The sequence below is a fragment of the Vibrio sp. 1288 genome, from assembly GCF_033344475.1.
Genome location: NZ_JAWPOX010000001.1, coordinates 115343 through 230685, shown reverse-complemented (window position 1 = coordinate 230685; position 115343 = coordinate 115343). Strand labels below are relative to the sequence as shown.

The 115343-nt window shown below is 45.6% G+C and carries 98 protein-coding genes, 1 tRNA gene and 1 other RNA gene (2 of these 100 running past the window's edge); 61 read left to right on the top strand and 39 right to left on the bottom strand.

Annotation, left to right across the window (positions count from 1 at the left end):
- The 4 genes from cgtA to folA all read left to right on the top strand — a co-directional run.
- A protein-coding gene (gene cgtA, locus R8O11_RS00970) for an Obg family GTPase CgtA (RefSeq protein WP_005383091.1) crosses the window boundary here: on the top strand, positions 1–155 show its final stretch. The gene continues 1021 nt to the left of window position 1, outside the view; 155 of the gene's 1176 nt are visible here — the last part of the coding sequence; its start codon lies beyond the left edge, outside the window; its stop codon occupies positions 153–155.
- Positions 156–350: 195 nt separating this feature from the next.
- Positions 351–1151 (top strand): threonine/serine exporter family protein, encoded by an 801-nt coding sequence (locus R8O11_RS00965; protein WP_005383089.1) that lies wholly within the window; start codon positions 351–353, stop codon positions 1149–1151.
- On the top strand, positions 1151–1624 hold the full coding sequence (locus R8O11_RS00960; protein WP_005379665.1) for a threonine/serine exporter family protein: 474 nt from the start codon (positions 1151–1153) through the stop codon (positions 1622–1624). The genes R8O11_RS00965 and R8O11_RS00960 overlap by 1 nt, the downstream gene beginning before the upstream one ends.
- A 9-nt stretch (positions 1625–1633) precedes the next feature.
- A complete protein-coding gene (gene folA, locus R8O11_RS00955; protein WP_318193839.1) occupies positions 1634–2113 on the top strand; it encodes a type 3 dihydrofolate reductase in 480 nt (159 codons plus the stop codon).
- Positions 2114–2382: 269 nt separating this feature from the next.
- Here folA and apaH read toward each other — a convergent pair whose 3' ends face one another.
- The 6 genes from apaH to lptD all read right to left on the bottom strand — a co-directional run bounded on the left by apaH (position 2383) and on the right by lptD (position 9143).
- Positions 2383–3189 carry a bis(5'-nucleosyl)-tetraphosphatase (symmetrical) ApaH gene (gene apaH / locus R8O11_RS00950; RefSeq protein ID WP_033906026.1) on the bottom strand — a complete coding sequence of 269 codons (807 nt, stop codon included), beginning with the start codon at positions 3187–3189 and terminating at the stop codon, positions 2383–2385.
- Between the two features lie 15 nt (positions 3190–3204).
- Complete coding sequence (gene apaG / locus R8O11_RS00945) at positions 3205–3585, bottom strand: Co2+/Mg2+ efflux protein ApaG (protein ID WP_005379668.1); 381 nt, start codon at positions 3583–3585, stop codon at positions 3205–3207.
- Between the two features lie 75 nt (positions 3586–3660).
- On the bottom strand, positions 3661–4470 hold the full coding sequence (gene rsmA, locus R8O11_RS00940) for a 16S rRNA (adenine(1518)-N(6)/adenine(1519)-N(6))-dimethyltransferase RsmA (protein ID WP_005379669.1): 810 nt from the start codon (positions 4468–4470) through the stop codon (positions 3661–3663).
- Entirely contained in the window at positions 4467–5465 is a 999-nt protein-coding gene (gene pdxA, locus R8O11_RS00935; RefSeq protein WP_005383085.1) for a 4-hydroxythreonine-4-phosphate dehydrogenase PdxA, read from the bottom strand. The genes rsmA and pdxA overlap by 4 nt, the downstream gene beginning before the upstream one ends.
- Entirely contained in the window at positions 5455–6738 is a 1284-nt protein-coding gene (surA, locus tag R8O11_RS00930) for a peptidylprolyl isomerase SurA (RefSeq protein WP_005379672.1), read from the bottom strand. Before surA ends, pdxA begins: the two co-directional genes overlap by 11 nt.
- A gap of 59 nt (positions 6739–6797) precedes the next feature.
- The gene (gene lptD, locus R8O11_RS00925; RefSeq protein WP_172563391.1) at positions 6798–9143 is read right to left on the bottom strand and encodes an LPS assembly protein LptD; all 2346 of its coding nucleotides are present in this window, start codon (positions 9141–9143) and stop codon (positions 6798–6800) included.
- Between the two features lie 266 nt (positions 9144–9409).
- Between lptD and djlA the strand changes: the two genes are divergently transcribed.
- A complete protein-coding gene (djlA, locus tag R8O11_RS00920) occupies positions 9410–10264 on the top strand; it encodes a co-chaperone DjlA (protein ID WP_005383076.1) in 855 nt (284 codons plus the stop codon).
- A 140-nt stretch (positions 10265–10404) separates the two neighbouring features.
- On the opposite strand, the gene R8O11_RS00915 is transcribed toward djlA, so the two are convergent.
- The 5 genes from R8O11_RS00915 to leuA all read right to left on the bottom strand — a co-directional run bounded on the left by R8O11_RS00915 (position 10405) and on the right by leuA (position 16444).
- The gene (locus R8O11_RS00915) at positions 10405–11187 is read right to left on the bottom strand and encodes a DUF547 domain-containing protein (RefSeq protein WP_318193838.1); all 783 of its coding nucleotides are present in this window, start codon (positions 11185–11187) and stop codon (positions 10405–10407) included.
- 335 nt (positions 11188–11522) lie between these two features.
- Positions 11523–12125 carry a 3-isopropylmalate dehydratase small subunit gene (gene leuD, locus R8O11_RS00910; RefSeq protein ID WP_005383071.1) on the bottom strand — a complete coding sequence of 201 codons (603 nt, stop codon included), beginning with the start codon at positions 12123–12125 and terminating at the stop codon, positions 11523–11525.
- An 11-nt stretch (positions 12126–12136) separates the two neighbouring features.
- Positions 12137–13537, bottom strand: coding sequence for a 3-isopropylmalate dehydratase large subunit (gene leuC, locus R8O11_RS00905; RefSeq protein ID WP_033906033.1), 1401 nt, complete (start codon positions 13535–13537; stop codon positions 12137–12139).
- Positions 13538–13722: 185 nt separating this feature from the next.
- Positions 13723–14814, bottom strand: coding sequence for a 3-isopropylmalate dehydrogenase (gene leuB, locus R8O11_RS00900; protein WP_172563390.1), 1092 nt, complete (start codon positions 14812–14814; stop codon positions 13723–13725).
- An 82-nt stretch (positions 14815–14896) separates the two neighbouring features.
- The gene (gene leuA, locus R8O11_RS00895) at positions 14897–16444 is read right to left on the bottom strand and encodes a 2-isopropylmalate synthase (protein WP_005379685.1); all 1548 of its coding nucleotides are present in this window, start codon (positions 16442–16444) and stop codon (positions 14897–14899) included.
- A gap of 519 nt (positions 16445–16963) precedes the next feature.
- Here leuA and R8O11_RS00890 point away from each other — a divergent pair.
- The 8 genes from R8O11_RS00890 (at position 16964) to R8O11_RS00855 (ending at position 27790) form a co-directional block, all read left to right on the top strand.
- Complete coding sequence (locus R8O11_RS00890) at positions 16964–17761, top strand: SH3 domain-containing protein (RefSeq protein WP_025768373.1); 798 nt, start codon at positions 16964–16966, stop codon at positions 17759–17761.
- Positions 17762–17913: 152 nt separating this feature from the next.
- Positions 17914–18462: a phosphatase PAP2 family protein gene (locus R8O11_RS00885; protein WP_033906038.1), complete on the top strand. Its 549-nt coding sequence runs from the start codon at positions 17914–17916 to the stop codon at positions 18460–18462.
- A gap of 3 nt (positions 18463–18465) precedes the next feature.
- Entirely contained in the window at positions 18466–19512 is a 1047-nt protein-coding gene (locus tag R8O11_RS00880; RefSeq protein ID WP_318193837.1) for an MJ1255/VC2487 family glycosyltransferase, read from the top strand.
- A 555-nt stretch (positions 19513–20067) separates the two neighbouring features.
- The gene (calR, locus tag R8O11_RS00875; RefSeq protein WP_005379693.1) at positions 20068–21027 is read left to right on the top strand and encodes a LysR family transcriptional regulator CalR; all 960 of its coding nucleotides are present in this window, start codon (positions 20068–20070) and stop codon (positions 21025–21027) included.
- Between the two features lie 293 nt (positions 21028–21320).
- Positions 21321–23129: an AMP-dependent synthetase/ligase gene (locus R8O11_RS00870; RefSeq protein WP_033906039.1), complete on the top strand. Its 1809-nt coding sequence runs from the start codon at positions 21321–21323 to the stop codon at positions 23127–23129.
- Between the two features lie 449 nt (positions 23130–23578).
- A complete protein-coding gene (locus R8O11_RS00865) occupies positions 23579–25303 on the top strand; it encodes an acetolactate synthase 3 large subunit (RefSeq protein ID WP_005379695.1) in 1725 nt (574 codons plus the stop codon).
- A 1-nt stretch (position 25304) separates the two neighbouring features.
- Positions 25305–25799, top strand: a complete 495-nt coding sequence (ilvN, locus tag R8O11_RS00860; protein WP_005379697.1) for an acetolactate synthase small subunit — start codon at positions 25305–25307, stop codon at positions 25797–25799.
- Positions 25800–25909: 110 nt separating this feature from the next.
- Positions 25910–27790, top strand: coding sequence for a diguanylate cyclase (locus R8O11_RS00855; RefSeq protein WP_318193836.1), 1881 nt, complete (start codon positions 25910–25912; stop codon positions 27788–27790).
- 54 nt (positions 27791–27844) lie between these two features.
- On the opposite strand, the gene R8O11_RS00850 is transcribed toward R8O11_RS00855, so the two are convergent.
- Both R8O11_RS00850 and pykF read right to left on the bottom strand, forming a co-directional pair.
- Positions 27845–28531 (bottom strand): GntR family transcriptional regulator, encoded by a 687-nt coding sequence (locus tag R8O11_RS00850; protein ID WP_081008270.1) that lies wholly within the window; start codon positions 28529–28531, stop codon positions 27845–27847.
- Between the two features lie 160 nt (positions 28532–28691).
- Positions 28692–30104, bottom strand: a complete 1413-nt coding sequence (gene pykF / locus R8O11_RS00845; protein WP_005392243.1) for a pyruvate kinase PykF — start codon at positions 30102–30104, stop codon at positions 28692–28694.
- A gap of 433 nt (positions 30105–30537) precedes the next feature.
- Here pykF and R8O11_RS00840 point away from each other — a divergent pair, with 433 nt between their 5' ends.
- Together R8O11_RS00840 and glmS are read left to right on the top strand one after the other, a co-directional pair.
- A complete protein-coding gene (locus tag R8O11_RS00840; protein WP_005379701.1) occupies positions 30538–31299 on the top strand; it encodes a DeoR/GlpR family DNA-binding transcription regulator in 762 nt (253 codons plus the stop codon).
- A 110-nt stretch (positions 31300–31409) separates the two neighbouring features.
- The gene (gene glmS, locus R8O11_RS00835; RefSeq protein ID WP_033906046.1) at positions 31410–33242 is read left to right on the top strand and encodes a glutamine--fructose-6-phosphate transaminase (isomerizing); all 1833 of its coding nucleotides are present in this window, start codon (positions 31410–31412) and stop codon (positions 33240–33242) included.
- An 82-nt stretch (positions 33243–33324) separates the two neighbouring features.
- On the opposite strand, the gene R8O11_RS00830 is transcribed toward glmS, so the two are convergent.
- Complete coding sequence (locus R8O11_RS00830; RefSeq protein WP_005379703.1) at positions 33325–34407, bottom strand: glycerol dehydrogenase; 1083 nt, start codon at positions 34405–34407, stop codon at positions 33325–33327.
- A 352-nt stretch (positions 34408–34759) separates the two neighbouring features.
- Between R8O11_RS00830 and dhaK the strand changes: the two genes are divergently transcribed.
- Genes dhaK through ptsP form a run of 3 tightly spaced genes read left to right on the top strand, consistent with a single transcriptional unit; the run spans position 34760 to position 38870 of the window.
- Positions 34760–35818: a dihydroxyacetone kinase subunit DhaK gene (gene dhaK / locus R8O11_RS00825; protein WP_149192006.1), complete on the top strand. Its 1059-nt coding sequence runs from the start codon at positions 34760–34762 to the stop codon at positions 35816–35818.
- Between the two features lie 15 nt (positions 35819–35833).
- On the top strand, positions 35834–36469 hold the full coding sequence (gene dhaL, locus R8O11_RS00820) for a dihydroxyacetone kinase subunit DhaL (RefSeq protein WP_005379705.1): 636 nt from the start codon (positions 35834–35836) through the stop codon (positions 36467–36469).
- Between the two features lies 1 nt (position 36470).
- Complete coding sequence (gene ptsP / locus R8O11_RS00815) at positions 36471–38870, top strand: phosphoenolpyruvate--protein phosphotransferase (RefSeq protein WP_318193835.1); 2400 nt, start codon at positions 36471–36473, stop codon at positions 38868–38870.
- An 80-nt stretch (positions 38871–38950) separates the two neighbouring features.
- Here the strand turns inward: ptsP and dhaR are convergent, their stop codons facing one another.
- From dhaR to R8O11_RS00790, 5 genes are all read right to left on the bottom strand, one after another.
- Positions 38951–40876, bottom strand: a complete 1926-nt coding sequence (gene dhaR / locus R8O11_RS00810) for a dihydroxyacetone kinase operon transcriptional regulator DhaR (RefSeq protein ID WP_054728466.1) — start codon at positions 40874–40876, stop codon at positions 38951–38953.
- Positions 40877–41021: 145 nt separating this feature from the next.
- On the bottom strand, positions 41022–41552 hold the full coding sequence (locus tag R8O11_RS00805) for an MltR family transcriptional regulator (protein WP_005379708.1): 531 nt from the start codon (positions 41550–41552) through the stop codon (positions 41022–41024).
- A gap of 86 nt (positions 41553–41638) precedes the next feature.
- On the bottom strand, positions 41639–42787 hold the full coding sequence (locus R8O11_RS00800; protein ID WP_054728471.1) for a mannitol-1-phosphate 5-dehydrogenase: 1149 nt from the start codon (positions 42785–42787) through the stop codon (positions 41639–41641).
- Positions 42788–42898: 111 nt separating this feature from the next.
- Entirely contained in the window at positions 42899–44851 is a 1953-nt protein-coding gene (locus R8O11_RS00795) for a PTS mannitol transporter subunit IICBA (RefSeq protein ID WP_005379710.1), read from the bottom strand.
- 595 nt (positions 44852–45446) lie between these two features.
- On the bottom strand, positions 45447–47210 hold the full coding sequence (locus R8O11_RS00790) for a lysophospholipid acyltransferase family protein (RefSeq protein ID WP_318193834.1): 1764 nt from the start codon (positions 47208–47210) through the stop codon (positions 45447–45449).
- Between the two features lie 233 nt (positions 47211–47443).
- On the opposite strand from R8O11_RS00790, the gene R8O11_RS00785 reads away from it, so the two are divergent.
- Together R8O11_RS00785 and R8O11_RS00780 are read left to right on the top strand one after the other, a co-directional pair.
- Entirely contained in the window at positions 47444–48163 is a 720-nt protein-coding gene (locus R8O11_RS00785; protein WP_005379714.1) for an SIMPL domain-containing protein, read from the top strand.
- A 223-nt stretch (positions 48164–48386) separates the two neighbouring features.
- Positions 48387–48662 carry a hypothetical protein gene (locus R8O11_RS00780; protein WP_005379716.1) on the top strand — a complete coding sequence of 92 codons (276 nt, stop codon included), beginning with the start codon at positions 48387–48389 and terminating at the stop codon, positions 48660–48662.
- 95 nt (positions 48663–48757) lie between these two features.
- On the opposite strand, the gene R8O11_RS00775 is transcribed toward R8O11_RS00780, so the two are convergent.
- The 6 genes from R8O11_RS00775 to rpsU form a co-directional block, all read right to left on the bottom strand.
- Positions 48758–49561: a MetQ/NlpA family ABC transporter substrate-binding protein gene (locus R8O11_RS00775; protein WP_017633488.1), complete on the bottom strand. Its 804-nt coding sequence runs from the start codon at positions 49559–49561 to the stop codon at positions 48758–48760.
- Between the two features lie 254 nt (positions 49562–49815).
- Positions 49816–49891, bottom strand: a tRNA-Ile gene (locus tag R8O11_RS00770).
- Between the two features lie 155 nt (positions 49892–50046).
- On the bottom strand, positions 50047–51909 hold the full coding sequence (gene rpoD, locus R8O11_RS00765; protein ID WP_005395986.1) for an RNA polymerase sigma factor RpoD: 1863 nt from the start codon (positions 51907–51909) through the stop codon (positions 50047–50049).
- Between the two features lie 99 nt (positions 51910–52008).
- On the bottom strand, positions 52009–53775 hold the full coding sequence (dnaG, locus tag R8O11_RS00760; RefSeq protein WP_005379719.1) for a DNA primase: 1767 nt from the start codon (positions 53773–53775) through the stop codon (positions 52009–52011).
- A gap of 149 nt (positions 53776–53924) precedes the next feature.
- A complete protein-coding gene (locus tag R8O11_RS00755) occupies positions 53925–54368 on the bottom strand; it encodes a GatB/YqeY domain-containing protein (protein ID WP_005379720.1) in 444 nt (147 codons plus the stop codon).
- A 27-nt stretch (positions 54369–54395) separates the two neighbouring features.
- On the bottom strand, positions 54396–54611 hold the full coding sequence (gene rpsU / locus R8O11_RS00750) for a 30S ribosomal protein S21 (RefSeq protein ID WP_001145625.1): 216 nt from the start codon (positions 54609–54611) through the stop codon (positions 54396–54398).
- 230 nt (positions 54612–54841) lie between these two features.
- On the opposite strand from rpsU, the gene tsaD reads away from it, so the two are divergent.
- The gene (tsaD, locus tag R8O11_RS00745; RefSeq protein WP_005379854.1) at positions 54842–55858 is read left to right on the top strand and encodes a tRNA (adenosine(37)-N6)-threonylcarbamoyltransferase complex transferase subunit TsaD; all 1017 of its coding nucleotides are present in this window, start codon (positions 54842–54844) and stop codon (positions 55856–55858) included.
- Positions 55859–56034: 176 nt separating this feature from the next.
- Positions 56035–56850: an alpha/beta fold hydrolase gene (locus R8O11_RS00740; protein WP_005379855.1), complete on the top strand. Its 816-nt coding sequence runs from the start codon at positions 56035–56037 to the stop codon at positions 56848–56850.
- 34 nt (positions 56851–56884) lie between these two features.
- On the opposite strand, the gene plsY is transcribed toward R8O11_RS00740, so the two are convergent.
- On the bottom strand, positions 56885–57496 hold the full coding sequence (plsY, locus tag R8O11_RS00735) for a glycerol-3-phosphate 1-O-acyltransferase PlsY (RefSeq protein ID WP_005379857.1): 612 nt from the start codon (positions 57494–57496) through the stop codon (positions 56885–56887).
- 250 nt (positions 57497–57746) lie between these two features.
- On the opposite strand from plsY, the gene folB reads away from it, so the two are divergent.
- The 3 genes from folB to R8O11_RS00720 are packed head-to-tail and all read left to right on the top strand — an operon-like array spanning position 57747 to position 59403.
- On the top strand, positions 57747–58106 hold the full coding sequence (folB, locus tag R8O11_RS00730; protein ID WP_005387458.1) for a bifunctional dihydroneopterin aldolase/7,8-dihydroneopterin epimerase: 360 nt from the start codon (positions 57747–57749) through the stop codon (positions 58104–58106).
- Positions 58103–58585 (top strand): 2-amino-4-hydroxy-6-hydroxymethyldihydropteridine diphosphokinase, encoded by a 483-nt coding sequence (folK, locus tag R8O11_RS00725; RefSeq protein ID WP_005387457.1) that lies wholly within the window; start codon positions 58103–58105, stop codon positions 58583–58585. The genes folB and folK overlap by 4 nt, the downstream gene beginning before the upstream one ends.
- Positions 58586–58599: 14 nt before the next feature.
- Positions 58600–59403 (top strand): undecaprenyl-diphosphate phosphatase, encoded by an 804-nt coding sequence (locus R8O11_RS00720; protein WP_017820255.1) that lies wholly within the window; start codon positions 58600–58602, stop codon positions 59401–59403.
- Positions 59404–59455: 52 nt separating this feature from the next.
- Here R8O11_RS00720 and R8O11_RS00715 read toward each other — a convergent pair whose 3' ends face one another.
- Positions 59456–60676 carry a multifunctional CCA addition/repair protein gene (locus R8O11_RS00715; protein WP_318193833.1) on the bottom strand — a complete coding sequence of 407 codons (1221 nt, stop codon included), beginning with the start codon at positions 60674–60676 and terminating at the stop codon, positions 59456–59458.
- 137 nt (positions 60677–60813) lie between these two features.
- Between R8O11_RS00715 and R8O11_RS00710 the strand changes: the two genes are divergently transcribed.
- The 3 genes from R8O11_RS00710 (at position 60814) to ggt (ending at position 65120) form a co-directional block, all read left to right on the top strand.
- Entirely contained in the window at positions 60814–62430 is a 1617-nt protein-coding gene (locus R8O11_RS00710) for an ExeA family protein (protein WP_053306867.1), read from the top strand.
- Positions 62430–63116: a general secretion pathway protein GspB gene (locus tag R8O11_RS00705; RefSeq protein ID WP_053306868.1), complete on the top strand. Its 687-nt coding sequence runs from the start codon at positions 62430–62432 to the stop codon at positions 63114–63116. Before R8O11_RS00710 ends, R8O11_RS00705 begins: the two co-directional genes overlap by 1 nt.
- A 273-nt stretch (positions 63117–63389) precedes the next feature.
- Positions 63390–65120: a gamma-glutamyltransferase gene (ggt, locus tag R8O11_RS00700; protein ID WP_033906083.1), complete on the top strand. Its 1731-nt coding sequence runs from the start codon at positions 63390–63392 to the stop codon at positions 65118–65120.
- An 88-nt stretch (positions 65121–65208) separates the two neighbouring features.
- Here the strand turns inward: ggt and R8O11_RS00695 are convergent, their stop codons facing one another.
- The 3 genes from R8O11_RS00695 to R8O11_RS00685 all read right to left on the bottom strand — a co-directional run bounded on the left by R8O11_RS00695 (position 65209) and on the right by R8O11_RS00685 (position 68070).
- The gene (locus R8O11_RS00695) at positions 65209–65820 is read right to left on the bottom strand and encodes a TIGR04211 family SH3 domain-containing protein (protein ID WP_005379900.1); all 612 of its coding nucleotides are present in this window, start codon (positions 65818–65820) and stop codon (positions 65209–65211) included.
- Positions 65821–65998: 178 nt separating this feature from the next.
- The gene (locus R8O11_RS00690) at positions 65999–67258 is read right to left on the bottom strand and encodes an inorganic phosphate transporter (RefSeq protein WP_005379898.1); all 1260 of its coding nucleotides are present in this window, start codon (positions 67256–67258) and stop codon (positions 65999–66001) included.
- A 131-nt stretch (positions 67259–67389) separates the two neighbouring features.
- Positions 67390–68070, bottom strand: coding sequence for a TIGR00153 family protein (locus R8O11_RS00685; protein WP_005379896.1), 681 nt, complete (start codon positions 68068–68070; stop codon positions 67390–67392).
- 212 nt (positions 68071–68282) lie between these two features.
- Here R8O11_RS00685 and R8O11_RS00680 point away from each other — a divergent pair, with 212 nt between their 5' ends.
- A complete protein-coding gene (locus R8O11_RS00680) occupies positions 68283–69815 on the top strand; it encodes an inorganic triphosphatase (RefSeq protein WP_005379894.1) in 1533 nt (510 codons plus the stop codon).
- A gap of 41 nt (positions 69816–69856) precedes the next feature.
- On the opposite strand, the gene R8O11_RS00675 is transcribed toward R8O11_RS00680, so the two are convergent.
- Entirely contained in the window at positions 69857–70630 is a 774-nt protein-coding gene (locus R8O11_RS00675) for a potassium channel family protein (RefSeq protein ID WP_005387432.1), read from the bottom strand.
- A 105-nt stretch (positions 70631–70735) separates the two neighbouring features.
- On the opposite strand from R8O11_RS00675, the gene R8O11_RS00670 reads away from it, so the two are divergent.
- The 3 genes from R8O11_RS00670 to hldE all read left to right on the top strand — a co-directional run bounded on the left by R8O11_RS00670 (position 70736) and on the right by hldE (position 76447).
- Positions 70736–71992: a methyl-accepting chemotaxis protein gene (locus R8O11_RS00670; RefSeq protein WP_005379890.1), complete on the top strand. Its 1257-nt coding sequence runs from the start codon at positions 70736–70738 to the stop codon at positions 71990–71992.
- Between the two features lie 113 nt (positions 71993–72105).
- The gene (glnE, locus tag R8O11_RS00665) at positions 72106–74949 is read left to right on the top strand and encodes a bifunctional [glutamate--ammonia ligase]-adenylyl-L-tyrosine phosphorylase/[glutamate--ammonia-ligase] adenylyltransferase (RefSeq protein ID WP_318193832.1); all 2844 of its coding nucleotides are present in this window, start codon (positions 72106–72108) and stop codon (positions 74947–74949) included.
- A gap of 67 nt (positions 74950–75016) precedes the next feature.
- Entirely contained in the window at positions 75017–76447 is a 1431-nt protein-coding gene (gene hldE / locus R8O11_RS00660; protein ID WP_017633601.1) for a bifunctional D-glycero-beta-D-manno-heptose-7-phosphate kinase/D-glycero-beta-D-manno-heptose 1-phosphate adenylyltransferase HldE, read from the top strand.
- 178 nt (positions 76448–76625) lie between these two features.
- Here the strand turns inward: hldE and tolC are convergent, their stop codons facing one another.
- Complete coding sequence (tolC, locus tag R8O11_RS00655; RefSeq protein ID WP_005379884.1) at positions 76626–77954, bottom strand: outer membrane channel protein TolC; 1329 nt, start codon at positions 77952–77954, stop codon at positions 76626–76628.
- A 229-nt stretch (positions 77955–78183) separates the two neighbouring features.
- Here tolC and nudF point away from each other — a divergent pair, with 229 nt between their 5' ends.
- From nudF to parC, 6 genes are all read left to right on the top strand, one after another.
- Positions 78184–78834, top strand: coding sequence for an ADP-ribose diphosphatase (gene nudF / locus R8O11_RS00650; protein ID WP_017633602.1), 651 nt, complete (start codon positions 78184–78186; stop codon positions 78832–78834).
- Entirely contained in the window at positions 78834–79277 is a 444-nt protein-coding gene (locus R8O11_RS00645; RefSeq protein ID WP_017633603.1) for a DUF1249 family protein, read from the top strand. The genes nudF and R8O11_RS00645 overlap by 1 nt, the downstream gene beginning before the upstream one ends.
- 61 nt (positions 79278–79338) lie before the next feature.
- Complete coding sequence (cpdA, locus tag R8O11_RS00640) at positions 79339–80145, top strand: 3',5'-cyclic-AMP phosphodiesterase (RefSeq protein WP_047101984.1); 807 nt, start codon at positions 79339–79341, stop codon at positions 80143–80145.
- 47 nt (positions 80146–80192) lie between these two features.
- Positions 80193–80777, top strand: a complete 585-nt coding sequence (gene yqiA / locus R8O11_RS00635) for an esterase YqiA (protein WP_033906085.1) — start codon at positions 80193–80195, stop codon at positions 80775–80777.
- Between the two features lie 249 nt (positions 80778–81026).
- Positions 81027–82907, top strand: coding sequence for a DNA topoisomerase IV subunit B (gene parE / locus R8O11_RS00630; protein WP_262662366.1), 1881 nt, complete (start codon positions 81027–81029; stop codon positions 82905–82907).
- Between the two features lie 3 nt (positions 82908–82910).
- Positions 82911–85196, top strand: a complete 2286-nt coding sequence (parC, locus tag R8O11_RS00625) for a DNA topoisomerase IV subunit A (RefSeq protein WP_005379870.1) — start codon at positions 82911–82913, stop codon at positions 85194–85196.
- 37 nt (positions 85197–85233) lie between these two features.
- Here the strand turns inward: parC and degS are convergent, their stop codons facing one another.
- The 3 genes from degS to zapG all read right to left on the bottom strand — a co-directional run bounded on the left by degS (position 85234) and on the right by zapG (position 88500).
- Positions 85234–86298 carry an outer membrane-stress sensor serine endopeptidase DegS gene (gene degS, locus R8O11_RS00620; protein WP_017633606.1) on the bottom strand — a complete coding sequence of 355 codons (1065 nt, stop codon included), beginning with the start codon at positions 86296–86298 and terminating at the stop codon, positions 85234–85236.
- A 190-nt stretch (positions 86299–86488) separates the two neighbouring features.
- Positions 86489–87856, bottom strand: coding sequence for a Do family serine endopeptidase (locus R8O11_RS00615; RefSeq protein ID WP_025768400.1), 1368 nt, complete (start codon positions 87854–87856; stop codon positions 86489–86491).
- Between the two features lie 200 nt (positions 87857–88056).
- The gene (gene zapG / locus R8O11_RS00610) at positions 88057–88500 is read right to left on the bottom strand and encodes a Z-ring associated protein ZapG (RefSeq protein ID WP_005379861.1); all 444 of its coding nucleotides are present in this window, start codon (positions 88498–88500) and stop codon (positions 88057–88059) included.
- Between the two features lie 195 nt (positions 88501–88695).
- Between zapG and zapE the strand changes: the two genes are divergently transcribed.
- The 8 genes from zapE to sspB all read left to right on the top strand — a co-directional run bounded on the left by zapE (position 88696) and on the right by sspB (position 95406).
- On the top strand, positions 88696–89799 hold the full coding sequence (gene zapE, locus R8O11_RS00605) for a cell division protein ZapE (protein ID WP_005387411.1): 1104 nt from the start codon (positions 88696–88698) through the stop codon (positions 89797–89799).
- Between the two features lie 251 nt (positions 89800–90050).
- Positions 90051–90479 carry a 50S ribosomal protein L13 gene (rplM, locus tag R8O11_RS00600; RefSeq protein ID WP_005372872.1) on the top strand — a complete coding sequence of 143 codons (429 nt, stop codon included), beginning with the start codon at positions 90051–90053 and terminating at the stop codon, positions 90477–90479.
- A gap of 15 nt (positions 90480–90494) precedes the next feature.
- Positions 90495–90887 (top strand): 30S ribosomal protein S9, encoded by a 393-nt coding sequence (rpsI, locus tag R8O11_RS00595; protein WP_005372876.1) that lies wholly within the window; start codon positions 90495–90497, stop codon positions 90885–90887.
- 694 nt (positions 90888–91581) lie between these two features.
- Positions 91582–92172: a ubiquinol-cytochrome c reductase iron-sulfur subunit gene (petA, locus tag R8O11_RS00590; protein WP_005372877.1), complete on the top strand. Its 591-nt coding sequence runs from the start codon at positions 91582–91584 to the stop codon at positions 92170–92172.
- Positions 92172–93437, top strand: coding sequence for a cytochrome b (locus tag R8O11_RS00585; RefSeq protein WP_005372880.1), 1266 nt, complete (start codon positions 92172–92174; stop codon positions 93435–93437). The genes petA and R8O11_RS00585 overlap by 1 nt, the downstream gene beginning before the upstream one ends.
- On the top strand, positions 93434–94171 hold the full coding sequence (locus R8O11_RS00580; RefSeq protein WP_005372881.1) for a cytochrome c1: 738 nt from the start codon (positions 93434–93436) through the stop codon (positions 94169–94171). The genes R8O11_RS00585 and R8O11_RS00580 overlap by 4 nt, the downstream gene beginning before the upstream one ends.
- Positions 94172–94267: 96 nt before the next feature.
- Positions 94268–94903, top strand: a complete 636-nt coding sequence (sspA, locus tag R8O11_RS00575; protein WP_005372897.1) for a stringent starvation protein SspA — start codon at positions 94268–94270, stop codon at positions 94901–94903.
- Positions 94904–94920: 17 nt separating this feature from the next.
- Positions 94921–95406, top strand: a complete 486-nt coding sequence (sspB, locus tag R8O11_RS00570) for a ClpXP protease specificity-enhancing factor (protein WP_005387408.1) — start codon at positions 94921–94923, stop codon at positions 95404–95406.
- Positions 95407–95477: 71 nt separating this feature from the next.
- Here sspB and R8O11_RS00565 read toward each other — a convergent pair whose 3' ends face one another.
- From R8O11_RS00565 to R8O11_RS00550, 4 genes are read right to left on the bottom strand one after another with little or no spacing between them, the layout of a single operon-like run.
- Positions 95478–96146, bottom strand: a complete 669-nt coding sequence (locus tag R8O11_RS00565; RefSeq protein ID WP_025768401.1) for a BON domain-containing protein — start codon at positions 96144–96146, stop codon at positions 95478–95480.
- A 21-nt stretch (positions 96147–96167) separates the two neighbouring features.
- Positions 96168–96758, bottom strand: a complete 591-nt coding sequence (locus tag R8O11_RS00560; protein WP_005372901.1) for a phosphoheptose isomerase — start codon at positions 96756–96758, stop codon at positions 96168–96170.
- Between the two features lie 3 nt (positions 96759–96761).
- A complete protein-coding gene (locus R8O11_RS00555) occupies positions 96762–97130 on the bottom strand; it encodes a YraN family protein (RefSeq protein ID WP_005372903.1) in 369 nt (122 codons plus the stop codon).
- On the bottom strand, positions 97117–98928 hold the full coding sequence (locus tag R8O11_RS00550; RefSeq protein ID WP_318193831.1) for a penicillin-binding protein activator: 1812 nt from the start codon (positions 98926–98928) through the stop codon (positions 97117–97119). Before R8O11_RS00550 ends, R8O11_RS00555 begins: the two co-directional genes overlap by 14 nt.
- A gap of 68 nt (positions 98929–98996) precedes the next feature.
- On the opposite strand from R8O11_RS00550, the gene rsmI reads away from it, so the two are divergent.
- The 15 genes from rsmI to ftsZ all read left to right on the top strand — a co-directional run.
- Positions 98997–99860, top strand: coding sequence for a 16S rRNA (cytidine(1402)-2'-O)-methyltransferase (gene rsmI / locus R8O11_RS00545; RefSeq protein WP_318193830.1), 864 nt, complete (start codon positions 98997–98999; stop codon positions 99858–99860).
- A gap of 167 nt (positions 99861–100027) precedes the next feature.
- Positions 100028–100458: RNase P RNA component class A (gene rnpB, locus R8O11_RS00540), an RNA gene on the top strand.
- A gap of 175 nt (positions 100459–100633) precedes the next feature.
- Entirely contained in the window at positions 100634–101584 is a 951-nt protein-coding gene (rsmH, locus tag R8O11_RS00535; RefSeq protein ID WP_017633610.1) for a 16S rRNA (cytosine(1402)-N(4))-methyltransferase RsmH, read from the top strand.
- Between the two features lie 5 nt (positions 101585–101589).
- Positions 101590–101907, top strand: coding sequence for a cell division protein FtsL (gene ftsL / locus R8O11_RS00530; protein ID WP_005387405.1), 318 nt, complete (start codon positions 101590–101592; stop codon positions 101905–101907).
- Positions 101904–103697 (top strand): penicillin-binding transpeptidase domain-containing protein, encoded by a 1794-nt coding sequence (locus tag R8O11_RS00525; protein WP_086046525.1) that lies wholly within the window; start codon positions 101904–101906, stop codon positions 103695–103697. The genes ftsL and R8O11_RS00525 overlap by 4 nt, the downstream gene beginning before the upstream one ends.
- Before the next feature lie 62 nt (positions 103698–103759).
- Positions 103760–105241 carry a UDP-N-acetylmuramoyl-L-alanyl-D-glutamate--2,6-diaminopimelate ligase gene (gene murE, locus R8O11_RS00520; protein ID WP_225466622.1) on the top strand — a complete coding sequence of 494 codons (1482 nt, stop codon included), beginning with the start codon at positions 103760–103762 and terminating at the stop codon, positions 105239–105241.
- The gene (locus tag R8O11_RS00515) at positions 105238–106602 is read left to right on the top strand and encodes a UDP-N-acetylmuramoyl-tripeptide--D-alanyl-D-alanine ligase (protein ID WP_033906091.1); all 1365 of its coding nucleotides are present in this window, start codon (positions 105238–105240) and stop codon (positions 106600–106602) included. The genes murE and R8O11_RS00515 overlap by 4 nt, the downstream gene beginning before the upstream one ends.
- Positions 106602–107684, top strand: coding sequence for a phospho-N-acetylmuramoyl-pentapeptide-transferase (gene mraY, locus R8O11_RS00510; protein WP_005372931.1), 1083 nt, complete (start codon positions 106602–106604; stop codon positions 107682–107684). Before R8O11_RS00515 ends, mraY begins: the two co-directional genes overlap by 1 nt.
- Positions 107685–107723: 39 nt before the next feature.
- The gene (gene murD / locus R8O11_RS00505; RefSeq protein ID WP_033906092.1) at positions 107724–109037 is read left to right on the top strand and encodes a UDP-N-acetylmuramoyl-L-alanine--D-glutamate ligase; all 1314 of its coding nucleotides are present in this window, start codon (positions 107724–107726) and stop codon (positions 109035–109037) included.
- An 18-nt stretch (positions 109038–109055) separates the two neighbouring features.
- On the top strand, positions 109056–110252 hold the full coding sequence (gene ftsW / locus R8O11_RS00500; RefSeq protein WP_318193829.1) for a cell division protein FtsW: 1197 nt from the start codon (positions 109056–109058) through the stop codon (positions 110250–110252).
- The gene (gene murG, locus R8O11_RS00495; protein WP_033906093.1) at positions 110239–111306 is read left to right on the top strand and encodes an undecaprenyldiphospho-muramoylpentapeptide beta-N-acetylglucosaminyltransferase; all 1068 of its coding nucleotides are present in this window, start codon (positions 110239–110241) and stop codon (positions 111304–111306) included. The genes ftsW and murG overlap by 14 nt, the downstream gene beginning before the upstream one ends.
- Positions 111307–111329: 23 nt before the next feature.
- Entirely contained in the window at positions 111330–112787 is a 1458-nt protein-coding gene (gene murC / locus R8O11_RS00490) for a UDP-N-acetylmuramate--L-alanine ligase (protein ID WP_005387395.1), read from the top strand.
- Positions 112788–112979: 192 nt separating this feature from the next.
- Complete coding sequence (locus R8O11_RS00485; protein ID WP_005387393.1) at positions 112980–113762, top strand: cell division protein FtsQ/DivIB; 783 nt, start codon at positions 112980–112982, stop codon at positions 113760–113762.
- A complete protein-coding gene (gene ftsA, locus R8O11_RS00480) occupies positions 113755–115017 on the top strand; it encodes a cell division protein FtsA (RefSeq protein WP_005372946.1) in 1263 nt (420 codons plus the stop codon). Before R8O11_RS00485 ends, ftsA begins: the two co-directional genes overlap by 8 nt.
- A gap of 30 nt (positions 115018–115047) precedes the next feature.
- On the top strand, positions 115048–115343 hold the 5' portion of the coding sequence (ftsZ, locus tag R8O11_RS00475) for a cell division protein FtsZ (RefSeq protein WP_017633617.1). The gene runs 943 nt beyond the window's last position; only the first 296 of its 1239 coding nucleotides appear in the window; the start codon lies at positions 115048–115050; its stop codon lies off the right edge, out of view.

Here is a 115343-nt window from a genome sequence, read left to right as displayed (position 1 = left end):
AAGTGGCTGAAGAAGATAAAGTTAACTTCATGTGGGATGATTACCATAAAGATGCGATGGCGGGTAAAGACGTTATCACTGAAGATGACGACGACGATTGGGATGACTGGGACGATGAAGAAGATGACGGTCACGTTGTCTACGTTCGTGACTAATCAGAACGGTCAAACAATGCCTGTTTGCCTATAATTCATTAAGCCGCAATTATTTATTGCGGCTTTTTTTGTATCTAAATCATATTTAGGTGATGTGATTTACGGCACAATAACCGATACGTCGTGTTTTTTGAGGGTTAGTTTGGCCCTCGCGCGTATGAATGAGTAACACCCTAAAAGGAATTAGACTTATTTATGACTCTAGAAACCATACCGCCTAGAGAGTTGGCGGTATCTACTCAACGATCGATTTCTCGTCTTGTCGCCCAAGCCGGACAAATGCTACTCGCTCATGGTGCTGAAAGTACTCTTGTGAGCGATATTATGCGTCGTATTGGCCTTGCTTGTGGGGTGAATGAAGTTGCGGTAGCACTATCAGCTAATGCATTGGTTGTGACGACGGTAATGGATGGGCATTGCATCACCACCACCCGAAGCTGCGCTGATCGTGGCATCAATATGCGCGTTATTACGCAAATTCAACGAATCTGTATCATGATGGAACGTGGTTTGCTCGATGCAACCATGGCGCAGAAAAAGCTGAACGCTATCAGTCCAGAGCGTTATAACCGCTGGTTGGTGGTGTTTATGATTGGCTTGTCTTGTGCGGCATTCAGTCATCTAGCTGGTGGTGATTGGGGAGTCTTCATCATGACCTTTTTAGCTTCAGCTGGTGGCATGATCGTTCGCCAAGAAATTGGTCATCGTCATTTCAACCCTCTATTGAACTTTGCTGCGACCGCTTTTGTGACTACCTTAATTTCAGCACAGGCGGAAATTTACCAAATCGGTAATCTACCTACCGTAGCAATGGCATCGTCAGTATTAATGCTTGTACCTGGTTTCCCACTCATTAACTCTGTCGCAGATATGTTGAAAGGCCACATTAATATGGGGATTGCTCGATTTGTGATGGCTAGTTTACTAACGTTGGCGACATGTTTGGGGATCGTTGCTGCGATGAGTGTAACTGGAATTTGGGGGTGGGCTATCTAATGAGTTTATTTGATTTGATGTTTGGCCTGTTGAATGACATGTTTTTTGCGGCGATTCCCGCCGTAGGATTTGCATTGGTTTTTAACGTGCCACAAAGAGCTTTAGTGTATTGCGCTGTTGGTGGTGCGATTGGTCATGGTAGCCGCTACTTGATGATGCAGTTTGGCATTCCTATTGAGTGGGCAACCTTTTTTGCTGCGACGTTAGTTGGGATGATCGGTGTGTACTGGTCTCACCGTTTTCTCGCGCATCCAAAAGTGTTTACTGTGGCTGCTTTGATCCCGATGGTGCCGGGTGTGTTTGCTTACAAAGCAATGATCGCTATGGTAGAGATCAATCATGTTGGCTACTCACCCGAGCTTGTTGCAACCTGTATGGAAAACTTTCTTAAGGCCATGTTTATTATTGCAGGTTTAGCAGTTGGTCTTGCGGTTCCAGGGCTGTTATTCTATCGCCGCAGACCTATTGTATAAGGACCTAACATGATCATTAGTATGATTGCCGCGATGGCCGACAATCGCATCATTGGCAAAGACAATCAAATGCCTTGGCACCTTCCCGCCGATTTCGCTTGGTTTAAGCGTTGTACCATGGGAAAACCGGTTGTGATGGGACGCAAAACCTATGAGTCTATTGGTCGCCCTTTACCTGGTCGCTTGAATATTGTTATTAGCCTTGATGAGACACTAAAGATCGAAGGTGTCACTACCGTAACATCGATTGAGCAGGCTCTGGAAGTCGCAGGTGATGTGGAAGAAGTGATGATCATTGGTGGTGGTGCGATTTACACCACTTGTCTGCCTATGGCCAATAAACTGTATGTAACACACATTGAAGCGGCCATTGATGGTGATACTCAGTTCCCAGATTGGGGAGACGAGTTTAAGGAAACTTACTCAGAAATGTATCAAGCCGATGAGAAAAACGCCTACAACATGCGCTTTACTGTGTTAGAAAAGTAATTCGAGATTAACACCGCGTAGTTAATACGGTAATGCCGTTCGTATAACAGCGAGCGGCCATCCCAACCTACCGTCATCCTGAAAAGCGACGAAAGAGCGAGATTCAGGAGCCTCTATACGAGTACTTTGTTGTCAAAGGTATTTCTATCTATTCGCAGCGCGAGGATATTAGATTTCTAGTCTCGTTAAGGCTCGTTGGAATGACCCTACAGGAGGTGTTAAGTGACAGGTATTCCTCCTACTATGGATTATCGACTGTTATTCAGTGTTTAACTTAACGCATCCTGAGTAAAAATTTTCTTATCTTCCCAACGGATCATGGTTAGGCTTCCGCCCCAAACACAGCCAGTATCTAGCCCGATGACTTCGCTGTTCATATAACCTTGCAGTGCAGCCCAGTGCCCAAAGAGCACCGCTTTGTTTAAGTGGATACGTTCAGGCACCTCAAACCATGGAATAAGTTCGTTACCGGAAACTTGTTGCGGTGGCAATTTACAATCCATATCCAAACGACCATCAGGGAAACAAAAGCGCATCCGCGTAAAAGCATTGATAATATAACGGTATCGGTCCAAACCCTGTAGAGAGTCATCCCAGGAATCAGGTTGATTGCTGTACATGTTTTTTAATAGCCAAGGCAGCTCTTCACTTTGGATGATGCGCTCAACTTCACGGGCACACTTTCTCGCTGTTTTTAGATTCCACTGCGGTGATATGCCAGCGTGACACATCACGAACTCGTCATGCTCGGCCATTAGAGGTTGCTGAGCTAGCCATGTCAGTAGTTCCTCTTTGTCAGGGGCCGTGAAAATAGGTGCGGTTCTATCTTTGTCTTTGACCTTTTTTATCCCGTGAGCCACTGCAAGAAGGTGAAGGTCGTGATTACCAAGCACGACGATTGCGCTTGCGCCAAGTGACTTCACAAAGCGTAACGTTTCTAATGATTTAGGCCCTCTGGCGACCAAATCACCAGCAAGCCAAAGTTGGTCTTTTTTCGCAGAGAAAGATACTTTTTCTAGTAGTCGCTGCAATTCATCAAAACAGCCTTGGATGTCACCAACAATATAGGTAGCCACTGAATCTCCAATTTACTAATTTAAAACATTTGGAACAGCCAAGCGAAATGGTTCAATTTCGGTGATGAACTCTTGCCCTTTTTCATCCAGCATTTTGTAGTGTCCTTGCATAACGCCGACAGGGGTTTCTAACGCTGTTCCGCTACTGTACGTGTATTCATCATTGCTTGGAATAAAGGGCTGCTGGCCTACCACTCCGTCACCTTCAACCGTCATTTGCTTGCCATTCGAGTCTGTGATTAGCCAGCGGCGGCTCACTAACTGTACGGTTTGTTGGCTAAGGTTTTTGATGGTGATGATATAAGCGAAAACGTAGCGTTGTAGCTCTGGGTTGGACTGTTCTTCGATGTATTTGGTGTGAACTTGAATTTTGATGCAAGGTTGAATGACGTCCATGTGCACTCCTCAGAAACGTAATATCCCAATAATAATAAGCCAAACCTACAAGGGTTTGGCTCATTGTTTGAGTTCTTAGTGCTGCGGGTTATCCGCAAGCCAGTTCGCCATTGCGACGAATTGTTCTAGCGTCAGGTTCTCTGGACGCATGCTTGGATTAACACCTAGCTCTTCTAGTACTTCTGTGCTTAACAACGATTTGTAGCAGTTACGAACGGTTTTACGACGTTGGTTAAAGCCTTCACGACAAACGCGATCGAGCAAACGCAGATCTTTCGCCGGGCATGGCAGCTCTTCGTAAGGCACTAAACGAACAACGGCAGAATCCACTTTCGGTGGTGGAACGAATGCCGTTGGCGGTACTTCCAGTACTGGTACCACTTTACAGTAGTACTGAGCCATTACCGTTAAACGGCCGTAAGCTTTGCTGCCAGGGCCGGCGGCTAAGCGGTTTACCACTTCTTTTTGCAGCATAAAGTGCATGTCTTGAATGTCTTTATGGAACTCAAAAAGGTGGAACATCAATGGTGTAGAGATGTTGTATGGCAAGTTACCAAAAATGCGCAGCTTGTTGTTTGGCTTCACTAATTGAGTGAAGTCAAAACGCATAGCGTCACCCTCATGGATGGTCAACTTATCCGCCAGTTCAGGGTGAGTACGTAGGCGTTCTGCCAGATCGCGGTCTAATTCGATAACTGTGAACTTATCTACTTCACGACCTACTGGCTCAGTAATTGCACCAAGACCAGGACCGATTTCAACCAGGTTTTGACCTGGTTTTGGGTTAATCGCTGATACGATTCCATCAATAATGTATGGATCGTTCAGGAAGTTTTGACCAAAACGTTTACGCGCTTTGTGTCCTAAATGGACATCATTTCTCATTGTTTCTTCTCTACCAAATCTATCGCATGCGTGAGCGCTGTTCGGAAACTCCCTGTATCCGCTTGACCTGTCCCTGCCAGATCTAATGCAGTACCGTGGTCCACCGATGTTCTAATAAAAGGTAGACCAAGAGTAATGTTTACTGAACGACCAAAGCCTTTGTACTTTAATACTGGCAATACTTGATCATGGTACATGCCTAAAACAGCATCAGCATCATTTAAATATTTTTCATTGAAAATGGTATCAGCCGGCAGAGGGCCGATCAGGTTGATACCTTTTTCTTGTCGAATTTTTTCCAGTGTCGGAGTGATGGTCTCGATCTCTTCACGACCTAAGCAGCCATCTTCGCCAGCATGAGGGTTAAGCCCGCAAACGTAGATGTTTGGTTGTGCGATAGCAAACTTTTCTACAAGGTCTTTATGAAGAATATCGATGATTTTTTCTAATCGCTCTTCGGTGACAGCTTTGGACACATAAGCTAAAGGAATATGTGTTGTAACCAGCGCCACGCGTAGTCCTTCCGTTGCTAGCATCATTACGACTAGCGGCGTTTGTGACTTCTCGGCGAAAAATTCAGTATGCCCACTGAATGCAACACCTGCGCGATTGATCACCCCCTTATGAACAGGGCCGGTGACAATAGCATCAAATTCATCATTCATACAGCCTAAAGCCGCTCTTTCTAGCGTTTTTAGTACATAGTGGCCATTCGCTTCATTGAGCTCGCCTGCGACCGCAGGTTCCGATATTTGGATATGGTCAACGATAAGCGTGCCCGCTTTTTGTGCTTTAGGTGCTTCTTCTGGATTGTAATCAGACAGTTGGACTTCGATTCCAAGCTGCTTGGCTCGCTCCGTCAGCATATTCTTATCGGCACAGACGACAATTTGGTGCGCCCAATCTTCTTTCGATAGGGCAAGCACTAAGTCTGGGCCGATACCCGCAGGTTCCCCTGCGGTTACGACAATTCTACGAATTGTATTAGTTGTCATTGTTGTCATCCACGATTTCAACAAACGCACTTGCGCGTAGCTCTTGCATCCATGCGCCCGCTTCTTCATTAAATTTACGGTTAAATAGAATACGGTAAGCTTTGTTCTTCATCGCTGAGTCAGTACGGTCAACTTGGCGACGATCCAACACTTCAACGATATGCCAGCCGTGAACGGTTTTGAACGGTTCGCTGATTGAGCCAACTGGCAGAGTTTCTACTTGGTGCTTGAATTCTGGCACGTAAAGATCTGGTGTTTGATAACCTAGTTCACCGTCTTGTGCTGCCGAGCCAGGATCTTGACTGTATTGTGTTGCCAATTGAGCGAACGTTGCTTCACCGGCTTTGATGCGGCGTACAAATTCATTCAGTTGCTTCTTCGCCCCTTCGTCGCTCAGAATCACGGTTGGTTTAATCAAAATATGACGCGCATTTACTTCCGTTACCGCAACCGTTTCTAGGCCTTTGACATCCTCTATTTTTAGGATGTGGAAACCAACGCCACTACGGAAAGGACCAATAATGCTGCCTTTGTTTTGCATCTTGATCTGATCAGCAAAGATGGTCGGCATCTCTTCTTTACGCATCCAGCCCCAGTCACCACCTTGTAAAGCTTTAGGACCTTTTGAGTAGGTGTAGGCCATCTCCGTAAAGTCTGCACCTTCGTTTAGCTTTTTCGCGAGCGCTTTAGCTTCTGCTTCTACAGCAGATTTTTCTTTATCGTCAGAGAAGCGCAGTTGAATGTGTCCAATTTTGTATTGAACAGTCGCATTGGTTTCTTGTGATAGTTGTTCCGCAAGGCTATCGACCTCTGCTGGAAGGATATTAATACGGCGACGAACCAGTGCATTGCGGGCTTCTGATGCGGCGATTTCCTTACGAATTTGTTCGCGGAATTCTGGGTAACTTAAACCTTCACTTTCTACAGAAGCAGCGAGTTGTTCTACCGATTGCTCATTATTACGTGCGATCTCTGCAATCGCTTGGTTTAAACGGTTGTCGTCAATACGCACACCAATACGGTCTGCTTCTTGGCCTTGCAACGTATCAATGATAAGTTTTTCAACGACTTGTTCTTTTAACACGCTGGTAGAAGGTAAGCTCTTTCCACTTTGACGTGCGTTGGCTTGCAGCGTTTTCATCGCTGTTTCGATGTCGCTTTGTAGAACTACACCGTCGTTCACGATGACCGCAACCTTATCGATCTCTACTGGTGCTGCAACCGCTCCGCAAGAGAGTAGGGTCGTGAATAAGATTGATTTCCAAATTTTCATTTAAAATTCCGTCAGTATTTTTGAATAGGCGTCTTATTCATTTAAGACGCCTATTTTGATTAATTGTTCAGATAGAATGGGCGGCCGTACTTAATCGCGTTGTCAGAACCATCCAGTTCTTTGACTGCAGTGTCTTCACGCTGATTGGTCGCAAAGCCTTGAATACCGAAGTTAACGCTAAAGTTATTTTCGTATTCAGGTGATGCCCCAGTGCTGCCGATAGTTTGGTTTTTCCAACCAAGCAATTGGTTGGCGTAAGTCACACCAATGTACCAACAGTCAGACTGGTAACGCAGGCTCGCTAGCCATTCTAGGTCCGCATTTTCATTGAGGTCGTAGTAGTATTGACCACTTGCAGACCAGTTCGGGTTGAACTCGTAGGCCGCTACAATACCTGCTTGTGAAATGCCTTTACGAGTAATTGTGTCTAGGTTTTCGAGAATGATCGTATCTTCGATGTATTCACGCGTGACGTAACGATAGTTACCCTGAATAAAGCCACCGTTAAATTGGTACTCTAAGGTACTGTTCGCCAACTGCATGGAGCTCAAATCGATATCGTATTGAATTCCACCGTGATAGAACAAGTAATCGTTGTAGTTGAAATCGGCTTCAATCGCCCATGATGAATAGTTGGTGGTCTCATCCGGAAGATTTGGGCTGTTGCTCAGTTTGGTCTTTTTATCGAAGTAGTAAATCTGACCAAATGAAACGTTAAGACGCTCTTTATAGTCATCATCAAAGAAGCGAGTACTCGCACCGTAGCTTAACTGGTTCGCAGAGGCGATTTTATCAATGCCACTGTACTTACGACTGCGGAATAGCCCGTAGTAGTCGGTTTGTAGCAAGGTGGTATCGTAGTTGTAGATGTTGGTCTGATCTTCTTCAGGTACGTACAAGTACTGCAGCTGAGGCTCCAGTGTTTGGGTGTAGCCCTTGATCCAGCTTGTATCTCGCTCTAAGTAAAGTTGCGCATGCGTACGGAACTCAGGAATAACACGAGAAACTTCATCATCCAACTGGTTTTGCAAGTTTACATCTGTCAAACCCGTTAAGTCTTGAGAGTAATACGTAGAGAGCACACGCGCTTCTGTTGTCCACGTTGCCCATGAGTTTGAGAGTGGTAATGTAAGCCCTGGTTCAATGTGAACACGGGTCGCATTTGGTCGCGCAGCATCGCTGGTATCGAAGCGGCTGACTTGGCTCTTCACGTCAAAGTTAAGGTAGTCTCCCCACAACGGCGTGTAGTAGTTCAAGTCTAACTGAGGAAGCAGGCGATAAGGGCGGTTCTCTTCTTTCAATAAGATTTGGAAGTCACGAACGGTTAACGAGGCATCCCAGAAGTCAGAACGATATTGTACTTGTCCTTCTTGAACCAGTTGACCATCTTCACGGTTACCAATATCGGAGTCGAGATCGAGGAAGTAATCAATATCACTCACTTTTGAGTAATCAACTTTGACTATCCACTGTTTATTGATGATACCGTCGTGTTTAACTTGGTAGCCCCAACGAGACTCGTCCTGATATTTGCGATCACTATTGAGGTATTCGCCTTTGATTTCCCCATTTCCCCAACCATCTGTTAGGTAGCGGAAATCAGTATCGAGTTTTGTACCACGTTGCTGCATATAGAGCGTGGTGAGTGTCATGTCATATTGAGGCGCGATGTTCCAATAGAATGGCACCTCGACTTCCATACCATCACTAGAACCGTACGATAAAGAAGGGAAGAGGAAACCCGTTTTACGCGTATCTCCAATTGGCATGGTTAGATACGGCACATAGAAAACAGGCACATCTAACACTTCAAATCGAGGGTGGTGCAGCGTCGCTGTCTCTTCATCTTGGTCAACATCGATGCCTGACGCAACCAATCGCCATGAATTATCGCCTTGAGGGCACGATGTGATAGAGCCGTCTTCGAGTTCATAAACCGACTGACCTGTGCGGGCGATATAGGCTGCAGTGCCTCGGCCTTGTTGGCAAAGGAACTGATAATCGGTGTTCTCAAGTGAAAACGTATCTTGATTAATGTCGTTAGTAACACGATCAGATCGAGCTTTGACTTGGCCGTCATTGAAAGTCACGTTGCCTTCGGCAACCACGACGTTGTCTTGTTGGTGCAGCGTTACGCTATCTGCGGTAATTTTCTTCTGGCCTTGGGTGACTTGTACATTACCTGAGTACTGAGCTTTGTCACCATTGATGGCTTGCAGGGTGTCAGCTTCTACCACTACTGGGGTATTAAGAGCGTCCTCCTCGCCACTTGTATCGACCAAACATTGATCTGTGGCGGGCATTTCCTGCACACTATCATGGATATTCGCTTCAGCTTGAGTGGTGGGTACAAACAAGGCGGTGCTGATAGAGGCCGCTAAAAATGTGCGGGAGAAATGTTGCATTGAATTGAACTTTCCTGTGTCACTACTACTCGATGGCTATAGGGCTTGTTGTACCCTAGCGTAATAGCCAAATGAATCAACTATAGTCGCATTTATCCCAGCGTATTGATTCACTGTGGCATAATGACGACAAAATAGCTGCAAAGATAAGCAGGCGAAATGGCCTAGCCGAAATAAAACTAATTCCATTATCATAAAGGAAATCGTTGCATCCGGCACTATAAGACCGCCGTCGTCGATAAAAATTCATTGATAGAGAACACATAATGCATATTTTTGGCAAAATTCTGGGTGCCTTTTTTGGCTTGTTACTTGGCGGGCCGCTAGGTTTACTCTTTGGCTTATTTATTGGCCATCAATTCGATAAAGCACGTCGCTTGAGTCAAGCCGGGTTCTCTACTGGCGGCTTTGGAAAAGGGCCAAGTCAAGCTCAACGCCAAGAAGAGTTTTTTAAAGCGGCGTTTGCGGTAATGGGACATGTGGCAAAAGCGAAAGGCCAAGTCACCAAAGAGGAAATCCAACTGGCTTCAGCCATGATGGACCGCATGAATTTGCATGGCGAACAGCGTCGCGCAGCGCAAGACGCGTTTCGTGAAGGTAAAGACAGCGACTTTCCGTTAGAAGATGTTCTTGTTCGTGTGAAAATTTCGACAGCTGGTCGCTTTGACTTGTTGCAATTTTTCTTAGAGCTGCAAATCTCGGCGGCCTTTGCAGATGGCTCAATCCACCCGAGTGAACGAAATGTACTACACAAAATTGCACGTGGTTTGGGTTTCTCTTCTGAGCAATTAGAGCGTCGTTTGCAAATGCAAGAAGCCGCATTTCGTTTCCAAAGCCAGGGCGGTTTTCATGGTCAGCATCAAGGCCAATCTTCAGGTGGTAGCTGGCAACAAGCTTCACAAGCGGATCAGTTGGCCGACGCGTACAAAATTCTGGATGTGTCTTCAGATGCAGACAGTAAAACCGTTAAGCGTGCTTATCGTAAACTGATGAACGAGCATCACCCGGACAAATTGATGGCTAAAGGTTTACCACCAGAGATGATGAACGTCGCGAAAGAGAAATCTCAAGAGATTCAAAACGCTTACGATCTTATTAAGAAGGTTAAAGGCTTTAAGTAGCCGGACGTTTTCTATCAAACATTTGGATTTAAAAAGGGCACTCAGTGCCCTTTTTTCATGTCTTAGTCTTTGAGTTGCCAGTGTCTTTAGCTTTTGGCCTATTATGTCCCTAATGCTAATTGACCTCACATCCCCCCAGTTTAGTTGGCTTGATTCAAGTCCCAATCGTATTCGTATTTCACTTTACCAGAGAAGTTTTTGTATTGCGGTGCGTACTTTGTGATGTGGTTGAAGACTTGTTTTTCTCCACCAAAGTCCGTTGCAAACCAATCATAAATAGAAGACAGCTGTGCCGTGTTACCTTGGATAGATACGCCTTTGCTGCTGTTAATAAATGTTTTAGCTGCACTATCCAGTAGAACTTGCGTGTTGTCAGCAGTGAATGCTTGAGACTGCAGATTAGGGCATCCCAAGCTGGCACAGTTAACCGCGTAATGTGTTCTCGGGTCATTCCAAATTGGACGTAAAATGCGATGTTCAATATCGTTTAAAGTCAGATCCTTCCCGTTGACCACGACCACATCATCCCCCCAAGGGCCAAAGCTAAATAGCCCACCAAGTTTGGTAATCGATTCGACAGGATAGTTATCCAAAATAAGATCTACCGTGATGGCGTTGTAAAGGTTTACCCAGTAGGCGTATTGCTCCGCTTGGTTGTATTGTCGAGGGTCGAGTTTTGCCAAACGTTGGATGTATTGTTTCAGCTTAGTTTTATCGGCTGAGGTGACTTGGCTGTAACGAAACAAGGTATTCTCACCTTGTTCAACCAAATAAGCATCGAGCAATTGCTGCCAATCTTGATGAGAGATTTGACTTTGATTAGCCTGATTCGATTGTTTCCAATACGGCCATAAGTCGGATTTAGGTGCGGCAAATGTTGATAAAGAAACCAGAGCACACAACAGCAATAACAGACGCTTCATAGAGATACCTTTGAATGAGATATTGTTGATAGTGTAGACCAGTTTAGTGCTTGTTTTCTTTCAGTAATCAGTGGCCTTTATTCGCCGTCATTCCGAGGAGCATAAGCGATATCAGGAATCTAATACCCACAAACTCTTGAGTAAAGACAGTATGAATCTGCACAGTGCGCTCTGGCAGTCGATCCTGAATCACACTCCTTCGTCGCTGTTCAGGATGACGAATTTCAACAGAGGCGTTCGGTATTCCGTAAGCAAAGCGATATAAAATCAGTTGTCTAAATAATTAAAAGGGCCGACAATTGCCAGCCCTTGATTTGTGTATGTACTAACGCGTCTTAACGCAAGAAGCTCGGGATATTTGCCTCGTACTCGGCAATCTTATCTTCGTGCTGAAGGGTTAGGCCAATGTTGTCCAAACCGTTTAGTAAGCAGTGACGACGGAACGAATCGATTTCAAAACCATATTCTTTGCCGTTGGCACGAACGACATTCGCTTCTAGGTCGACCTCGACTTCTGCACCTTCATTTGCCTCAACAAACTGGAAGATTTCATCCACTTCTTGTTCAGTCAAACGAACTGGCACCATTTGGTTGTTGATCGAGTTGCCGTAAAAGATATCGGCAAAGCTTGGTGCGATCATCGCTTTGATGCCGTAATCCGCTAGCGCCCACGGTGCGTGCTCACGAGATGAGCCACAGCCGAAGTTCTCACGAGCCAGCAAGATAGACGCGCCTTGGTAGCGAGGTGCGTTCATCACGAACTCTGGGTTCGGTTGTTCGCCAGCATCGTCTAGGAAGCGCCAGTCATGGAATAGGTGCTTACCGAAGCCTAGGCGAGAGACCTTTTGTAGGAACTGCTTTGGAATGATGGCATCAGTATCAACGTTCGCTGCATCTAGAGGAACAACTAAGCCTGTGTGTTGTTTAAAGCCTGACATTGGTTTGCTCCTTAGTCTAGTTCACGAATATCTACAAAGTGACCAGCAATTGCTGCTGCCGCTGCCATCGCAGGGCTCACTAGGTGGGTACGGCCATCACGACCTTGGCGGCCTTCAAAGTTACGGTTTGAAGTAGACGCACAACGTTCATGTGGACCCAAACGGTCATTGTTCATTGCTAGACACATCGAGCAACCTGGTAGGCGCCACTCAAAGCCCGCTTCTTTAAAGATAACGTCCAAGCCTTCCGCTTCTGCTTGCGCTTTTACTTGCTCAGAGCCAGGAACGATTAGCGCTTGAACGTGAGGCGCGACTTTGCGACCTTTCGCCACTTCAGCGGCTGCGCGCATGTCTTCGATACGTGAGTTAGTACAAGAACCAACGAAGACTTTATCGACGTTGTAATCAGACAATGACTTGCCTGCCTCTAGGCCCATGTAAGCCAATGCTTTTTCTGCCGATGCCTTTTCTACTGGGTCGGCAAAGCTTTCTGGTGCTGGGATAGGTTGATCTACCGCGATCACTTGGCCTGGGTTAGTACCCCAAGTGACTTGTGGTCTGATATCCGCTGCGTTTAGTGTCACGACTGCATCAAACTGAGCATCATCGTCCGTTTTTAATGTCTTCCAGTATTCTACTGCTGCATCAAAGTCGGCACCTTGAGGTGAGAATTTACGGCCTTTGATGTATTCGAACGTGGTTTCATCTGGCGCAATCAAACCGGCTTTCGCTCCTAGCTCAATCGCCATGTTACATACGGTCATGCGGCCTTCCATTGAAAGGTTTGTGATCGCTTCACCACAGAATTCAACCACGTAACCTGTACCACCCGCTGCTGTCGTTTCACCGATGATGGCTAGCACGATATCTTTCGCCGTGATGCCCGGATCCACTTTGCCTTTTACTTCGATCTTCATCGTTTTTGCGCGCGCTTGTTTTAGCGTTTGAGTTGCTAATACGTGCTCAACTTCAGATGTACCAATACCAAAAGCGAGAGAACCGAACGCACCGTGTGTAGCCGTGTGCGAGTCACCACAAACAATGGTCATTCCCGGTAGGGTAATACCAAGCTCTGGGCCCATAACGTGCACAATACCTTGGTATTTGTGGTTAATGTCGTAAAGCGTAACACCAAACTCTTCACAGTTTTTCGATAGCGTTTCCATCTGGATACGTGCCATCTCACCGGATGCGTTGATGTCTTTGGTGGTTGTTGAAACGTTGTGGTCCATGGTGGCAAAAGTTTTGCTGACCTGACGCACTTTACGACCTTTTTCACGCAAGCCGTCAAATGCTTGCGGAGACGTCACTTCATGTACCAAGTGACGGTCGATGTACAAGATTGGGTTTTCCCCTTCTGCTGCGACGGCAACGTGTGCGTCGTAGACTTTTTCGTATAATGTTTTGCCCATTGTTTGCTTCCTTTCCTCGTCGCCTTTGCCGCAATAACTGCGTTAGCGGCACCCATTTATCCAGTTATTTAGCGAACTAAACGCCTTAATATAAATGGGCTTGCTGCCTTGCTATTGCACCAATGACTTAGAGGAAAGCCATTGGTTGACCGAGGATTTAGTATTTATTATTAATCTGTTTTGTATTAAGAGTTTAAGATGTACTCAGCGATCTTATCGCCCATCTCAGACGTCGAAAGTGCTGGGTTGTCACCAGCAAGGTCACCCGTTAGTTCCCCCGCTGATAGCGCTTTTGAAACTGCCGTTTCGATGTCTTGTGCCGCCGTTTCCTCACCTAGGCTATAACGTAGCATCAGTGCCGCAGACAGGATTTGTGCCACTGGGTTAGCGATGTTCTTACCTGCGATATCTGGTGCACTGCCGCCTGCTGGCTCGTACAGACCGAATTTGCTTTCGTTTAGACTTGCTGACGGCAACATGCCCATAGAGCCAGTGATCATCGCGCACTCATCAGAAATGATGTCGCCGAAGATGTTTGAACACAGCATCACGTCGAACTGTGCTGGGTCTTTGATAAGCTGCATAGTCGCGTTATCAATGTACATGTGTGACAACTCGACATCTGGGTAGTCTTTTGCGGTTTCTTCGACTACTTCACGCCATAAGATAGAGCTTTGTAGAACGTTCGCTTTGTCGATAGAGCACACTTTCTTGCGACGTAGACGAGCAGATTCAAAAGCGATTTTTGCAATACGTTCGATCTCAAAGCGGTGGTACACCTCAGTATCAAATGCTTTTTCTGTTGCGCCTTCACCTTCACGACCTTTCGGTTGGCCGAAGTAGATACCACCCGTCAGTTCACGGACTACCACGATGTCAAAGCCGCGACCCGAGATGTCTGCACGTAGCGGTGAGAAAGCTTCAAGACCTGAGTGAATTTGCGCTGGACGTAAGTTACAGAACAGTTGGAAGTGTTTGCGTAGTGGCAGTAGGGCACCGCGTTCAGGTTGGTCATTTGGTGGTAAGTGCTCCCACTTAGGGCCGCCAACCGAGCCGAATAGGACTGCATCAGACTCTTCACATGCTTTTATTGTGTTCTCTGGAAGTGGGCAACCGTGATTGTCGATCGCGATACCACCTACATCATGCTCGTCACGCTCAAACGCAATACCATGTTTCTTTTCGATTGCATCCAATACTTTATGTGCCTGCGCCATTACTTCCGGGCCAATGCCGTCACCGGGTAGGACGGCAATTTTGTACGATTTGTCTGTCATGTTAATCCTTTAAGTTTTCTAATTTTGAGCTTAATTATTTCAACGAGCGTGTTCTTTCCTGAGCCGTGTAGCCCGGTTGTTATTACACAGTCGCAATCTTTTTCTGCTTCATTTCTTCGATTTTATCTGCACGATGAATGCTGTTAATAACGTGCAATAATGCTTGGCCGGAAGCCTCAACGATGTCGGTGGAAACACCCGTACCGTGGTATTTGCGACCTTTGTAGTTGGCAATGATGTCTGCTTGACCCAAACCATCTTCACCTTCACCTTTCGCGGTTAGGTCGAATTTATCCAGAACGATGTCGTAGCCTGTCACGCGGTAGATACATTGGTATAGCGCATCAACTGGGCCATTACCGACCGCTGCTTCACACATTTCTTCATCACCGCATTGCATTTTGATGCTGGTGGTAGCCATTACGCTGCCAGACTGCACGCTTAGGTAGCTCAATTTGTAGAAGTCATCTTCTTCACGCAAGTTCGAGAAGTGCATTAGGGCTTCTAGGTCGTAATCGAACACTTGGCCTTTGCGATCAGCAAGTTTCAAGAAATCCGCATACAGCGCGTCTAGGTTGTACTCGTCTTCGTTGTAACCCATGGTATCCATATGGCTCTTCACGGCAGCGCGACCGCTGCGGCTGGTTAGGTTCAGAGCTTGGTTTTTTAGGCCAATAGACTCAGGGGTCATGATTTCGTAGGTATTCTTATTCTTCAACATGCCATCTTGGTGGATGCCTGAAGAGTGGCTAAATGCATTTGCACCCACAATTGCTTTGTTGCTTTGAATCGGCATATTGCATAGCTGGCTAACCAACTTACTGGTGCGGTGAATTTCATCATGCTTAATGCCAGTGTGAACGCCCAAAAACTCTTGACGCGTCTTGATGATCATTGCGATCTCTTCAAGTGAACAGTTACCCGCTCGCTCTCCAATGCCATTGATCGTGCCTTCTATCTGACGTGCGCCAGCTTGAACGGCGGCAATAGAGTTGGCAACTGACATCCCCAAATCGTCGTGACAGTGAACGGAGATGATCGCTTTATCAATGTTCGGAACGCGGTTAAATAGGGTTTCAATAATCCCACCAAACTCACTTGGTACGGTGTAGCCAACGGTATCTGGAATGTTGATTGTACTCGCACCTGCATTGATGGCGGCTTCTACCATGCGACATAGGTTGTCGATTGGAGTACGACCTGCATCTTCACAAGAAAACTCGACATCATCAGTGTAGTTACGTGCATGTTTAACGGCGTTGACTGCCATTTCTAGTACATCGTCGTAGCTGCGGCGTAGTTTGTCTTCTACGTGAATGGTGGAAGTGGCTAAAAACGTGTGAATACGGAATTGGTCAGCCACTTTTAATGCTTCAGCGGCAGCATCAATGTCTTTCGCAACGGCACGCGAAAGGGCACAAACTCGACTGTTTTTTATGTTTTTTGCGATGGTTTGTACAGACTCGAAATCACCTGGTGAAGAGATTGGGAAGCCAGCTTCGATAACATCAACGCCGAGTCTTTCCAGCGCATAGGCAATTTGCAGTTTTTCTTTAACCGTCAAGCTTGCTGACAACGCTTGCTCGCCATCACGCAATGTGGTGTCGAATATAATGACCTGATCGTTCATGTTTGCTTCCTTCCTGATTTCTGCACTTTCGCGCAAGTGAATCGTTTACTTCCAGTATTTAGATATAAAAAAACCCGCATTCTCATGCGGGTTCTTAGAAATTGGTGTGGTTATTTTTCTTCCACAGCCTACCCGCGCGAACTGGTCACGATCAGGAGGAGGCTAAGCAGGATAGAAAAATGAGCTGACATAGTTGTTAAGCTTTCCACATAATTAAGTTAACAAATTAGTACCGCACTCCATGAAGCGCGTCAACCCTAAAGTCGATTTTTTATTCATATCGGATGAGTCTTTTCGTTTGCTTGAAAAAAATGATGCACTAAGTGAAACGACATGATGCGATAGAAACGTGCTAGAAGAAGTAAGTTCTCATCAAGTTTGCGACGTTTCATTACCAAAACAAGCATCGGGATTGCGACTTGTCACACAAAGGTCCGAATTGTTTGGCAAAAGTTTTGAATGACCATTTATAGTAGTGCAGTTGCACTAGGTAAAAGAAATATAAGGGTTAGGGAAAGAATGAGGTTAACAAAACAATTTGGACGTTCAGCCATAGTACTTACTCTGGTCAGCTTGTCGGGTTGTCAGCTGTTTCAATCGCAGACCTATGTGGAAGTGGCTTCCCCCGTTGTTATGAATGATCACTCACAGAGCGTCATGGTCATCAATGATCAAATGGATCGATTTTTGAGTTATGAAGGACGCGAATCGTTCTTGAATCAGATGCTTGTTGCCCTTGAGTCTGACAGCCGAAATAAGTTTAAAGGTAAAGATCCGGAAACGTATTCTTGGTGGAAGATCCGTGTCCAGCCTAGTGAGAAACAGCAAGCGGAAGTTTTCCGACCAACCACTGAAGGTGTCGATACCTCAAACCCAGTAGAGTTTATGGATGTCTCTTACCGCTCTAAGACCACATTAAACCTACGCTCCAAACCGAGTCTTGAAGGGGCAAAGCTTGGCGTATTATCGAAAGGGGAAGTCTTTAATGTGCTAGCAAAAGTGGTTGATCAACCTTGGTTTCTCGTTGAACAGAAAGGAGTGATAAAAGGTTATGTCCATAAGGATTATGCGCGCAGCAATGTGATAAATCGTGACATTTTATCTACTCAGCCTAACCCTCTACTAGAGCCTAACTCGAGTAAAACGGAGAAAACGAGTATAGAGCATGAACTGTCGGGAAACTATACTTGCCGCTCACTGAGCTATGAGCTAACAAAAGATGGTGACATGACGACAGGCTCTTTGCGCGCCTGCCGCAAGAAGAGAAAAGTCTGGTATATAGACACCCCTCAACCGCAACCATCAAACCCTTCTTAATGTTCTATTTTTATGGTTATGCCCAATAGATAAATCGTTGGGCATACCTTAATTTGGCCTTTGTCATTAATTGTCCAAACTCCCGTCATGCTGTTGTCACCTAAACCTCCTACTTTTCACAAAAAGGCGTTGTCAAAGTAAGGAAAGGTCACATGAGAACCATAGAGACAATTACACAGCCAATTGCAACCATTGCTAAGTTTGATTTAGCGCTCTCTAGTGTTTGTCTTAAGCACCGTTTTAATCAACAAGTCGCCAATATCAGTAAAGGAGTTTCCCACAGTGGTGACGGGCATCTTTACTTGGTGTTGGGGTTATTAGCTTGGTATTTAGATAAGGAGCAAGGAGTCTGGTTTTTACTGGCGGGTTTACTTGCTTTTGCTATCGAGCTACCAATTTATTGGACGCTGAAAAATAGTTTTAAGCGTCGTCGCCCTGAAGAGCTTAATGCACTCCTTCCTGCTTTTATTACCCCCTCTGATCGCTACAGTCTTCCTTCAGGACACACTGCCGCTGCGTTTGTCATGGCGACGCTGATTGACCATTTCTATCCGAGCCTAGGCGTTGCTGCATTCTTTTGGGCAAGTTTAATTGGAACCGCGCGAATCTTATTGGGTGTGCACTTTTTTACCGATGTCATCATTGGTGCACTGCTTGGCAGTCTTTGTGGTGGATTAGCGATTGCGATGTTAGGAGGCTAATTGATGAAAATCTTGTACGGTGTTCAAGGGACAGGAAACGGACATATTGCACGCGCAAGGGCGATGATTCATGCGTTTAAAGAGCACGATGTTGAGGTCGACTTTTTGTTTTCTGGGCGAGCGCCGGAAAAATATTTTTCAATGGAAGCATTTGGCGATTACCAGACTCGCCGAGGCTTCACCTTTATTACCGAAAAAGGCTCTGTAAACTACGCGAAAACAGCATTGAATAACAATTTGGTGCAGTTTTTCAAAGAAGTTAAGCAACTCGATCTATCGTCCTACGATCTTATCATTAATGATTTCGAACCTGTGACTGCGTGGGCAGCGAGACAACAAAATAAGCCTTCTATTGGTATCAGCCACCAAAATGCTTTCCGTTATCCGGTGCCACTAAAGGGAGCAAGTTGGTTAGATAAATCCGTCATTGAATACTTTGCGCCTTCTCAACACCACCTTGGTTTGCATTGGCATCATTTTGATCAACCTTTGTTACCACCAATAGTGCATACCGTCGATAGCCAAGCAGAAAACGACGACTTCGTGTTGGTGTATCTACCGTTCGAATCGATTGAAGATATCTCGGATTTATTGTTCCACTTTAATCAGCAAGCGTTTATCTGTTATCACCCGGATGTGATCGAATGTGAGCAGGTGGAAAACATAGAACTGCGCCCTTTATGCCACAGCAACTTCCAGCATCATTTGCATCGCTGTAGTGGTGTCATTGCTAATGGTGGGTTTGAGCTTCCTTCAGAAGCCTTGTCTTTGGGGAAAAAATTGTTACTAAAGCCACTCGCGGGTCAATTCGAGCAGCAGAGCAATGTTGCGACCTTAGAAGATTTAGGGCTTGCGATGTCGATGGAGAGCTTAGACATTTCCGCAGTACGCCAGTGGCTAAAGGAGCAACAAGCCGAAAGTGTGAAATACCCAGATGTTGCTCAGGCTATTGTTCATTGGGTACTGCAAGGTGCATGGGATTCAAAAGCAGAGTTATCCAGACAGCTGTGGGAGCAGGTTGATTTTCCAAGTTACGTGTCGAACATTTAAGTACGTTGTTCTAAGTACATTGTTCCTTCCATTTTTGACACGATTTTGTTGCAGCCTTTCTGTTTGGAAGGCTGCATTTTTATTCTTCCTCTCTCATTTCTATTCAGTGTGTATTTGCTGATAATTTGACTGATAAGTGCAAAATTCAATCAGAGATATAGCTGTCATCTATTGTTCTTATTTCAACTAATAACTGAGCTAAATGCATACTTGTGTTGACCGCCTGTCCTATCAATTTGCTAAATACGTCCTCAAAGAATGCATTTTTACGTGTTTTATAGTTTTTTATGTTTTTATCAAGCCTTTGTTATTTAACAAATAAATACCTAATTGGCTAAAATTTACTGATTAAATATCAATCTAGTTGCGAAACCGCAATCGATTAGTTGATAGTACAGTTCGAGCCGGAAGTATCCGGACGATAAATATAATAAAAAGTTAGGTTATCTATTCGTAAAATGATTCGAATCCAGCCGCCGTCTTTTGTGCGAGATGGGATTCTATTCGTTATGAATTTAATGAACAAAGTTGACGATTACAAAAGAGGCGCACTCAATGTTAGAGAAGAAAGACGCGATGAGCGCAATTGCTAGCTACCGTATGGAAAGCACTTTGCGTGGTGTAGATTTAAACCTACTGACTGTATTTGATGCTGTAATGCAAGAGCAAAATATTACTCGTGCAGCACATAACCTAGGCATGTCTCAACCGGCGGTAAGTAACGCCGTGGCACGCTTAAAAGTGATGTTTAACGACGAGCTATTCATGCGCCAAGGCCGTGGTATTCAGCCTACGCAACGAGCACGTCAACTGTTTGGCCCTATTCGCCAAGCACTACAGCTGATTCGCAATGAACTTCCTAGCTCTGTATTCCAGCCAGAATCTTCGACTCGCTTATTCAAGCTTGCGATTTGCAGCCCTTGTGACATGCGTTTTGCTCCGAAGATCATGGCAAAAGTGAATCAACAAGCACCAAACGTTCAGCTTCACCTAGATGCAGAATTTGACCGTTTGTTGTCTGAGCGTATGCGCTACCAAGAAATTGATTTCGTGATCGACTACGCTCGTTTTGATGAGCAAGGTTTCTCAAGTACTGAAATCTTCAAAGATGAATTAGTGGTTATCGCATCAAAAACACACCCACGCATTCAAGGTGGTGTGACGGCTGAGCAACTGCTTAACGAAAAGCATGCGAAGTTATCGAAAGTGCATGGCCAACGTAGTTTCTCAGAGCAAGCGTACCGTGAACTGGATTGCCAAGCGGCGTATGAAGGTTCTAGTTTAAGCAACCTACTATACGTGGTGGGTCAATCTGAGCTTGTGACTATTGCACCACGTTGGATGGCGGAAAATGCGGTAAACAGCGATCAACTGCAAATTCTTGATTTCCCATTTGCGAACAAAGAAATCAGCGGCTTCTTAAGCTGGCATGAATCAAGTGAAAAAGATAAAGGCCACATTTGGCTACGCGATCAACTGATGATCACTTGTGGTGAAGTCGTTGCCGCAAAATAAGATGACGTTTGGTCTTCTCGATTAGACCATATTGGTAATCATCAATTTTTACAATTCATTGGTCCCCGAGCGATTTTTGTCTCTCGGGGCTTTTTGTTTTCGTAATCAACAATCGAAACAGTAAGTTAAATAGAGTAATCATTCAGCAATTTGAGGTACGTTCGCGACGTATAAGTGATAGTTGTCTCTTATTAGTGATAAGTTTGATACTGGTCAGTTGCGTTTTAGCAAGCCGTGAGTACACTTGTTCGCTCAATTAGCTTACGCCTGTAAGCCAAAAGGTAAGTAAAAGAATGGCCAAGTTAGATTTTCATATCGTTAAACGTATTCGTGAACAAATTGCGAACGGTGGTACACGCGTTGCACTCAAGCATAAAGTGGGTGAGGAGTGGCAAGGTATTACGTGGACGCAATTTGGTCAGCAAGTTGATGCTTTATCACTTGCACTTTTGGCTCAGGGATTAGGAGTCCAAGATAAGATCGGCATTTTCTCGAACAACATGCCGCAATGGACGATCGCTGATATCGCAGCACTGCAATTACGCAGCGTGACAGTACCTATTTACCCAACCAATACTGCCGCTCAGTCGGCGTACATCATTAACAATGCAGACGTCAAAGTTCTGTTTGTTGGTGAACAGCCTCAATTTGATGCAGCAGTGAGCATTTTCGACCAGTGCGAACAGTTAGAGCTCATTGTTGCGATGTCTGATGATATAGAACTTGGCGATCATGATTTCGTTATCTCTTGGCAAGCATTTGTTGCCAAAGGCGACACTACATATCAAGTTGAATTGGACGCGCGTTTAGATCAGGCAAAAGAAGATGATCTACTCACGCTCATCTACACCTCGGGTACAACAGGACAGCCAAAAGGCGTTATGTTGGACTACGCAAACATTGCGGCGCAATTGGAAGGGCACGATCAGCGCTTGAGCCTTTCTCAAAGTGACGTGTCATTATGTTTCCTTCCGTTGTCACACGTATTTGAGCGCGCTTGGACCTTTTATGTATTGTACAAAGGGGCGACCAACTGCTATTTGCAAGACACCATGCAAGTACGTGATGCACTGAGCCAGGTGCGACCTACCGTGATGTGTGCCGTACCGCGTTTCTATGAGAAGATCTTCTCTGCGATTCACGAGAAAGTGTCTCGCGCGCCGATTCATCGTAAGATCATGTTTACTTGGGCAGTCAACATGGGCGCAAAAATGGCCGCTTGTCATCAAGAAAAACGTCAGCCATCGCTCTTGCTGCGTAAGTCATACGCTTTGGCGGATAAGTTGGTTCTGAGCAAACTGCGTGCGCTACTTGGCGGGCAAATCAACTTTATGCCTTGTGGTGGTGCAAAGCTGGATGAAACCATCGGTCGATTCTTCCATGCGATTGGTATCAACGTTAAGTTGGGCTACGGCATGACTGAAACCACGGCGACAGTATCGTGTTGGGATGATAAATGTTTTAACCCCGACTCTATTGGTATGTCGATGCCTGGCGCACAGGTTAAGATCGGCGAAAACAACGAGATTCTGGTTCGTGGTCCAATGGTGATGCGTGGCTATTACAAAATGCCAGAAGAGACGGAAAAGACCTTTGATGAGCACGGTTTCCTAAAAACGGGCGACGCTGGTTACATTGATGAAAATGGCAACTTGTTCATCACCGATCGTATCAAAGAGTTGATGAAAACTTCAGGTGGTAAATACATCGCTCCACAAATGATTGAAGGTGCGATTGGTAAAGACCACTTCATCGAGCAAATCGCAGTCATTGCGGATACTCGTAAGTTTGTTTCTGCGCTTATCGTGCCTTGTTATGACTCGCTAGAAGAGTACGCGAAAGAGCTGAATATCAAATATCACGATCGCGTTGAGTTGATTAAGCACCACCAGGTGGTCGAAATGCTTGAGAAGCGTGTGAACGATCTTCAAAAAGAGTTGGCAAAGTTTGAACAAGTGAAGAAGTTTAAATTGTTACCAAGAGCTTTCTCTATGGATGATGGTGAGTTAACGCCAACTCAAAAACTTCGTCGTAAAGTCATCAATGACAAATACCAAGATGAAATTGAAGAAATGTATAAGGAAAAGTCGGATAAAAAGTAACTTAAGCTGACTTAGATTTTATATTGATGAAAAAATCCCCAGTGATGTGATCGCGCATTGCTGGGGATTTTTGTTTGTATTGATTTTTTCTGTTCTGCTCGTCAAATAACGCTATTTCGCACCCTGTAGCTAAAAGCTTATGAAATAATGTTCTTTTTTTAAGCGTTAATTTTTTAGGTTGTACTGTGAAATAGGAGATGTGTGGCTGCTATTCCTACTAACATTCTAATTACTAGTATCTTGTTTAAAAAGTAGACCAATCTCTCATTAGACCCTTTGATAATAAAACGTTACATTTGTTGGGTAACCTTGCGGGATGTTATGACGAACGCAAGACATAGCCGAAAACGTGGAAGTATTTCGATTAGGCTACGAATAAGACCTAGACTATGTAAAACCAGACCAATCCGTTGACCTTACGGTGAGGAAACTGGCTAAGGAGAGCAATTATGACAGCAATGTTGTCAGGCGCAGAGATGGTGGTTCAATCTCTGATAGAAGAGCACGTAGAGCAGATCTTTGGCTACCCAGGTGGCTCTGTTTTGGATATCTACGATGCACTGCATGCCAAAACCGATCAAATCAAACACGTACTTGTAAGGCATGAGCAAGCCGCCACTCATATGGCAGATGGTTACGCTCGAGCTACCGGTAAACCGGGTGTCGTACTTGTGTGCTCGGGGCCGGGCGCGACCAATACCATTACGGGTATTGCAACAGCGTATATGGACTCTATCCCAATGATCGTTATCTCGGGTAACGTACCAAATAGCCTAATTGGTAATGATGCTTTCCAAGAGTGTGACATCGTCGGTGTCTCCCGCCCAGTGGTCAAACACAGCTTTTTAGTAAAAAAAGCGGAAGATATTCCTGAAACAATCAAAAAAGCGTTTTATATCGCGACTACAGGTCGACCTGGTCCAGTTGTGATTGATTTGCCAAAAGATGTAATGAACCCGCAAATCAAACTGCCTTATCAATATCCAGAAACGCTTTCAATGCGCTCTTACAAGCCGACAACTTCGGGCCATAAAGGCCAGATTAAAAAAGCGCTTAAATCGCTATTAGAAGCGAAAAAACCAGTGCTTTATATCGGTGGTGGTGCGGTGATTTCTGGCGCCCATGAACATATTTTAGAGCTTTCCGACAAACTGAACCTACCCGTTGTGAGTACTTTGATGGGCTTGGGGGCATTCCCGGGTACACATAAAAACTCACTGGGCATGTTGGGTATGCACGGCACTTACGAAGCTAATATGGCAATGCATGAAGCGGATCTTATTTTTGGTATCGGTGTGCGTTTTGATGACCGTACAACCAACAACCTTGAAAAGTACTGCCCAAACGCAAAAGTGATGCATATTGATATCGATCCGTCATCGATCTCGAAAAACGTGAAAGTGGATTTGCCGATCGTAGGTTCTGCGGAAAAAGTGCTGACAACCATGCTCGGGCTGCTTGCAGAGCAAGGTAGTGGAAATGATCAAGATGCTATCACTGCATGGTGGGATGACATTCAAGTATGGCGTGACCGCAACTGCTTGTCTTATGAAACGTCTCCAGAACGAATCAAGCCACAGCAAGTAATTGAAACGCTGCACAAGCTAACTAATGGAGACGCATATGTGGCGTCTGATGTGGGCCAGCATCAGATGTTTGCGGCGCTGTACTACCCATTCAATAAGCCGCGCCGTTGGATAAACTCTGGTGGTCTTGGCACCATGGGATTTGGTCTTCCGGCTGGCATGGGCGTGAAGTTTGCCATGCCACAAGAAGAGGTCGTGGTTGTGACTGGTGACGGCAGTATTCAGATGAATATTCAAGAATTGTCGACAGCCATGCAATACGACATTCCAGTGAAGATCATCAACCTGAACAACCGATTCTTAGGCATGGTAAAACAGTGGCAAGACATTATTTATCAAGGTCGTCACTCTAATTCTTACATGAGTTCTGTTCCTGACTTTGCAGCGATTGCAGAAGCTTATGGTCACGTCGGTATTCGTATCGAAACGCCTGATCAGCTCGAAGAAGGGCTACAAAAAGCGTTGGATATGAAAGATCGTCTGGTGTTTGTGGACATCAACGTAGACGAAACCGAACACGTATACCCGATGCAAATCAAAGGTGAGGGTATGGATAAAATGTGGCTAAGCAAAACGGAGAGAACTTAATATGAGACACATTATTTCATTGCTATTGGAAAACCAACCGGGTGCGTTGTCTCGTGTTGTTGGTTTGTTCTCTCAACGTGGTTACAACATTGAATCTTTGACGGTATCACCGACTGATGATGAAACCTTGTCGCGAATGAACATTACCACGACATCTGATGAGATGCAGTTGGAACAAATTCAGAAGCAGTTACACAAATTGATCGATGTGCTGAAAGTACAAGAAGTCACCGAGTATGAGCACATTGAGCGTGAACTGATGATGGTGAAAGTGAAAGCCAGTGGTTTTGCGCGAGCAGAAGTGAAGCGGACGGCAGACATCTTCCGTGGCCAGATCGTGGATGTCACGGCTTCCCAATACACCGTACAACTTGCGGGTACGAGTGAAAAGCTAGATGCCTTCATTCAAGCGATATCCGAAGTGACCGAAGTTGTCGAAGTTGCTCGTAGTGGTGTCGTTGGCATTGCGCGAGGAGAGCGAGCCCTCAAACCTTAACTCTCTGATTGCATATAGAAAAGCCACTTAATCTAAGTGGCTTTTTTGTTTAGAAAATAACAATTAATGATATAATTGTCGTTTTAGTAAGCATGATAGGCATTAGACGTGTGAAAGTACCTAAGCGAGTCGGCACCTTATTGGCGACAGCACTATTTTTTAGTGCACTCACTGCCGCTTACTACTATCAGAAATATCTGACGTTGTTAGAAAACAATGTTGAGAACACCGCTCAAGAAGCGTTACATCAATTGGCCTATACTGGCCGTGAATACAGCAATATTCAGGATCAAATCGAAACGATCAGTGACCTACTTGGTCACAGCCAAAGTCTGTATGAATATCTGCGCCAACCTAACCGGGTGAACCGTTCCATCTTAGAAGACATGTGGATCTCGGTCGCAATCAATCAAAAGTTGTATAAGCAAATTCGCTTTCTTGATGTTTCTGGTCGAGAAAAAGTGAGGATTAATTATGAGATTGAAACAGGCGCTGCGTTGCCCGCGATCAAATTGCAAAATAAGTCAGAGCGAGATTACTTTCAATTCGCTAAGAACTTAGATGATGGCGAAATCGCTTCGTGGGGGATAGGTTTAGAACGAGAGTATGGCGAGTTAGTCTATCCCTATAGCCCGTCACTGCGTATTTTGATGCCTATTTCGCTTAACGGAAAGCGCGAAGGGTATCTTGTGCTTAATGTTGATATTGACTATTTATCCTCTCGACTCAACTATTCGTCAGTGCTTGATTTCCATATTGAGCTGATTAAGAGTGACGGATTTTACATTGATAGCCCTAAATCAGCTCGTTTGTATGGCCATATAATTCCCGCTCGCTCTCAATTTAATTTTGGCCGGATGTACCCAAACATTTGGCGTAGTTTAAATTCAAAAGATTCGGGCTATGCTTACAATGGTTCGAATTTGGTCACGTATCGCACCATCCAGTTTGTTTCTAGCGAACCTCTTCATCTGGTTATTGATCTTACCAATGAGCAGTTATTATCCCGAGCTCAGAGGGATATTGATGACTTAATCCAAGAAGCGTTTTTTGTTCTAAGTTTGGTGCTCGGCTTCACTTTGCCGACGGCAGCCCTTGCTCTGCATTATCGGCGTCATAGTATGGAATCGAAGTTGGCTCGAGCTGCTCTTGATGGTATGACTGCGGTGATGATCTCGGATGCTTCACATAGAATCATCATGGTTAATCAAGAGTTTGAAAACATGATGGGTTACTCAACCAAGCATGCCCAAGGTTGGAGTGCACATCATTTAATTCTCTTACCTGAAGATCTCGAAGCAAACCTGAGTATCTGGAAAACACTGAAGAGTGAACACGTATGGGAAGGGGAGATTCGTTGTCGAACTAAGTTTAATCAAGTCTTTACTGCAATAATGCGTATTCAGGCGAATTTAACCAAATCAGGTAAAGTGAGTTATTACATTACGTCGCTGGTGGATATCTCTGGGCAAAAAGAGTTAGAAGAAAAATTACGAAACCTAAGCGAAAAAGATGGCTTGACGGGGTTGTGGAACCGCCGAAAATTTGAAGAGCAATTGGCGCAATATGCGGGGATTATTGAACGCTATCCTGATAGCCCTCCTGCTTGTTTGGCGTTGTTTGATATTGACCACTTTAAACGTATTAATGACGAGCTTGGCCACGACGAAGGAGACAAGGTGATTTGTAGTGTCGCAGAAACCCTCCTAGAAGAAGTCCGCAGCACAGATTTTGTATCTCGTGTCGGTGGTGAGGAATTTGCAGTGATTATGCCGCATACAACACTAGAAGAGGCTGAAATTGTATTGAACAGGCTACGTGTCGCGGTTCAAATGCGTAGTGATAGAGGCATTACTGTCAGTGCTGGGTATAGTGATTTAACCTCTGATCGTACAAGAACGTATAAATGTGCTGATATTGCTTTGTATGAGTCAAAAAGTGCAGGGCGTAACTGCGTATCGCTATGTCATAGTTATGATGATATTGCTTAGTGCTTTTACAAAAACGAAAAAACGGGGATAGACCCCCGCTTTTTAGTCTCAGCGTTATTCGCTAGCCAGTATGCGACATTGGTTGTCGATGGCGGCTTCGATACACTGTATTGATTGTCTCAAATAACGCTCTAGATAACCTAAAGCATCCTGACTCTTTTTGTCTAGCGATGCCTTCATCAGTATTTCTTGCTCATCGAGATTACAGTGCCCAGGGTTCCCTGTGCCTAAAATCTGCATCGCGAAGTATTGGTAGCGTTTAATTTGCGTGAGTAGATCGCGGAAAAACCCAAACATATTGACAGAGCCAGCACCTTCAAACAGCGCAGTAAGAAACTGATTTTGGCGCTCTTCCCATTCCCTCCAGCAAAAGCTTTCGCCAGGTTTTACTCGGGATAACTTGTGATAAGCAGTTAGTACATCCAGTTCCCATTTTTCATCGCCAATCATAATTGCCTTACTGAGTAAGCATGCGGAGACCATTTGCAGGCTTTCGTACAAGTCATGTAACTCATCTTTACATACAGGTGCAACCCAGCAGCCTTTTTGCGGCTCGAGTTTGACGTATTTGCTCCAAGATAATTGCACCAATGCTTCTCGAATGGGTGACGCTCCTAAGTTGTACTTCTCTTTGAGTTCGGCAACCACGAGTTTTTGACCTGGTTTAAGCTCGCCATCGAGAATATCCTGACGGAGCATTCTTAATACTTTGTCGGTAAGAGTGGGACTAGACACATACACCTCATAGAAGAAACTTTAATCGTGACGATAAAATTAAACAGTACGAAATTCTGATAGAGATGAATAATACAATTAGCCTATTATGAGAGCAAGAAAGCCATATAAAAAAGGAGGGCATAAGCCCTCCTTCTCAAGAAACTGAAGTGTTAAAAGTTCAGTCTTATAGTACGTGTACAGAAGCTGTGTTCGTAGTACCTGAAGCAACTAGAGCGCCAGAAACCATAACAACGATATCGCCTTTGTTACCTAGACCTGATTCTAGAGCAAGTTCTTTACCCGCTACGTAGAATGCGTCAGTGCTTTCGATTGAATCAACAACTACAGGAGTAACACCTTTAGTTAGAACTAGCTGTGCAGCAGTTTTCTTGTTAGTTGTTAGCGCTAGGATGTTTGCAGTTGGGAAGTACTTACGTACTGAACGTGCAGACTTACCGCCTTCAGTTGCAACAACGATAAGTGGAGCTGCTAGTTTCTCAGCTGTGTCTACAGCGCCTTTACATACTGCTTCAGTGATGCGAAGACGTGGGCTGTCTAGACGAGAACCTAGTTCAGCTTTTAGCGCTGAGTCAGTACGGTTCGCGATTTGAGCCATGATAGTTACCGCTTCAACAGGGTATTTACCTTTCGCCGTTTCACCAGAAAGCATTACTGCGTCAGTACCGTCCATTACTGCGTTAGCAACGTCGCCTGCTTCCGCACGAGTAGGACGTGGGTTGTTGATCATAGAATCAAGCATTTGAGTTGCAGTGATAACCATCTTACGTGCACGGTTACACTTCTCGATCATCATTTTCTGAGCGAAGATTACTTCTTCAGCTGGGATTTCAACACCTAGGTCACCACGAGCAACCATGATGCCGTCAGAAAGCTCTAGGATCTCGTCGAAGTTATCAACACCTTCTTGGTTTTCGATCTTAGAGATGATGTGGATGTTCTCGCCGCCGTTTGCAGCAAGTACTTCACGGATTTCTTGAACGTCAGACGCTTTACGGATGAAAGAAGCTGCTACGAAGTCAACGCCTTGCTCACAACCAAATTTTAGGTCGTTCTTATCTTTTTCAGATAGTGCAGGTAGGTTTACAGAAACGCCAGGAAGGTTAACACCTTTGTTTTCGCCCAGTGCACCGTTGTTAAGAACTTTACATTTAACTTCAGTTTCAGTCTTAGAGATAACTTCCATCTCGATTAGACCGTCGTCTACTAGGATAGTGTTACCTACGTTTAGGTCTGCTGCGAAACCAGCGTAAGTTACTGCAACTTTATCTTTGTTACCTACAACTGAAGTGTCAGTTGTGAAAGTGAATTCTTGACCTGCTACTAGATCAACATCGTTACCGCCTTCTAGCTTGATAGTGCGGATTTCTGGACCTTTAGTATCTAGAAGAATTGCTAGTGGTTTGCCAGTAGCTTCCATTACTTTACGGAAGTTCGCGATACGAGTGCCGTGTTCTTCGTAGTCACCGTGAGAGAAGTTAAGGCGCATTACGTTCATGCCTGCGTTAACTAGTTCAGTTAGCTTCTCTACAGATTCTGTTTTAGGGCCAATCGTACATACGATTTTGGTCTTTTTCATGGAAGATACTCTCCGGTAAGTATAGTTACAATTTGAAAGTCGGTTATTTACTCTGAAGTCAGGACGTTTTTGATGACATTTAGTACCTGTCACCCACCGATTTTTCGTCTCATTATTAGAACTTCAGATTCTGAAAGTCTTTCACCAAGTTTAGTCATTTTATGACTAAAAGATCGGCGATTTTGGTTACCTTTTTGTGACTAATCCCACTTTATATGCAGAAAGTTGCAAAAAAATAGCCTTCAATTCTGTAATTTTTTTTCTTTTCGGTGGCGAATTCTACCACTGAATGAATCCAATATCACTGTTTAAGAATTGTCTTAGGACAAGGTTTTATCGAGAAATATTAATTTTTTGGATCGAAATAAATGGACTTAAAAGTTTCGGTTTGACTATAATAAGTTTCACATCGAAACTTAAAGTCAAAACTTAAATGTCGAAACGAAACACTCAATTAAGAAGACACGCCATTTCTAACTTGGTTTCTGAACTAGGAGAAGTCAGCGTTGATGAACTTGCTCAGAAATTCGAAACCTCAGAGGTCACGATTAGAAAGGATTTAGCTTCTTTAGAGAAAAACGGCCAACTTCTACGCCGCTATGGCGGTGCGATTGCTATCCCAAAGGAAGTCATTCACGAAGAATTGGGCGCTAATGTTTCGACTCGAAAGTTAAGCTTAGCAAAAGCAGCAGCATCATTGATTCGCGATCATAATCGCATCGTGATCGACAGTGGCAGCACGACTGCCGCGCTGATTCAACAGTTGAATGACAAACGTGGCTTAGTGGTCATGACCAACTCGTTGCATGTTGCTAACGCCCTAAATGAATTAGAGAGCGAACCGACACTGCTGATGACTGGCGGTACTTGGGATACGCACTCAGAGTCCTTTCAAGGCAAAGTAGCCGAATCTGTATTACGAGCTTACGACTTTGACCAACTATTCATCGGTGCGGATGGCATCGATCTCGAGCGTGGAACCACGACATTTAATGAGTTGGTTGGCTTAAGTAAGGTAATGGCAGAAGCGTCACGTGAAGTGATCGTAATGATAGAGTCCGAAAAAATCGGCCGTAAGATCCCAAACTTAGAGCTCGCTTGGCATCAAGTTGATGTGTTGGTGACCGATGCAGATATCCAAGCAGAGCATAAAGTACAGATTGAACAACATGGCGTGAAAGTCATTTGCGCCTAATGATGTAATCAGTTTCATATTTCACTTCCCTCTGGATAAAGGCCTTTGCTTGCTGCCTCTATTTGAAATCATGGCTAGGGAAGAACAAAACTACAAACGGAGATAAACACATGTGTGGAATCGTAGGTGCAGTAGCACAACGAGATGTTGCAGAAATTTTGGTTGAAGGTCTACGCCGCTTAGAGTACCGCGGTTACGACTCTGCTGGCGTTGCGGTTGTTGATGGCGAATCAAACCTAACGCGCGTTCGTCGCTTGGGTAAAGTACAAGAATTGGCTGATGCAGTAGAAGAAGCAAAAGTGATCGGCGGAACTGGCATTGCGCACACTCGTTGGGCGACGCACGGTGAACCTTCTGAAATCAATGCTCACCCACACATGTCTGGTGATATCGCAGTTGTCCATAACGGCATCATCGAAAACCATGAAGAGCTGCGTGAGCTGCTTCAATCTCGTGGCTACGTGTTTGAATCGCAAACGGATACAGAAGTTATCGCACACATGGTTGAGTGGGAACTTCGTACTTCAGAAACGCTATTAGAAGCGGTACAAAAAACAGCAAAACAACTTGAAGGCGCATACGGCACGGTAGCGTTGGATCGCAAAGATCCTTCACGCATCGTAGTAGCGCGTTCAGGCAGCCCGATCGTGATCGGTTTTGGTGTAGGTGAAAACTTCCTAGCGTCTGACCAACTTGCATTACTTAACGTTACGCGCCGTTTCATGTACCTAGAAGAAGGGGACGTAGCAGAAATTACTCGCCGTGAAGTCACTGTGTTTGATGCAACGGGTGAGCCAGTTGAGCGTGAAATTGTTGAATCTAACGCAGAGCATGATGCAGGTGATAAAGGCCAATACCGTCACTTCATGCAAAAAGAAATCTATGAGCAACCTAAAGCGTTGATCAACACAATGGAAGGTCGTATCACGGCAGACTCTGTTGTGACAGACGCGATCGGTGTGCACGCGGCAGACATTCTAAGCAAAGTAGAACACGTACAAATCGTCGCGTGTGGTACGTCTTACAACGCAGGTATGACGGCACGTTACTGGTTTGAAGACATTGCAGGCGTTAGCTGTGATGTAGAAATTGCGTCTGAATTCCGTTACCGCAAGTTTGTGACTCGTCCAAACAGCCTTCTTATTACGTTGTCTCAGTCTGGTGAAACTGCAGATACGTTAGCAGCACTTCGTCTTGCGAAAGAGAAAGGTTATATGGCGGCGATGACCATTTGTAACGTAGCAGGCTCTTCTCTGGTTCGTGAATCAGATTTTGCATTCATGACTCGCGCTGGCGTCGAAATCGGCGTGGCTTCAACCAAAGCGTTCACGACTCAGCTTTCTGCACTACTTATGCTGGTAACAGCACTAGGTAAAGAGCAAGGCCGCATCAGCAAAGAGAAAGAAAAAGAGATTGTTGAAGCGCTGCATGCACTTCCTAAGCAAATCAACGCGGCACTTTCTTTCGAGAAAGAAATTGAAGCACTAGCAACGGATTTTGCAGACAAGCACCACACATTGTTCCTAGGCCGTGGCGAGTTCTACCCAATCGCGATGGAAGCGTCTCTAAAACTGAAAGAGATCTCTTACATCCACGCAGAAGCGTACGCGGCGGGTGAACTAAAACACGGTCCTCTTGCGCTGATTGATGCTGACATGCCTGTTGTTGTGGTTGCACCAAGCAACGACCTACTTGAAAAGCTAAAATCAAACGTTGAGGAAGTACGTGCGCGTGGCGGTCTTCTGTATGTATTCGCAGATGCAGACGCAGGCTTCGAAGGCGATGAAACAATGAAGATCATCACGATGCCTCACGTTAGTGAAATCACGGCGGCGATCTACTACACCATCCCAATGCAATTGCTGTCTTACTACGTAGCACTGATCAAAGGTACGGACGTAGACCAACCACGTAACCTGGCGAAAGCGGTAACGGTTGAGTAATTACGCTTAACAGCAAAAATCCAAGCGGCACATGCGAGAGTATGTGCCGCTTTTTTATTTAAGCCCACTTTAAGGGGGTGAGTTATTGACCCAACTGGTGAGCGGTTAGAATTGCAGAGTAGACATTTTCTGCCGTCACTGGGAATGGCATATTGTGGATGGTTTCTCCCTCGGCCGTTGAGGCTTCGGCGACCTCGCGCAACTTAGCGTGGTTAAGCTCTTTAACGCCCATATCAAATAAGTTGGTTGGGAGACCTACAGAGCGGCAGAATGCAAGAACCGTATTAATCTCTTCCATCGCTGCGTTTTCTAGTACCAGCTGAACTAGTGTGCCGAACGCGACTTTCTCACCATGATAGAGATGATGACACTCTTCAAGCTTAGTTAGGCCGTTATGAATAGCGTGAGCACCCGCTAGACCACTGCTTTCAAAACCGATACCGCTTAGGTATGTATTGGCTTCAATAATGTTTTCTACCGCTTTGGTGCTCACACCATTTTCTACCGCAGCTTTTGCTTTTACACCATCTTCAAGCAAGGTTTCATAGCAAAGTTTCGCAAGCGCTTGTGCTGAACGCGTCGCTAACCCACCAGCCATTGTTGCCTTACCAGAAGTCATGTTGGCACGAGCTTCAAAGTAGGTGGAAAGCGCGTCGCCCATCCCCGATACAAGTAAGCGAACAGGGGCTTTGGCGATGACTGACGTATCCATGATGACCATGTCTGGGTTTTTAGGGATCATCAAATATTCTGCAAATTCACCTTCAGGTGTGTATATCACCGCAAGCGCTGAGGTTGGTGCATCTGTCGAGGCAATCGTAGGAACCACCACGACAGGAATTTTTGTGTAAAACGCAACAGCCTTTGCTGTATCTAACGTTTTACCACCACCAATACCGACAATGACATCGTGTTTCTGAGTGGCACAAATGTCCGTGATGCGTTCAATCTCAACGCGCGAACATTCGCCACCAAAAATGTTCATAGTGAGTGGAAGCTTTTCGTCAGCAAAACTTTGCTTGACGTCATCACCAACCAGGTTAGTCACGAACTCATCGGCAATTACTAACGGACGTTCACCCAATGTTTTCACATAGTGAGCGATAGATGTAAGTACTTGTTCACCTTGGACGTATTTGCTTGGGCTGATAATAATTTTGTCCATAATTCAAACCTTTAACCTTTTTATGTGTGTTTTGGACTGCAATGAATATCCATTGTAGGGATAAGGTTTATATTAGGTTTGGTGTGGTAAGTGGTGAAGGATATCTCTGCTTTTGTTCCATGCTTTTATGACCTCTGTGTCAAACCGACTGTCAGAAGTAATAAGCATCAGCATGCTTTATGGCGACGATCACTATTCAGGAAAATTTGTCGTTTTACGTTTCATATTGAAACAAAAATGCCGAAGATTTCGTTTCAATATGAAACGGATTGATTTTTGTTGAGCACGCTTTTTCTCTGTTTAAGATGAATTCATACCCTACATAAAAATATAAATGGAATGAGATAGAACGATGAAAAAATTAATTAACCAAGTTGATGATGTTGTATTGCAGCAAATGGAAGGCCTGGCATTGTCCCGCCCTGAGCTAAAAGCGAACTACGAACCTCGTTACATGTGGCATGAGGAAACGCCGGGGCAAGTGGCATTGGTTTCTGGTGGTGGCTGTGGTCATGAACCTTTGCACGCTGGTTTTATTGGTAAAGGCATGCTGACAGGCGCCTGTCCTGGTGAGGTGTTTACTTCACCAACGCCAGATCAAATGTACGAATGTGGTAACCAAGTGAATACCGGTGAGGGCGTGCTATTTATCATTAAAAACTACACCGGAGACGTGTTGAACTTTGAAACGGCTGTGGAGCTGCTTCATACCGATGGCATCAAAGTTGGGTCGGTGTTGGTGGATGACGATGTTGCAGTCAAAGACAGCCTGTATACCGCTGGTCGCCGTGGCGTAGCTGGAACGGTATTGGTTGAAAAGTTAGTTGGGGCTGCCGCGAGCAAAGGTTATTCGTTGGAGCAATGTGAAGCACTGGCTCGTCGCGTTAATAATCACTGTCGTTCATTTGGCGTGGCGCTTAATGCTTGTGTTGTACCCGCAGCAGGTAAACCATCTTTTGTTCTGGAAGATGATGAAGTTGAGTTTGGTGTTGGTATCCATGGTGAACCAGGTATCAAGCGAGTGAAATACACCGATGTCGATACGTTAGTGAATGAAATGTTTGCTGAAGTTGCTGAAAACACACCTTATCAGCGCACATTGCGTATTTGGAATCGTGACGAAGGTGAATGGGATGAAGTGGAATCCAGCATTGAGCCTTTCGCCGCTGAACACGACTACATCGTGATGGTGAATGGTATGGGTGGTACGCCAACTTCAGAGCTTTACGGAGTGTACCGTCGTCTGGCTCATAACTGCGAGCAAGCAGGGTTCCGTATCGTGCGTAATATGGTTGGTAACTTCTGTACGTCACTTGATATGGAAGGCGTTTCGATTACGTTGCTAAAGGCAGACAAAGAGATGTTGGAGCTGTTTGATGCTCCTGTCGATACGGCCGCGATCAAGTGGTAACAGGGGAGAGCAAACATGCAAATTGAAAAACAACATATCGTTCACTGGCTAGAGTTATGTGCAAAAACGTATCAAGAGAATCAAGATTTTCTGACCGACCTTGATCGTGATATTGGTGACGCCGACCACGGTCTCAATATGAACCGTGGCTTTAAAAAAGTTGCTGAAAAACTGCCGCAATTTGCGGACCAAAATATCGGCAGCATTCTCAAGAATACGGGTATGACCTTGCTTTCTAGTGTCGGTGGGGCAAGTGGCCCGCTGTATGGCACGCTGTTTATTCGTACGGCTGCCGCTGTCGGAACTCGAGAGCAATTAACGTTTGAAGAGTTAGTGGATGCACTAAAAAGCGGTGTGGATGGCGTGGTGTCTCGTGGTAAAGCAGAGCTGGGTGATAAAACCATGTGTGATGTTTGGTTACCCGTTTTAGTTAGCGTGAAGGCGTCGTTAGAAAATGGCATGAGCGCCGATCACTTACTTAATGAAATGGTTGAGCTAGCAGAAACGAACGCGGTTGCCACGATTGAAATGTTGGCGAAAAAAGGGCGAGCAAGCTATTTAGGTGAACGCAGTATTGGTCACCAAGATCCCGGTGCAACCTCTTCTTTGTTAATGATTAAAGCACTACAGCAGGCAATAGCAGGTAATTAAGATGGTGGGAATTGTAGTTGTATCTCATAGTCGTCGACTTGCCGAAGGGGTGGCAGAACTTGCCACCCAAATGACGCAAGGCAAAGCCAAGCTTGCGATTGCTGCTGGGATTGATGATCCAGAGAACCCGATCGGAACCGATGCCATTGCCGTGATGGAAGCGATTGAGCAGGTACAAGATCAACAAGGGGTTGTTGTGTTGATGGATCTTGGCAGCGCGTTGCTTAGCACGGAAATGGCTCTGGATCTGATTGATGATCATGTGAGGGAAAATGTCACCCTTATCTCGGCACCTATTGTTGAAGGAACCATGGCGGCGTCGGTGGCTGCCGCCGCCGGACTGCCTTTATCGACGGTAGTCGAAGAGGCACAGAATGCGTTAAGCGTAAAACAAGAGCACCTTGGTGATCAGCCACTAACATCCGCTGAGATAGCGCCAGTATCAGAGAACTTTGAGCAAGAATGGACATTTGATTGGGTAGTGCAAAATCCGCATGGATTACATGCTCGTCCCGCTGCGGCCATTGTTGGTGCACTCGCGCCTTTTGACTGCCAATTATGGTTGAAAAAAGGCGAGCGCCGTGTGAACGCGAAAAGCTTAAACAGCATTGCGAAACTTGGCGTTCGTAGTCAAGAGACGATCACCTTATGCGCACTCGGCTCTCAATCCAGTGAAGCAATCAAGGCATTTGAAGCCTTAGCTTATGAGCACTTCGGAGAAAAAGAGGCGGTTGAGCAAGGCATTATCGAACCTGAAGAAAGTTCAGATACTCTGCTCGATGGCATGGCCTCAAATCAGATTGAAGGTGCTGTTGTTGGTATTCGAGTCAATGACGGTATCGCTACTGCTCCTGCTGTCCTTTTTACTCATGAAATGCCAGCAGTGCCTGAACGTGATTTCCAAAGTGAACAAGATGAAATTGAACGGGTTAAGCGTGCGATAGGCGTGGTTGTTCAACATTTACAGGAGCAAGCGAAGCAGCCGAAAGGGGAAATATTTGCTGCTCATAGCATGATGCTCAGTGACCCAGAATTATGGGCATCGGTCGAGTCGCGAATTCAAACGGGCATGATAGCCGAGCAAGCTTGGGTAGAATCACTGCAAACGTTGGCCGAAGAGTTTCGCCAGGCAGAAAGTCAGTACATGCGGGAACGCGAAGCAGATGTGCATGATATAGCACGCCAAGTTATGGTCGAAATGACAGGCGTAACGCCTAATGCCATCGACATTCAGGAACCGAGTATTTTGTTGGCCCGCGACCTGATGCCTTCTGATGTGGCCGGGCTTGATAAATCGAAAGTGCTTGGTATCTGTTTGAGTGAGGGAGGGAAAACCTCTCACAGTGCGATTCTTGCCCGTGCGATGGGGATTCCTGCCATCGTTAAAGCTCAGGGCTGCCTTGATGCTGTGCGTGCTGGTCAAGTGGTGACTATTGATGGCTTTCGAGGGCATTTATGGTTCTCTCCTTCAGATGCCATACAGCAGGAATTAGAAGCGCAACAAATTGAGTGGCAAAGCACCCGACAAAGTGCACTAGCGAGTGCTCAGCAAGCCGCAGTCACCTGTGATGGTGTCCATATTCCAGTACTCGCCAATATTGGTGGACCGAAAGATATTGATGATGCACTAACATCAGGAGCTGAGGGCGTTGGTCTATTTCGGACTGAGTTTCTATTTCAAAACAGTGATGAGTTGCCAACTGAGGAAGCGCAATACCAAGTGTATCGTGATATTGCCGCCGCACTTGGTGATAAGCCACTTACGATTCGTAGTCTAGATGTTGGCGGTGATAAGCCTTTAGCCGCTTATCCTATGCCAGCGGAAGATAATCCATTTTTAGGTTTGAGAGGGGTGCGGTTGTGCCTTCAACATGAGTCATTGTTTACCGCTCAACTTCGAGCCATTCTGAGAGCCTTTCACGAGCAACCGAATATTCAATTGATGATACCGATGGTGGCCCAGGTTGAAGAAGTGAGAAAAGTAAAAGTGCTGTTGGCGCATCAAGCAAACCAACTCGGCTTGGATGCGACTCATTTGCGCGTTGGTATTATGATTGAGGTGCCAGCCGCGGTGTTGAATGCTGATGCGTTAGCTCGAGAAGTCGACTTTTTCTCTATCGGCACCAATGATTTGACTCAATATGTTATGGCCGCCGATCGAGGTAACGCTGCTGTTGCTGAATTGGTGAACTACTTTGAACCATCGGTACTAAAAGCCATTGAGCTCACGTGTGCAGCAGGCGATCGCGCGGGCATACCGGTTAGTATGTGTGGTGAGATGGCTAGCGATCCAAATGCCACAGAAACATTGCTCCGCGTGGGGTTGCGAAAATTCAGCGCCAGTTCGAGCATGCTACCGGGACTAAAAGCGCAGATTCGTCAGTTGTCTGTCGATGTTTAATCGATACCTTATCGTTAGTACACCTGTACCGGCGTGCTTACGCCGGTTTTACTTTTGTTATAGGAACGCCAATTCACGACTTAATACAGCTTCATTTGCTCCTGTAGCCCAAACTTATTAATTTTTCTCCATAAGGTCGTGCGGCCAATTTGCAATGCTTTCGCCATATCATGCATTTTGCCATCACACTGATTCCAAGCCTGAACAATCGCTCTTCTCTCGGCTTCTTCTAACGTGATTACTGGCGTATTTTCTGCGGTATGGCGAGAATTCAGTTTAATGTCTTCAGGAATATCGTTCAGCTTGATTAAGTTGGAACTGCGGTTAAGCAAAATTCGCTCAGTTCGATTTCTTAATTCGGAGTTATTGCCTGACCAACGAAAATTCATCAACGCTTCCAGTGCGACTGGCTCTATCGAGATCGTCACATTGTGGCGGCGTTCGTAATGGCTGATAAGCTGCTGGACGAGAAATTCAATGTCTTCTTTACGCTTTCGTAGTGGTGGAATATGCAGCTCGTTCGAGGAGATTTCATAATAAAGTTGCCGACCAAATGAGCGCTGAGTGACATACTCGCTGATCTCTGAAGCGGTGCTGGTAATAAGTTGAAAATCTACGGGGATCAATCGCAAACTGTCGCTGCGGCTGACGAGCCCAGTTTTTAACAACTTAAGTAGCACGGCTTGTAAATCGGGCGACAGATATTCCACCTTTTCTAAAAAGAGCGTACCGCCATGGGCGAGCTCAAACTTTGAAGGCATGCCTTGCCCTTCGTCGTACCCCAGGGTTTCTTTGACCAGTTGCTCTGTATTGATGGAGCGGCAGTTGAGCGTAATGAATGGTCCTTCTTTGTAGGCGCTTTCGTTATGAATCGCCATGGCGAGAGTGGCTTTTCCTACGCCTTCTTCACCTGTAATTAGAATCGGTGATTTTGACTTTATGGCCCGTTTTGCCACGGTAATGACATGCTTCATTTTTCGTGAAATGACGGGCAAAGTGCTGAACGTATAGCGCGCACTGCCACCTATTTGTTGTTGAGCAAGTTCGCGAATTTTATCGATAGGGTGCAAGAACAATAAGTGTGTGCCGTCGTTGAGTGGACGCAAGGTGATGATCGCCTCAACAAACTCGCCACGAACCTCTACCGTTGTGAGTTTACGGTTTATGCTCGCACCTGACTCAATACTAGTAAGGACATTCGGTGGGAAGCGCAAAACAGAAAAGACTTCTTTATCCAAGACCTGACTGGCTTCAATGTTTAACAAACGCTCGGACTGGTGATTTACCATGGTGATGCGATTTTCTTCATCCCACGCTAGAAGGCCGTCATCCATGCACTCTAACGTTGCGTTATGCGCACAAGTGAGGCGGTTCATGTTTTCTTGTTCCGACTGAATGTGGATTTGCAAGCTGACTTCTTTCGCGCTCGACGCGATGATGACTAAGTCTTCTTTCTTATAGCTTTCCGCTTTTCTGAAAAGGCATGTTGTACCGCGTAATTTTCCAAATTGGTCAAAAACAGGCGCAGCTACAGAGGCATAAGAGTGCAAGTGGCGATTGAAATGTTCGGCAGCAAAAACTTCACACGGGATATGAGTATTGATACAGAGATTGACTGCATTTGTGCCTATCTTTCCTTCGGAGAGAAAACAGCCTTGTTTTATGCCGAGCGTTTGCATCTCTTGTCGCATAGAGTCGTGCCCGACGGTGGAGAGAATACAGCCGTTGCCATCGGTTACCATCAATAGCAGGTCTTCGTCCCCTAGCATGTCGTAAGTGTCTTCAAGTACGGTCGTGGCGCATTCGATGAGGTGCTCGTTGCGTTTCATCAGAGATGAGAAGGTAAATCCAGAGGCAATATGTGGCTTTGACCAGGTGTAAGGGCTGCATTGCTTTATGCAACGCTCCCACGACTCGAGGACGGGAGTGCGGGAAAATTCTGGAGATACCCAGTGGTGTTTCTGGAAAAACTCCCACTTAGTTTTAGTGTCTTCGATTGAAAGCATGCAATCCCGTTTCAATACTAGCGATAGATTGGTCTGATGTTACAGAGACATCGGAATATGGACTGTGATGGCTTTCACGCACGTTGTATAGAAGAATGTGCAAAAAGAGGGGCGAGTTGAGGAGGCTTCCTTGCCAGTTTTTCGATTAAAAAGGGCTGTCTTTGCCGAGCTCATTGCAAATCTCGACAATGGCAAGTGAGAGCCCTGACTTAATGATTTGTTGTTGACGTTGCAGTTGTAGCTGATAAAACTCAAGGTCGATGTCGTCATCTGGTTCGCTGACTTCCAGTTGCACCATGCCCATTTTCTTCACCAAGTGCAGTTTCTTAATTGGTTCTAGAATATTCGGGTCAGTGAATTCGTAATCTGAAGCGTCACTATTGAGTTGGTTTTTGAGTTTGATGATGTCTTCGATGTCGTGGTAAATGTCATCGGGGAGCACTCCCAAGCCAAACAATAACTTCAAACGAACAGACAGATCGCCCAGCGGTCCAGAGTCTTGTAGCAGCGGACCGACAACCGATTGAACAGCGAAGTTATCTTTACGAAAGATTCTTTGCACCAACCCGTCGATCGAATCGTTAAAAACGTCGACTGCTGCAATGAAAAAGCCTCGTACCGATGGTGCGCTGTTTAATCGCTCAATGATCTCGGTTTCGTTGATGTTATCTGCCATATACTGAATACATTTCTAATTATTAGCTATCCCAACTCTTCAAGCAGAGAAGGACATAGAAGGGGAGCCGAGCTCCCCTAGGTAAATCAAAGTTGGTTGTAAAGTGTCTCGATTTGAGTCACTTCATCACTGTCTTCTGCAAGACCTGTGTATGTCGCTAGCGTCTTCTTCACACCCACTTCTTTTAATGAGTTTTGTAGCTCTACGGCTTGTGGGTCAGTGTCGTTAGTGTACTTCAACGCAGCGGCAATGCCTTTCAAAAGTGTTTTATTTTCAGTGCCATACTCAATTGTACCGAGTAAAGGCTTCACTAATCTATCGTTTGCACCTAATTTACGAATTGGTTGACGACCTACGCGATCAACCTCATCCACTAAGAATGGGTTGGCAAAGCGTCCCAGAATCTTCTCGATGTAGGCGTTGTGCATGTCACGGTCGAAGCCGTAACGTTTGATCAGCACTTCACCACTCTCTTGCATCGCCTGTTTTACTTCAGAATGAATACTTGGGTCTTCGATCGCTTCACGAATAGTGCGATGGCCTTTTAAGCAACCTAGGTAAGCGGTAATGCAGTGACCTGTATTGAGAGTGAACAGCTTACGCTCTACAAACGCCATTAGGTTGTTGGTTTTTTCCATGCCTGCGATGTCAGGGATTTCGCCCTTGAATTGCTGCTCATCCACAATCCATTCGCTAAAGCTCTCTACCGTCACTTCTAGTGGGTCATCGTTCGCCGCTTCTGCTGGTGGCACGATGCGGTCTACCGCTGAATCGACAAAGCCAACCAACTCGTCTGCTTTTGCGTGCAATGATTCATCCAAGTGTTTGTACACTTCACCTTTTAGGTGAGTCGTGCCACGAACCATGTTTTCGCACGCGATGATGTTCAATGGTTTATCGTTACCTGCTGCAAAGCGTTTAGCAATGCCGGTAGCGATGGTTTTTGCAATGATGTCCAGTACGTTAGGGCCAACCGCTGTTGTTACCAAGTCGGTTTTTACAATGCGGTCGATGACATCTTCACTGGCTGAGTTAACCGCGGTGACGTGAGTTACTGTGTCGATTTGGCACTCAGTACCGACCACTTTTACTTTGTATTCTTGCTTGTGACTCAGTTGGTCGACGAGTGGAGCGTCAACGTCTGCAAATGTGACCTCGACTTCTGCATCTGCTAAGAGTTTTCCAATGAAGCCACGACCAATGTTACCTGCGCCAAAATGAACTGCGTTTTTCATAATTCTTACCTACCAATGTCTAAAATGTTGACTTACGAAACTAGGGGGAGGCCAACCGCATAGGGGGTGACAGCTGACCTCATTTGCCTCAGGAGCAAATTAAAGGGGTAATTAAGCCGCTTGTTGACCGCCAAGGATGTTCAGAATCTCTTCCACATCGTTGGTGCTGGTTAGCTTCTCAATTGCCTCCGGCTCATCGAGCGCGTTCGTAATGGTGGTAATCACCTGGATGTGCTCATCGTTCTTAGCGGCAATGCCGATAACCAGTTTCGCTACATCATCGTCGTCTTCAGTAAATTGGATACCCGATGGGTATTGGCAGATTACAATGCCGGTTTTCTTCACGCGGTCTTTCGCTTCTACCGTGCCGTGAGGCACTGCGATAGATTCGCCTAGGTAAGTTGGAACCAATGCTTCACGCTCAAACATCGCGTCTACGTATTCTGGTTCTGCGTAGCCAAGTTCGACCAACTTGTTGCCCGCGAAGCGAATCGCTTCTTCTTTGTTGGCAGCTTTCAAACCTAGGTGAATGTTTTCACGCTGGATTTGGAACACCGACGTTTGCTGTGGCTCGAAGTTGTCGTCGTTTGCAGCCACGAGCGACACTTTTACCATTTGGTCGTCATTGGCTGCGGATTGGTTTTGCGCTGCTAGTAGTTTGGTGACTAGCTGGTTGTACATCTCGCTGTCTAGGAAGTTAGTCAATGAAATGTGGTGTGCGTTTGGAGCATGCTTACGTGCACGATCCGTTAAGTCTTTATGAGTAATCACGATATCTGCACTCTCTGGTAAGCTGTTAATGGCAAGGTTGGTTACGTGGATGTTCAGACCTGCGTCTTGAACCTTTTTGCGTAGCATGCTCGCGCCCATTGCACTCGAGCCCATGCCCGCATCACAAGCGACAATGATGCTTTGTACTGTCGCTAGGTCTACGTCACCTTTGCTTTGGCTGTTTACCACCGCATCGTTTTTAGATGCAGATTTCATGTCTTTCATTTGTGATGTTGCTTTTTCTAGTGCTGCTTCATCACCGTCTTCTTCTGTTGACGTTTGCGTCTTCATTAGCAGTGCTGCTACCGCGAATGACACACCTGTTGCTGCTGCGATAGACGCTAGAACACCAACGATTGAGCCTTTCTGAGTCATCAACAAGATTGCAAAGATTGAACCTGGTGATGCTGGAGAAACAATACCTGCGTTAAAGATAGTTAGAACGAATACGCCAGTCATACCACCTGCGATAGCCGCAAGGATTAGGCGAGGGTTCATTAGGATGTATGGGAAGTAAATCTCGTGGATACCGCCGAAGAAGTGGATGATTGATGCACCACCTGCCGTTTGACGAGCCGTACCTTTACCAAACACCATGTAAGCTAGCAGGATACCTAGACCAGGACCTGGGTTTGCTTCGATTAGGAAGAAGATCGACTGACCTGTTTCAGACGCTTGTTGGATACCCAGTGGAGAGAAAATACCGTGGTTGATCGCATTGTTTAGGAATAGGATCTTCGCAGGTTCAACGAAGATTGAAGTCAGTGGTAGTAGGTGAGCAGAAACTAGGAAGTTAACGCCAGCCGCCAAGCCACCAGAAAGAATTTTTACGAATGGACCGATAAAGATGAAGGCAAGGATCGCACATAGCATGCCGATGATGCCCGCAGAGAAGTTGTTAACCAACATCTCGAAGCCACTTTTTACTTTACCATCGATGTAGTTATCGAATTTCTTGATAGCCCAGCCGCCCATTGGGCCGACCATCATTGCCCCCATAAACATTGGGATGTCTGTGCCGACAATCACACCCATTGTTGTGATTGCACCGACTACCGCACCACGATCGCCACCAACTAATTTACCACCGGTGTAACCGATAAGTAGTGGCAGCAAGTAGGTAATCATTGGGCCAACCATAGAGGCTAACGTTTCGTTTGGTAGCCATCCAGTTGGGATAAATAGAGCAGTGATAAAGCCCCACGCGATAAACGCGCCGATGTTTGGCATTACCATGTTTGACAGAAAACGACCAAAATTTTGTATCTTGATCTTGGCATCTGGTGATATCATAACAATTCCCCGTTCGATGTTCTGATGAATCTTGTTGTAGTAAACGGTTCGCCAAAACCGTTTGTTTGATTGCTTAGTACCCAATCAATTTACCACACATTTTCCAATTGGAACTGACAACGGGTTTTTCGTGATCTACGCCCGCATTTCTTAGGCTGAGAAAAGGTTTTTAAGTGACCAAGTTCAACTTATTAACTTGTAACTTAATAACAAAAAGCCACTTTTAAATCTGTCAATAAAAATCTTAGTGATCAATCCGATCTTCTGACAAATTTAAAATCAAAATACTTTGTGACTTTGATCACTTTTGATTTTTTTTGAAATTCGAATTAAATACTTGTAATGATCAATGTCACGTTTTGTGTTGAGTTGTGGTGGATTTAAAGTGTGACCTGGATCTGTTTTTGTTTTTTGTGAAAGTTTGTGACGGAATTGGTGAGATAAATGCTATCTAGATCTTTCGATAGATTGTATCTATAAGAGTCTTTTCGGCGCACTTCACGGAGCACGCCTAATTAGTTGATGAAAGGGTAAATAAAGAGAGTCGCCACACGGTTCTTCTTGTGATTCCCAACTCTCTACTTAATCACTGTTCTTAATCATCGTTGCTATTAGTATGATAGACGAGGTAGTCATGAGCTTGCTCGCGTCCCATATACCTTGCCAACGTCTTTTCTTGAACATCGCGCAAATCCACCATAATCAATCCATCTAGAGCGTTATTGAATGCAGGGTCGACGTTGAAGCATACCAGCTTGCCATTGAGGCTTAAGTACTGACGCAGCAAAACGGGCACTCCTTTCCCTTCATCGATTCTGGCAATGACACGTGACAATAGCTGTAAATCACCCAGAGCAGTAAGCATGCTGGTGTTCCAGTCACGATGGTGCTCAGGAAGTGGGTTAGAAGGCGTGACGTACTCTGCGCAGTTGTTGTCGTAGTGATGCAGTGTCATTGATTGGGCAAGCAGTTGGCGTGCAGTATCGCTATAGTCGTTGCTAATGCTTACCGGACCAAATAGGTGAGTGTAATCTGGGTTTTGATGCACGAAGGTTGCGATGCCTTTCCACAGCAGCAGCAGCGCGCTCATGCTCTTTTGATATTGCTGCGCAATCACTGAGCGCCCCATTTCGATGGATTTACCCATTTGGTCGATAAAGCGTTGGTCATAGTTAAACAACGTTCGTGAATACAGACCTGCTACACCCCGCTTTTCAATCAGTTGATCAACCAGACCTAAACGATACGCGCCCACCAAGCATTGGTTCTCTCTGTCCCACACAAACAGATGCAGGTAATCATGATCGAAATGGTCAATGTCTATTGCTAGTCCTGTCCCTTCGCCAACCTGTCGAAAATTGAGCTCACGTAGACGACCAATTTCATGCAGCAGGGAAGGGATATTCTGCGACTCCGTGCAGTAAACATCGAACTCACCACTTGTTAGCAGCTTGGACTCTTTTGGTAAGTTGTTCAGTTCTTCAAGCAATTCGCCTACGGGTAACCCTGCCGCTATTGGTGAGAGCCGTTCTGATGAGGAAGAGGGCTTCACCGATTGGATTTCACGATTGAGTAAGTAAGTGTTGAGCCGCAAATAGTTCACCACTTGATCATCGCTAAGTGTGTTCAGCTCTTTAAATTTTATCGCTTGGCCAAAGGATAAGTTGATGGTTTGCGCCTGTTTGTTCAGCAGTTCTCGCCCAAGCAGTAGGGTGCGCAAAAGTGGATGGATTTTCCCTGCCATATAGAAGCGTTTCGAGTTCTGGCCACTGATGAATACTGGAACTGTCGTGGCTTTGTTTTTGCGAATTAGGCTACTTACGCTTCGACTCCACGCTTTGTCTTCCAAGCGTTGTTGTTTGGCATCGACTAACTGGGACACTTCACCGGCAGGAAAGACAAGCAATAAGCCGCCACTTGCTAGGTGTTTATTAGCCGCTCTGAGGGCCTTCATATTCGATTTGACGGCGTCTTTGCCTTCAAACACATCGACACCAATGAAGAGCTGATCTAACTCCGGCACGGTTTTCAGGTATTGATTGGCTAGGATTTGGATATCGCCTCTGACCATCAACAGCAGTTCAGCCAAGATCACGCCTTCCACACAACCAAGCGGATGATTCGCCACAATGACGGTAGCACCTTGTTTAGGTACTGAGTCGAGTGAACCATGAGCAATGCGATAATCGATACCTAAAATATCCAACGTGAAGCGGAGAAAAGTTTTGGTATCGGCATTAACGGGGCGTTGAGCGTAGAACTTATCAAGCTGGTTTAAACCGGTTGCCCATTCAGCAACGTTTTCACCAATGCCAAACGGCGTTTTACGAGGGAGACGAAAAGGGGTTGAACTATCCATATTTACCTCAGCGTACAAGTTGCTGATTGGATAGTAGAAATTACAGATGACAGTTAAGAGGCAAAAGCATGAGCCTTTGGTGACAAACCAATGAAGCTTTATTGAATAAAGAAAACGGTATATCACTGTGCTATGAATCAAAACTCGCGTTATGTCTCCCTCTTAAAACAATAGATAGGCTATCTTATCTAGAACAAAGATTAAGCTAAGTTGATATTTATCAGGGGGAAATAATGGAACGAGTTTCCAATAAAGCAGCACTTTGGATTGGGCTAAGTTTGATACTTGGTCTTGGCATCCTTGGCTATTTTATGCAGCAGACGGCGGTGAAATACCGAGCCTATGAAAGAGTCGTGACAGTAAAAGGTTTGTCGGAGCGTGAGTATCCTGCTGATACGGTGATTTGGCCGATTCAATTTACTCTAGCGAGTAATGATATGGGAGCCATGTTTGATGAAATTGACCAGCAAACCCGTTTGATTTTGGACTTTCTAAGTGCCAAAGGGCTTCCTGAAACCAGCGTTTCCCTTTCTTCCCCAGCGGTCATTGACAGAAAAGCACAGCAATATGGGAGCGAGCAAGACATTGAGTATCGTTATTTGGCCTCGCGAACCGTTACGGTTTACAGCCAGAGTGTTGATGTTGTTCGAGCGGCAATCAATGAAATAGGTGAGCTAGGAAAACAAGGCGTTTTGCTTAACCAAGATCCTTATGCAAATCGTGTTGAGTACAGCTTTACTAAGCTGAATGATGTGAAGCCAGACATGATCGAAGAAGCGACTAAGAATGCGCGTGAAGTGGCTGAGAAATTTGCGAAAGACTCACAGAGTTCACTGGGTAAGATCAAACGTGCAACTCAAGGGCAGTTCTCGATTTATGACCGAGACAGCAACACGCCTTACATTAAGAAAGTACGAGTGGTATCGACGGTTCAATATTACTTATCTGATTAAAGTTGCGCTCATATAGTCAATAGTTGGTCGTTCCATCACCTTCTATTTGTAGAGGTATCTATGCTCTGTGATAGGGAAATCAGTCTTCGATGACGCTATATACAAGTACTTTTTTATAAAACTAAGTTCTTAACAGTGATGAGGTGAGTTTGATAATAATCAAGCTCACTTGTTTCTTATGAGCGTAAGTTAGTATGACTTATTGCTAGAAGGAATTAGTATCATGGCATACAAGCACTTTGTTAGAGAACTACTGGGTTTAGCGATTGTTGTCTCTGTCGTCTTTGGCGTATTAGGCGTGATGTTAGAGCTCTTCGCACTGACGGCACTTTGGGAGCATCAGCAAACGATAGCCGATGTTTTTTTCCATGAATCTCTCTACTTCATCGTATTTTTAATCCCACCATACTTCCTCTGGAAGTTGATTAACCGTCCTGAATTGGTTTCTGCTGACCAAGCTTATTTGGCAATGAAGTTAGAGGCTGAAAGTCGACAATGAGTCGATTTAGTGAGTAATGAAAAGAAGAGGCTATGAGAAAACATTAGCCTCTTCTCTATCTGATTCGTGGGGTAAAATATTCGCTGCTTTATTGATTAAAAAGCTGCTTCGATTGTGCCTTTGAAAGTGCGATCGAGATAATCACGAATCGCTTGAGATTGATAAATAGAAACGAACTTTTTATACGCTTCATTATTTTTGTCTGCGTCACGAGTGGCGATGACCATGACTGCTAATGGGGCGTCTTTTGCTTCAAGATAGATACTTTGTTTCTTCGGATCTAAACCAGAAGACATTACGTAGTTCATTGTAATCGCAGCCGCGTCCACATCATCTAATGTTCTTGGTAGCTGAGCGGCATCTACCTCGACAAATTCAAATGATTTTGCGTTTTTTGTGATATCAGTTAGGGCGGCTTTATGGCCAACACCCTGTTTCAGCTCAATTAAACCTGCATCGGCGAGTAGCAACAGACCACGACCACCGTTGGTAGGGTCATTTGGAAGCGCTATACGTGCATTGTTTGGAAGCTCTTGCAGTGAGCGATACTTATTGGAATAAAGCCCCATACGCATAAGAATGGACTGACCAATTGATACTAATTGGGCGTTATGGCTACTGTTGAAGTTGTCTAAAAATGGCTGGTGCTGATAGCTGTTAATATCGATGCTACCGTCGCTAAGGGCGGCATTAGGTGTCACGTAGTCAGAAAACTCAATGACTTCGACATTCAAACCTTGCTTTGCTGCCTCCTTCGCTACCGCCTCGACTACTTGTGCATGTGGTCCAACTGTCGCGCCCACTTTAATGACAGAGTCATCTTTTTCTCCACAAGCGCTTAAGCCGACTACTGCCGTGAGAATCAAAGCTAGTTTCTTTAAGTGACCAATACTTTTCATTGTAGCTCCATTTTTTGTTTTAGACGTCTATACGTCCATACTATCAGAAGTTGTCTGAGGGTCAATGGTTTAAATCACGAGCAGACATTTTGTTTCTATTGCTCGTATAGAGAGCCAGATAATAGTTAAAGAAGAGGGGAAGAGGAAAAGCTATTACGAGGTTAGTGACGAGTTACCGCAACCGAAACTGTACCCAAAGATATAAGATACAAAAAAAGCGTAGTAGGTATTAACCTGCTACGCCTTTCGGAATATGGTGGCCCCTCGCAGACTTGAACTGCGGACCAATCGATTATGAGTCGACTGCTCTAACCACTGAGCTAAGGGGCCTTAATAGGACAACGATTATAGGGGAAGCGTTGCAAGGTGTCTAGATACCAACTAGGGCAATTGCGCTTAGTTTTTATCCACTTAGAACAGTAGATAATAAAAAAGGTGACCTAAAGTCACCTTTTTTGATTTCTAAAAGCTTGTATGCGCTGCGATTATTCGTCTAGGAAGCTGCGCAGAGTCTCTGAGCGGCTTGGGTGACGAAGTTTACGTAGTGCTTTTGCTTCGATCTGACGGATACGCTCACGAGTAACGTCGAACTGCTTACCAACTTCTTCTAGAGTATGGTCAGTGTTCATGTCAATACCAAAGCGCATACGAAGTACTTTCGCTTCACGTGGTGTTAGACCTGCAAGCACGTCTTTTGTTGCCACTTTAAGGCTAGTTGCTGTTGCAGAATCTAGCGGAAGTTCTAGCGTTGTATCTTCGATAAAATCACCTAGATGCGAATCTTCGTCGTCACCGATTGGTGTCTCCATTGAGATAGGCTCTTTAGCGATTTTTAGAACTTTACGAATCTTGTCTTCTGGCATTTGCATGCGCTCTGCCAGTTCTTCCGGTAGTGGCTCGCGACCCATCTCTTGCAACATTTGACGAGAGATACGGTTTAGCTTGTTGATCGTTTCGATCATGTGTACCGGAATACGAATCGTACGTGCTTGGTCCGCGATTGAACGAGTGATTGCCTGACGGATCCACCACGTTGCGTAAGTCGAGAACTTGTAACCACGACGATATTCGAACTTATCTACCGCTTTCATCAGACCGATGTTACCTTCCTGGATCAGATCCAAGAACTGTAGGCCACGGTTGGTGTATTTCTTCGCGATAGAAATTACAAGACGCAAGTTCGCTTCAACCATCTCTTTCTTCGCACGGCGAGCTTTTGCTTCACCGATAGACATACGACGGCTGATGTCTTTAATGTTCTGTACGTTTAGAGAAGTCTCTTCTTCAATCATTTTTAGCTTAGCGATTGAACGACGGATTTCTTCTTCGTTACGTTTGATCTTTTCAGCGTATGGCTTGTCTGAAGCAAGAACTTCATCCAGCCAAGCTTCACTTGATTCATTACCAGTGAACAGCGCGATGAATGATTTCTTCGGCATTTTGCCGTATTCAACCACTGACTTCATGATCAGACGCTCTTGAGTACGAACACGATCCATAGCAGTACGCAGTTCATTCACTAAGTGATCAAACTGTTTAGGCGTTAGACGAAACTCGCGGAATACGTCTAGCATCATTTCATTAGCAACGGTTGCTTTCGGGCTGTTATAGCCGTACTCGTTGATTGCTAATTGAAGATTTTGATAGGTGCTGCGTAGTTGGTTGAATTTCTCTAGCGCTAATTCTGGATCGATACCTACATCTTCTTCAGAATCATCTGAATCGTCATCGCTATCTTCGTCGTCATCAACGTCTTCATCGTCTTCTTCTTCTAACTGAGATTCAGTCAGTTCAGAACCGATGTGTGTTGCCGTTGGTGCAGCGGTGTCGTCAGCATCTGGATCTACAAAACCTGAAATTAGGTCTGTAAGACGTAGTTCTTCAGCTTGAACTTTGTCAAATTGCTCAAGAATGTACGGAATTGTGCCTGGGTATTCAGCAACAGACGATTGAACTTGGTTAATACCTTCTTCAATACGTTTTGCGATGTCGATTTCGCCTTCGCGAGTTAGAAGTTCGACAGTACCCATCTCACGCATGTACATACGTACTGGGTCTGTTGTACGACCAATCTCACTCTCTACGCTAGAAAGTGCAGCGGCTGCAGCTTCGGCTGCATCTTCATCGGTAATATTTGTGTCATCGTTCAGTGCTAAATCATCAGCATCAGGAGCAGTTTCTACTACCTTAATGCCCATGTCGTTGATCATCTGAATGATGTCTTCTACCTGTTCTGAATCTACGATTTCAGCAGGTAGGTGGTCATTTACTTCGGCGTAGGTCAGATAGCCTTGTTCCTTGCCTTTAATAACAAGTGACTTTAGCTGTGACTGCGGATTGTGATCCATAGACGGTATCCAACTTCGTAATCTGGTGAAGGAATCAGTATGCGAAATGCAAACCACTTACTATAACAAATTAAATCGTTGCTGACTAATTAAACAGGGTTACGCTTTTAAATCTAGCATAAGTGCTAGCAGCTCCCTTTTCTCTTCGGCTGATAAACCGACACTTCTTGCTTTGGCCTGCAGGTTTTCAATTTGTTTTTCTACGCACTGGGCAATAATTTTATCCAGTGAGTCTAAAAAGATTTCTTCTTGGTTGTCCTCATCGAGTGGAATGTCCCAACTCGCGAGACGAGACAGAAGGGTCTCATTTTGGCTGTTTCGCCAATGCTCTAATAATTGGCCTGTGTTGATATGGGGATGCGCTTGGCATTTATCAAGTACATCAACAAATAAACTTAGACCAGGAATGGGCAAATCTCTAACGCTAGTTAGATCTGGCACCATACTTACGTATTGTGGGTTTTGAATCAGTAACGCGATCACTTCTCGCATCGGCGTTCGCTTGATTTCTTTATGAGGTTGAGGCCTTTTATCCTCTTTACCTTGTTTTGAAATTAGCTGCTGTAGTTGGCGTTCATCAACCAAACCCAAACGGCGGCCAAGCAATTCTCTCAAGTATAGTCTTAAAGTGCCGCCAGGGACTTTATCAATGAGAGGAACCGCAAGAGTACTCAGTTTTGCCATGCCTTCTTTCGTGCTCATATCGACCTGCTGAGTCAATGAGCTGAACATGAATTCAGACAAGGGCATCGCATTAGACACTTGCTGCTCAAATGCTTGTTTTCCGTTTTGTCGGATATAAGAGTCGGGATCTTCTCCATCCGGCAAAAACATGAATTTTAACTGGCGACCATCCGTTAGGTAAGGCAATGCATTTTCCATGGCACGCCACGCGGCTTCACGGCCTGCGCGGTCACCGTCATAACAACACACGACGGTGCTTGTTTGCCTGAATAACACTTGCAAGTGATCGCCCGTTGTCGAGGTTCCCAATGAGGCAACGGAATAATCTACGCCATATTGAGCAAGCGCGACAACATCCATATAGCCTTCAACCACTAAAATTTGTGGTGGCTCACGGTACGCTTGTAGTACTTCATAAAGGCCATACAACTCTTTACCTTTATGAAATATCGGGGTTTCGGGTGAGTTAAGATATTTTGGTGTCCCATCACCTAATACTCGACCACCAAAGCCTATTACTCGACCGCGTCTGTCTCGAATAGGAAACATCACTCGACCACGGAATCGGTCGTAGCGGTTGCCTTTATCGTTTTCAATCAACATGCCGCCAGTGACGAGCATGTCTTGGTTTTCTTTATTCTGGCCAAAGTTCTTACGAACTAAATCCCATTCATCAGCCACATAGCCGATGCCAAACTTCTGGACGATTTCACCAGACAGGCCGCGATCTTTTAGATACTCAATCGCCACCTTACTTGCTGGCTGTTTGAGTTGGTTACGATAAAATTGAGCAATGCTGCCCATTAAGTCGTATAGGTTACGTTTTTCACTGCTGCTTGCTTGTGGGCCTGATTGAAACGAACCATTACCGCCGCTACGTTGTTCGCGAGGAACATCTAAACCCAAGTATGAAGCGAGTTCTTCAATGGCTTCGACGAATTCTAGTCGGTCGAATTCCATCAAAAAATCGATGGCATTTCCATGCGCGCCACAACCAAAACAATGGTAGAACTGCTTTTCTTGACTGACACTGAATGAGGGTGTCTTTTCGTTGTGGAACGGGCAGCATGCGCCGTAGTTTTTGCCTTTTTTCTTAAGTTTCACACGTGCGTCGATGATATCGACAATATCAAGTCGAGCTAGAAGGTCATCGATAAAACTGCGAGGGATGTGTCCAGCCATAAAACCTAACAAAAAAAGAAGATGATGAGTGGAGTGAATGCCTTAAAAGAATGAGCGTATTGCCCATTGATTTCATTCCATCCATCCAGATACAAACAAGCCGTGCGCTCCAAAGGATAGCACGGCTTGCTGCAATTGGGTGGGGTACCTTAAGCCAATTTAGCGCGAACTAAACCGCTTACTTTACCCATATCTGCACGCCCTTGAATTTGCGGTTTCAGAACGCCCATTACTTTGCCCATGTCTTGCATGCCAGCTGCGCCAGATTCAGCAATCGCGTTCTCGATGAGAGCCGCTACTTCTTCGTCTGTCAGTGGTTGAGGCATAAAGTCCTCAAGAACGGTAATTTCTGCTTGTTCCGCATCAGCAAGATCTTGACGACCCGCTGCTTCAAACTGCGCTACAGAATCGCGACGTTGTTTAACCATCTTGGTCAATACTGCAAGAATGTCGTCATCGTTCAGAGTAATCTGTTCGTCAACTTCACGTTGCTTGATTGCTGATAGGGCTAAACGAATAGTACCAAGGCGCAATTTGTCCTTGGCTTTCATCGCTAATTTTTGCTCTTCTTTGAGTTGATCAATCAGAGCCATAACTAAATTCCTTTTGGAGCTCAGTTATTAGTACAGGCGAACGCGACGAGCGTTTTCGCGAGCTAGCTTCTTAGCGTGACGCTTTTGAGCTGCTGCTTTAGCGCGTTTGCGAACTGTAGTTGGTTTTTCGTAGTGCTCACGACGACGCACTTCAGAAAGGATACCTGCTTTTTCGCAAGAGCGCTTAAAACGACGTAGAGCAACGTCGAACGGTTCGTTTTCACGTACTTTAACTACTGGCATATGCCTTTCACCTCAGGGGTTATTCGTTAACGCTGGTATTCAACAGACCAAATCACAATTGTTAGGTCTCTTACCAGCTTGATCAAAAATGGTGCGGAATTTTAATCCGATCACAACTACTTTGTAAAGCCTTTTGTCGATTATTGTCTGTACAAAATTTGTTTGCAGCACCAAGGCGAGGTAATATGACGCCCAAATTTCCTCTATACAGAAAGCATACTGAGAAAACCATGCGCATTATTGGTATTGAAACCTCTTGTGACGAGACTGGCATCGCAATTTATGACGATGAAAACGGTCTCTTGTCACACAAGCTATACAGCCAAGTAAAACTGCACGCAGATTACGGCGGTGTGGTGCCTGAGTTGGCTTCACGTGACCACGTAAAGAAAACCATTCCTCTTATTAAAGAGGCACTAAAAGAAGCGAACTTAACTTCAAAAGACATCGATGGTGTCGCGTATACCGCGGGGCCTGGTCTTGTTGGGGCGCTATTAGTGGGTGCGACTATCGGTCGCAGTATTGCTTATGCTTGGGGAGTGCCAGCGGTACCTGTTCATCATATGGAAGGTCACCTATTGGCCCCAATGTTGGAAGATAACCCTCCACCGTTCCCGTTTGTGGCGGTATTAGTATCGGGCGGTCACTCTATGATGGTGGAAGTGAGAGGCATCGGTGAGTACAAAATTCTAGGTGAGTCGATTGATGATGCGGCGGGCGAAGCGTTTGATAAAACAGCGAAGCTAATGGGTTTGGATTACCCAGGCGGTCCACTATTATCTAAACTGGCGGAAAAAGGTACACCGGGCCGCTTTAAGTTCCCGCGCCCAATGACGAATGTGCCAGGTTTGGACATGAGTTTCTCTGGTCTAAAAACCTTTACGGCTAACACGATTGCTGCAAACGGTGATGACGAGCAAACCCGCGCGGACATCGCATTGGCATTTGAAGAGGCTGTGTGTGCTACGTTGGCTATTAAATGTAAGCGCGCGCTTGAGCAAACAGGCATGAAACGCATTGTTATTGCTGGTGGTGTGAGTGCTAACCGTCGTTTGCGAGCTGAGTTAGAGAAGTTAGCGAAGAAAGTTGGCGGCGAAGTTTACTACCCACGTACTGAGTTCTGTACAGATAACGGTGCGATGATCGCTTACGCAGGCATGCAGCGCTTGAAGAATGGCGAAGTGGCTGATATGTCAGTAGAGGCTCGTCCACGTTGGCCAATTGATCAACTAACACCTGTCGCTTAGTCAAATTTATGCGGTAGGTTTGAAACCGGTTCTTTGTAATAAAGGTCTCTGCTCCTCAGAGGCCTTTATTTTTAATTATTCAATGAACCGCCTCGTTTTACATTCTGACTGATGCGATCAGTTCGCGATTGTTTCAGTGCTAGGATGACGTGGAAGAATAAGAAATGGATATAACAATGAATAAGTTTGAAATTGAAGGTCAGCAACTTGCTTATCTAGATAAAGGTGAGGGCCCTGTGCTTCTATTTGGTCATAGTTACCTTTGGGATAGCCAAATGTGGGCGCCACAAGTTGAGGTTTTAAGCCAGTCATTCCGTTGTATTGTGCCAGATCTTTGGGCACATGGTGAATCGGACGCTGCACCTGCATCGACACAGTCATTGGCCGACTATGCACAACATATGTTGGCATTGATGGATCATTTAGATATCGAAGAATTCTCGATAGTGGGCTTATCTGTTGGCGGCATGTGGGGAGCTGAGCTAACGGCTCAAGCGCCGCAACGTGTTAAGTCACTGGTATTGATGGATACCTTCATTGGCTGGGAGCCAGAAGTTACGTATAAAAAGTATTTTGCAATGCTTGATACCATCAGCCAAGTCCAAGCAGTGCCTGCGCCAATTATTGAAGCCGTTGTGCCGCTGTTCTTTGCCAACAACGTCAATCAGGATAACCCTAAACTTGTCGCTTCATTCAAACGCAGTTTAGAAGAGCTGAACGGTGAGCGTGCGGTGGAAGTAGCTCGCATGGGGCGCATGGTGTTTGGTCGCCGTGATGTGATTGAAGATTCGGAAAAATTCGCTCTGCCGACGTTAATTGCGGTGGGCTGTGAAGATAAGCCTCGCCCGGTTTTCGAATCGTATTTAATGAAAGACTGTATCACGGGCAGTGAGTTGGTAGAAATTCCGCAAGCGGGACACATCAGTTGTTTAGAACAGCCGGAGTTCGTCAACCAAATGTTGTTGAACTTCCTAAATCGAGTTCATGCGTAACCAATGCATCCCTCTTTAAACGAAAAACTCGGCATTAAGCCGAGTTTTTTTGTGTCAGTTTCTTCTCGCCGATTTTTGGCTCGTCGCCAGACAAAAGCCGACGAATATTTTGATGATGCTTAAATACGATTAAGCAACACAGCATAGCAACAGGTAACGTGTATTGCGGTTTAAACATCCAAGTATAAAACGGAGTGACCAAAACCGTGACGAGAGCCGCTAAGGATGAATAGCGGAATAGCGCGGCTACTGACAGCCAAGTTAACATCACCAATCCTGTTAAGTCCAAACCAATCGGAGCGATAGCGCCAAGCGCGGTTGCGACACCTTTTCCGCCTTTAAAGTGGAAAAAGATGGGGTACATGTGGCCAAGACAGGCAGCAATGGCGATGACGCCAAGAATGATAGGGTCGATACCAAGAAAGTATCCGCCCCACACGGGGATAGTGCCTTTGAGCATATCGCACAACAAGACTGAAACAGCGGCTCCTCGTCCGCCAATACGCAATACGTTCGTTGCTCCAGGATTGTTAGATCCCACACTGCGTGGGTCTGGCAGTTTTAAGAGTCGACAGATCAAAACCGCACTGGAAACAGAACCTAATAAATAGGCGGCCATTGTCATTATCAGTGCCAGTGCGTCCATAGAAGTCCTTGATGGATTGGAATTTAATGCTCGGTTCCCGCGTAGTTGCTATCATACCCCGAATTTACATAATGCAGAAATCCTCACTGTGATAGAGCTTGCATTATGTGATTTCTTGTATATAAAGATGCTTTCGCAGTTTATACCTAAGTAACATTGTGATGACCAAAGTAAATGTTACTTAGGTATAGAATACTACGATCAAATTACCCCTCACGGGTATCCGACCTCTGTAATAGAAGGACATAAGATGGCTCTGGATAAAGTTTTTATTGAACAGTTAGAAGTTATCACCACCATTGGCGTGTACGACTGGGAACAACAAATCAAACAAAAGTTGGTTCTAGATATTGAAATGGCGCACGATAATAAACCTGCGGGCAAAAGTGATGATGTGCAAGATGCACTGGATTATTCGCAGGTGAGTGAGGCGGTACTTAACCACATTGAAAATGGTCGTTTCTTATTGGTCGAGCGCGTGGCTGAAGAAGTAGCAGAGCTTATCATGCAGCGTTTCTCTGTGCCTTGGGTGAAAATCCGCCTAGCGAAGCCTGGCGCCGTGCCGCAAGCACGTGCTGTTGGTGTGGTGATTGAGCGAGGCCGAGCATGATCACCACTTATATCGGTGTTGGGACGAACGTAGAAAGAGAGCAACATGTGCTTGCTGCGTATCAGGAGCTGCAACGGCTTGGAGAAAATCTCCTCGTATCACCGATATATGAATGCGAACCTATTGGTTTTAGCAGCAAGAATTTCTACAACTTTGTCGTTGCAATGCGTACCGAGTTGTCATTAGAAGAGTTGAGTCATCAACTACGCGAGATTGAATTTAAGTGGGGACGCGAAGAAAACGCGCAAAAGTATCAAGATCGAACACTGGATCTCGATATAGTGTTGTTCGGTGAGCGCGTCTCCAAGAAAAAACCTGAGCTACCTCGCAGTGATATCTACAAATATCCTTTTGTCACAAAGCCGCTGTATGATCTCGAACCGCAATTAGTGATCCCAGGCGATGGACGCACAGTCGCAGACATTTGGCATGCTATGCAGCCAGTCGATTCGCTCAAACCCGTTTCCTTTCATTTTTAATTTGAGTTGTTTACATGAGTTATTTTGAAGCCTTTATTTTGGCTCTGATTCAGGGGCTGACAGAGTTTTTGCCTATTTCAAGCTCTGCCCATTTGATCCTGCCTTCCGCTATTTTAGGATGGGAAGACCAAGGTCTAGCCTTTGATGTTGCTGTTCACGTCGGTACATTAATGGCTGTCGTGATCTATTTTCGTCATGAAGTAATCACTTTGTTTCAAGCGTTATTTGCTTCGATCTTTAAAGGAGATCGCAGTAAAGAAGCTAAATTGGCTTGGATGATCGTGATTGCGACGATTCCAGCTTGTGTGTTCGGCTTATTGATGAAAGACATCATTGAAGTGTATCTACGTAGCGCTTACGTCATCGCGACTACTACGATCGTATTTGGCCTGTTGCTATGGTGGGTAGACAAAAACGCTAAACTCGTTGCGGATGAATACCAAACGGGTTGGAAGAAAGCTGTATTTATCGGTATTGCTCAAGCCTTAGCGATGATTCCTGGAACTTCACGTTCAGGGGCGACCATCACAGCAGCGCTTTACCTTGGCTTTACTCGAGAAGCGGCTGCCCGATTTTCGTTTTTAATGTCGATCCCAATCATTACATTAGCTGGTAGCTACTTAGGCATGAAGTTAGTAACCAGTGGTGAACCTGTCCATGTTGGTTTCTTAATGACTGGCATTATCACATCGTTTATCAGTGCGTACATCTGTATCCACTTCTTCTTGAAGATGATTTCACGAATGGGCATGACACCGTTTGTGATTTACCGTCTCATTTTGGGCGTCGGTTTGTTCGCTTTTCTATTAAGTGCATAATTGATGTTAACGAAAAACGCACGCGAAATCCGCGGGCGTTTTTGTTTGTTCGTTACTTCTTAAGTGCTGCTTTCACTGCTTCAATACGTCGTTTTTCTTGCTCGTCACGAATCGCAGGGCCTTTAAAGCCCTCTTTGATAATGGCTTGAACGTCAACTGCCGCTGCTGCTTGGTAGGCTTGCCTAAAAATATCCGCCTGTGGATATGGTTGCGTTTCCAGTCCTTTACGACCAGCGTGATCCGCTTGGCAGCAAAGCAAGATATCTTGCAGACGTTCGGACTTACGCCACACATCAAGTTTATTGAGTATTTTAATTATGGTTTGTGGTTTAAGTTCAGCCGCGCGATGAATATTGGAGTGCTGTTCGCACACCATCAAGGCTAAATCACGAAACTCATTTGGTACCCGGACACGTTCGCACAGCTTTTTGATCAGTTTTAATCCTGTATGGCAATGCATTTTGTGGCTTGGCCATTCGCTCTCTGGCGTCACGCCCTTACCCAAGTCATGCACTTGGGCGGCAAACCTGACGGGGAGTGAGTTACTCAATTTTGCGGCTTGCTCTGCCACCATCAAAGTATGGATGCCAGTATCGATTTCTGGATGCCACTTCTCAGGTTGAGGTACGCCAAATAGTGCATCAATTTCAGGTAACACCACGGTTAATGCACCACAGTCTCGTAGAACCGATAAGAAAATATCAGGGCGAGGAGTAGAGAGAGATTTATGCCATTCTTGCCAAACACGCTCGGGAGTCAGTGTGCTCAGCTCTCCGGACTCTGCCATGTGACGCATTAACCGCATGGTTTGGTCGGCAACCGTAAAGTTTAGATCAGCAAGCTTCGCTGCGAAGCGAGCGACACGTAAAACGCGTAGAGGGTCTTCAATAAAGGCGTCTGATACATGGCGTAGCAGTTTATCGTTGAGATCTTGCTGGCCACCATATGGGTCATGGATCGTGCCATCACTCTCCATTGCCATCGCGTTAATGGTTAAATCACGACGTATCAAATCTTCTTCTAAGGTGACGTTTTGATCGAAGAAACATTCAAAACCAGTGTAACCAGAACCTGACTTTCTCTCTGTTCGTGCAAGGGCATATTCTTCTTTACTTTTGGGATGCAGAAATACAGGAAAGTCTTTACCAACGGCGGTGTATCCTTGGGACAGCATCATCCCGGGCGTCGCGCCTACGACCACCCAGTCGTTGTCATAACTATCAATTCCGAGCAATTTATCTCGAACTGCGCCACCTACTAAATAAACTTGCACGAATTACCTCTTAATTTATGGATATGCCGTTGGACATTGTAGCAAGCAATGGTACTTTTCTTTACTCCTAAGAATAGAAGAAGAGCGTTTATACCATGTCTGACTATTCCCAGGTGGTTTTTTAGCTGGAGAGCCTAATGTATAAGGACTTTTTTGGGTTTGTCGAACAACCATTTTCGATTGTTCCAAACTCACGTTATTTGTATTTAAGCCAGCGTCACAAAGAGGCAATCACACATCTCCAAGCTGGGCTAGGCGATGGCGGTGGCTTTGCTATGCTTACTGGCGAAGTAGGTACAGGCAAAACGACCGTCGCAAAAGCGATGCTGGCGAATTTGGGTGATAACACCAAAGCGGGTCTTATTCTCAATCCCACGTTTTCGAGTAGAGACTTGCTCGAAGCCATTTGTGATGAGTTCAAAATCACCTATCCGCCAGATGCAAACCTCAAACAGCTAAACCAGGTTATCCATCAATATTTGCTGCGTAATTATCGTTCAGGCTGGCAGACATTGCTGGTCATTGATGAGGCTCAACACCTTGCTGCCGACGTTCTAGAGCAGTTGCGATTGTTGACCAACTTGGAAACCGATACCAGAAAATTGCTCAAAGTGTTGTTGGTCGGGCAGCCTGAATTGCAGCGGTTATTACAAACAACACAACTACGCCAACTTGCCCAGCGTATTACCGGGCGTTATCACCTGTTGCCGTTGGATGAAAAAGAGACAGAAGATTACATCGCATTTCGACTACATACAGCAGGTGGCGACCAGCAACTGTTTAATCGTGCTTCTTGTAAACTTATAGCCAAATACAGTCACGGTATACCGCGGCTCATCAACCTTATCTGTGACAAATCCCTCAACATTAGTTATCACCAGGGTAATGTGGTTGTGGATAAGCAAACCGTTCAGCAGGCCTGTGAAGAGGTGATGCAGTTTCAGGCAGATATTTATCAGCAAGATAAAAAAGAGCGCCGGACTTTCCGTTGGCCTGCTTGGGGCTCTGTCACGGTAGGCCTTATTGCTGCATTAAGTACGGGGTGGGCGGTCGTGAATTATATGCCAGCTCAAGCGACGTCAGTGTTGACACAAGTGAAGGAGCCAAGAGTAGAGCCAACACCAACCGTCGTAAGCCAACAGTTAACGGATGAGCAGCGTGATTTATTGTTAACACAAAAACAGTCGAACCTTGCTGTAAATGATTTGTATCGTTTGTGGGGGTATCAAGCATCGGTTCGCGATAATCTTTGTTTGTCAGAACCGCAGTCGACTATGCGTTGTGAGCGTAAAATGGCGACTTGGCCGCTGTTGATGCAACAAAATCGCCCTGTGATCTTGGAGTTGAATTATCAAGGTGATGTTGGGTATGTCATTCTATATGCCGTCGGTAATGACCAAGCTGAAGTGCTCAATGGCAAGCAGCGTCTGCGTCTGCCAGTTTCGTGGCTAAAGCCGTTGTGGCAGGGCAATATTATCGAACTGCGGCATGCTCCGCTGAATGAAACATTACGGTTAGACATGGAAGGCCCTGCGATTGAAGTATTAGACCGATTATTAGCAGAAGCGGTGAGTGAGCCACTGCTTGAAACGTCTATTTTTGATGGTGCGATGAAAGAGCGAGTCGAGTTATTTCAACGTTGGCAAGGAATTGGTGTCGATGGTATTGCAGGTAAGCGAACGCTAGACCGACTTCAGCAAAATGTTCAGCCAGATGCGCCTCAACTGGCGAGAATCGAGAAGGAGGACGCATAATGTCAGCTGTGAAACATATAGGTCTGTTCTTGCTGCCAATCACTGCTTCTGCTATTGGAGTCGCTTGGTACTTAGATCTCTTTGCACCGAGTGTTGAAGTAGATACAACGTCCCTGATAGAAAAGGTCGAAGTGGTATCACCTTTCAAAGTATTAGACTATCCAGAGAACACCCAGTTGGCCCAATTGCCAAGAGAGTGGCCAAGTGCAGAGCTATCGCGTGATTTTGGTACATTTACCACCCCCGATGAATACACGAGCCATACACCAAGCAGAGATGAAACACGCAACTCAGCATCAACCCAAACGACTTCTGCTGCTGAAGAGGACCTCGGGTTGTCTTTGGATGATCTGGATTTATCCTCATTATCTCCTGATTTAGCTAGGAAGGTCGAAAATGCCTTATCCCGAGATGATGACAATTCGTCATCACAAACGGCACGCGTGAACGATTTAGAGCGCAACGCTCACCAGTGGCAAGGGCGTCTACCTGCGCTTAATTTGCAAACCCATATGTACGCTAGTGATGAAAATCGCCGTTGGGTGAAAATTAACAATGTTGAGTATCATCAAGGGGATGTCGTTGATGATCAGGTCACTCTAAGAGAAATACAACCGCAAGCGGTGATTGTTGAGTTCCAAGGTGAGCAAATTCGTATACCAGCGTTGTATGAGTGGAAAGGGTAACTCTTGTAGAAACACATCAAGCCAGCGAAATCATATCGCTGGCTTTTTATTTTTCAGAGCATCTTTTGCATCTATTCTGGTGATGATTTTTAGATACTCAAACAAGCAAAATATAGCTTTTCTCAGTCGTTTAAATAGCACCAATATCATTCATCTATTGATAGCGCGATTCCAGTCAGCGTTGTGTAAAAAGACACCATCTTCACGAACTTCGGAGTAATGACTTGGTCCACGTTAGACCCCATCACATAATAGGAGTCTAAACAGAGACACATGCGTATTCTGATTTTTTCTTTAAGTATTGTTGCATCGACAAGCTATGCAGCAAAGCCAGACCCATTCCCAGTTACACCAGATAGTCGCGGGCAAGATTTCATGGTCAGTGCGACGAATCCTTACGTGAGCAGTACCGGTTACTCAATATTGAAAGAAGGCGGTAACGCTGTTGATGCTATGGTCGCGATGCAGATGGTGATGTCTGTCGTTGAGCCAGATATGACCGGAATTGGCGGCGGGACTTTCGCGCTGTTTTATCAACATGACGAGAAAAAATTTCTGGCCCTTGATGGTCGAGATGAAGCGCCCTCTAGCGCGAACCCTGAAATGTTTGTTGAGAATGGGGAAGTACTCAGTCGCAACGAAATATTAGGCCCTCGTTCTGTTGCGGTTCCGGGCACGTTGCGGTTGCTTTACACCACTCATGAACAATACGGCAAGTTGCCATGGGCAGAGCTGATTAAGCCGGCGATTACATTGGCGAGCAATGGGTACGCGATGAACAGCTACACCTACGACATCGTAGTAAGAGAGCAAAGCCGACTTGAGCAAGATCCGGAAGTGAAAGCCTTGTATTGGCAAGGGGATGATATTAAGCCGACGGGAACCTTGATGAAGAACCCTAAGATGGCTGAGACGCTGAGGAAGATCGCGCAACAAGGCGATAGTTACCTTTATGGTGGTGAGCTTGGTCAGCACATCGTAGAGACGGTTAATAGTCGTATTGATGACCAACACGAGAAGTTGTCTTTAGAAGATTTTAAACATTACCAAGTGAAGCAGCGTGACATCATTGAGAGCGACTACCGTGGGAATAAAATCGTCTCTTTTGGTTACCCAGCTTCGGGTGGTGTGATGGTCGCTCAGAGTCTTGAACTGCTTGCACCCTATGACATTGCCCATATGGCGAAAACGGATGTGGAACCTTGGCGTCTCATGACTGAAGCGATGCGAATTGCAAAAGCCGATCGTATTGCGTATGCCGGAGATCCGGATTATGTGGAAGCGCCAGTTGAACAGTTGTTGTCTAAAGCCTATCTAGATCAGAGACGTGATTTAATCCCCGATAATGGCACTTCAGAAGAGGATCCAAAAGCAGGACAGATAACGCAAACTCAGTATGCGCAATATCAAGGCTTCGAGAGCAAAGATACAGGGCATATTTCTATCGTAGATAGAGATGGAAATGCAATAGCGATGACTAGTACGGTAGGAACGGGTATGGGCTCGGGTGTGATGGTCGATGGCGTTATCTTGAACGCGCAGATGGCTAATTTCTCACCTCAGCCAACGGTTAACGGCAAACCTACGCAAAACTCAATTGAAGCGGGCAAGCGTCCACGTTCGGCTATTACGCCATTAATGGTGATGGACAGTGATGATAACTTGCGTTTGGTGGTTGGGTCACCAGGTAGTTCACAAATCCCGGGGTATGTACTCAAAACCGTGGTTGGGGTGCTGGATTGGAACTTATCAGCGCAAGAGGCTATTGACTTACCAAACATCCAGTATGGCACTAAGATAGACCGCACCAAGTCTTATGACCCGACTGGTTTGCTGGTGGAAAAGAAAACGTTCGCAGAAATGTTGGTGCCTGAGTTTATGGAGCTTGGCTACCCAGTGCACGTTATTCCAGTGGTAAGCGGTTTGAATGCAATTGAGCTAAAAGATGGCAAGCTTTATGGCGCAACGGATCGTCGTCGAGCCTCTAGTTCAATGGGGGAGTAGTACTCACTTCTATCAAACGAAGCAAACTAAAAAGCCAGTCAATATCGACTGGCTTTTGCGTTCTTTTTAAAGATAAAAGCGTAAGGGTTTATGCCCAACCCGCAGGAGAGCGCTTTCTACGAGGCATGACATGCGGAAGAATCAAACCAAATAGTAAACCTAAACCTGCAACACCGCCGCCATAAGTGAAGTACTTAAGCAGCATGTCATCTTTTTGTGTATCCAGTTTTGCGCGTAGCTCGCGGTTTTCTGTTTCAACAGAAGTAAGCTGATCGCTGATCTCAGAGTATTTATTTTCTAGATCTGAAATTTGTTGGTTACGTGTTTCGAGAGAGGTAACAAGACCGGCTTTCTCTGCATCAGAAGTTTGACGAGCATTAGCAAGCTGCTCTTTTACTTCGGCTAGCTCTTTCTCAATGCGAGGAAGGCGAATTGCCATGCTCTCTTGGTTTGTCACAAACTTGCTTTGTACCCAACCAGTGCGACCACGGTCATCACGAACTTGCGTATAGCCAGTATCTCGGTTGGTTTTAATCAGTTGTACTTTAGAACCGGCGTTAACACTACCGATAATACGGTAGGTGTTATTTGGACCTGAGTGCATAAAAGTGAAGAGGTCATCAGAAATATAACGGTCTGCTGCTAGGGCCGCTGGCGCTGCTAGCAAAGTAAACAAAACCGTGATGATTAGTTTTTTCACAGTAAATCCCTTAACGATTTTTCTTGGAGACAGCGTTGGCACCGAATGATTGGAGCCGGAAATAGACGAATAGTATGCAGTTTCAAACCTCGGTGCAACAAAGAAGGGAGGCAAAGCCTCCCTTTCTGTGCGTTTGAGTCAATAATGACAAAGCGCTTACATTCTATTGACGAGTGTCTTAAGCGAACATCGCTTGAAGTCCGTAGAAGAATACTACGGCCAATAACGCACCCGCTGGTAGTGTAACGATCCATGATGCCACGATGTTACGAACTACGCCTAGGTTCAGTGCTGCGATACCACGAGCAAAGCCAACACCGAGAACCGCACCAACCAATGTTTGAGTGGTTGAAATTGGCAGGCCTGTACCAGACGCTAGAACTACCGTACATGCTGTTGCTAGCTGTGCTGCAAAACCGCGGCTAGGCGTTAGCTCAGTGATGCCTGTACCAACGGTTGCCATTACTTTGTGACCTAGTGTTGCAAGACCGACCACGATACCAATACCACCAAGAGGTAGAATCCACCAAGCGATGGTGCTTTTCGTGCTGATTTCGCCCATGTGTTCAACAGTCGATACGACAGCAGACAGTGGACCAATGGCGTTTGCAACGTCGTTTGAACCGTGTGCAAATGCCATCGCACAAGCGGTGATAACCATCAGAACGCTGAAGATACCTTCCACGCCAGAAAAGCTGCGGTCTTCTTCGCGATTAGCGAATTTTTTCTGGATGTATACGTAGCCGCCAATCATCACAAGTGCTGAAACTGCTGCTGCCCACATCCAGGCTTCACCATTGGTAAGGTGAAGACCAACGTGTTTTAGACCTTTTTTGATGGTTACAAGTGCAATCACCATTGTTGTGATGAACATGTAAACGGGTACAAAACGTTTCGCGTTAAACAGAGGGTTCTCTGTATCAAAAATCAGGCGCTGTGCGCTGACAAAGATAACGTAAGCAAAGAAACCTGAAATCACTGGCGTAATAATCCAGCTACCAACAATGCCTTGAACGCTGCCCCAGTCAACCGCTTCAGTACCTACTGATACGCATGCAAAACCAATGATTGCACCGATGATTGAGTGAGTCGTTGATACTGGCCAGCCCATGTAAGAAGCAAGAAGCAGCCATGTACCTGCTGCTAAAAGCGCAGACATCATGCCGTAGACAAGAACATCTGGTTGACTAGCAAATAAAGAAGTTTCGATTACACCTTTACGGATAGTGTCGGTTACTTCACCGCCTGCAAGGTAAGCACCTGCAAATTCGAAGATCATCGCAATGATGATAGCTTGTTTTACAGTTAGCGCTTTTGAACCTACAGATGTACCCATCGCATTAGCAACGTCGTTCGCGCCAATACCAATCGCCATCATGAAACCAAAAATCGCTGCAACAATAATCAGGACAGTGCCGTAGTTCGCAAGGATATCCATCGTAATACCTAGTTGTTTTATAACAAGCGGAACAAAATTTTACGCGCGCCAAACCATAAGACGATGAAAATAGTCATCGTCCCTATGACACGTGTTAATTATGCTCTTCGTTATGTCGTTAACTTTATGTTTTAAGATCGAGATAGCATGACTTCCAAACGAGCACCTACGCGCTGCGCTTGGTCGGCAATACCACCTACCCATTCAAGAATCTTGTATAGGAACATGACATCGATAGGGTTCATGTCAGCTTCAATCACCATCAACTGTTGGCGAAGTTCAATCTGCATGGCATCGGTATCATCTTCGATAACGTCTAATTGATGAATCATTTCAGCGACGAGCGTCACTTCACGGCCTTTGAAGCCGGTTTCTAGCAATTCATCAAGTTCATTGATTACCTTTTGCGCCTGATCGGCAGCATCAAGACAACGTTGAACGTAAGCGAGGAAGTTTGGTTGGAGAGCCTCAGGGATGACAAGTTGACGACCATATACACGGCCAGCAATGTCTTTTGCCAGGTTTGCAAGTTTGTCCTGTTGAGTCAAAAGCTCAAGCATGTCAGTACGGTCGACTGGCATGAACAAACCGCGAGGCAGTTTTAGACGGATTTCACGTTTCAGCACATCCGCTTCTTTCTCTAGGTGAGAAATTTGTGCACGGATTTCTGCTGCTTTTTCCCAATCACCCTTTGAAGATACTTCAAAGAATTTCACCAAGTGTGAACAACATTCGTTGACACACACAACGTGGCGTTGCAAAGGCTTAATTGGGGACTTTGCAAATAACCCCATAATTGTATTTACTGGCATGGTCATTCAACCTAATAACTATAACCTTAAAAAAACATACACCATTTCTGAGTGCTTGGCGAAATGTTGAACGATGGCTATAAAGGCGCGCATGGTAACGCATTAAATCGCTCATTAAAACTGTTTTAGATCATCATTCCGGCGATATTTCTCTCTTGCCGTGTGAGAAATTACGCAATATCCTGTTTCTATCTGCTTTGAAAGGTATAGCTATGGAAACCGAAATAGAACTGAAGTTTTTTGTTTCTCCTGAATTTTCAGAAACTTTAAAAGAAAAAATTTCTGAGACAAAAGTACTTCAGCATAGTTGTCGTGACTTGGGTAACACCTATTTTGATACTGCCGATAAATGGCTTCGAAAGCACGACATTGGTTTAAGAATTCGCCGTTTTGATGATGTATTCGTCCAAACCGTAAAGACAGCAGGACGCGTCGTCGCAGGCTTACATCAAAGACCAGAATACAATGCTGAGCACACTAGCGACGAGCCTAATCTGTCGCTTCATCCTCTAGATATTTGGCCTCCAGGTAAAGATGCAGAAACGCTGCAATCCGAGCTTATGCCATTATTCTCGACCAACTTCACACGTGAACAATGGCTGATTGGCATGCCCGATGGCAGTCAGATTGAAGTTGCTTTTGACCAAGGCTTAGTTGTAGCCAAAGGTGAAGACGAAGAAGAGAAGCAAGAGCCAATTTGCGAAGTTGAACTGGAACTTAAGTCTGGCCAAACCGAAGCTTTATTCACACTGGCACGCAGCTTTTGCGAGCAAGGTGGTATGCGCTTGGGTAACTTGAGCAAAGCGGCGAAAGGTTATCGACTTGCAAGCGGTTATGCGGGTGATGAAGTAAAATCATTGGCACTTGTGGACAGTAGTCCGACGGATACCGTTGAATTTTGCTTGATCAACTCTTTAGAGCACGCTTTGTCTCATTGGCATTATCACGAGCAAATTTATGCTGAGCGTGACAGCGTGGAAGCACTGCGTGAAATCAGTAATGCCATTCGTTTCATTCGTCAAACATTGACTATTTTTGGCGGGATTGTCCCTCGTCGCGCGAGTGCGATTCTGCGCCAAGAGCTTAAATGGTTGGAAGAAGAACTGAGTTGGTTAGATGAGCATGCACACCTTGAAGAGCTTTTAGATGACAAAGGCAATGTGCTGCGCAAGTTGGATGCGCGTAAGTTCTTAGTATCTGAGTTGACTCAGCAGTTACAAGAGTTGCCAAGCCGTGAAGAAGTGCTAGGGTTGCTCAATTCCGCGCGTTACACAGGGTTACTGCTGGATCTAAGCCGCTGGATCTTAGCGCGCGGTTGGCAGCCATTTCTTGATGAAAAAGCACGTGAAAAAATGGCAAGTAACATCATGCCGTTTTCAGTTACTCAGCTCGATCGCACTTGGGCTGAGCTAATGGAAGCTTTCCCAGCAGAGCGCGATTTGACGGCGCAAGAGTACGTTGATCAGCGTTATCGCTTATTGCGTAACCTCTATACTGGTATTGGTTTCGCGAGTTTGTATAACTCGGATGAGCGTAACAGCTTCCGTTTACCATGGGCGGATCTAGTGCATGGTATCGATGATCTGCTAATGCTGAACCACTTACTCCCGTTGGTTGATATGCTGGAAGACGCAGAAAAAGAGCAGTTAGAACGCTGGTTGCACCGTCAAGAGCGCTCAATTTTGCATGCAATGGATCAAACCCGAGCGATCAGTGTGGAAGTTCAGCCTTATTGGCGTGAATGATCGTTCTGGTGATAAGAACAAAAAAATAGGACCGCATGGTCCTATTTTTTTGTCTCTGTTTTACGTTGTTGTAGCTCTTTTTCCATGAAATCGAGTCGTTCTAGTATTTGCGCTTGTTGGCTTAGGAGCTGCTCGAGCATACGTTCTTTATTGATTGAACTGTGCGTCTGTTGTTTCGTTGGGGCAGTAAGGATAGAGGTGATAAGACCCGAGATCATACCAAAGATACCCACCCCGCAAACAATGATGATGACAGCCAAAAACTTTCCTATGGAGGTCACTGGATAATGATCGCCGTAACCAACCGTTGAGATTGTTACAAATACCCACCACAAAGCATCGGCGCCAGTACGAATATTCGCTTCTGGGTTTTTCGCTTCGATAAACAGCATTGCACTAGAACCGAGTGTTATGAGGATAACCATCAATAGCAGTATAGAGGCGACCGTGGTTTCGCGGCGGTTTTCTTTGAGCTGATGCAAAATGAACTTTGACGAACGCAGTACTAATACCACTCGCATAATATGAAAAATACGAGCAAAGCGCAGGGGCTCTATCAATGGGATGCTCGCCACGAAATCTATCCAATGACGTTTAAGGAATAACCAGCGATCTGTGGACCGGATCAAATCAATGGTGAGCTGTAGTAGAAAAATACTACAGATTATGAAATCCAGACCGATAAGAACTTGACGGGTTTCGTGATCGATCGGGAAAAACAACAAGCCAGAGATCACAAATAGTGCCATAAAAGACAATATTAGTGACAACAGGCCCATCGGTCGTGTGCTGTCTTTGATATCATTGTTTTTCATACGAAGCTCAAAATAAATCGCGTAACCACGCAAAGCGCGAACATAACTATAAGTAATATAAAGATTATAGATAAAGACTATATAAGACTCGGTGGAGAACTGACAATGGAAAAGCTGGCATTTAAGCCATGGGAAAGGGTCATATCCGACATTCGACTGGTGCCTAAAATGGTCATGTTGATGGTCTTCAGTACTGTCCTGATCGTGGCAAAACAACTGTGGGACGCAAACACTTTTTACGACTCACTTTTAGCGGCGACACAAAACGCGCAAGTTGCCCAACAGCATTATGAAGCATACTTAACGCAAGTTGCTTGGCAAACCGCCTTATTGATAGTGGTTTTTGTCGTGCTCTTATTAGCGGCGGCTAGAGTGATGTTGCGTCAAACACAGTATCTGAGCGACGCGATCAAACTGATGGCGAGCAAGAACCTCTCTGTTCCATTTGGTATGGATTGTAAAGATGAATACGGAGACGTGGCACGTGAATTAGAAAAGACACGTCGACAATTGCACGATGTGATTCAAATGCAAATTAATGCGTCTGATGAATTATCAACGCTCACCGAAGTCATGACACTGAGCATGTCGGAAACGAAGGAATCGGCGCAAGAAGAGTTTAACGAAATTGATCAACTTGCTACGGCGATGAGTGAAATGTCGTCGACGGTCCAAACGGTTGCGGAACATGCCCAGACGGCATCTTCTCTAACAGAGCAAGCTTCCGCGCAAGCAATTTCTGGTCAGCAGTTCTTGCAAAGTACAATGGCGAAAATGAGTGAACTTTCATCGGATATCGCTTCATCGGCACAAGCGGTTAACCAAGTTGAAGAACGTGTTGAAGCCATTGGTAGCGTTGTGGGGACGATTCAAGGCATTTCTGAACAAACCAACCTGCTTGCACTGAATGCGGCGATTGAAGCGGCGCGAGCTGGCGAGGCTGGGCGGGGTTTTGCTGTGGTTGCAGATGAAGTTCGTAACCTTGCCCAACGCACACAACAAGCGACGGTAGAAATTCAAGAGATGATCGCACAGCTGCAAACCAGTGCTGAATCTGCGGTAGAACTCATGGAAAAAAGCGTTGTAGAAGCGGCAGATGGAAACGAGCTGGTTTCTAATGCTGGATCTGAGCTCGATGGTATTGTTGGGCAAGTGACGCAAATCAATGACATGAACTTCCAGATCGCGACGGCGTCTGGTCAGCAAAGCAGTGTTGCAGAAGAGATGAGCCAAAACCTCACCAATGTACGTGAGTTGGTGGAAGCCTCAGTTGTTGTTGTTACCGAGCTGCTAGAAACCTCTGAAATGATGCAAAATAATGCAGGTGAGCTAGACAAGAAGATCAAATCTTTCCAAGTTTAATATTCGATCCCGAACTTTTGATAAAACGCCCACAAACCTTTTGTGGGCGTTTTTATTTGCTTTCAGTCTGGTATAAAGAATGAGTTACCGTGCTTTTCAAACAAGGAAGAAAAATGCAGCTGCCTTCGCCACTGATTTCTATCGCTGAATCTGCCGTACAAAACGCCCAAGACGCAGGTTATTTTCCCCTTTGGCCCGATGAGGTTGCGCAGCAATTTCGTTATGTGGCGGGCTTAAGCCAATTTATAACCGAAGCCATTCATCGCGATGAAGTCCTAGCCCGTGAGTTGCCAAGTATGTTAGCGCAGCCAAGTCGTCAGGAGTCTTACCGCTCACGCCTTGCTGAACTGTTGGAACAATGTCCTGATGAGATGTCTGGTCATCGCGTATTGCGTCAGTTTCGCAATCGAGAAATGGTGTACATTGCGTGGAAGGATTTCACGCATGCATGGTCTCTAGAGACGTCTTTAAGCCACTTATCTGAGTTGGCAGAAGCGATGATTTTTGAAACCTATCAATGGCAATATCAAGTGTGTTGTCAGGAGTGGGGCACGCCAACAAGTGAGGACGGTGAAGTGCAGCCGATGTTAATTATCGGCATGGGGAAACTGGGTGGTGGCGAGCTAAACTTTTCTTCCGATATTGATCTAATTTTCACGTACCCAGAGAATGGTGAAACCCAAGGCGCACGCCGAAGCATTGCCAATGCCCAGTTCTTTACTCGTCTTGGTCAACGCATCATCAAAGCGCTCGACCAACAAACCTTCGATGGTTTTTGCTACCGCGTCGACATGCGACTTCGCCCATTTGGAGAAAGTGGCCCCTTGGTAATGAGCTATGCCGCACTTGAAGATTATTACCAAGAACAGGGGCGAGATTGGGAACGTTACGCGATGATCAAAGCTCGGGTGATGGGATGTGAGATGTACCCGCAGTATCAAGAGCTACGCCAAATGCTGCGCCCTTTTGTTTTTCGTCGTTATATTGATTTCAGTGCGATTCAATCTTTGCGACGAATGAAGTCGATGATCAGTAGCGAGGTTCGCCGCCGAGGGTTGAATAACAACATTAAGCTAGGTGCGGGTGGCATCCGAGAAATTGAATTTATCGCTCAAGTTTTTCAATTGATTCGAGGTGGTCGAGAGCCTTCTTTGCGTAATCGAGGGCTGTTGGAAACGCTGCAAGGCATTGAAGAACTGGCATTGCTTACTCCAAAAGAAATCAGCGATCTAGAAGCTGCATACAAGTACTTGCGTCAATTAGAAAACTTGTTGCAAGCAATGGCGGATAAGCAAACCCAGACGCTGCCTGATTGCGAAACCGAACGCTTAAAGCTCGCCACTGCGATGAAAATGAGCTGTTGGGAGCAATTAATTGAGCAAACCCAGCAGCATATGGCAAATGTTCACCAAGTTTTTGAATCACTAATTGGTGATGATGAAGAAGACGAGGGGACTACTGTTGCTCGTCATTTTCATGAGCTATGGGATATGGCCGACAAACAAGACGTTCTTGATCATATCTTGCAGCAGGATATTCAGATTGAAGACTTTGCTTCATGCGCGAAAACCATCATCAACTTTAAAACCGATCTGGCCAAAAAAACGTTAGGCCCACGTGGACGCGAAGTGCTCAACCGTTTGATGCCGAAAGTGTTTGATGCGGTCTTTGCCCATCCTGATGCACAGTTTGGTTTATCTCGTGTACTTCACTTGCTACACAACATCTGCACTCGCACAACTTACTTGGAATTATTGGATGAGCATCCAGCGGCTCTGGTGCAGCTCGTACGTTTGTGTACCGCAAGCCCAATGATTTCAGAGCAGCTGTCTCGTTATCCTATCTTGCTTGATGAGTTGATCGATCCTGCGCAGCTATACAATCCCATTCCATTAGACAGTTACCGTACAGAGCTGCGTGATTATTTGGCGCGTATTCCTGAAGATGATATGGAACAGCAAATGGAAGCGTTGCGTCAGTTTAAGCAAATTTGTATTTTGCGTATTGCAGCGGCAGATATTGCTGGCGCATTGCCAGTGATGAAAGTGAGTGACCATTTAACTTATTTAGCGGAAGCTATCGTGGATGCGGTGATCAGTCAGGCTTGGTTGCAAGTGTCTGAAAAGTACGGCGAGCCAACGCATGTGAAAGATCGTGAAGGTAAAGGCTTTGCTGTAATTGGTTATGGTAAAGTCGGAGGGTGGGAGCTCGGCTATAACTCCGATTTGGATATTGTCTTCATGCATGACTGCCCAGTCAATGTCTACACTGACGGCAAAAAAGAGATTGATGGTCGTCAGTTCTACCTTCGTTTAGCACAGCGTATCATTCATATTTTCTCCACTCGCACCGCTTCCGGTATTTTATACGAGGTCGATACCCGATTGCGTCCGTCCGGTGCATCGGGTTTGTTGGTTAGCCCAACGGACGCGTTCGACGACTATCAACATCAAGACGCGTGGACATGGGAGCATCAAGCACTTGTCCGCGCGCGCATGATTTATGGTGATGAACCACTGGCGATTGCATTTCACAATACGCGGCATGATGTGTTGTGCAAAGCACGCGATCAAGCTGAACTGAAAAAAGACGTTGTCGAAATGAGAGAAAAAATGCGCGGTCATCTTGGGGGGAAAAAGCCAGGCCGCTTTATGCTCAAGCAAGATGTAGGTGGGATTACCGATATCGAATTTCTCGCTCAGTACCTAGTGCTCAACTATAGTCACGATAAGCCGAAATTGACGCGTTGGTGTGATAATGTGCGCATCTTTGAAACGCTCATTGCGCAAAATGTCATGGACGAAGACCAAGCAATGCAGTTGATACGTGCTTACACGACAATGCGCAACGAAATACACCGCCGAAATCTACTCAATTTAGACGCTGATGTGGTGGAAGATAAGTTTGTTGCCGAAAGGGAGTGGGTAAAACAGGCTTGGAATCAGTGGTTCAGTTAAGACCATATATTTAGCCTCGATAAGGGCTGTGATAAACTCACTTCGATTTAATTTTTGGAGACCAACAATGAAACCAATTCTACCTGATTACAACAGCGCTGGTGTGCTCATCATCGGTGATGTCATGCTAGATCGTTACTGGTATGGCCCAACCGGGCGCATTTCTCCTGAAGCGCCGGTTCCTGTTGTAAAAGTAGAAAACAATGAAGAGCGTCCTGGTGGTGCTGCGAACGTTGCGATGAACATCGCATCACTAGGTGGCCATGCTCACATTGTTGGTCTAACTGGGGAAGATGAGCCTGCAAAAGTGCTGACGGAGACGCTGAGCTCGCTCAATGTGAAGTGCGATTTCGTTGCACTGCCTGATTACCCAACGATTACGAAGCTTCGCGTAATGAGCCGTGGACAACAGCTTATTCGTCTCGACTTCGAAGACAAGTTTGAAAACACAGATTCTGCACCTGTGCTATCACGTATGGATGCCGCACTGCCAAACGTTAAAGCCGTGATTATGTCTGACTACGCAAAAGGTTCGTTAGAGCATGTTCAGGCATACATTCAAAAAGCGCGCGCAGCAAATATTCCGGTTTTCATTGACCCGAAAGGTGCGGATTTTGAACGCTACCGTGGCGCAACACTTCTTACGCCAAACATGAAAGAGTTCGAAGACGTTGTAGGTAAAGTGAAATCTGACCAAGAGCTAGTAGAGAAAGCACTGGCTTTGGTTGAAGAGTTTGAATTTGAAGCGCTTTTAGTGACACGCAGCGAAAACGGAATGACCTTGATTCGTCGTGGTCAGGAACCGTTCCACCTTCCAACTCAAGCGAAAGAAGTGTACGACGTGACAGGTGCGGGCGACACGGTTATCTCTGTATTGGCAGCGTCTGTTGCCGCAGGCAAATCATTTGAAGAAGCGTGCGCTTTAGCGAACGCAGCGGCAGGTGTTGTGGTTGGTAAACTAGGCACGTCAACGCTTTCTGAGATTGAATTAGCAGAAGCGGTACATGGCAGCCAAGACACGGATTACGGTGTGATTTCAGAAAAAGCATTGATCGAAGCGGTGAAAAAAGCACGTGCTCGTGGCGAGAAAGTCGTTATGACAAATGGCTGCTTTGATATTCTGCACGCTGGGCATGTGTCTTACTTAAACCATGCTGCTGAACTGGGCGATCGCCTAATCGTTGCGGTAAATACCGATGAGTCAGTAAAACGCCTTAAAGGCCCTGGTCGTCCGGTAAACCCAACCGATCGCCGCATGGCGGTGTTGGCAGGTTTGGGCGCTGTGGATTGGGTTGTACCATTTAGTGAAGATACGCCGCAGCGTTTGATCTCAGAAGTTCTACCAAGCTTGCTAGTAAAAGGCGGTGACTACAAACCAGAAGAGATTGCTGGTGGTAAAGAAGTCATTGCGGCGGGTGGTGAAGTTCGTGTATTGAACTTTGAAGATGGCTGCTCGACCAGTGAAATCATTAATGCAATCAAAGGCGGTAAGGGCTAAGCCTGCTGTTTGTTAGCATTGAAATGCTATTTGCTCATAAAGGTCGCTAAGTGCGGCCTTTTTGATACTTTTAGTTCAGAGGCACTTTTAAGCTCTGAACTACAAGTAATAAAAAACGCCAGCTGATAACTCAACTGGCGTTTTTTATTTATTAAGACCTGAAGTATTCAATTCGCGGTTATTTTGCCGCTTTCAAACCTGCATCAACGTCTAAGATGTCTTGTTCGCTTAGCGTACCAACTGCTTGGCGTAGCTGAAGAACACTTAAAATATAGTCGTAACGAGCGTTCGATAGGTTTTTGTTCGCATCGTATAGACGACGAGTCGCGTCCAGTACATCAACGATAGTACGAGTACCTACATCAAAGCCAGCTTCTGTTGCTTCTAGTGCAGAGCGTGCAGAAATAACCGCTTGCTCATACGCACGTAATGCGCCGATAGAGGCGTTAATGTTGTTGTTTTGTGCGCGAACATCTTTGACTACGCTACGGTACTGTGCTTCAAGATCTTCGCTTGCTGCCACGTACGCGTATTCAGCTTGTTTGGTTTGAGAGGTTACGTTACCACCTGTGTATAGCGGTACAGCAAGGTTCACACCAATATTGAAGTTGTCTGTCGTGTTGTCACGAGAGCTATGAGAAGTATCACCGTAGTTGTAACCACCGTCTAGAGAGAGCGTTGGTAGGTGGCCAGAGCTTGCTAGTGAAATATTGTCACGCGCAATGTCTTGAAGAATACGTGAAGATAGCAAGGTCAGGTTTTTGGTTTTTGCTTCATCAATGAGGGATTCAGCTGGTACGGTCGATGGGCTAGCAGTGAAGCGGCCAGTGTCCAAAATGTTGAGATCTTTGTGCTCTTGGCCTGTAATTTCACGCAGTGACTCGTAGCTATTAGTTAGCGCGTTTTCTGCCAACACTTCGTCCGCTAGCACTTGGTCGTACTGAGCTTGTGCGTCATGCACGTCAGTGATTGCAGACAAACCTACTTCAAAACGCTGTTTAGTTTGCTCAAGTTGACGGCCAACCGCGGCTTTTTCTGCACGTACGAAAACAAGATTATCTTGTGCGCGTAGAACTTCAAAATACGCTTGTGACACGCGAAGAATCAGTGCCTGTTGCGTCGCTGCGTAAGTTGCGTCTGCTTGGCGAGCACTTTTCTCAGCAGTATCTAGAGAGATCCAAGATGCGCGGTTGTAAAGTGCTTGTGAAAAGCTAACGCCAGCGGTTAGCGCGTTGCCATCGTTTGATACGTCGCTAATTAGATTTGAATCGTATTCAGTATCACCACGAGTTAAATTGTAACCCGCAGTAAGGTTGATCTGTGGTAATAGAGCACTACGGCTTGAGGTGATTGCTTCGAAAGCTTGGTCACGTTGTGCTGCTACACTGAGCAATTGTGGATCATTTTGTTTTGCCAAGTCGTAGATTTCAGCCAAAGAGTCTGCGAACGCAGACGTACTCATGCTACCTAGCGCTGCACTGATAAATAGTGGAAGCAATTTTTTCATTTTCTATTCCCGCGGTCCATAGATTGGTTAATTCTCAGTAGTTTAACTCAATTTGCACGATATTTACTCTAAAGTTTGCACTTTTTTACACGTAATTATCCACTTGTGCAATAAATTTTTAGCAAAGACTTAAATTAATTTGTAACTATTATACAAAAAGTTGAGCCAAGTCCTTTGAGCAAGCGAATAACAATGAGTAAACTACAGGATTCACTCAGAGAGGTGTTGAATGCAACAGCGTGACAAACAACAACAAGATTTTACTTCGCGAGATGTAAAAGTCATCTCGAAAGAAACCTTATTTGAAGGTTTTTTCAAAATGGTGAAATACCGCTTTCAGCATAGGCTATTTGCTGGTGGTTGGAGTGGAGTTGTCGAACGAGAAATGTTCGAGCGTGGTCACGCAGCAGCGATGCTTCCTTATGATCCAAAGACGGACCAGGTCGTAATCATTGAACAGATTCGTATTGGCGCGTTGGAACATGAACACCCTTGGCAGCTAGAAATTGTCGCCGGTATGATTGACCGCGATGAATCTGCTGAAGCCGTAATTCGTCGAGAGGCTGTCGAAGAAGCGGGGATTCAGGTGGGGCGCGTTGTACCTGTTACGTCCTATTATCCTTCGGCTGGTGGTTGCTCGGAAAAGCTAGACGTCTTTGTTGGTGAAGTGGATGCGTCTAAAGCGCACGGCATTCATGGTTTAGACTATGAGAATGAAGATATCCGCGTTCATGTCATGAGTCGTGAAACGGCGTATCAATGGGTGAAGGACGGAAAATTTGAAAATGGTGCGTCGATTATTGCGTTGCAATGGCTGCAATTACACCATCAAGAGTTAAAGTCAGAATGGGGACTATCCCAAACGGTGGAGAGTGAGTAATGGCACAATTGGCTGAAAAACAACAATATCATGTTGATTTGGCTGGTCTTATGAGAACCTATGAGACCAACTACGCTAAGTTGAACGCCTTATTGCCTGCTTCTGCCGAAGTTGGGGATGTACGTTGCTACCAAGCGGCGAACATGGTTTACCAATTGACCGTGAATGAAATCACAAAATACACCACAGTTGTTGAGATATGTCAGAGTGATGAAACGCCAGTGTTTCCTTTACCGACGATGTCTGTCAGGCTTTATCATGATGCGAGAGTAGCCGAAGTATGCTCAAGCGGAGAGTTCTCTCGCATAAAAGCTAAGTATGATTATCCCAATGACCAACTGATGCAGAAAGATGAAAAGCATCAATTAAACACATTCCTCGGTGAATGGCTGACGTTTTGTTTACGAAGTGGTATCAGTAGAACACCACTTGCCTTCAATTGATCGTCACGTCACTAAAGGAAAATAACAAATATCGATATAGTGGACGAATCAGGTTTTCATTTTGCAATCATCTAGTGACAGCATCAAACTTTTACAAATTACGGATACTCATCTGTTTGCTGCCGATGAGGGAAGTTTGCTAAGCGTAAAAACAGTCGATAGCTTTAATGCTGTTGTTGCTGATGTTTTACGCCGCAACGTGGCGTTTGATTACATTTTGGCGACGGGCGATATTTCCCAAGACCATAGTGCAGAATCTTATCAGCGCTTTGCCAACGGCATTGAACCGCTAGAGAAAGACTGTTTTTGGCTACCTGGTAATCATGATTACAAGCCTAATATGGGCAGTGTTTTGCCTTCGCCACAAATCAAAGCCGCAGAGCATGTATTGCTTGGCGAGTATTGGCAGTTAATTCTTTTAGACTCGCAAGTGGTTGGCGTTCCTCATGGGCGCTTGAGTGATCAGCAATTAACGCTACTCGAAGAAAAGCTAGCCGAACACCCAGAAAGACACACACTTGTTTTGTTGCATCATCACCCGTTACTGGTGGGAAGCGCGTGGCTTGATCAACATACTTTAAAAGATGCCGAAGCGTTTTGGCAGGTTGTCGAGCGTTTTGATAACGTGAAAGGCATTCTCTGTGGCCATGTTCATCAAGATATGAATGTGCTTCACAAGGGCATTCGAGTGATGGCAACACCCTCAACTTGTGTTCAGTTTAAGCCTAACTCGGATGATTTTGCCCTTGATACCACTTCGCCTGGTTGGCGGGAGCTGCAACTACACGCTTGTGGCGATATTACGACCCAAGTAGGTCGGCTTCCTGATGGCCAGTTCCAACCAGACTTCTCTTCTAACGGCTACTAACGCGCCCGAGCTCTCTGTTCGGGCTCGCTTTTTTGTGCGAGATATCTATGAGTAAACCTTCACTTCTTCTCTATATTCATGGCTTTAATAGCTCTCCACTCTCCATGAAAGCGAATGTGATGAGAGCCTACTGCGAGCAACATAGGTCTGATATCAAGGTGATTGTTCCCCAGTTACCTTGTTATCCTCAGCAAGCGGCGAAAATGTTGTTGGATATTATCGAGCAATATAAAGATGACTATAAAATTGGTCTAGTGGGCAGCTCATTAGGCGGTTTTATGTCAACGTGGCTAAATGACAAGTTTGGGTTTAAAGCGGTAGTGGTTAACCCCGCAGTCAAGCCTTATGAGTTGCTAGTAGATTATTTGGGTAAGCAAACTAACCCATATACGAATGAAACCTATACACTTGAAGCTTGTCATATTGACGAGTTAAAAGCTCTTGATGTACAAAGCATCGCGTCGCCACATTCTTTTTGGTTATTGCAACAAACAGAAGATGAGGTTTTAGACTATCGACAAGCGGTAGATAAGTTTGCAGACGCTAAGCAAACAGTAGAACAAGGCGGTGATCACAGTTTTGTAGGCTTTGAGCGTTATCCTGCACAGATTATCGAATTTCTAGAACTGTAATTCGAAAGCGATTGGAAAAGGCTCATAGTTTTTATTGATATATCCAACCGTTTCTTGACATGGGCGGTATGCTTTCCGACTATGTTTTGCCAAAAGATCTTAAGGGTCGAGGACCCTGGCTACTTTGTTATGCATCATGTTTATAAACTCTTAGTGATGTGAACAGGGTGGCTTTTTCGTTTCCTGAGTATGGGTACGCCCATTGGTGATACTCAGGCAACAAGTAAACTTTGAGAATAATTCCGTATTATGACTGAACAATATAATGCTGGTGCCATTGAAGTACTGAATGGCTTAGAGCCAGTACGTCGCCGACCAGGGATGTATACGGATACAGCGCGCCCAAACCATTTGGGCCAAGAAGTTATCGACAACAGTGTCGATGAAGCGCTAGCCGGACATGCCTCAAAAGTACAAGTCATCCTACATGCTGACCAATCACTCGAAGTGATCGATGATGGTCGAGGCATGCCTGTTGATATCCACCCAGAAGAGAAAGTATCAGGCGTAGAGCTAATTCTATGTAAGCTACATGCGGGTGGTAAGTTCTCTAACAAAAACTACCAATTCTCTGGTGGTTTGCACGGGGTAGGTATATCTGTAGTAAACGCGTTGTCAAAACGCGTTGAAGTAACAGTTCGTCGTGATGGTCAAGTGTATGAAATTGCATTTGAACACGGCGAGAAAGTGTCTGATCTGACCGTAACTGGCACATGTGGTCGTCGCAATCGCGGTACCAGCGTACATTTCTGGCCTGATGCGAAGTACTTCGATTCGGCTAACTTCTCTGTGACGCGCCTAGTCAACAACCTGCGCGCAAAAGCGGTTTTGTGCCCGGGCTTAGAAATCACATTAACCGACAAAGTTAATGGCAAAGACTATAAGTGGTACTACGAAGACGGTCTTAAAGACTATCTTGCGGAAGGTGTAAAAGGCTATCCAGTTATTCCTGAAGAACCATTTACTGGTGAGTTCTTGGCGGATACTGAAGCGGCAAACTGGGCGGTAATTTGGCAGCCAGAAGGCGGTGAGATGATCACCGAAAGCTACGTTAACCTGATCCCAACCGCTCAAGGTGGTACGCACGTTAATGGTTTACGCCAAGGCTTGTTGGAAGCGATGCGCGAATTCTGTGAGTTCCGTAATCTATTACCTCGTGGTGTGAAGCTAACGGGTGATGACGTTTTCGACCGCTGTTCTTACGTGCTGTCGGTTAAAATTCAAGATCCACAATTTGCAGGCCAGACCAAGGAACGTCTCTCTTCTCGTCAAAGCGCGGCATTTGTCTCTGGCGTTGTAAAAGATGCGTTCAGTCTTTGGTTGAACGAAAAGCCTCAGCTCGCAGAGCAATTGGCAGAAGTCTGTATCGCTAACGCGCACCGTCGTATGAGAGCGGCGAAAAAAGTCGTACGTAAGAAAGTAGCGTCCGGCCCGGCACTGCCAGGTAAGTTGACCGACTGTTCTGCACAGGACTTAAGTCGCACGGAAATCTTCTTTGTGGAGGGTGACTCTGCGGGTGGCTCGGCAAAACAGGCACGTGACCGTGAATTCCAAGCTGTGATGCCACTGCGTGGTAAGATCTTGAACACGTGGGAAGTCTCTGCCGATCAAGTTCTTGCGTCTCAAGAAGTACACGATATCTCTGTTGCTTTGGGTATTGACCCAGATAGCGACAACCTCGAGAGTCTTCGTTACGGTAAGATCTGTATCCTTGCCGATGCGGACTCGGATGGTCTTCACATCGCAACGCTGCTTTGTGCTCTATTTACTCGTCACTTCCGCGCACTAGTGGAAGCGGGTCATATCTATGTGGCGATGCCGCCTCTGTATCGAATCGACTGCGGGAAAGAAGTGTTCTACGCCCTCGATGACGATGAAAAAGATGGCATTTTAGAGCGCTTGTCGAAGAAGAAAGCCAAAATCAACGTGCAACGATTCAAAGGTCTGGGTGAGATGAACCCACTTCAGTTGCGTGAAACCACCATGGATCCGAACACGCGTCGCTTAGTGCAGTTAACCATTGACGACTCTACGGCGACCATGGAAATGATGGACATGCTGCTAGGTAAAAAGCGTGCAGATGACCGTCGTTCTTGGCTACAAAACAACGGCGACTTGGCAGAGGTGTAACGGATGTCTACAGAAATTACCTACGATGGCGTCGAACAATTGCCAATGCGCAAGTTCACTGAAGACGCTTATCTGAACTACTCGATGTACGTAATCATGGACCGCGCCTTGCCATACATTGGTGATGGCTTAAAGCCGGTTCAACGACGCATCATTTATGCGATGTCAGAGCTTGGTCTCTCTGCATCAGCAAAATACAAAAAATCTGCACGTACCGTTGGTGACGTGCTAGGTAAATACCATCCGCACGGTGATTCAGCGTGTTACGAAGCGATGGTATTGATGGCTCAGCCATTCTCTTACCGCTATCCATTAGTGGATGGTCAAGGTAACTGGGGTGCGCCAGATGATCCGAAATCATTTGCGGCAATGCGTTATACCGAAGCAAAACTGTCTAAGTTTGCTGAAGTATTGCTTGGCGAACTTGGCCAGGGCACGGTTGAATGGCAACCTAACTTTGATGGCACAATGAAAGAGCCACAAATGTTGCCAGCACGTCTGCCTCACATCCTGCTTAACGGTGTAACCGGCATTGCCGTTGGTATGGCAACAGACATCCCACCGCACAACGTTCGTGAAATCGCAGATGCGACTATTCATTTGATCGACAACCCGAAAGCAGAACTGCCGGACGTGATGCAGTATGTCAAAGGTCCAGATTACCCAACAGAAGCAGAAATTATCTCGCCGCAAGCGGATATCGAGAAGATTTACCGCAACGGTCGTGGCAGCATCAAAATGCGCGCGGTTTGGCATAAAGAAGGTTCTGATATTGTTATCACTTCTTTGCCTCACCAAGTATCGGGTGCCAAACTGCTTGAGCAAATCGCTAACCAGATGCGTGCGAAGAAGCTGCCAATGGTTGACGATCTTCGTGACGAATCGGATCACGAGAACCCAACGCGTATCGTTGTGGTGCCTAAGTCAAACCGCGTCGATTGTGATTTGTTGATGAACCACTTGTTCGCATCAACGGATCTTGAGCGCAGTTACCGCGTTAACTTGAACATGATTGGTTTGGATAACCGTCCTCAAGTTAAAGGTTTGGTGCAAATTCTATCTGAGTGGATCGAGTTCCGTCGTACGACTGTGCGTCGTCGTCTACAACACCGTCTAGACAAAGTCATGGCTCGTCTACACATCTTGGAAGGTTTGTTGGTTGCTTACCTCAACCTAGATGAAGTGATTGAGATCATCCGTACTGAAGACGATCCAAAAGCGGTGCTGATGGAACGCTTTGGTATTACCGATATCCAAGCGGATGCAATTTTAGATACCAAACTTCGTCATCTAGCAAAACTAGAAGAGATGAAGATCCGTGGTGAGCAAGACGAGCTAGAGAAAGAGCGTGAGAAGCTAGAACAGCTACTCGGTTCTGAGCGTCGTCTGAACACACTACTGAAAAAAGAAATCAAAGCAGACGCAGAGAAATACGGTGATGACCGTCGCTCTCCAATGGTTGAGCGTGCAGAAGCAAAAGCGCTGACTGAACGTGACCTCGTACCAAGTGAGCCAATCACGGTTGTGCTTTCTGAGAAAGGTTGGATTCGTCACGCGAAAGGCCATGACGTGGATGCCGAAGGCTTAAACTATAAGTCGGGTGATAAGTATTTAGCGCATGCTCGAGGTAAGAGTAATCAGCCTGCGGTATTCCTAGGTAGTGACGGTCGAAGTTACTCTCTGGAATCGCACTCACTGCCTTCTGCTCGTAGTCAAGGTGAGCCGATTACCGGTCGCTTGAATATTACGGCTGGTAGCAGTATTCGCCAAGTCATCATGAGTGAAGAAGAGCAGCTGTGGCTGGTGGGCTCAGATGCAGGTTACGGCTTTGTATGTAAAGGCGCGGACTTGCTGTCTAAAAACCGCAGTGGTAAAGCGCTCGTCACTTTACCTGCCAACTCTGAGATCATGACGCCAAAAGAGATTGAAGATTTAGACTCTGATGAAATCTTAGCAATCACTAACCAAGGTCGCATGCTGCTGTTCCCAATCAAAGACTTGCCACAACTGGCGAAAGGTAAAGGGAATAAGATCATCAACATTCCTGCTGCTAAAGCAAAAGAGCGAGAAGAAGTACTATCTCACTTAATGTCTTTACCAAAAGGTGCATCGTTAACGCTGTACGCGGGTAAGCGAAAGTTGGGTCTTAAACCGTCTGACCTTGATAACTTCCGTGGCGAACGTGGTCGCCGAGGTGGGTTATTACCGAGAGGTTTGCAGCGAGTCACTCGCATTGAAGTTGAGCTAGATGATTCCGATACGACGGAAACACCGAGCGATAGCGAGTAACGCACAAATAAAAATCCCAGCCAATGGCTGGGATTTTTTATGCTTCTTGCTTGTCTTCGGCAATGGTGACTTTCAAGGTCATCTCTTTTCCTTTGCGAATGATACCGACGTCCACGGTGGTGCCAGGACGTAAATCGGTGACGATATCCATAACGCTCTGACGCCCTTGCACTTTATTGCCATCAATACTGATAATGATGTCCTGCTTTTGGAAGCCTGCCGCATTGGCTGGACCATTTGGATCAATACCAAGTACGACAATACCACCTATGTGTTCATTTCCAAGTAGGCGAGCAGTGACCGCATTAATGTCTTGGCCGTCGATTCCAATATAACCACGAATCACGCGGCCATCAGCGATGATTTTCTGCATGATCTTACTCGCTAGCGGCGCAGGGATCGCAAAAGAAATACCGTAAGTTTCTAAGTCTGTCGCTTGCTGAAAAGAGGCGGTGTTAATGCCGACGAGCTCGCCTTGTGTGTTCACTAGGGCTCCACCAGAGTTACCTTCATTGATGGCGGCATCGGTTTGAATGAATGCTTGACGACCGTCGCTAATAGATGAACGACCTGTGGCAGAAATAATGCCGAACGTTGTGGTTTGTCCAAGGTTGTATGGGTTACCGATGGCTAGTACTACATCGCCCACTTGTGGTTTGTAATTAGAGTTCAGAGGGATTACGGGCAAATTCGAACCTTCGACACGCAGCACGGCTATATCAGTACGTTTATCTGTCCCTACGAGCTGAGCCGCTGCGGCTCTGCCGTCTTGTAATGCCACAACAATTTGATCAGCTTGAGCAACCACATGATAGTTAGTAATGATGTAGCCTTTCTCACTAACAATGACACCTGACCCCAGACCTTGAGTCGAGAGTTTACTGCGATCATTCTCAACATACTTACGGCTGTAGATGTTTACCACTGCAGGCGCTGCTCTTCGGACCGCTTGATTAAACGTCAATTCGACTGATGCGATATTAACAGGTTGAGGATCAAGCGCGGCAGGAATTACGTTGTTGCGCAAAGATGGAACCGCCAGTAATACCACTGCGGCAGTAGCCAAGCCTAAAAAGACAGAACGTAATAAAAAGCTGAGCATATCCTCTCCATGCGTGAGCGCCAAAATGGCATCGAAGATGAAGAATAGCATTACATTGAAAAATAACAAAAGGGCAGCACGTCATCGCGCTGCCCTTTTCATTAGTTATTGAGCGATAAGGAAAAGTGATCGAGCCTTATCACTCAGTACTATGCATCGAAAACCTTATTTCCTATCACTTTGAAAGTGGTTAACGAATGACAAGATAAATAGTACGTTCACCACGTTGAATATTAAGAGCCAGTACACCTTTGTGTTTCTCTACGATTGTACGAAGCTCGGCAAGGTTTTTCACTCGTTGACGGTTCACACCGATAATAATGTCACCTTGTTGTAATTGATATTGAGCCGCTGGAGAGTTATCTGCAACGCTCGATACTTTAACACCTTGGATTACATCACTTGGTGTTGTATTGCTTAACTCCGCACCTTTGAGTCCCTCATGTAATGTCTCCGCTTTAGCTTTCATATTCGTAGATTCGCCAAGCGTTACATCAAAGGTTTTATTCTTACCATCTCGAACCACACCTAATGTGATTTCTTTACCTGCGCCCAGTGTTGCCACTTTTGCGCGGAGCTCTGAGAAAGTATTAATCGCTTTGCCGTTCACCGATACAATTACGTCACCGGCTTTTAACCCTGCTTTATCGGCTGCGCTGTCCGGTACGACTTGACCAATAAAGGCCCCTTTACTTGACTCGTAACCCAATGCATCAGCTAGCTCAGAGGTTACTTCGCCACCTTGCACACCCAACATGCCGCGTTTGACTTCACCAAACTCTAGAATTTGATCAGTGAGGTTTTTCATCATGTTTGATGGAATCGCAAAGCCAATACCCACATTACCGCCGTTAGGGCCTAAAATCGCAGTATTAATACCGATCAGCTCACCATTAAGGTTGACCAATGCACCACCTGAGTTACCGCTGTTAATTGCGGCATCGGTTTGGATGAAGTTTTCGAAGTTTTCAACGTTTAAGCCACTACGACCAAGGGCTGAAACAATACCCGAAGTCACAGTTTGACCGAGTCCAAATGGGTTACCAATCGCAACCGTAAAGTCACCGACACGCAGTTTGTCGGAATCCGCGACTTTAATCTGCGTTAAGTTTTTCGCTTTCTCTAATTTAAGTAACGCAACATCGGCCATTTCATCACCGCCAACGAGCGTAGCGTCATACTCGCGCCCGTCAAAGAGGCGAACTCGAATCTCATCTGCCCCCTTGATCACGTGGTAGTTAGTGACAATATGGCCTTTCTTCGCATCAATAATGACACCAGACCCTAAACCTCTGAACGGGCGCTCTCGCCTTTGTTCCATAGGAAAGTCTGGGCCAAAGAAAAATTGAAATTGCTCGGGAATGCGGCTGGTTTGTACTTGTTTACCTTCTACAGCAATACTCACAACAGCTGGGGTCACCTTCTCAAGCATTGGTGCCAAGCTAGGTAACTGTTGGCCATCCACATTCAAAGGTAATGCGGCAGTGGCTTGAACTGGGGCAATAATCGAACCCAAACTCAGAGATAGAACGGTGAGCGCAAGCAGTGGTTTTTTCATCCAATAACTCCTCTTGAAACATGTCTGCCAAAAAGAAATATCCGAACGGTTAGTTCACTTTGTTAATAACTAATATAGGGTCTAGTTCGGACAATCAAAAGGGGAGGCAGTGCACATCCAAGTTAGAGCGAAGGTGAGGGGAAAAAGTTCAAAAAAGGGCCTAGACAATTGTATCGGCCCTCGATGGAAGTAAGAGAGGATTATGATGCTTTTGCGGTTACCGCTTCGGGAGCATTAATGATTTCTTTCTCTTGATCCTTCAAAAGACCGGTGGCGCCATTAGCGTAGTCTTTTGGTTGTTCGTTAAACTCTGGTTGATCTTCTGCAATGGTTTCAGACGACATTGCCGTTTTCTTATCAAACGGGTTGTCTTGTTCTGGTAAGTTTGGCAAAAGCTCAGAAGAGGTCTTGGCCATATGTTGGTATAGCTTGGTGTAATCTTTACCTAGGGTGTCCAACATTTCTGCGGTTTGTGCAAAATGATCGACGAGCTCTTGACGTTGTTGCTCTAATTCAAACTTGGCCGCTTCAAGTTCTTTCTGCACAGACTTTTGTTTCTTGTATTCAGGGGTGGTTAGTCTACTAATGACTACGCCTACGATTGTACCGACCAGCAAACCCACAATGGCATAAATCCAAGGCATAACTGCTCCTTATAGTTGTTTTAACAAGTCTTTTACTACTTAGTTACACGCGGTGCTCGTCCATGTTACTATGGCTTGAACAGCCGATAAAGAAAAATAGCAGTATGTCTTCGGGGACTGATAACTACTTCTCTCTATTCTCAAAGTTGACCCCGAGGTAACCCTTTTCTCTATACCTCTATACGACTTAATACGATGACACCACTACAACAATATCAAAAAGACATAGCAGAACACGGATTTCAGCGTGATGAAGCTCAGTATCAAGCGGTCGTTGCATTAGACAAGCTTTACCATGCTATCGTTGAATTTCAGTCAGCGCCTGTGCCTCAGCTTTCCAAATGGCAAAAGCTAATGGGGAAAAAAATCGACAAGCCTGAACCACCAAAAGGCCTTTACTTTTGGGGGGGCGTAGGTCGCGGTAAAACCTACCTTATGGATGCATTTTTTGATGCTTTACCGACCCAAAGAAAAATGCGCGTCCACTTCCATCGATTTATGTATCGAGTACATGATGAGTTGAAGCTGTTAGGTGATGTCGAAAATCCGCTATCAAAAGTGGCGGATAAATTTAAAGAAGAAGCCGATGTGGTTTGCTTTGATGAATTTTTTGTTTCCGACATTACTGATGCGATGATCCTTGCAACGCTACTTCAAGAAATGTTCAAGCGGCAGATGATCCTAGTCGCGACTTCAAACATTGAGCCGCAGAACTTATATCGTAACGGTTTGCAAAGAGCGCGCTTTTTGCCCGCGATCGATATGATTTTGGCGCGTTGTGAAGTGTTGAATGTCGATAGTGGCGTTGATTATCGCTTAAGAACGTTAGAACAGGCTGAAATATACCATTACCCGCTTGATGAGCAGGCTAGCATAAACCTTAACAAATATTATCAGCAGCTGACTGGAGAGCGTCAGTTTGTTGCTCATCAAATCGAAGTTAACCACCGTCAACTAGCGGTGATTGAAGCAAGCGACGGGGTGCTGCATGCGTCGTTTGCTCAGTTGTGTCAAACTGCTCGCAGTCAAAATGACTACATTGAATTGTCTCGTATTTACCACACGGTATTACTGGCAGATGTTCAACAAATGAACCGAAAAATCGATGATGCGGCGAGACGCTTTATCGCGCTGGTCGATGAGTTTTACGAGCGCAATGTTAAGTTGATTATTTCTGCTGAAGTGCCAATGGCCGACTTATATACTGATGGGCAGTTAGAGTTCGAATTTAAGCGCTGTTTGTCTCGGCTTACTGAGATGCAAAGTCATGAGTATCTCGCGCGTGAACATTTGGCCTAGATCCAATGGGTTCTTAAAAAAGTGAAGAAAAAATTAGTGATTTGGCGCAAAAAAAGGTGATTTTTTCTTCGCTCTTCTCTATAATCCTGCGACCCACCGTTACTGCAGACCTGATTATCGAAGTTATTTCGAAATTGAAGGTCGAGAGTACCAACGACTCGAAGGGGTGATGACTGGGCTCTTAGACAGTGTGGGAGCACTATTGGGTGTTCCTTTAAAGTTTAAAATTTAATTAACGGGTTATTGTTAGCATGAAAACTTTCGTTGCTAAACCAGAAACTGTAAAACGCGACTGGTACGTTGTAGACGCTGAAGGTAAAACTCTTGGCCGTCTAGCAAGTGAAATTGCATCTCGCCTACGTGGCAAACATAAAGCTGAATACACTCCTCACGTTGACACTGGTGATTACATCATCGTTATCAACGCTGAGAAAGTTGCTGTAACTGGTAACAAAGCTAAGAACAAAGTGTACTACCGTCACTCTGAATTCCCAGGTGGTCTAAAATCTATCACTTTTGAAAAGTTGATCGATCGTAAACCTGAGATGGCTCTTGAGCTTGCAGTTAAAGGCATGCTTCCACGTGGTCCTCTAGGCCGTGCTATGTACCGTAAGCTAAAAGTTTACGCGGGCGCTGAGCACAACCATGTTGCTCAACAACCACAAGTACTAGACATCTAATTGGGGATTTCGAAAATGGCAGAGAATCAATACTACGGCACTGGCCGTCGCAAAAGCTCAGCTGCACGTGTTTTCATTAAACCAGGCAGCGGTAACATTGTAGTAAACAAGCGTAACCTTGACGAATACTTCGGTCGTCCAACAGCACGTATGGTTGTACAACAACCTCTAGAGCTAGTTGAACTAACTGAAAAGCTAGACCTTTACGTAACAGTTAAAGGCGGCGGTATTTCTGGTCAAGCTGGTGCTATCCGTCACGGTATCACTCGCGCGCTTATGGAATACGATGAGTCTCTACGTCCTGCTCTACGCGCAGCTGGCTACGTTACTCGTGACGCTCGTTGCGTTGAACGTAAGAAAGTTGGTCTACGTAAAGCACGTCGTCGTCCACAGTTCTCTAAGCGTTAATTTCCTCTTATCGGGAATTATGCTTTTCAGAGTTACTCTGGAAACTGTGTACCAAAAGCTCGGCTCTATGCCGGGCTTTTTTGTATTTAAAGACATCATACTTGTCTTCAAGCAACGAACAGCCTTCACTTATCATCACACTCCGAGCAGACCTTCTTATTCGTCCTCTTCGTCGAAAGGTTGCCAGTGCCGTTTTATATGTGTGCCTTATTTAACCGCGACTCACCACGCTTTCTCTTGCGATGCAGCATAGATGTATTCATCAACAAGAATGTCTTTGTATCTTATTCTTCCTGTAACATGTTTTAAAATGACTTACGTTCCTTTTTGAGCATTCTGCGTGCTACAAAATTGAAAATATAAACACAGTAAGCTGAACGCGTAATACGAAATATTTCTCTGTGTAATTAACTGAAAACTACCAAGATAAAAGGTTTTATCCGCTTTCAGCGGGGCTTCTATGTGGTGCTTTCTTGTTACAAATCACATCAATTTTTTATAATTCTGCCGCTTTTGTGACGACGCGAGCGATTTGCCTCACAAATGTTACAAAAAGGTAGCTTTATCTTGTCAAAAAGTAGGGTTTTCTTTATCATTTCCCTCCAATAAATAGAACTAAATTCATTATTTGTTAGCCATGCTCTTATAAGCGGAATAATAACGATCCAAAGGGAGCAAATGGGAGAATGTTTGGATGAGCAACGCGCCTTTAAATAACGGTCGCAGGCGTTTTCTAACCGCTACAACGGCAGTTGTTGGTGGGTTAGGGGCAGTCGCCGTCGCCGTGCCTTTTATCAAATCATGGAATCCGAGTGCTAAAGCCAAAGCGGCGGGCGCACCGGTGGAAGTGGATATAAGTAAAATTGAACCAGGTCAGCTGGTTCGTGTTGAGTGGCAGGGAAAACCTGTATGGATTGTTCGCCGCACTCAAAGCGTTCTGGATAACTTAAAATCGATCGGTGATAAGCTTCGCGATCCACAATCTGAAATGGAGCAGCAGCCTGAGTACGCTCAGAATGAGTTTCGTTCGATTAAGGAAGAGTTTTTCGTCGCAGTTGGTTTCTGTACCCACTTAGGTTGTTCACCAACCTATCTACCTGACTCTTTCTCAGAGCAGGTGCAGGGCGTAAGATCTGGCTTCTTCTGTCCTTGTCATGGTTCTAAGTTCGACATGGCTGGTCGAGTGTTCCAAGGAGTACCTGCTCCGTTGAACCTTGTCGTTCCTAAGCACATGTATTTGAGCGATACCAAGCTCATTGTGGGTGTTGATGAGGGAGATGCATAATGCAAGCAATGTTAGATTGGGTTGAAAAGCGTATTCCTGCAATGAATGCTTATAAAAAGCATTTGTCTGAATACCCAATGCCTAAGAACTTCAACTTTTGGTACCTTTTCGGTTCTCTGGCGATGCTGGTTCTTGTTAACCAAATCCTAACGGGTATTTGGCTAACGATGAACTATGTTCCTTCAGGTGACGGTGCATTTGCGTCTATCGAATACATTATGCGTGATGTAGAGTACGGTTGGCTTCTGCGTTACATGCATTCCACTGGCGCGTCAGCGTTTTTCGTTGTTGTGTATCTTCACATGTTCCGTGGTTTGATCTACGGTTCATACCAAAAACCTCGTGAACTATTGTGGATCTTCGGTATGTTGATCTTTCTTGTTCTCATGGCTGAAGCGTTCATGGGTTACCTACTTCCATGGGGTCAGATGTCATACTGGGGTGCACAGGTAATCATTTCCCTGTTTGGTGCTATTCCTGTTATCGGTGATGACCTAACGCTTTGGATTCGTGGTGACTACATCATCTCTGGTGCAACGCTAAACCGTTTCTTCGCACTACACGTTATTGCCCTGCCTATCGTTTTGCTTCTTCTTGTTGTTTTGCACGTATTGGCGCTGCACGAAGTAGGCTCAAACAACCCGGATGGTATCGAAACTAAGCTGCCAAAAGGCTCAATGGGCGACGATTACAAAACGCAATTCAAGTTCCACGATTACTACACGAAGAAATATGACATCATTGATTCGATTCCTTTCCATCCGTACGGCACGGTTAAGGACTTGGTTGGTGTCGCTGGTTTCTTGTTCTTCTTCTGTTACGTGCTGTTCTTTAACCCAGAGATGGGTGGGTACTTCCTTGAGCCGCCTAACTTTGAAGCTGCAAACCCACTGAAGACACCAGAGCATATTGCTCCGGTATGGTACTTCACGCCGTTCTACGCAATCTTACGCGCGGTTCCAGACAAACTATTAGGTGTTATCCTAATGGGCGCGTCAATTGCAGTGCTGTTTGTTCTACCTTGGTTGGATCGTTGTAAAGTTCGTTCATACCGTTACCGTAGCAAACTTCATCTATTGAATATTGTACAGTTCACTATCGCCTTTATCGCTCTGGGTATTTTAGGTGCGTTACCTGCGACACCAACGTACACACTACTATCTCAGATCTTTAGCTTGTGTTACTTCATGTTCTTTGTGTTGCTGTTCTTCTACAGCAAAAATGAAGCAACCAAACCATTACCAGAGAGGGTGACATTCAAATGAAGAAGTGGATTGTAATTCTATTTGCTATGTTGCCATCACTAGCGATGGCAGCTGGGGCCAATGTTCCGCTGGATAAAGCGAATGTTGACCTTACGGATAAAGCTTCGCTACAAAACGGCGCGAAGTTGTTCATGAACTACTGTTTTGCTTGTCACTCTACGCAATACCAGCGTTACGAGCGTGTAGCAACAGACTTGGAAATTCCAACAGACTTAATGAAAGAAAACCTGATTTTCAATCCTGAAGCGAAAATCGGTGATCTAATGGTCAATGCTATGCCACCGAAGCAAGCGGCAAACTGGTTTGGTGCTCCACCACCAGATCTTACGTTGGTTGCACGAGTTCGTGGTGCTGATTGGTTATACACTTACTTACGCTCTTTCTATGTTGATCCATCTCGTCCATTCGGCGTGAACAACATCGTCTTCCCGAGTGTTGGTATGCCGCATGTGCTTGAAGAGCTACAGGGCATCCCGACGCCTATTTACGATACGAAAATCGTAGATGGCGAAGAAGTACAAGTTGTTGTTGGTACTGAAACCGATGGCACGGGTGAGCTGAGTGAAGGCGAATATGACAAAGCGGTTGGCGATCTCGTTAACTTCTTAGTTTATTCAGGTGACCCAGTGCAGCTTGAGCGTCATGCTTTAGGCTGGTGGGTAATGGGCTTCTTAGTGCTTCTAACCATCGTTGTTGTGATGCTCAAGAAAGAGTATTGGCGCGATGTGCATTAATTGTGCTAAAATACCGTGCTAATTCCCAATTTTAATTGATGTACAATGGAGGCTTAGCCTCCATTGTTTTTATTTGTAAGTGTACTGGAGGGCTCCATGGCTGTAGCTGCCAATAAACGTTCTGTGATGACTCTTTTCTCAAGTGCATCAGATTTGTATAGCCATCAGGTTCGCATTGTACTAGCTGAAAAAGGCGTAAGTGTTGAAGTTGAGCTTGTTGACGAAGCAAACCTTCCTGCTGAGCTTGTTGAGCTAAACCCATATAAATCAGTGCCAACTCTTGTTGACCGTGAGCTAGCTCTTTACGATTCAAAAATCATCATGGAGTACTTGGACGAGCGTTTCCCTCATCCACCTCTAATGCCGGTTTACCCTGTTGCTCGTGGCAACAGCCGCTTGATGATGTACCGTATCGAACGCAACTGGTATTCACTCGCTGAAAAAGTGATGAAAGGTAATGCGGAAGAATCAGAAAAAGCACGCACAAAGCTGCGTAATGATCTTCTGACGTTAGCGCCAATTTTTGCTGAATATGAGTACTTCATGAGCGAAGAATTCAGCTTGATCGATTGTTACCTAGCTCCACTATTGTGGCGTTTGCCTCAACTTGGTATCGATCTTGTTGGCCCTGGTTCAAAAGAAATCAAGGTATACATGAACCGCGTATTTGAACGTGATTCGTTCCTTGCTTCTTTGACTGAAGCTGAACGTGAAATGCGCCTAGTTCGCTAAGCGATTTAAAACACGTTATGGATATTGCAAAAATGACTGCTCGCCGCCCGTATATGCTTCGCGCATTTTACGACTGGTTAGTAGACAATGACTTGACTCCTCACTTGGTTGTGGATGCAACAATGCCAGGGGTGCGTGTCCCGGTTGAATTTATTCAAGATGGTCAAATTATTTTGAATATTGCGCCACGTGCAGTGGGTAATCTTGAGTTAGGTAATGATGCGATTACCTTCCATGCTCGCTTTAGCGGTCGTCCGCACTCAGTGATCGTGCCTGTGTATGCTGTTCAAGCTATTTATGCACGTGAGAATGGTGCTGGTACTATGTTTGAACCAGAAGAAGCGTACACTCACATCGAAGAAGAAGCGATGACCGAGGAAGAATCATCCCCATCGTTCACAACGGTTAGCGATGAGCCTTCTGAGTTAGTTTCTGATTCAGATGCCGAAGAGGACGATGCTCCTCGACCAAAAGGCAAACCAAGCTTAAGAGTGATTAAATAATAAAAAAGCAGCGTTACGCTGCTTTTTTCTTTTTAACTTGTTGAAGATGATTTCAAGCCAGACTTTGGAAATTACTCACTAATCGTAAAGACTTCGACGTTCTCTTCATTTTCTGTGCTTGCCTCACTTTCTATTGTTTGTACACCGTCACTCGGTAAGTCCACTTCAACAGGCTCCATTTCGCCGTATTGGAACCCTTTAATGACTTGTTTTACGCCTGAGATATTACGTGCGATTTCTGTCGCTCGATCGCCTTGCTCTGGCGTGACATAACCAAACAGAAAAACGTCGCCATCTTCGGTGATCACTTTAACCTTAACACCATTAAGCTCAGAATCAGTAAGCAAAGCTGACTTTACTTTGGTTGTGATCCAGCTGTCATTGCTAATCTGGGTAACAGTGAGTGGCTCTTTTTGTTTGATTTGATTGTGTATGACTTTTACACCACTAACTTCTCGAGCCCTTCGCTCTAAAGCAAGGATAAGGTCTTGTGTCGGAGCTTGTCCCATAAGGACTACAGTCCCATTATATGAACTGGCAACGACACGAACTTCACCTTTAAACGGTGCTTTATTGCCGATCGCCGCAACTTCGAATTCGATGTTATTGTCCTGCCAGATTTGTTTTGTCGTGCGTGTGTCCGTGACAATATTCGCTGTGGTTGCTGCACCTGCGATAAACAAACCTGCGCAACCACTTAAACTCAATGCTGTTAATAAGATAACAAGGCTACGTATCATAATTCTGACTCTCAGTCTTGGTTACTCTTCGTGAGCAGGGAAAAGCACTTGGTCAATAAGATCACAAAGACAATGGAGTGTTACCATATGTACTTCGTGAATACGTGCAGTGCGGTGTGATGGAATACGAATTTCGACGTCGTTCTCACCGAGCAGTCCTGCCATCTCTCCGCCATCTTTTCCTGTTAGCGCGATAATCGTCATGTCTCGAGTTACGGCTGCTTCCATCGCTTTGATAATATTTTTACTGTTACCACTAGTCGACATGGCAAGCAAAATGTCGCCTGGTTGACCAAACGCTCGTACCTGTTTTGAGAAGATTTCCTGGTAGTGGTAATCGTTGGCCACTGCGGTTAGGGTAGTATTATCGGCGGTTAAGGCCATTGCTGGTAGGCTAGGGCGCTCAGTTTCAAAACGGTTTAAAAGACAAGAAACAAATTGTTGAGCGTTTGAAGCACTGCCGCCATTACCACAACATAAAATTTTATTGCCATTAAGCAGGCTCGACACCATCGCTTGAGCTGCATGAGTAATGGCATCAGGCAGCGCCTCTGCTGCTGCGATTTGAATTTGAATACTTTCTGTAAAGCTGTCTTTAATGCTGTCTAGCATCGCTTATCCTTCAGAGATTGCGTTTTCTATCCAGTTGATATCTCGCCCATTATCATGAATGGCGATGACATCAAATCGATAATCGATATTGTGTTTTAAGCGCTTTTGTTGGCTAAGCCAAACTTGTGCGGTTTTGACTAGCTTGCGCATTTTAGCGTGCGTCACCATTTCTGCTGCCGAGCCAAAGTGATTGTTCTTACGGTATTTGACTTCAACAAACACAATAGTTTCACCTTGTTGGAAGATTAAATCAATCTCACCGACCTTAGTCAGAAAATTTTGTTCAATAAAGTTTAAGCCCTGGCGTTGTAAATACTGCTTCGCCAGAGCTTCATATTGATTTCCGATTTGGCGCTTGCTAAAGAGCCCCACGCTCAGCCCAGCTTAGCTCACGCTGTACAACACAATTATTGTCGATACTTAAAATACCGGTTTGGCCGCCAACTGAGTAGCCCGGAACGACCTTCATTTGTGGCAGCTCCCCAATCAATTTATACGCATCCATACCCAGTGCTTTCAAACGTTTTTCCATGTTAGATTGCTCTGACCACAACTCGTTCATTTCAGCGGTCACGCTAGGGTCTGGGTCAATCAGTAATGGGATATCGCTGTAGATGATGCCTGTTAGATCTTCGTAAGTCGCGCCGCCACTGTTGCTACGCGAGCTAGAGAAAATTTGAGGAGCTTTGGCGTCTGGGTTAATCGCTACCTCAATAAATGGCTTGATCAAAGTCAGTTCCGTGCTTCTAGCAACAATATAAACCGCATCGACATCACGACGGCTACGTGGCTGTGTTTCAAGCTTGATACGCATTAGTGATTGCATCTGAGCAATACGTTGTTTGCTTTCTTGCAGACCAAATACTTCATTGATGTCTTTTTGAAGTTGGCGCTTGTCGCCAAAATAACTTGCTGCGACTTTATTAGAGCTGTACTTGCGCCATTCTTTGTTGAACGCTTCAGTTACGCGCTCACCAAAGATGCCCTTTGGTGCCAGGATCAGAGGGAAGTTATAGCCTTCGCTGAACAAGTGTTTCGCTGCTTGTGCGGCTTCTTGTTCTGGTGATAATGCCAAGTAGCAAATATTGCTATCTGGTTGCACATCTTCGGGAATATTTAGCGCAAGGGCTGGAATCGTAGGACCATTTTCTGAGCCATCCATGGTTGTGTGCAATAGCTCAACGTTTTCTTTTTCTAGGGGACCAACAACAAAATCGATGTTTTCATTGATCAAACGTTGTTTAATTTGGTCGGCGTTATACGCATTAGTGTCTATTACCGTGAGGGTAGCGCTTGGATCACGGTTACGATCATTCATCATCGCAAACACAAAACCATCACGAATTAATTGCGCTTGTGGCGAGAATTTACCAGTAAGCGGCAGTAACAAAGCGGTGTTGTTTGGTTTAACGATGTCTAGAGAGAGAATGTTTTGAATCTCTTCTGGTGTGTAGATAGCGGCTGGATGCGATGGGTTCTCGTTTAACCAGCGTTCGAGGGTATTTTTTAGTTGGGATAAGTTGCCCGACAGCGTTTTCGCATAAATAGCGAGTTGTAGCCAACCATCCAAAACATCTTCATTTGGCTCTGTTTCTAATGAGGTCAGTTCGTACTCGGAGTAGCTGCCAAAGTTCATCCAAATACGGCTAGAAATCTCTCTCTGCTCCGCGGACGATGCATATTGGCCAAATGCAATCAGTTGGCGGTTTGCCTCAAACGCTTGGTTAAGACCTTGATAAGCGTCGGCACGCATCAAGTAATAGTCTTTCCATTGCTCATTTGGCAACTTCCACCAAGGTTTAAAATTCAACAATTGCAGCAACTGAGAGTAATTACCCTGTTTTTGCTGTATGGTCGCACGCGCTAGTTGCCACTCTGCTTGCTGAACTTCGGTTAACTGTTGACGAGCCAGGCGCTTGATCAACATTTCTGCTTGATCAAACTGGTTTGCTTGAATCGCGGCTTTGGTTGCCATGATCAACCAGTCATTTTGTAAACTGCCTTCCGTGCTATCAGCTTGGATCATATAGTTCTGAACAGACTGAGTAGGCTCAAGTGTTACATCAACGCCATCAGGCTGTCTTGGACCTGAAGAACAGGCGGCGAGCGTAATTGCTAGTGCAACAGGAGTAAGTATGCGTGGTACACTGAGTCTCTTATGGTTAATCATTGCCGTGAGTTCTCTATAATTTTGTACAAAATTGTCTCTATATTAATCGTTGAAGTGATGGTAAACAAATGACAGATAAAAATAAGTTGCCGAATGAGGGGCCAACTCTCTATATCGTACCGACTCCAATCGGAAATTTAGCGGATATCACCCAACGTGCTATCGAAATTCTGTCGACTGTGGACATCATTGCCGCTGAGGATACTCGACATACGGGCAAATTACTGTCTCACTTCAATATTCAAACCAAAACTTTTGCTCTACATGACCACAATGAGCAGCAAAAAGCACAAGTTTTGGTAGAAAAGCTGCTTTCCGGTCAGTCTATCGCATTAGTTTCTGACGCTGGTACGCCACTTATCAGCGACCCAGGATACCATTTGGTGACAAAATGTCGTCAAGCGGGCGTTAGAGTTGTGCCTCTTCCAGGTGCTTGTGCGGTCATTACGGCGTTAAGTGCCTCTGGCTTGCCATCGGATCGCTTTAGCTTCGAAGGTTTTTTACCACCGAAAAGCAAAGGTCGTAAGGATAAATTCCTAGAGATTGCTTCGGTAGAGCGTACGTGTATTTTTTACGAGTCACCGCACCGTATTTTAGACTCTCTACAAGACATGTTAGACGTTCTTGGCCCAGATAGAGAAGTTGTGTTGGCAAGAGAGCTAACAAAAACCTTTGAAACCATTCAAGGCATGCCGTTAGGTGAGCTGATTGAATGGGTGAAAAGTGACGATAACCAACAGCGTGGTGAAATGGTATTGTTGGTACATGGCCATCGTGAAACAACAGACGACTCACTACCTGAAGAGGCTTTACGCACGTTAGGGATTTTGACCAAAGAGCTGCCTTTGAAAAAAGCAGCTGCTTTGGTGGCAGAAATACATAACTTGAAGAAGAATGCGCTATATAAATGGGGCTTAGAAAACTTAGACTAAGTGCCGCTAGCGAGATAAATGGTCAATGAGGGCTGATGTTTAGGCATCGGCCTTTTTATTATCTATTTTTGGCACGTTGACTAAAAAGTCATCACTTAGTGCATTCATTTCATCATATCTGTGATCTAACTAGACTCTGAAGTGAGAACTCTATACAATCCGCCCTCGGAGCTGACTGGGTAGTCGCTGCTTTGTTGATGTCCTTCGGGAGACTGACGTCGAAGTCCCTTTGGGAGACTGACGTTGACGTCCTTCGGGAGACTGACAAAGGGGAGGAAAGTCCGGGCTTCATAGAGCAAGGTGCCAGGTAACGCCTGGGGGGCGCAAGCCTACGACAAGTGCAGCAGAGAGAAGACCGCCGATGGCCCGTAAGGGTACAGGTAAGGGTGAAAGGGTGCGGTAAGAGCGCACCGGACGACTAGCAATAGTTCGTAGCAGGGTAAACTCCACCTGAAGCAAGACCAAATAGGCCTCCACATTGCGTTGCTCGCGTAAGGAGGCGGGTAGGTTGCTCGAGCCAGTGAGTGATTGCTGGCCTAGACGAATGGCTACCGCCGTGCAAGCGGAACAGAACCCGGCTTATGTGTCGGCTCCACCTATTCGAGACCCATCTCTACTTCGGTAGTGATGGGTTTTTTGCATTTAATTGACGCAAACTATGTCATTACCAATAAACTTGGCGTAAATCACGTCTAACTTTAGACTTGTGGTGGCGATGATGTAGGAAATCAGTACACTAAAGAATCGCTTCAAGATCATTCAACGAGAAAGCTATGACCGAAACCTTCCAACATATTTCCGTGTTATTAAATGAATCCATTGATGGCTTAGCTATCAAACCAGACGGCGTCTATATTGATGGAACATTTGGCCGTGGCGGTCACAGCCGGACAATTCTATCTAAACTCGGTGAAAATGGCCGACTGTACAGTATCGACCGTGACCCTCAAGCGATCGCTGAGGCAGGCAAAATCAATGACCCTCGCTTCACCATTATTCATGGTCCATTTTCTGGTATTGCTGAGTATGCTGAAGAGTATGGGCTAGTTGGAAAAGTGGATGGTGTTCTTCTGGATTTAGGCGTTTCTTCTCCTCAGTTAGACGACGCAGAGCGTGGCTTTAGCTTTATGAAAGATGGTCCGCTAGATATGCGTATGGACCCGACATCAGGTATTCCAGTATCTCAATGGTTGATGGAAGCAGACCTCGATGATATCACTTGGGTCATTCGCGAGTTCGGGGAAGATAAACATGCGCGCCGTATTGCAAAAGCGATTGTTGCCTACCGTGAAGATGAAGAAAATGAGCCAATGGTTCGCACTGGTCAGCTGGCAAAATTGATTTCAGATGCCGCACCGAAAAGTTTTAAAGAGAAAAAACACCCTGCGACTCGTGCTTTCCAGGCTTTTCGTATTTACATCAACAGTGAGTTAGAAGAAATTGATACGGCACTTAAAGGCGCGGCGAGCATTCTGGCTCCTGAAGGCCGTTTATCTGTGATTAGCTTTCACTCTCTGGAAGACCGTATGGTCAAACGTTTTATCCGTAAAGAGAGCAAAGGGCCTGAAGTGCCACACGGTATTCCAATGACGGAAGAGCAAATTCGTGCTCTTGGTAGTGCGAATATGAAAGCGGTGAGCAAAGCGATTAAGCCAAGCAAACAAGAAATTGAAATGAACCCTCGCTCGCGCAGCTCTGTGTTAAGAATTGCGGAAAAGCTTTAATTATTATGACGAAACCCACTCCTAATCTTGCTAAGTTGATTGCAACAGATCTCCTCACTGTTGGTCGCTGGCCATTACTGTTGTTGCTATTGATCGTGGCATCGGCAATGGGAGTGGTATTTGCTACCCACCATGCGCGTCAAGCGATCACCGAGAAAGACCATACGTTGGTTGAACGAGAACGATTAGATAGCGAATGGCGTAACTTAATGTTGGAAGAAACTGCCCTCGCGGAACACAGTCGTGTTCAAGACCTTGCCAAAAAAGAACTTGAAATGAAACGACCTGATGGCGATAAAGAAGTGGTTGTCACGCTCAAATGATTAGAAAAAAATCCAACACGAAACAAGCCAATAAGCGTAAACCTGTAGCAAAAGAGAAAGCGGCTACGGGGGATAAGAAAACCGATAACAAAGCAGTGAAAGTGGCGGTCGAAGAATCTTTCTTGATTCGTTGGCGCTTCCATCTATTACTGTTTTTTGTTTTTTGTGCATTTGCCCTTTTGGTGGCACGCGTAGCCTACATCCAAATCATTGAGCCAGATAACCTGATTAAACAAGGTGACCTACGTTCGGTTCGTGTTAAATCCATTCCTTCTGCTCGCGGTATTATTTCGGATCGAAATGGTGAGCCGCTTGCTGTCAGTGTACCGGTTGAGGCGGTTTGGGCAGATCCTGCCACGATATTTAAAGAAAACGCGTTAAGCCAGACCAAAAGTTGGCATGCATTAGCGGATGTTCTTGGTATTGACCGACAAGGGTTAATAGACAAAATCAAGCGCAATGAAAAACGCCGCTTTATCTACTTGCAGCGCCAGGTCAGTCCGGCCATGGCGAACTATATTCGTGAGCTAAAGCTGCCAGGTGTTGGCCTTAAGTCGGAATCTCGTCGTTATTATCCTGCAGGTGAGGTTAGTGCTCACTTAGTCGGTGTAACAGGCATTGACGGGCATGGCCTAGAAGGTGTGGAGCGTAGCTACGATGAGTGGCTCACTGGCGCGGCGGGTAAGAAAACTATTCGTAAAGACCGTTATGGTCGTGTTGTGGAAAACATTGCTTGGCAAGACAAGCAAGAAGGTAAATCACTTCAGTTAACCATCGATCAGCGCCTACAGGCGATTGCGTATCGTGCGATTAAGCAAGCCGTTGCGGACCACCGCGCCACTTCAGGTTCCGTTGTCATGTTGGATGTAAAAACGGGCGCCGTATTGGCCATGGTTAATGCTCCTTCTTACAACCCTAACAATCGTAGCGATTGGCAAAGCTATCAAATGCGTAACCGAGTGATCACGGACTCAATGGAGCCCGGTTCGACCATTAAGCCTTTCGTTATTTTAGCCGCCTTAGAAAATGGGATAGCTGATAAAGATACCATCGTAGATACCGGTAATGGTGTCCTACGTTTAGGTGGTAGTCGAGTCAGAGATGTCTCTCGCGTAGGTAAAGCGAGCTTGACCACGATCCTTAAAAAGTCGAGTAATATCGGTGTGACGAAGCTAGCAATGCAAATGCCGGTAGAGGCGCTTCTTGGGCTGTACAGTTCAGTGGGTTTTGGTGAGCTTTCTGGCCTAAACCTAGTTGGGGAAGTGACGGGTATTTTTCCTACACGAACTCGTTGGTCGCCAATTGAGCGCGCCACGATTGCGTTTGGTTATGGTCTATCAATTACACCAATCCAGCTAGCCCATGCTTATGCGACGCTTGGAAACCTTGGCAAATACGAGCCTATTCATATTATCGAAAGCAATGATCATGACATGTCACGTCAAGTAGTGAGTGCGAAGTATGCGCGTCAAGTATTAGACATGTTGGAAACCGTAACTCAAAAAGGGGGCTCGGCTCGCAGAGCGGCAGTTCCTGGTTATCGAGTGGGAGCGAAAACGGGTACATCACGTAAAGCTTCTGCCGGTGGGTACAGCGACGAGTACATCACCTACACGGCTGGGCTTGCTCCGGTTAGCGATCCGCGAATTGCTTTAGTAGTGATCGTAAACGAGCCTCAAGGTGATGACTACTATGGTGGTTCGGTAGCGTCTCCTGTTTTCTCTGAAATCATGAAAGGCGCGCTACAAATACTCAATGTTGCACCTGACGAAAACAAATTCCAACAGTAAGCCCTGTGGTTTACTGAGCAAACAAAATTAAGAAAACCTGAGCCAAAGCTCGGAGAACAAATATGACTAAAGCCATCAGTATGGACGTGCTGCTTTCCCCTTGGGTGGATTGCCCTAGCTTATCGTCCGTTCTTGTTTCTGAATTGGAGCTCGACAGCCGAAGAGTTCAACCTGGAACCACGTTTGTAGCAGTGATTGGCCATGTTGTGGATGGGCGTAAATTCATTGCCTCTGCAATTGAGCAAGGTGCAAATGCAGCCCTGGCGCAAGCCTGCGATGTCAAAACACATGGTACGGTGGAAATCATTGATGATGTTCCCGTCATTTACATTGATAGGTTGGACCAACGTTTATCCGCAATTGCTGGAAAGATCTATGCTTACCCTGATATGGATTTGATTGGTGTCACCGGCACCAACGGCAAAACCACCATTACCCAGTTAATAGCGCAATGGCTAGAACTGCTTGACCATAAAGCGGCGGTAATGGGAACAACAGGAAATGGCTTCCTCAATAACTTGCAACAAGCTGCGAATACAACGGGGAATGCCGTTGAAATTCAGAAAACGCTCTCCTCTCTCGCAAATCAACAAGCCACATACACCGCGCTAGAAGTATCTTCTCATGGCCTGACGCAAGGTCGTGTCAAAGCATTATCATTTGCGGCGGGCGTGTTTACTAACTTAAGTCGTGACCACTTAGATTATCATGGCACGATGGAAGAGTATGCCAATGCAAAGCTTGGGTTGTTCACGCAACACCAATGTGAACGTGCCATTATCAATGTTGATGATGAAGTCGGTCATCAATGGGCGTCGCAGTTAAGTAATGCGATCGCTGTTTCGCTCAAGCCGAACACTGAATTTGAAAGCGCAATTTGGGCGACGGAAGTCAGTTACGCGGAGTCAGGGATTACTATTAAGTTCGATGGTAAATTTGGCTCAGGTGAATTGCACGCGCCATTGATTGGTGAGTTTAATGCAACCAACTTAATGCTCGCTTTTGCGACCTTATTAAGCTTAGGTAAAGAGAAACAAGCGTTACTCGAAACTGCAGGTCAACTGCAACCCGTACTCGGCCGAATGGAGTTATTCCAAACTGAGGATCGTGCCAAAGTCGTGGTCGATTATGCTCATACTCCTGATGCTTTAGAAAAAGCGCTGCAAGCTTTACGAGTTCATTGTGAAGGCCAGCTGTGGGCTATTTTTGGCTGCGGTGGCGATCGCGATGCAGGTAAGCGTCCAATGATGGCGGAAATTGCAGAGCGTCTGGGCGACAGAGTGGTGTTGACTGACGATAACCCACGCAGCGAAGATCCGGTTCAGATTGTGAAAGATATGTTAGCTGGGCTGTCAAAACCTGCTGAAGCGATTGTTCAGCATGACCGCTTCAAAGCGCTGTCTTATGCCATTGAAAATGCTTCGCCAAACGACATTATCTTGTTAGCTGGAAAGGGCCATGAAGATTATCAGATTCGTAATGGCGAAACGATTCATTACTCCGACCGCGAGTCCGCAATGCAACTTTTAGGATTGACCTCATGATCAAAGTAACGTTATCTCAAATTGCAGACATCACTCGTGGTGAGCGATTCGGCGACGAGCTACTTATCGACGCGGTTTCTACTGATACACGAACGATTGAGCGTGGGGCTTTATTCGTCGCGTTAGTTGGGGAGCGCTTTGATGCGCACAACTTTTGCCAACAAGCGGTAGATGCAGGTGCCGGTGCTTTACTCGTAGAAAAACGCTTAGATGTGAATGTGCCGCAAATTGTGGTGTCGGATACCAAACTTGCATTGGGTGAGTTTGCTTCTTGGGTGTATCAAGCATGCAAAACACCTACCGTTGCCATCACCGGAAGTTGCGGTAAAACGACCGTAAAAGAAATGGTTGCGAGTATCCTGCAATTGAAAGGCAAAGTGTTATTCACGGCGGGTAACTTCAATAATGATATTGGTGTTCCGTTGACATTATTGCGCTCACAGCAGGATGATGATTATGCCGTGATTGAGCTTGGTGCTAATCATATAGGTGAAATTGCTTACACGACTCAGTTAGTAAAACCAGATATCGCGTTAGTGAACAATGTAGCCGCCGCTCACCTTGAAGGCTTTGGTTCTATCGATGGCGTGAAACAAGCCAAAGGTGAAATCTACCAAGGCCTTTCAGCTGGTGGTATTGCGATTGTTAACCTAGACAGCAATGGTGAAGCCAAGTGGGATGAAGTGTTAGCAGATAAGAAAGTCATTACTTTTTCACAAAGTAATACTGATGCAGACTTCTTCGCTTCTAACATCGTATTGAACGCCGCAGGTGAAGCAAGCTTTGACTTACATATCGCAGCAAGCTCACAAGAAATTGAACTGTCTCTGGGTATTATAGGTCAACACAACGTTGCGAATGCGATCGCTGCTTCTATTATTGCGTTACAAATGGGCGCCACATTAGAAGAGGTTCGCGCTGGCCTTAAACATTTGAACAAAGTGAAAGGTCGCGTCGAGGTTGAAGCGCTGAGCGAAAAGATAAAATTGATTGACGACAGCTACAACGCGAGCGTGCCAGCCATGAAAGCGGCAGTTGATTTATTGGCCGCTTTCCCAGGTCAACGCTGGCTGATTTTAGGTAATATGGCGGAATTGGGCGAGGAAAGTCTTGCACTTCATCGTCAAGTCGGGGAACATGCTGCCCCACAAAAATTTGAACATGTTCTCACATATGGTGCAGACGCCAAGGTGATCAGTGATCTTTGCCAAGGCATTCATTTTGAGACGCACCAAGAGATGATTGAATACATCAAGCAGCATCTAGACCAAGCCGTTCCTGAAAACCATACGATATTGGTGAAAGGAGCGAATGGTGCACGTATGTTTGAAGTCGCTGCTGCTTTGAAGGAGTATTATTAATGATTATTTGGCTTGCCGAGCTGCTACAGCCATACCTGTCTTTTTTCCGATTGTTTGAATACTTGTCTTTTCGAGCAATCCTAAGCGTATTAACCGCTCTAGGTCTGTCATTATGGATGGGACCAATCATGATCAAGCGTTTGCAAATGCTGCAAATTGGTCAGGTAGTGCGTAACGAAGGTCCTGAATCTCACTTTAGTAAGCGTGGTACCCCAACAATGGGCGGTATCATGATCTTAGCGGCCATCTCAATCACGATTTTGCTATGGACAGACTTATCCAACCCTTACGTATGGGCGGTACTGACAGTCTTACTTGGCTACGGTGCGGTCGGATTTGTTGATGATTATCGTAAAGTGGTACGCAAAAATACCGATGGCTTGATCGCGCGTTGGAAGTACTTCTGGCAGTCGTTGATCGCGTTTGTCGTCGCTTTCGCATTGTATGCTTACGGTAAAGACACAGCAGCAACTCAGCTAGTGGTGCCATTCTTTAAAGACATCATGCCGCAGCTTGGTTTGATGTATATCATTCTGACTTACTTTGTCATTGTAGGTACAAGTAACGCGGTTAACCTGACTGATGGTCTAGACGGTTTGGCAATCATGCCAACGGTTCTTGTTGCAGCAGGCTTCGCGGTTATTGCATGGGCGACCGGTAACGTTAACTTCTCTGAATACCTTCATATTCCATACTTACCACATGCTTCTGAGTTGGTTGTCGTATGTACAGCAATCGTCGGTGCAGGCCTTGGTTTCTTGTGGTTTAACACGTATCCAGCACAAGTGTTCATGGGTGATGTCGGCTCACTAGCGCTTGGCGGCGCGTTAGGCACTATTGCTGTTCTCGTTCGTCAAGAGTTGGTGTTGGTGATCATGGGCGGTGTGTTTGTGATGGAAACGCTGTCGGTAATTCTACAGGTGGGTTCATACAAACTGCGTGGTCAGCGCATTTTTCGTATGGCACCGATTCACCACCACTACGAATTGAAAGGTTGGCCAGAACCTCGCGTAATCGTGCGTTTCTGGATTATTTCTATGGTTCTTGTTCTGATTGGTCTTGCGACATTGAAAGTGCGTTAATCGCACTTTCCAAGAACAAGATTTACAGTGTGATCAAATATGGAACGTTGGCAAAACATACATAGTGTTGTCGTCGTAGGGCTCGGTATTACCGGGCTCTCTGTCGTTAAACACCTAAGAAAAAATCAGCCACAGCTTGTGGTCAAAGTCATTGATACTCGCGTAAACCCTCCGGGTGCAGAGCGCTTGCCGGAAGATGTTCAACTGCATAGTGGTGGTTGGAATACAGACTGGCTTTCTGACGCGGATCTTATCGTGACCAACCCTGGTATTGCGCTAGCGACACCAGAGATCCAAGCCGTATTAGCAAAAGGTACGGCAGTAGTAGGTGATATCGAGTTATTCGCTTGGGCGGTGCAGAAACCGGTGATTGCGATTACGGGCTCAAACGGTAAGAGCACAGTAACCGACCTCACAGGTGTGATGGCTAACGCTGCAGGTTTGGATGTTGGCGTTGGTGGTAACATCGGTGTGCCTGCTCTGGATTTGTTAGAACAAGACGCAGACCTATATGTACTCGAACTCTCGAGCTTCCAGTTAGAAACGACGTCAAGCTTAAAGCTCAAAGCCGCTGCGTTTCTGAATCTTTCTGAAGATCATATGGATCGTTATCAAGGCATGTCTGACTATCGACAAGCTAAGTTGCGTATTTTTAACCATGCTGCTCTTGCAGTCGTGAACCGTGATGATCAAGAAACCTTCCCAGACGCAGAGATGCCATTGGTGACATTTGGCAGCGACAATCAGGACTTTGGTCTCGAGGTGGATGGCAACCGTACTTGGCTGCTCGATCACGGTCAACGAGTTGTCGCAAGTGATGAGCTTAAGTTGGTTGGTAAGCACAACTTATCTAACGCTCTGGTTGCTTTAGCGCTATTAAAAGCTGCGGACGTAAACTATCACAAAGCATTGAATGCACTTAAAAATTACACGGGACTGACACACCGATGCCAGGTGGTTGCGGATAATCAAGGCGTCAAATGGGTGAATGACTCTAAAGCAACTAATATTGCCAGCACTATGGCTGCGCTATCTGGTTTGGAATCGACAGGCAAGCTCTACTTACTCGTTGGTGGTGTTGGCAAAGGTGCTGACTTCTCGCCATTAAAACCGATCTTCGCGACGCTTAACTTGCAACTGTGTTGCTTTGGCGCTGATGGCGATGAATTTATGCCACTGCATGAATCTGCAATACGTTTCGACACTATGGAAGATGTGATTCAACAAGTATCTTCGCAGTTAAAACCAGGTGATATGGTGATGCTGTCTCCTGCATGTGCTAGCTTTGATCAATTCGACAACTTTATGGCAAGAGGTGATGCTTTCGCTGCTCTTGCTCAGAAATATGCATAATTAAAGGTTACACACTTCGTGGGTTTAGGTAACGTTAAACGCAGTATTGGCAATTGGCTCAAGCATCCAGCCCCAGAGGCGATGTTTGATCGTCAGTTAGTGTGGATTGCACTGGGTTTGATGTTGACTGGTTTGGTCATGGTAACCTCTGCATCATTTCCAATCAGCTCTCGATTAACGGAACAGCCGTTCCACTTTATGTTTCGTCATGCGACGTTTCTCGTGCTGGCGTTAGGGACCTCCGCTGTTATTTTGCAAGTGCCTTTGCAAGAGTGGTTTAAGCAGAGCCATTACTTACTTTGGGCTTCTTTCGCACTGTTGATCATCGTGCTCTTGGCGGGTAAGTCGGTTAATGGTGCGTCTCGTTGGATTCCCCTTGGGCTGTTTAACCTTCAGCCAGCGGAAGTCGCGAAGCTATCGCTGTTTATCTTCATGTCTGGTTACTTAGTTCGAAAGCAAGACGAAGTACGACAAACGTTCTTTGGTGGCTTTATGAAGCCAATCATGGTGTTTGCCTTCTTCGCAGTATTACTACTTGGTCAGCCAGACTTGGGGACGGTCGTCGTGATGCTGGTCACGCTGTTTGGCATGCTTTTTATCGCAGGTGCAAAACTAACCCAGTTTCTCGCCTTGATGGTGGCAGGTATCGGCGCTGTAGTAGGTTTGATTCTCGTCGAGCCATACCGTATGCGACGAGTAACCTCCTTCCTTGACCCGTGGGAAGATCCATTTGGCAGTGGCTATCAGTTGACTCAGTCTTTGATGGCGTTTGGTCGTGGTGAATGGTTCGGACAAGGTCTCGGTAATTCAATTCAAAAACTGGAATATCTACCGGAAGCGCATACCGACTTTGTGTTTGCCGTACTTGCTGAAGAGCTTGGTTTCGTAGGCGTAGTGCTGGTCTTAATGCTGATTTTTAGCTTGGTGCTAAAAGCGGTTTACATCGGCAAGCGTGCATTTGAAGAAGGCGAAATGTTCGGAGGTTATCTGGCTTTCGGAATTGGTATTTGGTTTGCGTTTCAAACCTTGGTTAATGTTGGAGCTGCCGCCGGTATTGTTCCAACTAAAGGTTTAACACTTCCACTCATCAGTTATGGTGGTTCTAGTCTAATAATTATGTCCGTCGCAGTGTCCATACTACTGCGTATCGATTACGAATGCCGCTTGAAACGCGAGCAACAACAATCAGAACAACAAGCTAATGAAACAAAATAAACGTTTGATGGTGATGGCTGGTGGTACTGGCGGTCACGTATTCCCAGGTTTGGCGGTAGCAAAACAGCTTCAAGAGCAAGGTTGGGAGATCCGTTGGTTAGGTACGGCGGATCGAATGGAAGCGGATTTGGTGCCAAAACATGGCATTGAAATCGACTTTATCAAAGTGAAAGGGTTACGAGGTCAAGGCGTTACACGTCTTCTTGCAGCACCATTTCAAATTATCAATGCCATTATGCAGGCTCGTGCTCACATGAAACGCTGGCCGCCAGACGCAGTGCTTGGTATGGGCGGTTATGTTAGCGGCCCGGGTGGTATTGCCGCTTGGATGAGTGGTATTCCTGTTGTTCTGCATGAACAAAATGCAGTAGCAGGTTTAACGAACCAATGGTTATCGAAAATCGCTAAGAAGGTTTTTCAGGCTTTCCCAGGCGCTTTTCCAAATGCCGAAGTGGTTGGGAACCCAGTTCGTGAAGACGTGACTCAATTAGCAGCGCCAACTGAGCGCATGCAAGAGCGCCAAGGTCCAATTCGCATTTTGGTGATGGGTGGCAGCCAAGGCGCACGTATTCTTAACCAAACTCTGCCAGAAGTGATGTCGAAATTGGGCGAAGATTACTGTATTCGTCATCAAGCGGGTAAAGGTGCCGCCGAAGAAGTGAATGCAGCATATCAAGCTAATGGTGTGGTAAATGCAGAAGTAATGGAATTCATTGATGACGTTGCAGAAGCTTACGCATGGGCTGACCTTTTAGTTTGTCGCTCTGGAGCGTTAACCGTATCTGAAGTCTCGGCGGCAGGTGTAGGCGCTATTTTTGTTCCATTCATGCACAAAGACCGCCAGCAAGCACTTAATGCAGACCACTTGGTGGATTGCGGCGCGGCGAAAATGATTGAACAACCAGATTTAACCGTTGAGTCTCTGACTCTGCAGATCCAACAATTGGATCGCCAAGCTTTACTTACAATGGCTGAGCAAGCGCGTGGCGCTGCAAAATTGAATGCTGACCGAGTTGTCGCACAAGCCATTGTCGCTTTGACCGAAAAGCGTTAACCGAATTATTGAGAATAGAATTGATGACAATCCAACATACACAAGACTTAGCTCAGATTCGCGCAATGGTGCCAGAGATGCGCCGCGTGAAATCCATCCACTTCATCGGTATTGGTGGTGCGGGCATGAGCGGCATTGCAGAAGTGCTGTTGAACGAAGGCTACCAAATCACAGGTTCTGATCTATCAGAGAACGCTGTGACAGAGCGTTTGGTATCAAAAGGTGCGACGGTATTTATTGGTCATCAAGCCAGTAATGTAGAAAAAGCCAGTGTGGTTGTTGTGTCAACGGCGATCAACGAAGAAAACCCAGAAGTGATGGCGGCACGTGAATTACGCATCCCTATTGTACGCCGCGCAGAGATGTTGGCTGAATTGATGCGATTCCGTCACGGTATTGCCGTTGCGGGTACACACGGTAAAACCACGACGACCGCTCTTGTTACTCAAATCTATTCTGAAGCCGGTCTTGATCCAACGTTTGTGAATGGCGGTTTGGTGAAAAGCGCAGGTACAAATGCGCGTCTAGGCTCGAGTCGTATTCTAATTGCAGAGGCAGATGAAAGTGACGCGTCATTCCTGCACTTGCAACCAATGGTGAGCATTGTTACCAATATCGAAGCCGATCATATGGATACCTATGGTGGTGACTTTGAAACCTTAAAGCAAACCTTCATCGATTTCCTTCATAATCTACCGTTTTACGGCCAAGCAATTGTTTGCATTGACGATCCTGTGGTTCGAGAGTTAATCCCACGTATTAGTCGTCAAGTGATAACTTACGGTTTTTCTGAAGATGCCGACGTACGTATTGAAGATTATCGTCAAGAGGGGCAGCAAGGCAAATTTACGGTAGTACGTAAAGGGCGAGCTAACTTAGATATCACGCTGAATATTCCAGGTCGTCACAATGCATTGAATGCGTCTGCTGCGATTGCGGTTGCTACTGAAGATGACATTGAAGACGATGCGATCCTAAAGGCAATGGCTGGTACGCAAGGTACGGGAAGACGTTTTGATCACCTTGGCGAGTTTGATACTGGCAACGGCCATGCAATGCTTGTTGATGATTACGGCCATCATCCCACAGAAGTGGATGTAACCATTAATGCAGCACGCAGTGGTTGGCAAGACAAGCGTTTGGTGATGATTTTCCAACCGCACCGTTATAGCCGTACTCGTGATTTATACGATGATTTCGCGAATGTGCTTGAACAGGTAGATGTATTGATCATGCTGGATGTTTACGCAGCGGGTGAAAAGCCGATTGCAGGGGCTGATGGGCGCGCTTTATGTCGCACAATTCGCAGCCGAGGCAAGGTAGATCCGATTTTTGTTCCAGAAATCGAGCAATTACCTTCAGTTTTAGCTAACGTTATACAAGACGGCGACCTAATCTTAACGCAAGGTGCGGGTGATATTGGTAAAGTGGCGAAACAGCTGGCAGGTCTTAAATTGAATATAAACAAGATGCTTGGCTGACACATATTGTTGACGCGAAGGACAGATAAAGACTCAGATCTCGATTTTGCGTCAATATCATTGTGATTTATTGCTATCAGTGTTTGATAGTTTACAAGAGCTCAGTATAATCCCAAGGTTAAAGTCAAGACTTTTACCTCTGCGTAATTATATGGGTAAAAAGTACACGACAAAAGTCAGGAAACGAAGACGTTGTTGAATATTGCACTGAATGACGAGCGACCAAACACGGGTAACAACCGTGGTCGCCAAGAAAAAATCTTGGGTGCGTTATTTTTCGTTGTGGTTGTGACTTTAATTAGTTCTGTTTTGTACGCGGCGATCAGTTGGATGTGGGATGACCAAAGGTTACCTCTCTCCAAAATAGTACTTCAGGGGAAACTGGAGTATGTCCAAGCTGACGATGTGCAGGCTGCATTTAGTCGAATTGATCACATCGGTACATTTATGTCTCAGGATATTGATGTATTACAGCAAAGTGTCGAAGCTCTGCCATGGGTAGCGCATGCCGCAATCCGAAAGCAGTGGCCGGATACAGTAAAAGTTTTTTTGACGGAGCATCAACCAGAAGCCATTTGGAATGGCAACGAACTGTTAGATAAAAACGGGTTCGTTTTTGATGGAGATGTTGCTCTGTTGCAAGAAGAAAAAGTGAAGCTGTACGGACCCAAAGATAGCGGACCGGAAGTCTTACAGACTTACCGTGATTTGAGTCCTAAGTTTCAGCAATTGGGTTTAGCGATATCGTCTCTGGTATTAAACGAGCGACGAGCTTGGCAAATCATCCTTGATAACGGTATTCGATTAGAGCTCGGTAAAGAGTCTCTTCTTGAGCGTATAGAGCGCTTTTTTAAGCTCTATAATAAGCTTGGCAGTGACACGCAAAGAATCAGTTATATCGATCTTAGGTACGATACAGGAGCCGCAGTTGGTTGGTTTCCTGAACAAGAGTTAGAAGAGAGTACAGATGACTAAGGCCGCTGATGACAACATTATTGTTGGTCTTGATATAGGCACTGCAACCGTATCGGCTCTAGTGGGTGAGGTTTTACCAGACGGTCAAATTAATATTATTGGCGCAGGTAGTAGCCCCTCACGCGGCATGGATAAAGGTGGCGTGAATGATTTGGAGTCGGTTGTAAAATCAGTACAACGTGCAATTGATCAAGCTGAATTAATGGCAGAGTGCCAGATCAGCCGAGTCTTCATTTCGTTGTCTGGTAAGCATATCGCAAGCCGAATTGAAAAAGGTATGGGCACGATTTCTGATGAAGAGGTGTCTCAAGAAGACATGGATCGCGCTATCCATACCGCAAAATCGATTAAAATCGGTGATGAACAGCGAATTCTTCATGTGATCCCGCAAGAGTTCACCATTGATTACCAAGAAGGAATCAAAAATCCGCTTGGTTTATCTGGGGTAAGAATGGAAGTGAGTGTCCACCTTATCTCATGCCATAATGACATGGCACGCAACATTATTAAGGCGGTAGAACGCTGCGGCCTTAAAGTAGAACAACTCGTATTTTCTGGGCTTGCTGCTAGTAATGCAGTAATCACTGAGGATGAAAGAGAGCTTGGAGTTTGTGTGGTTGATATTGGCGCCGGCACGATGGATGTGGCCATCTGGACTGGCGGTGCGTTACGTCACACAGAAGTATTTTCGTACGCAGGAAATGCTGTAACCAGTGATATTGCTTTTGCTTTTGGCACGCCAGTGAGCGATGCTGAAGAAATAAAAGTCAAATATGGCTGTGCTTTGAGTGAACTGGTCAGTAAGGATGACACGGTTAATGTACCAAGCGTAGGTGGACGACCATCACGTAGCCTGCAACGTCAAACGTTGTCAGAAGTGATTGAGCCACGCTACTCTGAGCTTATGGGACTGGTTAACCAAACTATCGACTCTGTACAAGCAAAATTGCGCGAAGAGGGTATCAAGCACCATCTGGCTGCGGGAGTTGTACTCACCGGCGGTGCTGCGCAAATGGACGGAGTGGTAGAATGTGCGGAACGCGTATTCCGCAATCAAGTAAGGGTCGGCAAACCGCTCGAAGTCAGCGGATTAACTGACTATGTAAAAGAGCCGTACCATTCTACGGCAGTTGGATTACTTCATTACGCAAGAGACATGCAGTCTAGCGACGATAGCGATTATAATGAACCTAAACGCTCATCTGTAACTGGCTTTTTCGATAAATTGCGTAACTGGATACAAAAAGAGTTTTAACCTGAGTTGCAGGATAAACGGAGACAACACATGTTTGAACCGATGATGGAAATGTCTGACGATGCAGTAATCAAGGTCGTTGGGGTTGGTGGCGGCGGTGGTAACGCCGTTGAACACATGGTGCGTGAATCCATCGAAGGTGTGGAATTCATCAGCGTCAACACTGATGCGCAAGCACTTCGTAAGACAAGCGTTGGCAATGTTATTCAGATCGGTGGTGATATCACTAAAGGTCTGGGTGCAGGTGCTAATCCACAGGTTGGCCGTGACGCAGCTCTCGAAGACAGAGATCGAATTAAAGATTCCCTGACTGGCGCCGATATGGT

Bases quoted from the DNA above. Each gene is read 5' to 3' on its own strand.
- R8O11_RS00965 (WP_005383089.1), top strand. From the start codon at position 351: ATGACTCTAGAAACCATACCGCCTAGAGAGTTGGCGGTATCTACTCAA.
- R8O11_RS00960 (WP_005379665.1), top strand. From the start codon at position 1,151: ATGAGTTTATTTGATTTGATGTTTGGCCTGTTGAATGACATGTTTTTT.
- folA (WP_318193839.1), top strand. From the start codon at position 1,634: ATGATCATTAGTATGATTGCCGCGATGGCCGACAATCGCATCATTGGC.
- apaG (WP_005379668.1), bottom strand. From the start codon at position 3,585: ATGGACGTCATTCAACCTTGCATCAAAATTCAAGTTCACACCAAATAC.
- rsmA (WP_005379669.1), bottom strand. From the start codon at position 4,470: ATGAGAAATGATGTCCATTTAGGACACAAAGCGCGTAAACGTTTTGGT.
- pdxA (WP_005383085.1), bottom strand. From the start codon at position 5,465: ATGACAACTAATACAATTCGTAGAATTGTCGTAACCGCAGGGGAACCT.
- surA (WP_005379672.1), bottom strand. From the start codon at position 6,738: ATGAAAATTTGGAAATCAATCTTATTCACGACCCTACTCTCTTGCGGA.
- lptD (WP_172563391.1), bottom strand. From the start codon at position 9,143: ATGCAACATTTCTCCCGCACATTTTTAGCGGCCTCTATCAGCACCGCC.
- djlA (WP_005383076.1), top strand. From the start codon at position 9,410: ATGCATATTTTTGGCAAAATTCTGGGTGCCTTTTTTGGCTTGTTACTT.
- R8O11_RS00915 (WP_318193838.1), bottom strand. From the start codon at position 11,187: ATGAAGCGTCTGTTATTGCTGTTGTGTGCTCTGGTTTCTTTATCAACA.
- leuD (WP_005383071.1), bottom strand. From the start codon at position 12,125: ATGTCAGGCTTTAAACAACACACAGGCTTAGTTGTTCCTCTAGATGCA.
- leuC (WP_033906033.1), bottom strand. From the start codon at position 13,537: ATGGGCAAAACATTATACGAAAAAGTCTACGACGCACACGTTGCCGTC.
- leuB (WP_172563390.1), bottom strand. From the start codon at position 14,814: ATGACAGACAAATCGTACAAAATTGCCGTCCTACCCGGTGACGGCATT.
- leuA (WP_005379685.1), bottom strand. From the start codon at position 16,444: ATGAACGATCAGGTCATTATATTCGACACCACATTGCGTGATGGCGAG.
- R8O11_RS00890 (WP_025768373.1), top strand. From the start codon at position 16,964: ATGAGGTTAACAAAACAATTTGGACGTTCAGCCATAGTACTTACTCTG.
- R8O11_RS00885 (WP_033906038.1), top strand. From the start codon at position 17,914: ATGAGAACCATAGAGACAATTACACAGCCAATTGCAACCATTGCTAAG.
- R8O11_RS00880 (WP_318193837.1), top strand. From the start codon at position 18,466: ATGAAAATCTTGTACGGTGTTCAAGGGACAGGAAACGGACATATTGCA.
- calR (WP_005379693.1), top strand. From the start codon at position 20,068: ATGTTAGAGAAGAAAGACGCGATGAGCGCAATTGCTAGCTACCGTATG.
- R8O11_RS00870 (WP_033906039.1), top strand. From the start codon at position 21,321: ATGGCCAAGTTAGATTTTCATATCGTTAAACGTATTCGTGAACAAATT.
- R8O11_RS00865 (WP_005379695.1), top strand. From the start codon at position 23,579: ATGACAGCAATGTTGTCAGGCGCAGAGATGGTGGTTCAATCTCTGATA.
- ilvN (WP_005379697.1), top strand. From the start codon at position 25,305: ATGAGACACATTATTTCATTGCTATTGGAAAACCAACCGGGTGCGTTG.
- pykF (WP_005392243.1), bottom strand. From the start codon at position 30,104: ATGAAAAAGACCAAAATCGTATGTACGATTGGCCCTAAAACAGAATCT.
- R8O11_RS00840 (WP_005379701.1), top strand. From the start codon at position 30,538: ATGTCGAAACGAAACACTCAATTAAGAAGACACGCCATTTCTAACTTG.
- glmS (WP_033906046.1), top strand. From the start codon at position 31,410: ATGTGTGGAATCGTAGGTGCAGTAGCACAACGAGATGTTGCAGAAATT.
- R8O11_RS00830 (WP_005379703.1), bottom strand. From the start codon at position 34,407: ATGGACAAAATTATTATCAGCCCAAGCAAATACGTCCAAGGTGAACAA.
- dhaK (WP_149192006.1), top strand. From the start codon at position 34,760: ATGAAAAAATTAATTAACCAAGTTGATGATGTTGTATTGCAGCAAATG.
- dhaL (WP_005379705.1), top strand. From the start codon at position 35,834: ATGCAAATTGAAAAACAACATATCGTTCACTGGCTAGAGTTATGTGCA.
- ptsP (WP_318193835.1), top strand. From the start codon at position 36,471: ATGGTGGGAATTGTAGTTGTATCTCATAGTCGTCGACTTGCCGAAGGG.
- dhaR (WP_054728466.1), bottom strand. From the start codon at position 40,876: ATGCTTTCAATCGAAGACACTAAAACTAAGTGGGAGTTTTTCCAGAAA.
- R8O11_RS00805 (WP_005379708.1), bottom strand. From the start codon at position 41,552: ATGGCAGATAACATCAACGAAACCGAGATCATTGAGCGATTAAACAGC.
- R8O11_RS00800 (WP_054728471.1), bottom strand. From the start codon at position 42,787: ATGAAAAACGCAGTTCATTTTGGCGCAGGTAACATTGGTCGTGGCTTC.
- R8O11_RS00795 (WP_005379710.1), bottom strand. From the start codon at position 44,851: ATGATATCACCAGATGCCAAGATCAAGATACAAAATTTTGGTCGTTTT.
- R8O11_RS00790 (WP_318193834.1), bottom strand. From the start codon at position 47,210: ATGGATAGTTCAACCCCTTTTCGTCTCCCTCGTAAAACGCCGTTTGGC.
- R8O11_RS00785 (WP_005379714.1), top strand. From the start codon at position 47,444: ATGGAACGAGTTTCCAATAAAGCAGCACTTTGGATTGGGCTAAGTTTG.
- R8O11_RS00780 (WP_005379716.1), top strand. From the start codon at position 48,387: ATGGCATACAAGCACTTTGTTAGAGAACTACTGGGTTTAGCGATTGTT.
- R8O11_RS00775 (WP_017633488.1), bottom strand. From the start codon at position 49,561: ATGAAAAGTATTGGTCACTTAAAGAAACTAGCTTTGATTCTCACGGCA.
- rpoD (WP_005395986.1), bottom strand. From the start codon at position 51,909: ATGGATCACAATCCGCAGTCACAGCTAAAGTCACTTGTTATTAAAGGC.
- dnaG (WP_005379719.1), bottom strand. From the start codon at position 53,775: ATGGCTGGACACATCCCTCGCAGTTTTATCGATGACCTTCTAGCTCGA.
- R8O11_RS00755 (WP_005379720.1), bottom strand. From the start codon at position 54,368: ATGGCTCTGATTGATCAACTCAAAGAAGAGCAAAAATTAGCGATGAAA.
- rpsU (WP_001145625.1), bottom strand. From the start codon at position 54,611: ATGCCAGTAGTTAAAGTACGTGAAAACGAACCGTTCGACGTTGCTCTA.
- tsaD (WP_005379854.1), top strand. From the start codon at position 54,842: ATGCGCATTATTGGTATTGAAACCTCTTGTGACGAGACTGGCATCGCA.
- R8O11_RS00740 (WP_005379855.1), top strand. From the start codon at position 56,035: ATGAATAAGTTTGAAATTGAAGGTCAGCAACTTGCTTATCTAGATAAA.
- plsY (WP_005379857.1), bottom strand. From the start codon at position 57,496: ATGGACGCACTGGCACTGATAATGACAATGGCCGCCTATTTATTAGGT.
- folB (WP_005387458.1), top strand. From the start codon at position 57,747: ATGGCTCTGGATAAAGTTTTTATTGAACAGTTAGAAGTTATCACCACC.
- folK (WP_005387457.1), top strand. From the start codon at position 58,103: ATGATCACCACTTATATCGGTGTTGGGACGAACGTAGAAAGAGAGCAA.
- R8O11_RS00720 (WP_017820255.1), top strand. From the start codon at position 58,600: ATGAGTTATTTTGAAGCCTTTATTTTGGCTCTGATTCAGGGGCTGACA.
- R8O11_RS00710 (WP_053306867.1), top strand. From the start codon at position 60,814: ATGTATAAGGACTTTTTTGGGTTTGTCGAACAACCATTTTCGATTGTT.
- R8O11_RS00705 (WP_053306868.1), top strand. From the start codon at position 62,430: ATGTCAGCTGTGAAACATATAGGTCTGTTCTTGCTGCCAATCACTGCT.
- ggt (WP_033906083.1), top strand. From the start codon at position 63,390: ATGCGTATTCTGATTTTTTCTTTAAGTATTGTTGCATCGACAAGCTAT.
- R8O11_RS00690 (WP_005379898.1), bottom strand. From the start codon at position 67,258: ATGGATATCCTTGCGAACTACGGCACTGTCCTGATTATTGTTGCAGCG.
- R8O11_RS00685 (WP_005379896.1), bottom strand. From the start codon at position 68,070: ATGCCAGTAAATACAATTATGGGGTTATTTGCAAAGTCCCCAATTAAG.
- R8O11_RS00680 (WP_005379894.1), top strand. From the start codon at position 68,283: ATGGAAACCGAAATAGAACTGAAGTTTTTTGTTTCTCCTGAATTTTCA.
- R8O11_RS00675 (WP_005387432.1), bottom strand. From the start codon at position 70,630: ATGAAAAACAATGATATCAAAGACAGCACACGACCGATGGGCCTGTTG.
- R8O11_RS00670 (WP_005379890.1), top strand. From the start codon at position 70,736: ATGGAAAAGCTGGCATTTAAGCCATGGGAAAGGGTCATATCCGACATT.
- glnE (WP_318193832.1), top strand. From the start codon at position 72,106: ATGCAGCTGCCTTCGCCACTGATTTCTATCGCTGAATCTGCCGTACAA.
- hldE (WP_017633601.1), top strand. From the start codon at position 75,017: ATGAAACCAATTCTACCTGATTACAACAGCGCTGGTGTGCTCATCATC.
- tolC (WP_005379884.1), bottom strand. From the start codon at position 77,954: ATGAAAAAATTGCTTCCACTATTTATCAGTGCAGCGCTAGGTAGCATG.
- nudF (WP_017633602.1), top strand. From the start codon at position 78,184: ATGCAACAGCGTGACAAACAACAACAAGATTTTACTTCGCGAGATGTA.
- R8O11_RS00645 (WP_017633603.1), top strand. From the start codon at position 78,834: ATGGCACAATTGGCTGAAAAACAACAATATCATGTTGATTTGGCTGGT.
- yqiA (WP_033906085.1), top strand. From the start codon at position 80,193: ATGAGTAAACCTTCACTTCTTCTCTATATTCATGGCTTTAATAGCTCT.
- parE (WP_262662366.1), top strand. From the start codon at position 81,027: ATGACTGAACAATATAATGCTGGTGCCATTGAAGTACTGAATGGCTTA.
- parC (WP_005379870.1), top strand. From the start codon at position 82,911: ATGTCTACAGAAATTACCTACGATGGCGTCGAACAATTGCCAATGCGC.
- degS (WP_017633606.1), bottom strand. From the start codon at position 86,298: ATGCTCAGCTTTTTATTACGTTCTGTCTTTTTAGGCTTGGCTACTGCC.
- R8O11_RS00615 (WP_025768400.1), bottom strand. From the start codon at position 87,856: ATGAAAAAACCACTGCTTGCGCTCACCGTTCTATCTCTGAGTTTGGGT.
- zapG (WP_005379861.1), bottom strand. From the start codon at position 88,500: ATGCCTTGGATTTATGCCATTGTGGGTTTGCTGGTCGGTACAATCGTA.
- zapE (WP_005387411.1), top strand. From the start codon at position 88,696: ATGACACCACTACAACAATATCAAAAAGACATAGCAGAACACGGATTT.
- rplM (WP_005372872.1), top strand. From the start codon at position 90,051: ATGAAAACTTTCGTTGCTAAACCAGAAACTGTAAAACGCGACTGGTAC.
- rpsI (WP_005372876.1), top strand. From the start codon at position 90,495: ATGGCAGAGAATCAATACTACGGCACTGGCCGTCGCAAAAGCTCAGCT.
- petA (WP_005372877.1), top strand. From the start codon at position 91,582: ATGAGCAACGCGCCTTTAAATAACGGTCGCAGGCGTTTTCTAACCGCT.
- R8O11_RS00585 (WP_005372880.1), top strand. From the start codon at position 92,172: ATGCAAGCAATGTTAGATTGGGTTGAAAAGCGTATTCCTGCAATGAAT.
- R8O11_RS00580 (WP_005372881.1), top strand. From the start codon at position 93,434: ATGAAGAAGTGGATTGTAATTCTATTTGCTATGTTGCCATCACTAGCG.
- sspA (WP_005372897.1), top strand. From the start codon at position 94,268: ATGGCTGTAGCTGCCAATAAACGTTCTGTGATGACTCTTTTCTCAAGT.
- sspB (WP_005387408.1), top strand. From the start codon at position 94,921: ATGGATATTGCAAAAATGACTGCTCGCCGCCCGTATATGCTTCGCGCA.
- R8O11_RS00565 (WP_025768401.1), bottom strand. From the start codon at position 96,146: ATGATACGTAGCCTTGTTATCTTATTAACAGCATTGAGTTTAAGTGGT.
- R8O11_RS00560 (WP_005372901.1), bottom strand. From the start codon at position 96,758: ATGCTAGACAGCATTAAAGACAGCTTTACAGAAAGTATTCAAATTCAA.
- R8O11_RS00550 (WP_318193831.1), bottom strand. From the start codon at position 98,928: ATGATTAACCATAAGAGACTCAGTGTACCACGCATACTTACTCCTGTT.
- rsmI (WP_318193830.1), top strand. From the start codon at position 98,997: ATGACAGATAAAAATAAGTTGCCGAATGAGGGGCCAACTCTCTATATC.
- rsmH (WP_017633610.1), top strand. From the start codon at position 100,634: ATGACCGAAACCTTCCAACATATTTCCGTGTTATTAAATGAATCCATT.
- ftsL (WP_005387405.1), top strand. From the start codon at position 101,590: ATGACGAAACCCACTCCTAATCTTGCTAAGTTGATTGCAACAGATCTC.
- R8O11_RS00525 (WP_086046525.1), top strand. From the start codon at position 101,904: ATGATTAGAAAAAAATCCAACACGAAACAAGCCAATAAGCGTAAACCT.
- murE (WP_225466622.1), top strand. From the start codon at position 103,760: ATGACTAAAGCCATCAGTATGGACGTGCTGCTTTCCCCTTGGGTGGAT.
- R8O11_RS00515 (WP_033906091.1), top strand. From the start codon at position 105,238: ATGATCAAAGTAACGTTATCTCAAATTGCAGACATCACTCGTGGTGAG.
- mraY (WP_005372931.1), top strand. From the start codon at position 106,602: ATGATTATTTGGCTTGCCGAGCTGCTACAGCCATACCTGTCTTTTTTC.
- murD (WP_033906092.1), top strand. From the start codon at position 107,724: ATGGAACGTTGGCAAAACATACATAGTGTTGTCGTCGTAGGGCTCGGT.
- murG (WP_033906093.1), top strand. From the start codon at position 110,239: ATGAAACAAAATAAACGTTTGATGGTGATGGCTGGTGGTACTGGCGGT.
- murC (WP_005387395.1), top strand. From the start codon at position 111,330: ATGACAATCCAACATACACAAGACTTAGCTCAGATTCGCGCAATGGTG.
- ftsA (WP_005372946.1), top strand. From the start codon at position 113,755: ATGACTAAGGCCGCTGATGACAACATTATTGTTGGTCTTGATATAGGC.